Annotated in this window: 95 protein-coding genes, 12 tRNA genes, 3 rRNA genes and 1 other RNA gene (1 of these 111 cut by a window edge); 85 read left to right on the top strand and 26 right to left on the bottom strand. The window is 71.9% G+C overall.

Going from position 1 to position 115,343, the window contains the following annotated elements; genetic code table 11:
* Window positions 1-544 carry the start of an ABC transporter substrate-binding protein gene (locus tag THESUDRAFT_RS00625; protein WP_006902763.1) on the bottom strand. The gene continues 668 nt to the left of window position 1, outside the view, so the window shows 544 of its 1,212 coding nt (coding positions 1-544); its start codon is at window positions 542-544; its stop codon lies off the left edge, out of view.
* Window positions 545-923: 379 nt separating this feature from the next.
* Here THESUDRAFT_RS00625 and yyaC point away from each other — a divergent pair, with 379 nt between their 5' ends.
* A complete protein-coding gene (gene yyaC, locus THESUDRAFT_RS14015) occupies window positions 924-1,901 on the top strand; it encodes a spore protease YyaC (protein ID WP_006902762.1) in 978 nt (325 codons plus the stop codon).
* Window positions 1,902-1,991: 90 nt separating this feature from the next.
* Here the strand turns inward: yyaC and THESUDRAFT_RS00615 are convergent, their stop codons facing one another.
* From THESUDRAFT_RS00615 to rpmH, 11 genes are all read right to left on the bottom strand, one after another.
* A complete protein-coding gene (locus THESUDRAFT_RS00615; RefSeq protein ID WP_156821666.1) occupies window positions 1,992-2,969 on the bottom strand; it encodes a diacylglycerol/lipid kinase family protein in 978 nt (325 codons plus the stop codon).
* Between the two features lie 138 nt (window positions 2,970-3,107).
* Window positions 3,108-3,725 carry a DUF4446 family protein gene (locus THESUDRAFT_RS00610; protein ID WP_006902760.1) on the bottom strand — a complete coding sequence of 206 codons (618 nt, stop codon included), beginning with the start codon at window positions 3,723-3,725 and terminating at the stop codon, window positions 3,108-3,110.
* A 28-nt stretch (window positions 3,726-3,753) separates the two neighbouring features.
* Window positions 3,754-4,650 carry a ParB/RepB/Spo0J family partition protein gene (locus THESUDRAFT_RS00605; protein WP_006902759.1) on the bottom strand — a complete coding sequence of 299 codons (897 nt, stop codon included), beginning with the start codon at window positions 4,648-4,650 and terminating at the stop codon, window positions 3,754-3,756.
* On the bottom strand, window positions 4,622-5,404 hold the full coding sequence (locus tag THESUDRAFT_RS00600; protein WP_006902758.1) for a ParA family protein: 783 nt from the start codon (window positions 5,402-5,404) through the stop codon (window positions 4,622-4,624). The genes THESUDRAFT_RS00605 and THESUDRAFT_RS00600 overlap by 29 nt, the downstream gene beginning before the upstream one ends.
* Window positions 5,405-5,643: 239 nt before the next feature.
* Window positions 5,644-6,618 carry a ParB/RepB/Spo0J family partition protein gene (locus THESUDRAFT_RS00595; protein WP_006902757.1) on the bottom strand — a complete coding sequence of 325 codons (975 nt, stop codon included), beginning with the start codon at window positions 6,616-6,618 and terminating at the stop codon, window positions 5,644-5,646.
* Between the two features lie 453 nt (window positions 6,619-7,071).
* Window positions 7,072-7,812, bottom strand: a complete 741-nt coding sequence (gene rsmG / locus THESUDRAFT_RS00590) for a 16S rRNA (guanine(527)-N(7))-methyltransferase RsmG (RefSeq protein WP_006902756.1) — start codon at window positions 7,810-7,812, stop codon at window positions 7,072-7,074.
* A 79-nt stretch (window positions 7,813-7,891) separates the two neighbouring features.
* Complete coding sequence (jag, locus tag THESUDRAFT_RS00585) at window positions 7,892-8,587, bottom strand: RNA-binding cell elongation regulator Jag/EloR (RefSeq protein ID WP_006902755.1); 696 nt, start codon at window positions 8,585-8,587, stop codon at window positions 7,892-7,894.
* On the bottom strand, window positions 8,568-9,227 hold the full coding sequence (locus tag THESUDRAFT_RS00580) for a YidC/Oxa1 family membrane protein insertase (protein WP_006902754.1): 660 nt from the start codon (window positions 9,225-9,227) through the stop codon (window positions 8,568-8,570). The genes jag and THESUDRAFT_RS00580 overlap by 20 nt, the downstream gene beginning before the upstream one ends.
* 160 nt (window positions 9,228-9,387) lie before the next feature.
* A complete protein-coding gene (yidD, locus tag THESUDRAFT_RS00575; protein ID WP_006902753.1) occupies window positions 9,388-9,690 on the bottom strand; it encodes a membrane protein insertion efficiency factor YidD in 303 nt (100 codons plus the stop codon).
* A complete protein-coding gene (gene rnpA, locus THESUDRAFT_RS00570) occupies window positions 9,687-10,109 on the bottom strand; it encodes a ribonuclease P protein component (protein WP_006902752.1) in 423 nt (140 codons plus the stop codon). The genes yidD and rnpA overlap by 4 nt, the downstream gene beginning before the upstream one ends.
* A 12-nt stretch (window positions 10,110-10,121) precedes the next feature.
* On the bottom strand, window positions 10,122-10,256 hold the full coding sequence (rpmH, locus tag THESUDRAFT_RS00565; RefSeq protein WP_006902750.1) for a 50S ribosomal protein L34: 135 nt from the start codon (window positions 10,254-10,256) through the stop codon (window positions 10,122-10,124).
* Window positions 10,257-10,465: 209 nt separating this feature from the next.
* On the opposite strand from rpmH, the gene THESUDRAFT_RS00560 reads away from it, so the two are divergent.
* From THESUDRAFT_RS00560 to THESUDRAFT_RS00510, 11 genes are all read left to right on the top strand, one after another.
* On the top strand, window positions 10,466-11,620 hold the full coding sequence (locus tag THESUDRAFT_RS00560) for a DDE-type integrase/transposase/recombinase (protein ID WP_006902748.1): 1,155 nt from the start codon (window positions 10,466-10,468) through the stop codon (window positions 11,618-11,620).
* A gap of 703 nt (window positions 11,621-12,323) precedes the next feature.
* Complete coding sequence (dnaA, locus tag THESUDRAFT_RS00555; RefSeq protein ID WP_006902747.1) at window positions 12,324-13,706, top strand: chromosomal replication initiator protein DnaA; 1,383 nt, start codon at window positions 12,324-12,326, stop codon at window positions 13,704-13,706.
* Between the two features lie 293 nt (window positions 13,707-13,999).
* On the top strand, window positions 14,000-15,112 hold the full coding sequence (dnaN, locus tag THESUDRAFT_RS00550; RefSeq protein ID WP_006902745.1) for a DNA polymerase III subunit beta: 1,113 nt from the start codon (window positions 14,000-14,002) through the stop codon (window positions 15,110-15,112).
* A gap of 118 nt (window positions 15,113-15,230) precedes the next feature.
* Window positions 15,231-16,364 (top strand): DNA replication/repair protein RecF, encoded by a 1,134-nt coding sequence (gene recF, locus THESUDRAFT_RS00545; RefSeq protein WP_006902744.1) that lies wholly within the window; start codon window positions 15,231-15,233, stop codon window positions 16,362-16,364.
* A complete protein-coding gene (locus tag THESUDRAFT_RS14815; protein ID WP_006902743.1) occupies window positions 16,352-17,602 on the top strand; it encodes a DciA family protein in 1,251 nt (416 codons plus the stop codon). The genes recF and THESUDRAFT_RS14815 overlap by 13 nt, the downstream gene beginning before the upstream one ends.
* Before the next feature lie 40 nt (window positions 17,603-17,642).
* On the top strand, window positions 17,643-17,909 hold the full coding sequence (gene remB, locus THESUDRAFT_RS13645; protein ID WP_006902742.1) for an extracellular matrix regulator RemB: 267 nt from the start codon (window positions 17,643-17,645) through the stop codon (window positions 17,907-17,909).
* Window positions 17,910-18,179: 270 nt separating this feature from the next.
* Complete coding sequence (gene gyrB, locus THESUDRAFT_RS00530; RefSeq protein ID WP_006902741.1) at window positions 18,180-20,087, top strand: DNA topoisomerase (ATP-hydrolyzing) subunit B; 1,908 nt, start codon at window positions 18,180-18,182, stop codon at window positions 20,085-20,087.
* Between the two features lie 369 nt (window positions 20,088-20,456).
* Window positions 20,457-22,889 (top strand): DNA gyrase subunit A, encoded by a 2,433-nt coding sequence (gyrA, locus tag THESUDRAFT_RS00525; protein WP_006902740.1) that lies wholly within the window; start codon window positions 20,457-20,459, stop codon window positions 22,887-22,889.
* A 96-nt stretch (window positions 22,890-22,985) separates the two neighbouring features.
* Window positions 22,986-24,095, top strand: coding sequence for an AIR synthase family protein (locus THESUDRAFT_RS00520; protein ID WP_006902739.1), 1,110 nt, complete (start codon window positions 22,986-22,988; stop codon window positions 24,093-24,095).
* A gap of 144 nt (window positions 24,096-24,239) precedes the next feature.
* Entirely contained in the window at window positions 24,240-25,514 is a 1,275-nt protein-coding gene (gene serS / locus THESUDRAFT_RS00515; protein WP_006902738.1) for a serine--tRNA ligase, read from the top strand.
* 330 nt (window positions 25,515-25,844) lie between these two features.
* Window positions 25,845-25,932: transfer RNA gene (locus THESUDRAFT_RS00510), tRNA-Ser, on the top strand.
* 121 nt (window positions 25,933-26,053) lie between these two features.
* On the opposite strand, the gene THESUDRAFT_RS00505 is transcribed toward THESUDRAFT_RS00510, so the two are convergent.
* Window positions 26,054-26,326: a YqhV family protein gene (locus THESUDRAFT_RS00505; RefSeq protein ID WP_006902736.1), complete on the bottom strand. Its 273-nt coding sequence runs from the start codon at window positions 26,324-26,326 to the stop codon at window positions 26,054-26,056.
* Window positions 26,327-26,632: 306 nt separating this feature from the next.
* Here THESUDRAFT_RS00505 and THESUDRAFT_RS00500 point away from each other — a divergent pair, with 306 nt between their 5' ends.
* The 7 genes from THESUDRAFT_RS00500 (at window position 26,633) to THESUDRAFT_RS00470 (ending at window position 33,219) form a co-directional block, all read left to right on the top strand.
* Window positions 26,633-28,093 carry an ISLre2 family transposase gene (locus tag THESUDRAFT_RS00500; RefSeq protein ID WP_006902735.1) on the top strand — a complete coding sequence of 487 codons (1,461 nt, stop codon included), beginning with the start codon at window positions 26,633-26,635 and terminating at the stop codon, window positions 28,091-28,093.
* A gap of 106 nt (window positions 28,094-28,199) precedes the next feature.
* Window positions 28,200-28,291: transfer RNA gene (locus tag THESUDRAFT_RS00495), tRNA-Ser, on the top strand.
* A 21-nt stretch (window positions 28,292-28,312) separates the two neighbouring features.
* A tRNA-Arg gene (locus THESUDRAFT_RS00490) sits at window positions 28,313-28,387 on the top strand.
* Window positions 28,388-28,619: 232 nt separating this feature from the next.
* A complete protein-coding gene (locus THESUDRAFT_RS00485; protein ID WP_006902734.1) occupies window positions 28,620-30,281 on the top strand; it encodes a spore germination protein in 1,662 nt (553 codons plus the stop codon).
* The gene (locus THESUDRAFT_RS00480; protein ID WP_006902733.1) at window positions 30,281-31,555 is read left to right on the top strand and encodes a Ger(x)C family spore germination protein; all 1,275 of its coding nucleotides are present in this window, start codon (window positions 30,281-30,283) and stop codon (window positions 31,553-31,555) included. The genes THESUDRAFT_RS00485 and THESUDRAFT_RS00480 overlap by 1 nt, the downstream gene beginning before the upstream one ends.
* A 110-nt stretch (window positions 31,556-31,665) precedes the next feature.
* The gene (locus THESUDRAFT_RS00475; RefSeq protein WP_006902732.1) at window positions 31,666-31,896 is read left to right on the top strand and encodes a hypothetical protein; all 231 of its coding nucleotides are present in this window, start codon (window positions 31,666-31,668) and stop codon (window positions 31,894-31,896) included.
* A 123-nt stretch (window positions 31,897-32,019) separates the two neighbouring features.
* Complete coding sequence (locus THESUDRAFT_RS00470) at window positions 32,020-33,219, top strand: GerAB/ArcD/ProY family transporter (RefSeq protein WP_006902731.1); 1,200 nt, start codon at window positions 32,020-32,022, stop codon at window positions 33,217-33,219.
* 223 nt (window positions 33,220-33,442) lie between these two features.
* Here THESUDRAFT_RS00470 and THESUDRAFT_RS00465 read toward each other — a convergent pair whose 3' ends face one another.
* On the bottom strand, window positions 33,443-33,895 hold the full coding sequence (locus THESUDRAFT_RS00465) for a QueT transporter family protein (protein ID WP_006902730.1): 453 nt from the start codon (window positions 33,893-33,895) through the stop codon (window positions 33,443-33,445).
* A gap of 271 nt (window positions 33,896-34,166) precedes the next feature.
* On the opposite strand from THESUDRAFT_RS00465, the gene THESUDRAFT_RS00460 reads away from it, so the two are divergent.
* The 21 genes from THESUDRAFT_RS00460 (at window position 34,167) to rsmI (ending at window position 51,929) form a co-directional block, all read left to right on the top strand.
* Window positions 34,167-34,239, top strand: a tRNA-Arg gene (locus tag THESUDRAFT_RS00460).
* A 244-nt stretch (window positions 34,240-34,483) separates the two neighbouring features.
* Entirely contained in the window at window positions 34,484-35,086 is a 603-nt protein-coding gene (gene tadA / locus THESUDRAFT_RS00455) for a tRNA adenosine(34) deaminase TadA (protein WP_006902729.1), read from the top strand.
* A gap of 162 nt (window positions 35,087-35,248) precedes the next feature.
* Window positions 35,249-35,335, top strand: a tRNA-Ser gene (locus THESUDRAFT_RS00450).
* Window positions 35,336-35,478: 143 nt separating this feature from the next.
* Window positions 35,479-35,565 (top strand) — tRNA-Ser (locus tag THESUDRAFT_RS00445).
* A gap of 70 nt (window positions 35,566-35,635) precedes the next feature.
* Window positions 35,636-35,899: signal recognition particle sRNA large type (ffs, locus tag THESUDRAFT_RS12575), an RNA gene on the top strand.
* A gap of 73 nt (window positions 35,900-35,972) precedes the next feature.
* Complete coding sequence (dnaX, locus tag THESUDRAFT_RS00440; RefSeq protein ID WP_006902728.1) at window positions 35,973-38,318, top strand: DNA polymerase III subunit gamma/tau; 2,346 nt, start codon at window positions 35,973-35,975, stop codon at window positions 38,316-38,318.
* Complete coding sequence (locus tag THESUDRAFT_RS00435; protein WP_006902727.1) at window positions 38,278-38,610, top strand: YbaB/EbfC family nucleoid-associated protein; 333 nt, start codon at window positions 38,278-38,280, stop codon at window positions 38,608-38,610. The genes dnaX and THESUDRAFT_RS00435 overlap by 41 nt, the downstream gene beginning before the upstream one ends.
* Before the next feature lie 16 nt (window positions 38,611-38,626).
* Complete coding sequence (gene recR, locus THESUDRAFT_RS00430; protein ID WP_006902726.1) at window positions 38,627-39,226, top strand: recombination mediator RecR; 600 nt, start codon at window positions 38,627-38,629, stop codon at window positions 39,224-39,226.
* Window positions 39,227-39,704: 478 nt separating this feature from the next.
* Window positions 39,705-39,917, top strand: coding sequence for a YaaL family protein (locus THESUDRAFT_RS13780; protein ID WP_207635408.1), 213 nt, complete (start codon window positions 39,705-39,707; stop codon window positions 39,915-39,917).
* 19 nt (window positions 39,918-39,936) lie between these two features.
* Window positions 39,937-40,227, top strand: a complete 291-nt coding sequence (locus tag THESUDRAFT_RS00420) for a pro-sigmaK processing inhibitor BofA family protein (protein ID WP_006902724.1) — start codon at window positions 39,937-39,939, stop codon at window positions 40,225-40,227.
* Window positions 40,228-40,445: 218 nt separating this feature from the next.
* A complete protein-coding gene (gltX, locus tag THESUDRAFT_RS00415) occupies window positions 40,446-41,969 on the top strand; it encodes a glutamate--tRNA ligase (protein WP_006902722.1) in 1,524 nt (507 codons plus the stop codon).
* 485 nt (window positions 41,970-42,454) lie between these two features.
* A tRNA-Gln gene (locus THESUDRAFT_RS00410) sits at window positions 42,455-42,525 on the top strand.
* 4 nt (window positions 42,526-42,529) lie between these two features.
* Window positions 42,530-42,602 (top strand) — tRNA-Glu (locus THESUDRAFT_RS00405).
* Window positions 42,603-42,910: 308 nt separating this feature from the next.
* Window positions 42,911-44,469, top strand: a 16S ribosomal RNA gene (locus THESUDRAFT_RS00400).
* A gap of 240 nt (window positions 44,470-44,709) precedes the next feature.
* Window positions 44,710-47,694: ribosomal RNA gene (locus THESUDRAFT_RS00395) — 23S ribosomal RNA — on the top strand.
* A 103-nt stretch (window positions 47,695-47,797) separates the two neighbouring features.
* Window positions 47,798-47,914 (top strand): 5S ribosomal RNA (rrf, locus tag THESUDRAFT_RS00390).
* Together the 16S, 23S and 5S rRNA genes with 3 tRNA genes alongside form the textbook arrangement of a ribosomal RNA operon.
* A gap of 179 nt (window positions 47,915-48,093) precedes the next feature.
* Window positions 48,094-48,165 (top strand) — tRNA-Asn (locus THESUDRAFT_RS00385).
* Between the two features lie 169 nt (window positions 48,166-48,334).
* Window positions 48,335-49,087 (top strand): dTMP kinase, encoded by a 753-nt coding sequence (gene tmk, locus THESUDRAFT_RS00380; RefSeq protein ID WP_006902721.1) that lies wholly within the window; start codon window positions 48,335-48,337, stop codon window positions 49,085-49,087.
* A gap of 223 nt (window positions 49,088-49,310) precedes the next feature.
* Window positions 49,311-49,640 (top strand): cyclic-di-AMP receptor, encoded by a 330-nt coding sequence (locus THESUDRAFT_RS00375; protein ID WP_006902720.1) that lies wholly within the window; start codon window positions 49,311-49,313, stop codon window positions 49,638-49,640.
* 94 nt (window positions 49,641-49,734) lie between these two features.
* On the top strand, window positions 49,735-50,706 hold the full coding sequence (locus tag THESUDRAFT_RS14810; RefSeq protein WP_169328689.1) for a hypothetical protein: 972 nt from the start codon (window positions 49,735-49,737) through the stop codon (window positions 50,704-50,706).
* 8 nt (window positions 50,707-50,714) lie between these two features.
* Window positions 50,715-51,929 (top strand): 16S rRNA (cytidine(1402)-2'-O)-methyltransferase, encoded by a 1,215-nt coding sequence (rsmI, locus tag THESUDRAFT_RS14805; RefSeq protein ID WP_006902718.1) that lies wholly within the window; start codon window positions 50,715-50,717, stop codon window positions 51,927-51,929.
* A gap of 497 nt (window positions 51,930-52,426) precedes the next feature.
* On the opposite strand, the gene THESUDRAFT_RS00360 is transcribed toward rsmI, so the two are convergent.
* On the bottom strand, window positions 52,427-52,675 hold the full coding sequence (locus THESUDRAFT_RS00360; RefSeq protein WP_174266693.1) for an AbrB/MazE/SpoVT family DNA-binding domain-containing protein: 249 nt from the start codon (window positions 52,673-52,675) through the stop codon (window positions 52,427-52,429).
* Between the two features lie 994 nt (window positions 52,676-53,669).
* On the opposite strand from THESUDRAFT_RS00360, the gene metG reads away from it, so the two are divergent.
* From metG to THESUDRAFT_RS00230, 26 genes are all read left to right on the top strand, one after another.
* On the top strand, window positions 53,670-55,739 hold the full coding sequence (gene metG, locus THESUDRAFT_RS00355; protein ID WP_006902716.1) for a methionine--tRNA ligase: 2,070 nt from the start codon (window positions 53,670-53,672) through the stop codon (window positions 55,737-55,739).
* Window positions 55,736-56,620, top strand: coding sequence for a TatD family hydrolase (locus THESUDRAFT_RS00350; protein ID WP_006902715.1), 885 nt, complete (start codon window positions 55,736-55,738; stop codon window positions 56,618-56,620). The genes metG and THESUDRAFT_RS00350 overlap by 4 nt, the downstream gene beginning before the upstream one ends.
* 309 nt (window positions 56,621-56,929) lie before the next feature.
* Window positions 56,930-57,892 (top strand): 16S rRNA (adenine(1518)-N(6)/adenine(1519)-N(6))-dimethyltransferase RsmA, encoded by a 963-nt coding sequence (gene rsmA / locus THESUDRAFT_RS00345; RefSeq protein WP_006902714.1) that lies wholly within the window; start codon window positions 56,930-56,932, stop codon window positions 57,890-57,892.
* A 71-nt stretch (window positions 57,893-57,963) separates the two neighbouring features.
* Entirely contained in the window at window positions 57,964-58,440 is a 477-nt protein-coding gene (locus THESUDRAFT_RS00340) for a ribonuclease H-like YkuK family protein (RefSeq protein WP_006902712.1), read from the top strand.
* A gap of 226 nt (window positions 58,441-58,666) precedes the next feature.
* Window positions 58,667-58,954 (top strand): Veg family protein, encoded by a 288-nt coding sequence (locus THESUDRAFT_RS00335; protein ID WP_006902711.1) that lies wholly within the window; start codon window positions 58,667-58,669, stop codon window positions 58,952-58,954.
* Window positions 58,955-59,236: 282 nt separating this feature from the next.
* On the top strand, window positions 59,237-60,301 hold the full coding sequence (ispE, locus tag THESUDRAFT_RS00330) for a 4-(cytidine 5'-diphospho)-2-C-methyl-D-erythritol kinase (protein WP_006902710.1): 1,065 nt from the start codon (window positions 59,237-59,239) through the stop codon (window positions 60,299-60,301).
* Window positions 60,302-60,340: 39 nt separating this feature from the next.
* Window positions 60,341-61,228: an NTP transferase domain-containing protein gene (locus tag THESUDRAFT_RS00325; protein ID WP_006902709.1), complete on the top strand. Its 888-nt coding sequence runs from the start codon at window positions 60,341-60,343 to the stop codon at window positions 61,226-61,228.
* On the top strand, window positions 61,221-62,036 hold the full coding sequence (purR, locus tag THESUDRAFT_RS00320) for a pur operon repressor (protein ID WP_006902708.1): 816 nt from the start codon (window positions 61,221-61,223) through the stop codon (window positions 62,034-62,036). The genes THESUDRAFT_RS00325 and purR overlap by 8 nt, the downstream gene beginning before the upstream one ends.
* 215 nt (window positions 62,037-62,251) lie before the next feature.
* Window positions 62,252-63,667: a threonine ammonia-lyase gene (gene ilvA / locus THESUDRAFT_RS00315; protein WP_006902707.1), complete on the top strand. Its 1,416-nt coding sequence runs from the start codon at window positions 62,252-62,254 to the stop codon at window positions 63,665-63,667.
* 98 nt (window positions 63,668-63,765) lie between these two features.
* A complete protein-coding gene (locus THESUDRAFT_RS00310) occupies window positions 63,766-64,050 on the top strand; it encodes a SpoVG family protein (RefSeq protein ID WP_006902706.1) in 285 nt (94 codons plus the stop codon).
* Window positions 64,051-64,354: 304 nt separating this feature from the next.
* Window positions 64,355-64,834, top strand: coding sequence for a peroxiredoxin (locus tag THESUDRAFT_RS00305; protein WP_006902705.1), 480 nt, complete (start codon window positions 64,355-64,357; stop codon window positions 64,832-64,834).
* A 5-nt stretch (window positions 64,835-64,839) separates the two neighbouring features.
* The gene (locus THESUDRAFT_RS00300) at window positions 64,840-65,310 is read left to right on the top strand and encodes an RDD family protein (protein WP_156821662.1); all 471 of its coding nucleotides are present in this window, start codon (window positions 64,840-64,842) and stop codon (window positions 65,308-65,310) included.
* A gap of 211 nt (window positions 65,311-65,521) precedes the next feature.
* Entirely contained in the window at window positions 65,522-66,922 is a 1,401-nt protein-coding gene (glmU, locus tag THESUDRAFT_RS00295) for a bifunctional UDP-N-acetylglucosamine diphosphorylase/glucosamine-1-phosphate N-acetyltransferase GlmU (RefSeq protein WP_006902703.1), read from the top strand.
* The gene (locus THESUDRAFT_RS00290) at window positions 66,909-67,856 is read left to right on the top strand and encodes a ribose-phosphate diphosphokinase (RefSeq protein ID WP_006902702.1); all 948 of its coding nucleotides are present in this window, start codon (window positions 66,909-66,911) and stop codon (window positions 67,854-67,856) included. The genes glmU and THESUDRAFT_RS00290 overlap by 14 nt, the downstream gene beginning before the upstream one ends.
* A gap of 124 nt (window positions 67,857-67,980) precedes the next feature.
* The gene (locus tag THESUDRAFT_RS00285) at window positions 67,981-68,613 is read left to right on the top strand and encodes a 50S ribosomal protein L25 (RefSeq protein WP_006902701.1); all 633 of its coding nucleotides are present in this window, start codon (window positions 67,981-67,983) and stop codon (window positions 68,611-68,613) included.
* A gap of 179 nt (window positions 68,614-68,792) precedes the next feature.
* Window positions 68,793-69,419, top strand: a complete 627-nt coding sequence (gene pth, locus THESUDRAFT_RS00280; RefSeq protein ID WP_006902700.1) for an aminoacyl-tRNA hydrolase — start codon at window positions 68,793-68,795, stop codon at window positions 69,417-69,419.
* A complete protein-coding gene (gene mfd, locus THESUDRAFT_RS00275) occupies window positions 69,416-73,006 on the top strand; it encodes a transcription-repair coupling factor (RefSeq protein WP_006902699.1) in 3,591 nt (1,196 codons plus the stop codon). Before pth ends, mfd begins: the two co-directional genes overlap by 4 nt.
* 192 nt (window positions 73,007-73,198) lie before the next feature.
* The gene (spoVT, locus tag THESUDRAFT_RS00270) at window positions 73,199-73,759 is read left to right on the top strand and encodes a stage V sporulation protein T (RefSeq protein WP_006902698.1); all 561 of its coding nucleotides are present in this window, start codon (window positions 73,199-73,201) and stop codon (window positions 73,757-73,759) included.
* Window positions 73,760-73,797: 38 nt separating this feature from the next.
* A complete protein-coding gene (mazG, locus tag THESUDRAFT_RS00265) occupies window positions 73,798-74,922 on the top strand; it encodes a nucleoside triphosphate pyrophosphohydrolase (protein WP_006902697.1) in 1,125 nt (374 codons plus the stop codon).
* Window positions 74,923-74,948: 26 nt separating this feature from the next.
* On the top strand, window positions 74,949-75,221 hold the full coding sequence (locus THESUDRAFT_RS00260) for an HU family DNA-binding protein (protein WP_006902696.1): 273 nt from the start codon (window positions 74,949-74,951) through the stop codon (window positions 75,219-75,221).
* A gap of 396 nt (window positions 75,222-75,617) precedes the next feature.
* A complete protein-coding gene (gene yabP, locus THESUDRAFT_RS00255) occupies window positions 75,618-75,914 on the top strand; it encodes a sporulation protein YabP (protein ID WP_006902695.1) in 297 nt (98 codons plus the stop codon).
* Window positions 75,915-75,960: 46 nt separating this feature from the next.
* A complete protein-coding gene (gene yabQ, locus THESUDRAFT_RS00250) occupies window positions 75,961-76,629 on the top strand; it encodes a spore cortex biosynthesis protein YabQ (protein WP_006902694.1) in 669 nt (222 codons plus the stop codon).
* A gap of 155 nt (window positions 76,630-76,784) precedes the next feature.
* Complete coding sequence (locus THESUDRAFT_RS00245) at window positions 76,785-77,045, top strand: sigma factor-like helix-turn-helix DNA-binding protein (protein ID WP_006902692.1); 261 nt, start codon at window positions 76,785-76,787, stop codon at window positions 77,043-77,045.
* Between the two features lie 568 nt (window positions 77,046-77,613).
* Window positions 77,614-77,931, top strand: coding sequence for an FtsB family cell division protein (locus tag THESUDRAFT_RS13640; protein ID WP_169328688.1), 318 nt, complete (start codon window positions 77,614-77,616; stop codon window positions 77,929-77,931).
* A gap of 36 nt (window positions 77,932-77,967) precedes the next feature.
* Window positions 77,968-78,051 (top strand) — tRNA-Leu (locus tag THESUDRAFT_RS00235).
* Window positions 78,052-78,279: 228 nt separating this feature from the next.
* The gene (locus THESUDRAFT_RS00230; RefSeq protein ID WP_006902689.1) at window positions 78,280-78,507 is read left to right on the top strand and encodes a hypothetical protein; all 228 of its coding nucleotides are present in this window, start codon (window positions 78,280-78,282) and stop codon (window positions 78,505-78,507) included.
* A 216-nt stretch (window positions 78,508-78,723) separates the two neighbouring features.
* On the opposite strand, the gene THESUDRAFT_RS00225 is transcribed toward THESUDRAFT_RS00230, so the two are convergent.
* Together THESUDRAFT_RS00225 and trxB are read right to left on the bottom strand one after the other, a co-directional pair.
* A complete protein-coding gene (locus THESUDRAFT_RS00225; RefSeq protein ID WP_423219080.1) occupies window positions 78,724-79,707 on the bottom strand; it encodes a Na/Pi symporter in 984 nt (327 codons plus the stop codon).
* A 590-nt stretch (window positions 79,708-80,297) separates the two neighbouring features.
* Complete coding sequence (gene trxB / locus THESUDRAFT_RS00220) at window positions 80,298-81,287, bottom strand: thioredoxin-disulfide reductase (protein WP_006902686.1); 990 nt, start codon at window positions 81,285-81,287, stop codon at window positions 80,298-80,300.
* A gap of 512 nt (window positions 81,288-81,799) precedes the next feature.
* On the opposite strand from trxB, the gene THESUDRAFT_RS00215 reads away from it, so the two are divergent.
* The gene (locus tag THESUDRAFT_RS00215) at window positions 81,800-82,291 is read left to right on the top strand and encodes a flavin reductase family protein (RefSeq protein ID WP_006902685.1); all 492 of its coding nucleotides are present in this window, start codon (window positions 81,800-81,802) and stop codon (window positions 82,289-82,291) included.
* Window positions 82,292-82,476: 185 nt separating this feature from the next.
* A complete protein-coding gene (locus tag THESUDRAFT_RS00210; RefSeq protein ID WP_006902684.1) occupies window positions 82,477-83,010 on the top strand; it encodes a hypothetical protein in 534 nt (177 codons plus the stop codon).
* An 8-nt stretch (window positions 83,011-83,018) separates the two neighbouring features.
* Here the strand turns inward: THESUDRAFT_RS00210 and sufU are convergent, their stop codons facing one another.
* From sufU to sufC, 4 genes are all read right to left on the bottom strand, one after another.
* Window positions 83,019-83,417 (bottom strand): Fe-S cluster assembly sulfur transfer protein SufU, encoded by a 399-nt coding sequence (gene sufU, locus THESUDRAFT_RS00205; protein WP_006902683.1) that lies wholly within the window; start codon window positions 83,415-83,417, stop codon window positions 83,019-83,021.
* A 99-nt stretch (window positions 83,418-83,516) separates the two neighbouring features.
* Window positions 83,517-84,809 carry a SufS family cysteine desulfurase gene (locus tag THESUDRAFT_RS00200; protein ID WP_006902682.1) on the bottom strand — a complete coding sequence of 431 codons (1,293 nt, stop codon included), beginning with the start codon at window positions 84,807-84,809 and terminating at the stop codon, window positions 83,517-83,519.
* 85 nt (window positions 84,810-84,894) lie between these two features.
* Window positions 84,895-86,217: a Fe-S cluster assembly protein SufD gene (gene sufD, locus THESUDRAFT_RS00195; RefSeq protein ID WP_006902681.1), complete on the bottom strand. Its 1,323-nt coding sequence runs from the start codon at window positions 86,215-86,217 to the stop codon at window positions 84,895-84,897.
* A gap of 27 nt (window positions 86,218-86,244) precedes the next feature.
* Window positions 86,245-87,024, bottom strand: coding sequence for a Fe-S cluster assembly ATPase SufC (gene sufC, locus THESUDRAFT_RS00190; RefSeq protein ID WP_006902680.1), 780 nt, complete (start codon window positions 87,022-87,024; stop codon window positions 86,245-86,247).
* Between the two features lie 257 nt (window positions 87,025-87,281).
* Between sufC and THESUDRAFT_RS00185 the strand changes: the two genes are divergently transcribed.
* The 5 genes from THESUDRAFT_RS00185 (at window position 87,282) to THESUDRAFT_RS00165 (ending at window position 91,930) form a co-directional block, all read left to right on the top strand.
* Entirely contained in the window at window positions 87,282-88,370 is a 1,089-nt protein-coding gene (locus THESUDRAFT_RS00185; protein WP_006902679.1) for a M42 family metallopeptidase, read from the top strand.
* Between the two features lie 298 nt (window positions 88,371-88,668).
* Window positions 88,669-89,034, top strand: a complete 366-nt coding sequence (gene sdhC / locus THESUDRAFT_RS00180) for a succinate dehydrogenase, cytochrome b556 subunit (RefSeq protein ID WP_006902678.1) — start codon at window positions 88,669-88,671, stop codon at window positions 89,032-89,034.
* A 12-nt stretch (window positions 89,035-89,046) separates the two neighbouring features.
* Complete coding sequence (locus THESUDRAFT_RS00175; protein ID WP_006902677.1) at window positions 89,047-89,424, top strand: succinate dehydrogenase/fumarate reductase transmembrane subunit; 378 nt, start codon at window positions 89,047-89,049, stop codon at window positions 89,422-89,424.
* 6 nt (window positions 89,425-89,430) lie between these two features.
* A complete protein-coding gene (gene sdhA, locus THESUDRAFT_RS00170) occupies window positions 89,431-91,182 on the top strand; it encodes a succinate dehydrogenase flavoprotein subunit (protein WP_207635407.1) in 1,752 nt (583 codons plus the stop codon).
* A 55-nt stretch (window positions 91,183-91,237) separates the two neighbouring features.
* Window positions 91,238-91,930, top strand: coding sequence for a succinate dehydrogenase iron-sulfur subunit (locus THESUDRAFT_RS00165; RefSeq protein ID WP_242823321.1), 693 nt, complete (start codon window positions 91,238-91,240; stop codon window positions 91,928-91,930).
* 209 nt (window positions 91,931-92,139) lie between these two features.
* On the opposite strand, the gene THESUDRAFT_RS00160 is transcribed toward THESUDRAFT_RS00165, so the two are convergent.
* Window positions 92,140-92,955, bottom strand: coding sequence for a hypothetical protein (locus tag THESUDRAFT_RS00160; protein WP_006902674.1), 816 nt, complete (start codon window positions 92,953-92,955; stop codon window positions 92,140-92,142).
* A 247-nt stretch (window positions 92,956-93,202) separates the two neighbouring features.
* Here THESUDRAFT_RS00160 and THESUDRAFT_RS00155 point away from each other — a divergent pair, with 247 nt between their 5' ends.
* On the top strand, window positions 93,203-93,757 hold the full coding sequence (locus tag THESUDRAFT_RS00155) for a cob(I)yrinic acid a,c-diamide adenosyltransferase (protein WP_006902673.1): 555 nt from the start codon (window positions 93,203-93,205) through the stop codon (window positions 93,755-93,757).
* Between the two features lie 244 nt (window positions 93,758-94,001).
* Here THESUDRAFT_RS00155 and THESUDRAFT_RS00150 read toward each other — a convergent pair.
* The 3 genes from THESUDRAFT_RS00150 to THESUDRAFT_RS00140 form a co-directional block, all read right to left on the bottom strand.
* Window positions 94,002-94,074 (bottom strand) — tRNA-Lys (locus THESUDRAFT_RS00150).
* Between the two features lie 132 nt (window positions 94,075-94,206).
* Window positions 94,207-94,280 (bottom strand) — tRNA-Met (locus THESUDRAFT_RS00145).
* A gap of 1,440 nt (window positions 94,281-95,720) precedes the next feature.
* Entirely contained in the window at window positions 95,721-96,857 is a 1,137-nt protein-coding gene (locus THESUDRAFT_RS00140) for a DMT family transporter (RefSeq protein ID WP_156821660.1), read from the bottom strand.
* Window positions 96,858-97,485: 628 nt separating this feature from the next.
* Between THESUDRAFT_RS00140 and THESUDRAFT_RS00135 the strand changes: the two genes are divergently transcribed.
* The 3 genes from THESUDRAFT_RS00135 to THESUDRAFT_RS00125 all read left to right on the top strand — a co-directional run bounded on the left by THESUDRAFT_RS00135 (window position 97,486) and on the right by THESUDRAFT_RS00125 (window position 100,969).
* Window positions 97,486-98,604, top strand: coding sequence for an inositol-3-phosphate synthase (locus THESUDRAFT_RS00135; RefSeq protein ID WP_006902670.1), 1,119 nt, complete (start codon window positions 97,486-97,488; stop codon window positions 98,602-98,604).
* A gap of 4 nt (window positions 98,605-98,608) precedes the next feature.
* Window positions 98,609-100,147: an NTP transferase domain-containing protein gene (locus THESUDRAFT_RS00130; RefSeq protein ID WP_006902669.1), complete on the top strand. Its 1,539-nt coding sequence runs from the start codon at window positions 98,609-98,611 to the stop codon at window positions 100,145-100,147.
* A 102-nt stretch (window positions 100,148-100,249) separates the two neighbouring features.
* The gene (locus tag THESUDRAFT_RS00125) at window positions 100,250-100,969 is read left to right on the top strand and encodes an SOS response-associated peptidase (protein WP_006902668.1); all 720 of its coding nucleotides are present in this window, start codon (window positions 100,250-100,252) and stop codon (window positions 100,967-100,969) included.
* Here the strand turns inward: THESUDRAFT_RS00125 and THESUDRAFT_RS00120 are convergent.
* On the bottom strand, window positions 100,903-101,769 hold the full coding sequence (locus THESUDRAFT_RS00120) for a helix-turn-helix domain-containing protein (RefSeq protein ID WP_006902667.1): 867 nt from the start codon (window positions 101,767-101,769) through the stop codon (window positions 100,903-100,905). The two genes, THESUDRAFT_RS00125 and THESUDRAFT_RS00120, sit on opposite strands and share 67 nt — an antisense overlap.
* 388 nt (window positions 101,770-102,157) lie before the next feature.
* Between THESUDRAFT_RS00120 and THESUDRAFT_RS00115 the strand changes: the two genes are divergently transcribed.
* The 8 genes from THESUDRAFT_RS00115 to THESUDRAFT_RS13635 all read left to right on the top strand — a co-directional run.
* Window positions 102,158-102,640, top strand: a complete 483-nt coding sequence (locus THESUDRAFT_RS00115; protein WP_006902666.1) for a hypothetical protein — start codon at window positions 102,158-102,160, stop codon at window positions 102,638-102,640.
* A 322-nt stretch (window positions 102,641-102,962) separates the two neighbouring features.
* Entirely contained in the window at window positions 102,963-103,763 is an 801-nt protein-coding gene (locus THESUDRAFT_RS00110) for a 3'-5' exonuclease family protein (protein ID WP_006902665.1), read from the top strand.
* Window positions 103,764-103,950: 187 nt separating this feature from the next.
* Entirely contained in the window at window positions 103,951-104,985 is a 1,035-nt protein-coding gene (locus tag THESUDRAFT_RS00105; RefSeq protein WP_242823193.1) for a tRNA (adenine-N1)-methyltransferase, read from the top strand.
* 559 nt (window positions 104,986-105,544) lie between these two features.
* Window positions 105,545-108,292: a SpoIIE family protein phosphatase gene (locus tag THESUDRAFT_RS00100; protein WP_169328687.1), complete on the top strand. Its 2,748-nt coding sequence runs from the start codon at window positions 105,545-105,547 to the stop codon at window positions 108,290-108,292.
* 192 nt (window positions 108,293-108,484) lie between these two features.
* A complete protein-coding gene (gene tilS / locus THESUDRAFT_RS14800) occupies window positions 108,485-110,383 on the top strand; it encodes a tRNA lysidine(34) synthetase TilS (protein WP_006902662.1) in 1,899 nt (632 codons plus the stop codon).
* Between the two features lie 165 nt (window positions 110,384-110,548).
* Entirely contained in the window at window positions 110,549-112,393 is a 1,845-nt protein-coding gene (ftsH, locus tag THESUDRAFT_RS00090) for an ATP-dependent zinc metalloprotease FtsH (protein ID WP_006902661.1), read from the top strand.
* Between the two features lie 247 nt (window positions 112,394-112,640).
* Complete coding sequence (locus tag THESUDRAFT_RS00085; protein ID WP_006902660.1) at window positions 112,641-114,473, top strand: CCA tRNA nucleotidyltransferase; 1,833 nt, start codon at window positions 112,641-112,643, stop codon at window positions 114,471-114,473.
* A 195-nt stretch (window positions 114,474-114,668) separates the two neighbouring features.
* Window positions 114,669-115,343, top strand: a 675-nt coding sequence (locus THESUDRAFT_RS13635; RefSeq protein ID WP_207635405.1) for an aminopeptidase P family N-terminal domain-containing protein, incomplete at its 3' end; no start/stop codon positions are given.

Genomic DNA, 115,343 nt, shown 5'->3' with positions numbered 1-115,343 from the left:
GCTCCTCGCGGGCGAACTTGGCCATGACCTGGCCCTGGAACGAGTCATAGAAGCAGGCTCGGAAGATCCACTTCTTCCCCGGCGTCAGGGAGTCCGCCGTGGAGGTGGGCGAGATCATCACCACGCCCTGCTGCTCCAGCACCTCGGACACCGGGATGGAGATGCGCGACGAGACCGACCCGATGACGGCCACCACCTGGTCCTCGGTGACCAGCTTCTGTACCCGCGCCACCGCTTCGGTCTCGTTGTTCTTGTCGTCCTCCACGATGGGGTTGATGGTGTAGTTCCCCACCTTGTTGCCCTTCTGCTTGATGGCCAGCAGGGCCCCGTTGCGGGTCTGCTCACCGAACTGGCTGATTTGCCCCGTCAGCGGCATGAGGAGGCCGATGTTGATCGTTCCGCCACCGTCGCCGCCGCCTCCCCCGCCCTCTCCCCCGGAGCTGGGCGCGCCGCCGCCCCCGCCGCAGGCCGCCAGCAGGAGCGATGCCGCCATCAGACCGGCCAGGACCGCCCGGCGCCGCCAGCGCTTGGACCTTGCACCCACCCGACAATCCCCCCTGCATGAAGTTTAAGTCCGAAGATTCAACGAAAACTGGACAACTCCTGCAATCTGGGTGAGCTATTCGCATGCGGAACTGGGAGATGCGATGGATTTCGTCCAAGGTCTTGGGAATCGGAACCGGTTCGGGCTGCGGACTGTGCTGGCGCCCCGGCCTGGCCGACGGTCCGAGCCCCCGCCGCGCTCCCCCACCGCTCCCCGCCCTGGCTCCCGTTGCAGGTGCTACGGCCACCACGTGCCCCCTTTTGTGCGCCGCTGAATACCCTGCCGCGCGCCGGCCATATACTTCAGCGGTGTCCCCCGGCAGTTCGGGCTTCTGCCCTGGCCCGGCCAGGGATACCGGTTCTGGCGGGAGGGAGCCGGCGTGCCGCGACGTGACGCCCCACAAGCCCAGGAGGGCCCGGCCCTGCCTCCGTTCCGGGCGGAACTTCGGGTCCGGGCAGAGGATCCCCGCGGATGGCAATTGCTGGGCGAGACCCTGGCCGCCTGGCTGGAACAGCGGGGCAGCCGCCGCCTGGCCGTGGTCTGCATCGGCACGGACCGTTCCACGGGCGATGCCCTCGGGCCCCTGGTGGGCACCCTGCTCGCCCGCAGCGGAGAGGCCGCCCGGCAGGAGGTGGTGTTGCTGGGAACCCTGGACGAACCGGTCCACGCCGGCAACCTGGACCAGGCCATCGCCCGGCTGGCCGCCCTGGAGGCCGGCACCACCGTGCTGGCGGTGGACGCCTGCCTCGGGCGCAGCGAGAACGTGGGCAGCATCAGTGCGGGGCGGGGCGCCCTGCAGCCGGGGGCGGGCGTCAACAAGTCGCTGCCGGCGGTGGGTCACCTGTTCGTCACGGGCACCGTCAACGTAGGGGGGTTCATGGAGTACTTCGTCCTGCAGAACACCAGGCTGGGACTGGTCCTGCGCATGGCCGAAGCCATCGCCGCGGGCATCGCCCTGGCCGCCCGCCTGCACTTTGCGCGGCCGGGCCCGGCGCGGGCCCCCGGCGGGGTAGCCGTGGCCCTGAGGGCGACCCGTGACCTCCGGCCCGGCGGCGAGGAGGTCCCCGGGGCGCCCTCCACCGCACGGCGGGTGCCGGCCGGCGCCGGGTGGATCGCCCCCGCACCCGGCGGCACCGTTCCGGCCGGCGGGGAACCGGGCGATCCGCGGGGCTCCGGCGCGGGCGCCGGCGGTGCGGCAGAGGGGCGGCACCCGGCAGGCGAACCGCTCCCGGGCCGCGCCGGTTCGGCCGCCCCCTTGCCGCTGACCCTCAGCCTGGTGGCGGCTTCCCAGCGGCCTGGGACGACGGCCGGGGACCCGGCAGAAGCCACAGCCGGGAGCAGCAGCGCCCAGGGTTAGGTCGGCCTCCGTCCGGCCGTCGCCCGCTGCAGCGCCGGTCGCCGCCGGCGGGGGCACCGTCCCCCGCCAGGGCCGGCGGCGGAGCCGCCTCTATTCGGAATGGGCCTTGGGGGAATGGGCGGGCGCAGGTTCGCCGGGCGGCCGGGAGGCTGCCGCCGCATGCCGTGCCGCGCCGGCCGGCACCACCACCGCCATGCCGCCGGGGTGATTGCGGTAACGCACCGGGAGGTAGCCTGCAGGCTCCCCGTCGGCGTGTACGGCCACCTGCTCGCGGCTGCGGATCTCCACCGTGGCCCCGCGGAGGCAGGTGACCAGACGGTGCCGCACGTGGGTGCCGCGGAAAACCTTCGGAAAGACCATCAGCGTCTCAAGCTTCCCCAGGTCCCCGATGAGGAGGATGTCAAACTGGGCGTCGTCGGGGGTCGCACCCGGCAGGATGTGCATGCCCCCTCCGTAATAGGGCGAGTTGCCGACCACCGTCATCAGGGACACGTGGCGGTGGACCCGGCCGTCCACGTGGATCTCCATCAGGACGTTGCGGTAGCGGCGCAGGGTGCGCAGCATGGAGAGGACATAGGGGAGGGCACCCCGTCCGGGACCGCCCTCTTCGTACACCCGGCGGGCGACCTCGGCGTCCAACCCGGCGCCGCTGACGTTGACGAAGTAGCGCCCGCCCTCGGCCGTCTCGAGATGGCCCAGGTCCAGCCGGCGCACGTGCCCCCGGGTCACCACATCCGCGATGCCCTCCGGCGTGGGGCTGATCTGGAGACCGCGCGCCAGGTCATTCCCCGTTCCCAGGGGCACCACGACCAGGGCGGGGCCTCCCGGCCCCAGCCCGTTCACGGCTTCATGGACGGTGCCGTCGCCGCCCGTGACCAGCAGCAGCTCCACGTGCCGCTCTCGGGCCCGGCGGGCCATCTCCCGGGCATCTCCGGGCGCCGCGGTATACCAGACCTCCGGGGAGACACCCCGCCGCCGCAGGGCGGCCTCGAAGGCCGGCCAGGTCCGGCCGGCCCGCCCCCGTCCCGCCACGGGATTGACGATGGCCACGATCCCGGACAAGCGCATCGACTCCTCTCGCGACGGTGCGGCCCAGGCCGCCCGCTCCACAGCCCCCGCGATAGGCTGCTCCCAGCGCCCTGCCGAGGCCGCACGGGTTCCCCGCGCTCCGGTCCGCGGGAGCCGGCCTGGGAGGCCCTTCCTGCCCTAGCGGGTCGAACGCGGCCCCGCCCGGCCCGGCGCAGGAGTGCCCACCGCCGGTGCCGGCGGCTCCCCCGCCAGAGCCCGCCGGATGGCCTCCCGCTCCTCCTCGCTGAGCAGATAGGGGGAACTGCCGCCGGCGATGGGCTTGGCATACGTCCGCGTTTCCTCCCGGCCCGCCAGGGTGGTGATGACGGCGCCGTTGCCGTGGGCGTCGAGAAGGGCCAGGGCGAAGCTCTGCTCGCCTCCGGTGTTGGGGAAGGCATTGAACCGCACCACCGCCACGTGGCGCACGCAGCGGGCCAGTTCGTCCGCCATCGCCATCACCCGCCGGCCGGTATCGTCCTGGGCCACCTCCAGGCGGTGCAGCCGGGCCAGCACGTCCCCCAGGCTGGGTTCGTCGGGCTGGCGGGTGGCCGCCACGCCGTCCCGTCCCGGGGCGCGCAACCAGCGCTCCAGGGTACGCAGGCGGCGGTGGGCGGCGCCGGCCCGCCAGGTCGCGATCAGGGCGATCACCAGGGAGGCGGCCGCCATCCCGCCGGGGCGGGCCGCGATGGCGGCCAGCAACTGCCGGAACGATTGGGCGAGGTCATGCCATGAAAACGAAGCGAGAAAGTCCTGCATCCCTGTCTCCCTGCCGTTTCCGAGGGACTTAGAACGACGCCGCGGCCGGCGATTCCAGCCGGGCCAGGATGCGCTCCAGGTCGTCCCAGCTGTAGTACTCGATGACGATCTGGCCCCGCGGGCCGCGCCCCCGCAGGGCCACCCGGGTGTTCAGGGCCCGCTGCAGGCGGTCGATCAGGTCCTGCACTTCCGGTTCCGGCGCAGGCTGCCGGCTGGCGCCCGGACGGCGCCGGGGGGCCTTGCCCCCGCCCGCCACCCGCTGCTCCAGCTGCCGGACCGTCAACCCCTCCGAGAGGACCTCCGCGGCCAGCCGGCGCATTTCGACCGGCGAGGGCACGCTGAGCAGCACCTTGGCGTGGCCCGTGCTAAGCTTGCCCTCGGCCACCAGCCGCCGCAGGTCGTCCGGAAGGGAAAGAAGGCGCATCAGGTTGGCGATATGGGAACGGCTCTTGCCCACCCGCTGGCTCACCTGCTCCTGGGTGAGCCCCAGTTCCTCGCACAGCATCCGGTAGCCCTGGGCCTCTTCGATGGGATTGAGGTCCTCCCGCTGGAGGTTCTCCACCAGGGCGATCTCCATCATTTCAACGTCGGAGAACTCCCGCACCACCGCGGGGACCGTTTCCAGGCCCGCCGCCTGGGCGGCCCGCCAGCGGCGCTCGCCGGCCACCAGCCGGTAGCCGTCGCCCTCGGGGCGCAGCAACAGGGGCTGGACGATGCCGTGTTGCCTCACCGATTCCACCAGCTCCGCCAGGGCGTCGGGGTCGAACTGGCGGCGCGGCTGGTAGGGGTTGGGTCGGATACGGTCGACCGGAACCTGCTCCACCTGCTGGCCGGCCGCCGCAGCCTCCGGACGAACCCCCGGCAAAAGGGCATCGAGGCCCTTGACATCGATCCCTCTAGCCAGCCCGCGCTTGTTCCTCGACATAGTCCACCACTTCCTTGGCCAGTTCCATGTACACCTCGGCCCCCCGGGACCGGGCATCGTAGAGGATGACCGGCTGGCCATGGCTGGGGGCCTCCGACAGGCGGACGTTGCGGGGGATGATGGTCCGGAAGACCTTGTCCCGGAAGAACCGCTTGACCTCCTCCACCACCTGGATGGAGAGGTTGGTCCGGGCGTCGAACATGGTCAGCACCACACCATCCAGCACCAGGCCGGGGTTGAGATGGGCCTGCACCGCCCGCAGGGTGTTGAGCAGCTGGCTCAGGCCCTCCAGCGCGTAGTACTCGCACTGGATGGGGACCAGCAGGCCGTCGGCCGCAGCCATGGCGTTCAGCGTGAGGAGCCCCAGGGACGGGGGACAGTCGATGAGGATGAAGTCATACCCGTCCTTCACCCCCTCCAGCGCCCGGCGCAAGCGGGTTTCGCGACCAATCATCCCCACCAGCTCCAGCTCCGCTCCCGCCAGCTCGATGTTGGCGGGGACGAGGAACAGGCCGGGGATGGCCGTCGAGCGGACCACTTCCCGCAGGCCGCGGTCGTCGATCAATACATCGTAGATGCTCCGCCCAACCCGCCCCTTGTCCAGGCCAAAGCCGCTGGTGGTGTTGGCCTGGGGATCGATGTCGACCACCAGCACCCGCCGGCCTAGGGCCGCCAGGCACGCCCCCAGGTTGACGGTGGTGGTCGTCTTGCCGACTCCACCCTTCTGGTTCGCAATGGCGATAACCCGTCCCACGGGGTGAGTTGCCTCCTCCCGGCCGGGGACTCGGGGCCCCTGCGGGTGACGGGCCCCGGCAAGCCTCCGGGTCGCGGCCGTCGCTGGCCTCTCATGCAGCGGCGGGGCATCCTAATGTTCCACGTGGAACACACCGGGTTCCTGCCGCGCCGTGGCCCGGACCCTGCCCCGTTAGGACCCGGGATGAACCCGCCCCGCGGCGGGCGGCCACCGGCCTCCGCCCCGGGCGGCCGCGCCTGCTAGGGCTCCCGCCCCGGCGCTCCGCTCGCCCCACCCGAACCCGCTGCGGCTCCTGACCTGCCTGCCCCTCCCGGGCCACCGCGGACGGGGGCCGCCTTCGGAATACGAATCCGCACCTCGATCCACTCGGCCTGCTCGGACTGCTCCACCTCGGCGGCCAGACCGGCCCGCCGCAGCGTCTCCACCCCGGCCCGCACGGTATTCAAAAGGATCCGGACGTCCTTGATCGCCCGCAGCCCCTGCAGCCGCCGCTTCCGCCGCCGCACCGGCGGTTCAGCCCTTCCGGCCGCCAGCGCCCGTTGCACTTCCTCCTCCAGCTGCCGCACGCTCCACTGCCCGGCGATGGCCAGCTCCAGCAGCCGTTCCTGCTCCTCCGGGGTGGGCAGGCGCAAAAGAGCCCGGGCGTGCCGCTCGCTCATCCCCGCCGCCACGATCCGCTGCCTCAGGCCGACGGGCAGGCGGAGCAAGCGCAGCTTGTTGGCGACCGTCGACTGCTGCCGCCCCAGCATGGCGGCCAGCTGTTCCTGCGTCAAGCCGAACCGCTGCAGTAGATCCTGGTAGGCCGCCGCTTCTTCAAAGAAGCCCAGATCCTCCCGCTGCAGGTTCTCGACCAGCGCCAGTACTGCCGCATCCTGGTCTCCCATGGGGCGCACCAGTGCAGGTACCTCGTCCAGGCCTGCCAGCCGCGCCGCGCGCCACCGCCGTTCGCCCGCCACCAGCTCGTAGCCGCCACCTGGGACCGGCCGAACCAGCAGCGGCTGCAGCAAGCCGACGCGGCGAATGGATTCGGCCAGTTCCGCCAGCGACCCCTCATCGAACTCCACCCTGGGCTGAAAGGGATTGGGCCGGATGTCCGCAAGCCGGATCCGCCGGACCGTCCCGCCGGGCGGCCCGTCACCTGCCGCCGCCGCGGGCCTGCTGCGGCCATCTTCCCGGTTGCCGCCCATCCATGCCAGCCACTGCCCTGCCCGCATTGCCGACCTCCTCCAACCCCGGACGTCAGCCCACCTACCCGCTGCCCCGGCCACCGGCCCGCCCCGACCCTCTCCTGACGGTCCCGAGGGCTTCTCCCTCCCGCAAAGGCAGCCGCCCGCCGCCCCCGGCACCCCGGCAACCGGCCCTCCCCAGACCATGGGGCCCCGGCCGGCTGCCCACACCCCCTGTTGCGCGACCCACCACGGTCCAGGGGCCTTGCTGCGGGCCCTTCGCGGGACCTGCTCCTCCTTCCGGCGTCCCCGCCGGCGCGCCCACGCACGCCGCCGCCGGTCCTCGCCGGCCCGCCCCGCCCTGCCTCCCGCCTGGCGCAGCCCGTACAGGTCCGGCGAATTCCGGCCGGCGTCACGACGGCAGCGCCTCACCCGGACAGCACCGCCCCCTATCACCGGCCGCCGCTGCTGGCCTGGGCCGCCGCGGTGGAGTCGCCTTCCCTACGCTCCGAGGGGGCGGCGGGCCGGCAGTCCCGGGCGCCGTGGGTAGCCGGCTGGGGTGGGCTCCTCCTTCACCACCTCGACCAGCACCCGCCGCCCCGCACCCCCCGGAAGCTCCACTTCCCGCGCTCCAACCAGACGGCCGCCCAGCACGGTCGCCGCCCGCCTTCCCGCTTCCCACTCTTCGGCGACGCGCGGGCCCTTGTACGCCCACAGCCGCCCCCCGACCCGCAAGAGCGGCAGCCCGTATTCCGCCAGGACGTTGAGGGGAGCCACAGCCCGCGCCACCACCAGGTCGGCCTGCTCCCTCCAGGAATCCCTGCGGCCCGCTTCCTCGGCCCGCACCGGCTCCACAATGACCCGCCCGTCCAGACCCAGCACGGTCACCGCCTCCCGAAGGAAAGCAGCCTTCTTCCCCTGGGATTCCAGCAGCAGCCCCCGCCAGCCCGGCCCCAGGGCCACCAGCAGCGGAATCCCCGGAAACCCTGCTCCACTCCCCAGGTCCACGAGCAAACCCTCCGCCGCCCAGGGACCGGCGATCCCGAGCAGCACCAGCGAATCCACGTAGTGCCGCACCAGCGCCTCCGCATCCTCCCGGACGGCGGTGAGGTTAAAGCGGCCCGTGGCCTCGCGAACCAGCTGCCAGTGGCGCCACATGGCGACCAAGGCATCCCCGGAGAGCCGTACCCCAAAGGCCGCCCCCAAGCGCGCCAGTTCGTCCTGCCAGCGCGCGCCGTCCACCGCTCCACCTCCGCCCCGAACCCCCGCGACCCGGCCGGCGGATGCAAGCCGGCGGATGCAAAAAAACGGCCGGCCGGCCTCAGGGCCGGCCGGTTCCCGTGCTGACGCCACCCCGACCCGGCCTGCGCGGCACGATCACCACCCGGCGGTAGGGTTCCGTTCCGGTGCTTTCGGTTCGCACCTCCGGGTGGTTCTGCAGCGCCAGGTGAACCACCCTCCGCTCCGCCGCCGGCATCGGCTCCAGGGTGACCGGACGGCGGGTCCGCCGCGCCCGCTCCGCCATCCGCAGCGCCAGCCGCTCCAGGGACTGCCGGCGCCGCTCCCGGTATCCCGCCACGTCCAGCACGACCCGCCGTTGCTCCTCGCTCACCCGCGCCGCTGCCACGTTGAGCAGGTACTGCAGGGCTTCCAGGGCCACGCCCCGCCGCCCGATCAGGGCCCCCAGCTCCGGCCCGCCCTCCATCCGAGCCAGGATCCGGTCGGGCCCTTCCTCCACCGCCACCTGCACCGCCAGCCCGGCTGCCCGGGCCAGCTCCTCCAGAAAGGCCGCCGCGAACCGCGCCTTGGTCGGACGAACCCGGGCCTGGACCACCGCATCCCGCTGTCCCACCAGCCCCAGGAACCCCCGCGACGGTTCCGCCACCACCCGCGCCTCCAGCGCCTCGCGGCCCACGCCCAGACGGCGCGCCGCCGCCTCCAGGGCTTCTTCCACCGTGCGGCCGCGGGTTTCGATCCAGGGCCCGGCACCCAGAACCTCACGAAACGCCGCGCTCATGCCCCGCCTTCCCCTTTCCGGCCGGTGCCGGCGCCGGCCGCCGGTTCATCAGAACCTGCTGGACGATGGAGAAGATGTTGCTGGTCACCCAGTAGAGTGCAAGGCCCGCGGGAAAGCTCCAGGCAAAGAAGGTCAGCATCGCGGGCATCAACACCAGCATGGTCCGCTGCTGCGGCTGGACGGTGGTCATCGAGGTCTTCATCTGAAAGTACGTGGTCACACCCGCCAGGACGGGAAGAACAAACCACGGGTCTGGCTTGCCCAGGTCGGGAATCCAGAGAAACGAGCCGATGCTGAAGTCGCGGAAGGCGATGAACAGCGCGTAAAGGATGGGAAACTGGATAAGAAGCGGCAGGCACCCCGCGGCGGGGTTGACGTTGTTCTCCCGCCACAACTGCATGATGGCCTCGTTGGCCTTCTGGGGGTTGTTCTTGTACTTTTTTTGGATACGTTCCACTTCGGGCTGCAGCGCCTGCATGCGCTGCATGGACCGCGTTTGGGAGAAGGTGAGGGGTAAAAGCACGAGGCGGACCAGCACGGTGAACAGGATGATGGACAGGCCGGCGCTGCCGGTGGCGGACCGGCTCAGCTCCAACCCCGCCTCGATCAGGTCGACGAACCACTGCCACAACTGGCTCAAGCCGGGGCGCCTCCTTCTGCCATCCCTGAGCCGGCCGCGGAGAACAACCCCTCGCCGGGGCATCCCCGGGCCGCCGTCGTTTCACAATCTTTTGCCAATTCGACCACGGGTATCCTGAATCCTTGCCCCGGTCGACCCGCCTTGCGCCTGCCCCGCGTCGTCACCCGGAGTCGCCGCCCAGATCCTTGGATGCCGCGCCGCGATCCCCGCCACGGCCCGTCACCAACCTCAGGGGCGCAAGCTGCGGAACGGGGTCATAACCGCCCGGCGCCCAGGGATGGCAGCGCAGCACGCGGCGCACCACAAGCCAGCCTCCCCGCAGGACGCCGTAGCGCTCCACGGCCTCCATGGCATACGCGGAGCACGTCGGAGTGTACCGGCAGGCAGGCGGCTTGAGGGGCGAGATCCACCGCCGGTAAAATCGCAGGAACGCCAGGGCGACCCGCGTCAGCACATGCGTCACCCTTCCCCCGCCCGCCCGTCCCGGCCATCGTCTTCCCGGGCATCGCGAAGGCCCCCTGCCAGAGGGGGCCTCAGAATCCGCGCCTTGCGCAGGACGTCTTCCACGGCACGCCGCGCGGTCCCAAAATCCATTCCCGCCGCCGCATCGCGGGCCACGAACACCAGCCACCAGCCCCCCTCCACCCGGGGGGCCAGCTGGCGGTAGGCCTCGGCCAGAAGGCGCCGTACCCGGTTTCGCCGGACGGCCTTGCCCAGCCGGCGGCCGACGGTGAAACCTGCCCGGCTCGGGTCATCGCCGCCGGCCCCGCCCGGTCGCCAAGCAAAAAGGACCACCCAGCGGTTGCTCCAGGACCGGCCCTGCCGCCGGACCTGGCGAAAGGCGTCACCGCGTTGCAGGCGCCAGGGCCGTGGCAGGCTCACGCGCCCCTCGCCTCACACCGCCAGGCGGTGGCGACCCTTGCGCCGCCGGCGAGCCAGGACCTTGCGCCCGCCGCGGGTGCGCATGCGCACCAGAAAGCCGTGGGTACGGTGACGGCGCCGGCGGTTGGGCTGGAAGGTTCGCTTCATCCCACTCCACCCCGCTTTCCAAACCTGCGGGCCGGTGCAAAAGCCGCCGGAAACCAGACGGCTAGCCCGTTCCGGCGGCTCAAAAGCATGCCCATTATAGCGGCGCCTCCCGGACAGTGTCAACGCGACGCAATCACTCAGCCAAAATGTAACCGAAGGGGTCCCGGATCACTCACGGAGAAATCTTACCGAAGGGACGTGCTGTGCCGATGTCACTCGCCAGCCGCCGCGAGTATCTCGCCACCATGCGAGAACGGTACTGGGCGGCCCGAACCCGCCGGGAACGCACCGAGATCCTGAACGAAGTCCAGCAAGTCTGTGGTTACCACCGCAAGTACACGATCCGGGTCCTCCGACAGGCCACGCCGCCGGCCCCGGCCAAGCGCCGTCGCAAGCGGGCCCTGCGCTACCTCGAGGCCTTGCCGGTCATCGCACGGATCTGGGAAGCACTGGACTACCCTTGCGCCGAACGGCTTCACCCGGTGCTCTTGCCCATGGCCGAGCACCTGGCCGCCCACGGGGAAGTCGTCCTCACAGACGCCGTGCGCGAGGCCCTCCGGAAGATCAGCCGGGCCACCCTGGCCCGCCGCCTCGCTGCGATGCCCTCGCCCAAGCCGCGCCGCCGGCTTCCTCGTCCGCGACCGGGGCTGCTGCAAAGCCAGATCCCCATGGCCACCTACGACTGGGACGAAGCCCGCCCCGGGGCCTTGGAGGTCGATCTGGTTGAACACAACGGCGGCTCGACCGCCGGCCAGTACGCGTACACCCTCAGCATGGTCGACATCGTGACGGGCTGGAGCCGCCGCCGCGCCTTGCTCGGCCGAAGCCAGCGCGCCGTCCACGAAGCCATCCAGGACCTGATCGCCCAATGGCCCTATCCCGTCTGGGGCCTGCACACCGACAACGGTGCCGAGTTCGTCAACCATCACCTGCAGCGGTACGCCAAGGTACACCACCTGACGTTCACCCGCAGCCGCCCCTATCGCAAGAACGACAACGCCCACGTCGAGCAGCGCAACCGCCAGCTGGTCCGGGAGATCGTCGGCTACGCCCGCTACGACCGCCCCGAGCAAGTCGAACAGCTCAACCGGCTCTACGCCCGCTTGGACCTCTACGCCAACCTGTTCCTCCCAACCCGGAAGCTCAAGAACAAGGTCCGGGACGGCGCCCGGGTGCGCAAATCCTACGACGCCGCCCGGCCCCCGCTGGATCGCATCCTCGAGCGCGACGTGCTCTCGCCCGAGGAACGGGCGCGCTGGCTGGCCCTACGGCAGTCCCTCAACCCGCTGCAACTCCATCGGGAGTTGGATGAGCTCATCGCGGGCCTGCAGCATCCCCCGGAAACGGCCATGTCCGCCGATTGAGGCGTTCGGTGACATTCTTACGTGAGTGATCAGGACCCGTTGGGTAACATTTTTAGCTGAGTTGACACGCGCGACCGGGCGTCTCGGCCCACAGTACCCCCGCCCGCCCGGGAACCACCGGCCCGCCTTCAGGGCCGCCGCCGGGCGGCGGCCCCCGCTTCGTCCCGCCGGGCTTCGTCTCTGCGGCCGGCAGCTCATCCGTTCCCGATTGTGGAAGTTCCCGGGCCTCTGCTATCATCTTGGCGCCGGCCCTCCATCCAGGCATCCGTCATGCCGCCGCCCTGCCGGGGTGGAAGCCCGCCGGGGCGGCCGCCGGCCGGGCGCCGTGACGTCCTTTCTTATTCACACCCTGTGGATAGACTGTTGATAGATCGGCGCGGCGGATGCGCCGCCGACAGCGCCCGGCCCGGTTCGACTCCCCTCGCCGGCAGGAGAGAGGCCGGCCAAGGGGGAACTAAACCGACCCATCCCTCGCTGTCGTACAGGGGGCCGACAAACTTCGACCTTCCACCACCCGCACGGGTGGTGGAAGGGTCTTTTTGCGTTAGGGGCTCTGTGGATAGGTTGTGGATGAGCCGTGGACAAGCGGTGGGCACGCCACCGGGCGGGTCGGGTACGGCGGCTCCGCGACGGCTCAAGACTGCCCACCACGCCGTCCCCAACTTATCCACAATCCGGACCCACCCGTTAGGAGGACCGTACCGTGGTAAAGGGCGAGCTGGCCGAGGTATGGGCCGAGGCGCTGCAGCTGATCGAGCGCCAGCTGACCCGGCCGAGCTACGAGGCCTGGTTGCGCAACACGCGACCCCTATCCCTGGAGGACGGCCGCCTGGTGCTGGCGGTCCCCAACCAGTTTGCCCGGGACTGGGTGCTGGAGCGCTGCTCCACCGCCATCGTGGACTCCCTGCGGCGGGTGTTGGGTCACGACGTTCGCCTGGAGGTGGTGGTCGAACCGCAGCCGGCCCCGGCAGCCGGCCAGGTGGCGGCCACGAGCGAAGCCGCCCTGGCACCGGGCACACCGGCGGGACCGGCCGCCGACGCCGGCTCCTCCTGGCGGACGCTGTCCCAGCCGCTCAACCCCAAGTACACCTTCGAGACCTTCGTCACCGGCTCGGGCAACCGGCTGGCCCACGCCGCGGCCCTGGCCGTGGCGGAGGCGCCCGCGCGTACCTACAACCCCCTGTTCATCTACGGCGGGGTGGGGCTGGGCAAGACCCATCTGATGCAAGCCGTCGCCCACCACGTGCTGCGCAAGCATGGCAGCCGCGTGGCCTATGTGTCCTGCGAGACCTTCACCAACGAGATGATCAACGCCATCCGCGACGGCAAGACCCTGGAGTTCCGCAACCGCTACCGGAACGTGGACGTGCTGCTGGTCGACGACATCCAGTTCCTGGCGGGGAAGGAAAGCACCCAGGAGGAGTTCTTCCATACCTTCAACGCCCTGCACGAGGCCAACCGCCAGATCGTCATCTCCAGCGACCGGCCGCCCAAGGAGATCCCCACCCTGGAGGAACGGCTGCGCTCCCGTTTCGAGTGGGGGCTGATCTCGGACATCCAGCCGCCCGACTTCGAGACGCGGGTCGCCATCCTGCGCAAGAAGGCCCAGCTGGAGAAGCTGCGGGTGCCCGACGACGTCATCGCCTTCATCGCGGAGCGCATCGACACCAACATCCGGGAGCTGGAAGGCGCCCTGATCCGCCTGGTGGCCTTCGCCTCGCTGACCAACCACGAGATCGACCTGGATCTGGCGGCGGAGGTCCTGAAAGACATCTTGCCCCCGCCGCGGGCCAACAAGGTCACCATCGCTCGGATCCAGGAGGTGGTGGCCGAGTACTACGGGGTCAAGGTGCGGGACCTCAAGGCCCGGCGCCGCACCCGGGCCATCGCCTTCCCGCGGCAGGTCGCCATGTACCTCTGCCGGGAGCTGACCGAGGCGTCCCTGCCCCGGATCGGGGAGGAGTTCGGCGGCCGCGACCACACCACGGTGCTCCACGCGTACGAGAAGATCAGCCAGGATGTGCGCAACGATCCCCAGCTGGGCCGCCAGGTCAAGGAACTGATGGAGCTGATCCGCAAGGGCTGAGCTCCGCCCGGCCGCCCCGGCCGCAACGGGCCCGCGGGCTGTGGCTCCCTGTGGCGTTCCTGTGGAAAGGCCGTGGACAAGGCGCCGCCTCCTGGGGACAAGGTGGAGAGCCATCGCAGGATCCCCGGCACGGCCGGGGAAAGTGTGGACAGAGGCGACGGGTTATCGACAGGTTGTCCCCCGTCACGACACCGTTCGACACCAGGGTCCGGCGGGCTTTTCCACAGTGCCCACAGGCCCTACTACAACTACGGCGAGGAGACCGATTACATTCTTTGAGGAGGAAGGCCACCTTGCGCCTGACCATCGACCAGAGCGACCTGCACGCGGCGCTGCAAGTGGCCAGCCGGGCTGTGGCCACGCGGACCACCCTGGCGGCCCTCTCCGGGATCCTCCTGGTGGCCGAGCCCGAGCAACTGCGCCTGGTGGCCACCGACCTGGAGATGACGGTGGAGGCCCTGGCGCCTGCCCGGGTCCAGGAAGAAGGGTCCGTCATCCTGCCCGGCCGCCACCTGGCGGAGCTGGTTCGCCGGCTTCCTCCCGGGGAGGTCCAGCTGGAGGTCGATCCCGGCCACCGGGCCCGCTTGCTGCAGCACCGCTCCCGCTTCACCCTCCACGGCATGGATCCCGCGGCCTTTCCGGCCCTGCCCCGGGTCGGGGCGGGCAGCACGGTCCTGTTCGACAACGCGGTGATGCGCCACGTGCTGCGGCGCACCACCATGGCCGTTTCCACCGACGAGTCGCGGCCCATCCTGACCGGGGTGAGCTTCCGGGTGGAGGGCGACCGCCTGGAGGCGCTGGCCACCGACGGGTTCCGCATCGCCGCGTCCCGCGTCACCCTGGAGCGGCCCGTGGAGGGCCAGCCCGTGGACGCGGTGATCCCCGGCCGGAGTCTGGCCGAGGTGGCGAGGCTGCTGCCCGACGAGGGGATCGGCCGGCTGATCCTCGACGACACCCAGGCGGGATTCCAGCTGGGAGAGGTCCGGCTGATCTCGCGGCTCCTGGAAGGGACGTACCCGCGGGTCCTCGACCTGGTGCCGTCCCAGTACCCCACCCGGGTGCAGGTGCCGACCCGGGCCTTCCAGGAAGCGTGCGAGCGGGCCGCCTTGCTGTCGGATACGCGCCAGGCGGCGCGCTGGCTGATCCGCCTGACCGTGGAACCCGGGCGACTGGTCGTCACGGCCAGCGATCCGGAGCTGGGCGAGGCCCGGGAGGAGGTTCCCGCCCAGGTGGACGGGGAGGGCATGACCATCGGGTTCAACGCCCGGTACCTGGTCGACGGGCTCAAGGCCATCGACAGCGACGAGGTCCTGTTCGAGCTGACCGACCCGCTCAAGGCCAGCCGGCTGCGGGGCGTAGCGAGCGACGACTTCTTCTACATCGTGCTGCCGGTCAAGATCAGCTGACCGCCCGCAGCCGGCGGCGGCCGGGGGCAGGAAGCGCCCGCCAGCCGACCGCCCGCGGCCGGGGTGGAACCGGCTGCCACCGGTACCCGGTCCGGGCACGGGCCAGGGAGGGAAGGCTGTGGTCATCCGGAGGGTGGTGCTGCGGCAGTTTCGCAGTTACGAACAGGCCACCCTGGAACTGGATTCCGGCCTGACCCTCCTGGCCGGTCCCAACGGCATCGGGAAGACCAACCTGCTGGAGGCGATCCACTTCGCCGCCACCGGCCGCTCGCCGCGGACCACCCGGGACACGGACCTGATCCGGCACGGGGCGCCGCTGGCCTACGTGCGGGTGGAGTGGGACGACCCGGTGGCGGGGCGCCGGGTGGTGGAGATGGCCCTTCACCGCCAGCACGGCAAGGCCCTGCGCCTGGACGGGCGCAAGCGCCAGCGGCTGGCGGATCTCCAGGGCGCGCTGCCCATCGTGTACTTCGCGCCGGAGAGCCTGGCCCTGGTCAAGGCGGGGCCCGCGGCGCGGAGAGGCTTCCTCGACGACCTGCTCGGCCAGCTGGTGCCGGGATACACCCAGTTGCTGCATGACTACCAGCGGGTGCTGGCCCAGCGCAACCAGCTGCTGCGGGAGATCCGTGCGGGCCGCGCCGCCGGCTCCCTGCTGGCCATCTGGGACGAGCCCCTCTACCGCCACGGCCAGGCCATCCGCCAGCGCCGGCGGCGGCTTCTGGACGAGCTGGCCCCGCTGGCCGCAGCAGCGGCGGGCCGGGTAGCAGCGGGCGGTGCGGCGGGGGCCGGTGTGCTGGAGCTGGATTACCTGGCCGCCGAGCCCGATGGACGGGTGGAGGGCGGCGCCGTTTCCTCGCCGGAAGGGCTGGCCGCCTTCCACCGGGAAGAGGTTGCCCGGGGGACGACCCTTTGGGGACCCCAGCGGGACGACTTCGCCCTCTTCCTGGATGGCCAGGACGCCCGCGCCTTCGCCTCCCAGGGGCAGCAGCGGGCTCTGGCCCTGGCCCTGACCCTGGCACAGGTCGAGCTCATCCACCGGCGGCTGGGCCGTTGGCCGGTGCTGCTCCTGGACGATGTGCTGTCGGAGCTGGATGGAAAGCGCCGGCGGTACCTGCTTGAGGCCGTCTGCGACTTGCCCCAGGTGATCCTGACGGCCACCGAGCCGCCGGAATGGCCCGAGGGCACGAGGCCTCGGGTCATCCCGCTGCCGCTGGGGCCGGAAGGGGAAGCGGAGCCGGGATGGCCGGGATGAGACGCCAGCCCGCCAACAGGGACGCCGGCGCCATGGCCGGGCGAACAGGCAGGGAGGCCACGGAGGGGCGGTCAGGGGGACCGGCCCAGGCGCTGGGTCCCGTGCTGGAAGGACTTTTGACGCGCCTGGGCCTGGCCACCCGGGCCCGGCGCTTTCGGATCCTGCAGGAATGGGCCCGGGTGGTGGGGCCGGTGATCGCCGCCCGGGCCCGGCCCTACAGGCTCACCGGTGACGTGCTGTGGGTGGCCGTTCAGCACCCCGGCTGGGCCCAGGAGCTGTCCTTCCTGAAGGGAAAGATCGTGGCGGACCTGAACGCCGCCGCCGGTGTCCCCGTGATCCGGGACATCCGCTTCACCGCCGGGCCGCGGGGCCCGCGCCGGGAGGCGCCTTCTGGTGCCCCTTCTGCGGCGGTTTCCCGGGTGCTTCCCGGTGGCTGCGCATCGCCGGGGGACGGCAGGGTACCGGCCGCGCCCTCCGGCCGGGAGCTCGCCGGGGAACCGGGCGGGACGGACAACCGCCTGCCTTGGCCCGCCGATCCGGCGCTGCAGGAAGCCGCCACGCGCTGGCTGGGGGCCGCCCGCTGGCGGCGAAGGTGGGCTTTGGAGCGGGGGTGGCGGCCCTGCGGATCCTGCGGTAGCCTATTCCCCCCGGGACCGGAGGCCGGCGGTACGGCCGGGGCCGGCCTTTGCCCGGCCTGCCGGGCGGCCCGGGAGGAGCGGCTGCGGCAGCAGGTGCGGGCTCTCCTGGAGCGGGATCCCTGGCTCACCTGCCCCCAGGTAGCCCAGGCGCTGGGGGTAGGGCCGGAGGTGGTGGCCCGCCTCTACCGGGAGGAACGGGCCGCCCTCCAGGATCGCTGGCGGGCCCGGTTGCGGGTGCTGGCGGCCGGGCTCCGCCGCGGCGAGCCACCGCCGCCGGAGACCCGCTCGCTGCTGCTGCGCTACGTTCTCCTTCGTACGGGGCGCGAACCGGGCGCCCTCACGGCGGAAGAGGCGCTGGCAGCGCTGGGGGTGAGGCTGGCTCCCCTCTGGGAAGCCTGCTTCAGCGGCAGCCTTCCCGGGGCCCGTACCGGCCCGGCCGGAGGGAACCGCCGGCCGCTGGGCCGTCAGCCCGGCGGCCCGGATGGGGGCCGGGCGGGGCCGGTCGTTCCTCCCGGCCAGGGTCGTCCGGCCCGGTCGCGGCCCGGCAGCCGCCCGCGGCGGCCCGGCGCGGTGGGCGAGGGGCCGGGTGAGGGAACGTAAGAAACGGGTACGTGCGGTACCCTGGAAGCGGGGGTTGGCCGTGTTCCTCCACATCGGGTCGGATGCGATCCTGCCCTGTCGGGAGATCGTGGCCATCCTGGACGCGGAGCTCCTGCGCCACTCGCAGGCGGTGCGCGACCTGGTGGCCCTGCAGCAGCTCGAAAAGCGGGTCACCGACCTTTCCGGCGGGCAGCCCCGCTCCATTGTGGTGGCCGACCGCGGGATCTTCCTCTCGCCGATCTCGGTGCTCACCTTGCGGCGGCGCGGCAACGTGCTGCTGACCGAGGGGACGGCCCCGGCCCGGTGAGGGGTGGTGCCGCCGGCCGCCGGCGGCGGGAGGCAGCGGGCGATCGAACCGGATCGCCCTCCAGGGCACCGGGCAGGCCGGCCGGGCGGCGCTCCAACCCGGCCGGTCGCCTGCGGCCGGCCGCCGCCCCGGCACGGCTGCGGACCCCGCCGGCCGTCGCCGGAGTGCCAAACTATTCATGGTATAATCAACGCCGTGTCTACCGCCCGTTGGACCGCGCCGGCGGCCCGTTTCGCCGGCGACATCGTCACCCAGCAAGGAGGCTTCGGCGTGGCGCGCACGGGTTACGACGAGAGCCAGATTCAGGTCCTGGAGGGCTTGGAAGCCGTCCGGCGGCGGCCGGGCATGTACATCGGCTCCACGGGACCGCGGGGGCTCCACCACCTGATCTGGGAAGTGGTGGACAATGCCGTGGACGAAGCCCTGGCGGGCCGGTGCACGGCCATCACCGTGACCCTCCACGCCGACGGCAGCTGCAGCGTGCGCGACAACGGCGGCGGCATCCCCGTGGGCATCCACCCCAAGGTGGGCAAGCCCACGGTGGAAGTCGTCCTGACCATGCTTCACGCCGGCGGCAAGTTCGACGGGCAAGCCTATAAGGTTTCAGGCGGCCTCCATGGGGTGGGCGTGTCGGTGGTCAACGCCTTGTCGGAGTGGCTGGAGGTCGAGGTTCGCCGCGAGGGCCGGATCCACCGCCAGCGCTACCGGCGGGGCCAGCCGGAGACGGGCCTGGAGGTGGTGGGCACCACCGCCGCGGACGACACCGGCACCTACGTCCGGTTCAAGCCCGACCCCGAGATCTTCGAGGAAACGGAGTTCAAGTACGACGTGGTGGTGGGCCGGCTGCGGGAGATCGCCCTGCTCAACTCCGGCCTGTACATCGAGCTGCGGGACGAGCGCACGGGGGAGCGCAACCTGTTCCAGTTCATGGGCGGGCTGCGGTCCTTCGTGGCGCTGCTCAACCGGACCAAGGAGGCCCTGCACCCCGAGCCCATCAGCTACAAGGCGGAACGCGACGGCGTCGAGGTGGAGATGGCCCTGCAATGGACCACCTCTTATGTGGAGACCCTGTACTCCTTTGCCAACACCATCCACACCCACGAGGGCGGCACCCACGAGGCGGGCTTCAAGATGGCCCTGACGCGGGTGGTCAACGACTACGCCCGCAAGGCGAACCTGCTGAAGAACGGGGACGAGAATCTCGCCGGCGACGACATCCGCGAGGGCCTGACGGCCGTCCTCAGCGTGAAGCTTCCTGAGCCCCAGTTCGAGGGCCAGACCAAGACCAAGCTGGGCAACTCTGAGGTCCGGGGCGTGGTCGATTCCGTCACCGGCGAAGCCCTGGCCACCTACTTTGAAGAAAACCCCCAGGTGGCGCGGCGGGTGGTGGAGAAGGCCATCACCGCCATGCGGGCTCGGGAGGCGGCCCGCAAGGCCCGGGAACTGACGCGGCGCAAGTCGGCCCTGGAGGTCACCGCCCTGCCGGGCAAGCTGACCGACTGCACGGTTCGCGATCCGGCCATGGCCGAGCTGTTCATCGTCGAGGGCGACTCGGCCGGCGGCTCGGCCAAGCAAGGGCGGGACCGGCGCTTCCAGGCGGTGTTGCCGCTGCGGGGCAAGATCCTCAACGTGGAAAAGGCGCGGCTGGACAAGATCCTGGCCCACGACGAGATCCGGGCTCTGATCACCGCCATCGGCACGGGCATCGGCGACGAGTTCGACATCCACCGGGCCCGGTACCACAAGATCATCCTGATGACCGATGCCGACGTGGACGGTGCCCACATCCGGACGCTGCTTCTGACCTTCTTCTTCCGGTACATGCGGCCGCTGATCGAGGCCGGCTACGTCTACATCGCCCAGCCGCCCCTGTACCTGGTACGGCAAGGCAAGGAAGAACACTACTTCTACGACGACGACCAGTTGGAGGCCTTCTTCCGCCAGGTCGGTAAGCGCATGCCCGCCCAGCGGTTCAAGGGCCTCGGCGAGATGAACGCCGAGCAGCTCTGGGAGACCACCATGAACCCGGAAACCCGGACCCTGCTCCAGGTCACCCTGGAAGACGCCATGGCGGCGGACCAGATCTTCTCCATCCTGATGGGAAGCCGCGTCGAGCCGCGGCGGGAGTTCATCGAGCAGCACGCCCGCAAGGTGCGGTTCCTCGACACCATCGGGTGACCCGGTGGGCCGGCGGAACTGGCGGGTAGGACCCGCCGGTCCTCCGCGGCCCTGCCGCCCGGCGGCTTGAAGCGGGGGTAGCGCGCCACGCCTCCGGCAGGGCTGCGCAGGAGCGGGAGGTGCACCGGGCCCTGGGGGATGGGGGCCCGGTGGGAGCGGCTGGCAGGAGCAGAGGGCGCAGGCTCGTCCGGGCGGGGGCATGACGCGGGCGGCGCGCCGGCCGCCTCCATGGCGCGGGCTGCCGGTGCCCGCCCGGCTGCGTTCGTCCGGTGACGGTCCGGACCCACCCCGGGGGATGAACCCGCCGGCCCGCGGGCCGCGGCGACGGCGGCGCGGACGGGCCCGGCACGGAGGACGAGGAGCGACGCAATGGCAGAGTACACTCACGGCAAGATCCTCCCCGTCGACATCGAGGAGGAGATGAAACAGTCCTACATCGATTACGCCATGAGCGTGATCGTCAACCGGGCGCTGCCCGACGTGCGGGACGGCCTCAAGCCCGTCCACCGCCGCATCCTCTTCGCCATGCGGGAGGGGGGGAACACCCCCGATAAGCCCTTCAAGAAGTCGGCCCGCACCGTGGGTGACGTGCTGGGCAAGTACCATCCCCACGGCGATGCCGCCGTCTACGACGCGCTGGTGCGCATGGCCCAGGACTTCTCCATGCGCTACCCGCTGATCGAGGGCCATGGCAACTTCGGCTCCATCGACGGCGACCCCCCGGCGGCCATGCGCTATACCGAGGCCCGCCTGAGCCCCCTGGCCATGGAGCTCATGCGGGACCTGGACAAGGACACCGTCGACTTCGTTCCCAACTTCGACGAGACGGAGCAGGAGCCGGCCGTGCTGCCGGCGCGCTTCCCCAACCTGCTGGTCAACGGGGCCGCGGGCATCGCCGTGGGCATGGCGACCAACATCCCGCCCCACAACCTGCGGGAGGCCATCGACGGCGTCATCCACCTGATCGATTATCCCGATGCCACCGATCGCGATCTGATGAAGGTGATCAAGGGGCCGGACTTCCCCACGGGCGGCATCATCGTGGGGCGGGAAGGCATCCGCCAGGCCTACACCACGGGCCGGGGCATCATCACCATCCGCGCCCACGCCCAGATCGAGACGGCGGCCAGCGGCAAGGCGCGCATCGTGGTCACCGAGATCCCCTACGAGGTGACCAAGAGCAAGATCATCGAGAAGATCGCCGAGCTGGTCCAGGAGCGGCGCATCGAGGGCATCACCGACCTGCGCGACGAGACGGACCGCTCGGGGCTGCGGGTGGTCATCGAGCTGGCCCGGGGCGCCAACCCCAACGTGATCCTCAACCAGCTGTACAAGTTCACCCCCATGCAGGTCAGCTACGGCATCATCCAGCTGGCCCTGGTGGATGGGCAGCCGCGGGTGCTCACCCTCAAGCAGCTCTTGCGCCACTACCTGGACCACCAGAAGGACGTGATCGTGCGCCGGACCCGGCACGACTTGGCCAAGGCCGAGGCCCGGGCCCACATCCTGGAAGGGCTGCGCATCGCCCTGGACCACATCGACGCCGTGATCACCCTGATCCGCCAGTCGCGCACCGTCGACGAAGCCCGCACCGGGCTGATGGAGAACTTCAACCTGACGGAAAAGCAGGCCCAGGCCATCCTGGACATGCGCCTGCAGCGGCTGACCGGCCTGGAACGGGAAAAGGTGGAGGAAGAGTACCAGGAGCTCTTGAAGGAGATCGAATATCTGCGGGCGGTCCTGAACTCGGAGAAGATGGTGCTGGACATCATCAAGCAGGAGCTGGGCGAGATCCGGGACCGCTTCGGCGACGACCGGCGCACCAAGATCGTCGCGGGCGCCGCCGAGTTCGAGGTGGAGGACCTGATCGCCGAGGAGGACGTGGTGATCACCCTGACCCACCGCGGCTACATCAAACGGCTGCCCGTGGACACGTACCGCAGCCAGCGTCGCGGCGGCCGGGGCATCACCGGCATCCAGACCCGGGAGGAGGACTTCGTCTCCCAGCTCTTCATCGCCACCACCCACGAGAACCTGCTCTTCTTCACCAACCGGGGCAAGGTCTATCACCGCCGCGTGCACGAGGTGCCCGAGGCCAGCCGCACGGCCCGGGGCACGGCGGTGGTGAACCTGATCGAGATCGGGCAGGACGAGCAGGTGACCGCCGTCATCCCCGTGCGGGATTTCGGGGAGGACCGCGACCTGCTCATGTGCACGCGGCGAGGGGTGGTCAAGCGCACGGCCCTGGCCGAGTTCGGCCACATCCGCCGCGGCGGGCTCATCGCCCTGTCCCTGGATCCGGGCGACGAGCTGGTGGCGGTCCAGCTCACCGACGGCCGCGGCGACGTCCTGCTGCTGACCCGGCAGGGCCAGGCCATCCGCTTCCCGGTGGCGGAGGTCCGCACCATGGGCCGGACCGCCCGCGGCGTGATGGGTATTCGCCTGGAAGAGGGCGATGAGGTGGTGGGCATGGAGGTGGCCGACGACGAGGCCCACCTGCTGGTGATCACCGACCGGGGCTACGGCAAGCGCACGCCCGTCCGGGAGTTCCGGGCCCAGGGACGCGGGGGGAAGGGGATCCGGGCCATCACCCTGACGGCTCGCAACGGGCAGGTGGCCGGCTTCGAGGTGGTGCGGCCGGGTGAGGAGGTCATGCTGATCTCCCAGGGCGGCATCGTGCTGCGGGTCCCCGTGGACCAGGTGTCGATCCAGGGCCGCGCGGCCCAAGGGGTCACGGTGATGCGCCTGGAGCCGGGCGATCGGGTCTCCGCCGTGGCCACCGTGGCCCAGCGGGGAGACTGAGGGGACATATCGGGTCATCCGCCCCCACTCCCGGTGGCCAGTCCTTGGCTCCGGGGCTGCGGACCAACCGGCGGACGAACAGGCGGGGGAGAGGCGATGAACCAGGATCCCACCAGGCCCCAACCGGCTGCGGCCGCACCGGGCCAGCCCGCCGGGCCCAGGGCCGGCGGCCCGGGCGAGTTGTTGCCGGGGGGCAAGCTGCCGGCCGCGCTGTTGAAAAAGCTGGTTCTTCCGCGGACGGGGATGCAGCGGCGCGAGGTGGTGCTGGCCGCGGCCCCGGGGGAAGACGCGGCCGCCCTCGACCTGGGGGGCGACCTGCTGGTTGCGGCCAGCGACCCCATCACCGGAGCGGGTCACCATGCCGGCTGGCTTGTGGTGCACGTCAATTGCAACGACGTGGCCGCCACCGGGGCCGAACCGGTGGCCGTGCTCCTCACCATCCTCCTGCCGCCGGGCGCGCCCCAGGCGATGCTGGAAGAGCTGATGGCAGGGGCCCACGCCGCCGCCCGGGAGGTGGGTTGCCAGATCGCCGGCGGGCACACCGAGGTGACCCCCGGCCTGGCCCAGCCCCTGGTGGTGGCCACGGCCCTGGGCCGCACGCCGCCGTCAGGCCTGATGCCCAGCGGGGGCGCCCGGCCGGGCGACGTGCTGCTGCTGACCAAGTGGGCGGGCCTGGAGGGAACGGCCATCCTGGCCGCTGACTGCCGCCAGGCCCTGCGGGACCGGGGCGTGGCCGAGCCGGTGCTGGAGGCAGCGGCCGGCCTGGGGCGCTGGCTCAGCATCGTGCCCGAGGCCCGGGTGGCCGCGCGGCGCGGCGCCCACGCCATGCATGACGTCACCGAAGGGGGCGTGCTGGGCGCCGTCTGGGAGATGATCGCCGCCGCCCGGCAGGCCCAGGGCGAGCCCGTGGGCTGCGTGGTGGAAACCGATGCCATCCCCGTGCGCGACGAGACGCGGGTCATCTGCGCCGCCGCGGGGATCGATCCGCTGCGGCTCATCGGCTCGGGAGCCTTGCTGGTGGCGGCACCGCCCGCCCGGGCTGCGGAGCTGCAGGCGGCATGGCAGGAAGCGGGCATCCCGACGGCAGCCATCGGCCGGGTGACCGGAGACGGGCGGCTGCGCCGGGTCGGCCCCGGTGGACAGGAAGGGGAGCTGGAGCCGCCCGGGACCGACGCCCTGTGGGCCGCGCGGGCGAGGCTCTCCTGATGGCAGGCCGGCCCGGCCGTCCAGCCGGGCCGTCGCGGATCGGCACCGGGGAAGCGGGGGTCCGGCCAGCGTGCTCGCGCGGCCGGGTGCTTCCGCCCTGAGTGGGGCGGTGCCCGCCCACCTCAAGCGAAGGGGGAACGATCGTTGCTGGACCTGCGCTTTGTACGCCAGCATCCGGAAGTGGTGCGGGAAGCCCTGCGCCGGCGGCGCCTGGATGCGGCGGACCTTGACGCCCTGCTGGAGGCTGACGCCCGTTGGCGCCAGCACCTGCAGCGGCTGGAGGAATTGCGGGCCCGCCGCAACGAGACTTCCGAGGCCATCGGGCGCTTGCGCCGTGAAGGGGGCGATGCCTCGGAACTCATTGCCGCCATGCGCCAGGTGGGCGACACCATCAAGGAACTGGAAGAGCAGGTGCGCCAGCTGGAGCAGGAGATCCAGGACCGGCTGCTGCGTTTGCCCATGATTCCGGACCCCGAGGTGCCCGACGGCGACGACGCCGGCGACAACGTGGAGGTACGCCGTTGGGGCACGCCGCCGGAGTTCGGCTTCGAGCCCAGGGCCCACTGGGATCTGGGACCTGCCCTGGGGATCCTGGACTTCGAGCGCGCCGCCAAGATCACCGGCGCACGCTTCACCGTCTTTCGCGGCCTGGGCGCGCGGCTGGTGCGGGCACTGATCCAGTTCATGCTGGACCTGCACACCCGGGAGCACGGCTATACCGAGGTGCTACCGCCCTTTCTGGTCCACCGCCAGAGCATGATCGGTACCGGCCAGCTGCCCAAGTTCGAGGAGGACGCCTTCCGGGTGGCCGACTCGGACTTCTATCTGGTCCCCACGGCGGAGGTGCCCGTCACCAACCTCTACCGGGACGAGATCCTGGACGCGGGCCAGCTGCCGATCTACCACGTGGCGTACACGCCCTGCTTCCGCGCGGAGGCGGGGTCGGCCGGCCGGGACACCCGCGGGCTGATCCGCCAGCACCAGTTCGACAAGGTGGAGCTGGTGAAGTTCGTCCGGCCCGAAGCGTCGCCGGAGGAGCACGAGAAACTGGTGGCCGATGCCGAGGCGGTGCTGCAGCGACTGGGCCTGCCGTACCGGGTCGTCCTGATCTGTACGGGTGACATGGGCTTTGCCCAGGCCCGGCAGTACGACCTGGAGGTCTGGATGCCCAGCTACGGGCGTTACGTCGAGATCTCGTCCTGCAGCAACTACCGCGACTACCAGGCGCGCCGGGCGAACATTCGCTTCCGCCCTGAACCCGGTGCGCGGCCGCAGTTCGTCCACACCCTCAACGGGTCCGGCCTGGCCGTGGGACGTACCCTGGCGGCCCTGCTTGAAAACTACCAGCAGGCCGACGGCAGCGTGGTGATCCCGCCCGCCCTGCGTCCGTACGTGGGGGTGGACGTGCTCCGGGCATAAAAGGCGTTGCGGACGAGCGACGCCGGGCCCGTGCACCGTGGTCCCGGGGGGCAGGCGTTCCCGTGGGGCGGGCGCGGGCGCCCGGCGTGCACGCGGCAGGCACCCACAGGACCGGGTGTCCCAGCGGCAGGGATCCTGTGCCAGCCCGGGCGAAGCCGGTAAGGGGCAGGCCCGCGGGCGTCCGGGGCTCCACCTGCGCCCCCGCGGCTCCACCCGCGCCCCTGGGGCTCCATGCCGCGCCCCCGCGGCTGCGTGCCGTGTTACCGCGCCGTGTTACAATTCTGAATGTCCCGGTCCGGGTGCCTCCGGCCGGATGTCTTCGTACGGTCCGGAAGGGTGGCGGAGTGGTTGAACGCGGCGGTCTTGAAAACCGCTGTGGGCCTCCGGCCCACCGTGGGTTCGAATCCCACCCCTTCCGCAGGCCTTGTTCCCGCGCGAGCGGCCCGCCGGCGGGCAGCGTAAAGGCGGGAACCCCGCGCGGCACTTCAATGCCGCCCCGGCTGCCGGACCGGCCCAGCCGACTGGCGACGGCTGAGCCCTTACCCGATGCGGGTACCAATGAGGATCAGAGCCACGCCTCCCAGGATCAGGGCCAGCTTGAGGGGCGGCAGGGCGCCGGCCAGGCCAGCCAGGCCGATGGCCGTGGCCAGCATCATGGCCAGCGGCCCCGCCCCGGCCAGGAGGGCGTTGATCTCCAGCGCGCGGTCGACGCGGCCGTAACGCCAGATCAGCACCGCCGCCAGCACCTCCAGGCTGCCCGAGAGGAGCCGCGTCAGGGCCATGCCGGCCACGTACGGGTTGGGCGGTACCACAGGCCTCGCCTCCGTTCCCAGTCCACCCTACGCCGGCCGGCGTCCGCCCATGATGGAGTGCCGCCCAAGTGCCAGTGGTTGTGGGCCGGCGCGCCCGGTGCGCGGGCCCTACGACATCCCCGGCGCGCGAGCCCTACGGCATCCCGGTGCCCCCGTACCCGGTGCCGGGGGGACCCGCCTGGCGACGAGGGACTGCCTAAAGTTTCAGTAGGTGCTGGTGGGGGAAAAGCGAAGGAGAGACCTCACCAGGTTGTCCCAAACGGGACAGCCGATCCTTCTGGCCAAGGATGGAGGTGAGGCCTCTCCATGAAGGATGTGATTCGCCGCATCGGGGAGATCACCCTGCAGCTTGCGCGGGTTGTGGAAAAGGCCGTGTGGGAGGCGCCGGACTTTCGAATGCTGGAGGTGGCCGTGGTCCGAGGGGCGCAGGAGGCCGCGAGGCAGCTGCTGGTCACGGCCTTGGAGGCGCTGGACCGGCAGCTGATGGAGCAGCGGGACCGGCGGCAACTGAAGTGCGTCAACCGGCAACCACGAAGCCTGATGACGTGGGTGGGCGAGATCCAGTGGGAACGGCGGTATTACCAGGAGCGGCCAAGCGGGGTACGGCGGTTCTTGCTGGATGAAGTGCTCGGGTTGGCGCCGCGGCAGCGGTACTCGCCGCTGGTGCAGGAGTTCGGGATTCAGCTGTGCACCCAAGTGCCGTTCGCGGCGGCAGCGGACTGGCTGGAGCGGGTGAGCTGCGGGGCCGTGCGGCTGAGCGCCATGGCCTTGTGGGCGGACGTGCAGGCGGCCGGGGCCCGAGCGGACGAAGCGGCGAAGGCGCAGCGGGAGGCGGTGTTTGAGCGGGGCGAGATCCCGCCCGGGAGCCGGCCGGCGGCCGCCGTCGACCTGGAGTTTGACGAGCTGCTGGTGCGGGGCCGGCGGCGCGGGCCGGATGGGCAGAAAGAGCGGATCGCGCTGATGCATGCACTGGCGTATGAGGGCAAGGCGACGGACGCGCGGGGGCGGACGGTGCTGAAGAACCGGCGGGTGCACGTGGCCGTGGGCGAAGGGACGGCGTCCATCGAGGAGGCGCTGGCGGCCTTTGCGGCGGCGTGGGATTGGGCCCGGGTGGAACAGTGCACGGTGGGTGGGGACGGGGCGCCGTGGATCCGCAAGGTGCTGGAGTACCTCCCCCAGGCCACCTATCGCCTCGATCCGTTCCACCTCAAGCGGGCGCTGCGGCGCGGGCTGCGGCATGATCCGGAAGCCCACCGGCAGCTGGCGGCGGCGCTGGCCGAGGGGAAGCCGTGGCCCGAGGTGGCGGCGATCCTGGATGCGGCTCGCCGGCGGGCGCAGGGAGACGACCGCGACCGCGTCCAAGAGCTGAAGCAGTACATGAAGAACCACTGGGACGGCATCGTGGCCGACGCGAACGTGCGGCGGCTTGGTGCGATCGAGGGGCAGAATTACCACGTGCTGGCCCGGCGGATGAAGCGACGGGGAGCGTCGTGGAGCGAAGGCGGGGCACGGCACCTGGCCCGCCTGTTGGCGGCCCGAGCAAATGGGGAGCTCGAGCGCTATGCGCGTCCGGTCTGGCAGCGCCGCCAGGCGCCACCGGTGGTGTCGACCCCGCAAGGCCGGCTGTTCGGGCAGCGCCTGAGTCGGAGCGACGTGGAGGATGTCGCCCAGTGGCTGCGGGTGCGGATCCCGGCGCTCTACGGGCCGCATGCGGACCGTGAGTGGGTGCAGGCGTTACGGCACCTGGCCGGCCTTTCTGTGGCGTAACCGGAGCATGGGTCGGGGGGATCCACCTACCGAAGCTTGATGCAGTCCGACGAGGGGCGCGGGTTGCACCGCCCGCAAGCCTGTGCTAACATTGGGGCTGTCGCCGGGAAGGGTGCCTGAGAGGTCGAAAGGAGCCGCCTGCTAAGCGGTTGAGGGGCCTTTAAAGCCCCTCCGAGGGTTCGAATCCCTCCCCTTCCGCTGAGCGCCAAGCCTACTCGTGCGCCGTTAGCTCAGTCCGGATAGAGCGGCTGACTACGGATCAGCAGGTCGGGGGTTCAAATCCTCCACGGCGCACCGAAGAAGCCCGGAACCAACCGGGTTTCTTCAGCCGTTCCCAGCCCGGGAGCTAAAGCTCCCGGGCTTTTGCTCTAGGCAGAACCGGATGGCAGTCACCGCCAATCCGGTTCTGCTTTTGCAACAGCCGGCAGGGGCGCCTCGGGCATGACCCTGCGACATCCCCGTCAACCTAAGCGCGGAATGGTAGGTGCCGGCGACCGGCTGACCGGCCGTCCCTGGGGGTGGGACCATGCCGCTGTTCTTCCGTCCGGGACCCTGGTACCGAAAGCCTGGAGGTCAGGACAGGGATTGGCGTCATCTGGAGGGCTCCTTACGGCACCTGGAGACGAGCCTTCAGGACCTGCGCTCGACCCTGGACCGGACCTTGTTGGTGGGGCGTCGCAGCCTGACGGGCCGCCTCCAGGAGGATGTCCAGCTCTTCAAGCGCGCCCTCGAGCGGATCGACGACTTTGTGGTCCGCAGGATCTGGCTGCGCAACGGGGCGGGTGTGGCCCTGCTCTTCATTGAGGGGCTCGTGGACACCCGAGCGGTGCAGGAATTCGTCCTGGCGCCCATCCTGCGGGTGCGCAGCGAGCGGCTGCCCCGGGGACGGCGCCTCCAAAAGGTGCTCACGGAGCGCGTCCTGCCCACCACGGGCAACATGCGGGCCAAGACCATCGATGGCCTGCTTAAGGGCATCCTCTCCGGCAGCGTGGTCCTCCTGGTGGACGGCTGCACCGACGCCCTCAACATCGACATGCGCAAGCTGCCGGAGCGATCCGTGGAAGAGCCCTCCATGGAGCCCGTCATCCGCGGACCGCGGGACGGCTTCACTGAAGACCTCCAGACCAACATCAGCCTGATCCGGCGTAGGCTCGCGGACATTCGCTTAAAGGTCGAACAGGTACGGGTGGGCCGTGTCACCCACACCCAGGTGGCGGTTTGCTACCTCCAGGGCATCGCCAACCCCCACCTGGTCACGGAAGTCCAGAGCCGGCTCCACCGCATCGAGGTCGACGGCATCCTGGAGAGCGGCTACATCGAGGAATGGATCGAGGACAACCCAGCCTCCATCTTTCCCCAGATCCTGCACACGGAACGGCCTGACGTGGTGGCCGGCGCCCTGCTGGAGGGCCGGGTGGCCATCGTGACCGACGGCACTCCCTTTGTGCTTGTGGTCCCCATTTCCTTGTGGACCCTGCTGCAAACGACGGAGGATTACAACGTTCGCTTCGTCGCGACCACCGCCCTCCGCTGGCTGCGCTACCTGTTCACCATGGTCGCCCTACTGCTGCCCTCGCTGTATGTGGCCATCACCACCTACCACCCCGAGATGCTGCCCACTCCCCTGCTGATGACGGTGGCCGCCAGCCGCGAGGGCATCCCTTTCCCTGCCGTGGTGGAGGCGCTACTGGTGGAAATCATCTTTGAAGCCCTGCGGGAGGCCGGGGTGCGCCTACCCCGCACCATCGGCCAGGCGGTCAGCATCGTTGGTGCCATCGTCATCGGCGAGGCGGCGGTCATGGCAGGCATCGTGTCGGCGCCCATGGTGATCATCGTGGCCACCACAGGCATCGCCAACTTCACCATCGCTCGCTTCAACTTGGCCTATGCCATCCGGTTGCTGCGCTTCCCCCTGATGCTGCTGGCCGGTTTGTTGGGCCTTTACGGAGTGATAGTGGGGCTCATGGCCATCCTGATCCACTTGGCCGGACTGCGCTCTTTTGGCTACCCCTACCTGGCACCGGTGGGGCCGCTCAACACACCCGACCTCAAGGACGTGGCCGTGCGGGCGCCCCACTGGGCCATGACAGAGCGGCCCACCCACCTGGCTCGCCGCAACTGGCATCGCGCCCGCCCGGGTTTGCAGCCCAGCGCCCGGCGCTGGCCCGGGCTTGGAGGGGCACCTTGATGGCGGGCCACAGCGACCTGGCCGGAGCCGGCCTCCCCGGAGCGCGAAGCGGTCCGCCCGGAGAACCGGTGGGGGAGCAACGGGGCCTCCCTTCCGCGCTGTGGGGCCTTCGGTGGGGATGCCTCCGGATCGCGGCCCTGCTGGTCCTGGCCGCGTTCGTCCTGACCGGTTGCTGGGACCGGGTGGAGATCAACGACCGGGCCATCGTGCTGGGCATGGCCGTTGACCGGGACCAAGGCGGCCGCTTTCGGGTCACCCTCAGCGTGGCCGACCCGGCGCGCTTTCCCCGGCCGGGCCAGCAAGGATCCAGCCAGGTGGGGCAGAAGCCGGTCAACTACATCCAGGGATCGGGGCGGACGCTGGCTGACGCCCTGTCGCTGATCCAGGAGACCGTACCCCGGCGCCTGTACTACTCGCACCTCAAGACGGTGCTCATCGGCGAGGGGGCGGCGCGCCGGGGCATCGGGCCGGTGCTGGACTTCCTGATGCGGGATGCCCAGCCACGCCTCGAGCTCATGGTGGCCGTAACGCCGGGGGAGGCGGGCCCCAAGTTCATCCGGGCCACCCCACCACTGGAATCGTTGCCGGCTGATGCCCTGCGGGAGCAGATCCGACTGCGTCTGGGCATCGTGGTACCCCTCTACCGGCTGGTACGGGCCCTCTACGAGCCGGGGCAGGAACCCGTCCTACCGCGGGTGGAACTGGCGCCGGTAACGAACGGCGGAATGCCGGTGCAGGGCTGGTTTGTGAACGGGGTGGGGGTCTTCAAGGGGGACCGGCTGGCGGGATGGCTGGATAACGCCACCACCCGCGGCCTGATGTGGCTGCGGGGCGAGATCCAGCACGGGACCATCACCGTCTCCTTGCCGGGCGGCTCGGTCAGCTTGCGCCTGTTGCGCGCGAAAACCCAGCTCCAGCCGATGGTGGATGGGGACCGGGTGGTGATACGGGTGCAGGTGGCGACCGAAGACGACCTGGTGGACAACCCCGCAGGCCTCGAGGTCTCCTCCCCTGCCGCCATTCGCCGGATCGAGGAACTGGCCGCCCGGGAAATCGTCCGCAGGGCCGAGGAGGCTCGCACCGCCCTGCAGGATCGCCTGGGTACCGATGCCGCCGGATTTGGTGCCACCCTGCGGAAGCGCAACCCCGCGGCCTGGGCCATGCTGGGACCCCGGTGGGACGAGGTCTTTCCCCGGGTGGAGGTGCGCTATCGGGTCCAGGTCGACGTGCGCCGGCCCGGGCTGACCACCGGCGCCCCCGCCCGCTCGCGGTGACCGTGAGGACAGGCCGGAAGGCGCCCTGCCCCGGCCTCGGCGATGGAAGGGCTTCGGCAGGACCTCGGTGGCCGTGCCCGACCGAAACCCGTGGTTGAGGAGGGGATACAGTGCAAGTCCTGCTGATGTTGGCCCTGGTGACGGTACTCCTTGGGATCGAGCTGCCACCCCTCCTGCGCCAGGGGTCGCGGCGCCTGGTGGCGGTGTACCTGGTCTTCATGTCCCTGGCGACGGGCATCGGCGTTCTCCAGGGGCTCCACTGGCAGGGGCCCACCTTGGTGGACCTGTTGAACACCCTCTTCACCCCGTGGCGGCTGTGGATGACCCCGGATAGGGGATGACCCGGGGGGCTATCACGGCGGCAGCGGCCCCGTCCCCGCGGCCGCCGAGGGCCGGCACCCCTCCAGCCGCCACCCTCCACCCGTCACATGCTGGCCCCGCAGGTTCCGGGAAACACTACCTGTATGATCCCGTACCAGCCCCGCAACGAGCAGGTATCGCCCCGGCAGCTCTTTGTGCTGCTTTTCTTCACCATCTCACCGACCACGGTCCTTGCGCTGCCGGCCATGATCGGGCAGTACGCCGGCCATGACGCGTGGCTGGCGGTGGCGCTGGTCACCCTGGCCGGGGCGGCTGTGGTGCGGCTGCACCTGGCCCTGGCTCACCGCTTTCCCGGCCAGGGTTGGACGGACATCCACCGCCTGGTGCTGGGGCGCTGGTTGGGGTCGGTGGTCAATCTCCTGACCTGGGGTTGGGTCCTATTGACCGCCGCCGTCATCGCCCGGGAATTCGGCGAGTTCGTCGTGGCCACGGTGCTACCCCTGACGCCACTGGTGGTGATCCAAGGAACGGCCCTGGGCCTGGCCATGTGGGTCGCCCGGGACGGGCTGGAGGTGCTAGCCCGGGTGGCGGAGCTGCTGTTCCCCGTGATCGCGGCATCCTTCGTGTTCCTGCTGGTGTTGCTGCTACCCAACATCGACGGGCGCGCCATCCTCCCCCTGCTGGAGAGCGGCTGGGGGAACCTGTTGCGCGGTGCGGTGCCGCCCCTGGCCTGGCTTGGGGAGACGGTGTTGTCCCTGGTCATCCATCCGTCCCTGGCCGACTGGGATGGCGCCCGGCGCGCCGGTTCGGCTGCGGTGCTGGTGGTGGGTGGGCTTTTGACCCTCCTGACCCTGGGGACCATCCTGGTGCTGGGGGATACGGCCGCCCTGTTCACCTTTCCCCTGTTCGCCGCAACGCGCACCGTCAGCATCGCCGATTTCATTGAGCGGCTGGAACCCCTGCTGACCACCGTTTGGGTGGGCGGGCTGGTGATCAAGATGGGCGTCTGGATCTTTGCCGCTAGCATCACCGGCGCGGGCGCCTTCGGGGTCGACGATTACCGCCCGCTGGTGACCCCCATAACGGCCCTGGTACTGGCGCTGTCCATCTGGCTATTCCCCAGCAGCTTGGAGATGACCGACTTCCTGGCCCGCACCTGGCCTTTTCTGGCGCTGCTGTTTCAGGTGGTGCTACCGGCCGCCGTTCTCCTGCTCGCCCTGGTGCGCGGCGTGGGCGCCCGGGGCGCCGGTTGCCCGTCCCCGGAACCGGCGGGCAGCCGGGTGGGGGGAGCGTCACCGTCCGGAGCGGCGAGACCCGGTGGTGCCCCGGCAGGCGGGCGTTAGCCGAGGCGCCGGCGGCCCGCCACGGAGCCGGGCGGCCAGCTGGCTCCAGAAGGATGCGGCGCACGGTCTCGAAGGTTGCCGCCCCCGCGGCGGGGGCTGGCTTGCGAACCGGCATGCCAGCAGAGCGGGCGGCGCTGCGCGGCACCGGCTGCGGGGACCGATCAAGGGACGCAATGGCTCAGTGCGAGGTGGCTGAGCGCGAGGTAGTTCGGCGCGGGGTAGTTCAGCGCACCTGGCGGCGGCGGAGCACCTGAACCAGGGGATAGCCAAGAAGAAACACGACCCCCGCTTCCCCGGCGCCGATCCACAACACCCAGGGCAGGTAGGGGGTATGGGTCAGGTAGGACAGATAACCGCCGACCAGCACGGCGTTCAACACCACGGGCGCCAGATAACCCACCGGGTGGAAGGGGAAGCGGCGGGTGATCAAGGCCGCGGCCAGGGTCACCAGGGAGCCTCCGACCACGTCCCAGAGGCCGAAGGGGCTCTGGAGGTTGGCCAGGGCCACGCCGGCAAAAAGGCCCGGCACCGCCTCCGCCCAGAGCATGGGCAGCAGGGTGAGGGCCTCGCTCACCCGGAACTGGACCTGCCCGAAGGAGATGGGCTGGAAGATCAGGGTGAGCACCACGTACAGGGCGGCGATCATGCCCGCCCGCAACCAGCGCCGGAGGTCCATGCCATGCGCTCCTTCCTCAGGCATCGTCGCACCTTTCCCGGCCGTCCCCAGACCGGGCCGCGCCGGGACGCCGTCCTTCCCTTCCCGGATTCCGGAGGCCGGGCAACCGCCGGGCGGCACCGGGTTCGGCTGGCTCTTTGCCGGCCCGGCTACGGCCGCCGGCGCACGACCGGGGCGACCCCGGCGAACCCTGTCAGGCCGGGTCGCCCGGCGGCCAGGGTCCATGATAGAATAACCGCGTGGCGGCGCGTAGCCCGGCGGTCCGCCACATGCGCCCGTAGCTCAGGTGGAAGAGCGCTTCCGTCCTAAGGAAGGCGTCGGGGGTTCGAGTCCTCCCGGGCGCACCGTGCAGCGTCATGGCGGGCGCACCACGGGGCGGGGCCGGTGGCACCGGCCAGCGGCTGGACCGCAGACCGCTCCGTCCCGCCGGATCCCGGCCAGAGCCCGGCTGCTCTGGCCTTTCTCATCGCCTCTTTCGTCCCCGGCCGCGGCCTGAGGGTGCGCCGGCCGAGGGCGCACCGCCAGCCCGGTGTCCTGAGGCGGCGGGCGCGCGGGCGGCCCCGGCCAGCTCGGAGAGGGGGTGCCGTAGTGGCCGGTACCGTTCATCCGGACGAACCGGCTCCGGGCACCGCGGCCGCGGAGGGTGGCGCGCAGGCCGGCGACGACCCGGACCAGCGGTACATGGCCGAGGCCCTGGCCGAGGCCCGGCGCGCCCTGGCCCTCGGGGAGGTTCCCGTGGGGGCGGTCGCCGTCTACCAGGACGCCATCATCGCCCGCGGCCACAACCTGCGCGAGCGGCTGGGCGACCCCACGGCCCACGCGGAGATCCTGGTGCTGCGGGAAGCGGCTGCGCGCCTGGGAGGCTGGCGGCTGGAAGGGGTGACCCTGTACGTCACCCTGGAACCTTGCCCCATGTGCGCGGGTGCCATCGTTCTGGCGCGGGTGCCGCGGCTGGTCTATGGTGCTCGCGACCCCAAGGCCGGCGCGGCCGGCAGCTTGATGAACCTGGTGCAACATGATAGACTGAATCACCGAGTCGAGCTGCGTTCCGGTGTGCTGGCCGACGCCAGCGCCGCTTTATTGCGGGGCTTCTTCCGCCGGCTGCGCGACACGGGCTTGCGGGATCCGGGCGGCGTGTTCCCGGATCCCGGTATGCGGCCCGATCCCGGTGGAGCCGGCCCGGGCGCCTGAACGTGTGGGCCGGACCGGCGGCGGGGGCGGCTGGCGGCGGCGGTGAACCGCCGTCGCGGCGGCCGGGGAGGGCCGGGGCGGAACACCGGAGCGTGGCCGGCGGGGGTCTGCGGCGCTGTGCCCCCCGAAGGGGCGAGGCCATGGCCGGGTCGCAGGCAGCATGGAAGGGTGCCGGAGTGGTTGAACGGGGCGGTCTCGAAAACCGTTGTGGGCGCAAGCCCACCGTGGGTTCGAATCCCACCCCTTCCGCAGGATGCCGGCCCGGCCGCACTCGCGGTCCGGTCCCGGGACCGGCCCCGGCCCGCTGCTTGGATGCCCGTCCCGGACGGCCGGCGGCGGTCCGGCCCAGCTGAAAAAGCGAGCAGGGCACGACGGAGAACCGTCCACGGCGAGGAAGGGTGGCCGAGCGGTTTAAGGCACACGCCTGGAGAGCGTGTGTGGGCGCAAGCCCACCGTGGGTTCGAATCCCACCCCTTCCGCCCTTTTTGTCTTCAGGTCTCGCCTTTCTTGCCTTGGGTTTTGGTTCTGGCCTTTACCTTTATGCTTTGGCCGTGCTAGACGGGGAGGTAGCGGTGCCCTGTACCCGCAATCCGCTATAGCGGGGTCGAATTCCCGTCCGAGGCCCTCGCGGTCGGGGCCAGCACCGGACACGGGGTGTTGAAGGCCGGGTCCCGCGCAACGCGGACTCGTGAACCCCGCCAGGCCCGGAAGGGAGCAACGGTAAGCGAGCCACCGCGTGTGCCGCGGGGTAGCCGGGCCGGAGCCCACGGTTCGGCCAGCGCCCGGGTGCGGGTGTCGACGACGGGTGCACGGCCAAGCCTTTGCGGGAGGGCGACGGCGGAACCGCTACCGCCGCCGCCCTTTCTTCTTGGCAGGGGGGGTTTTGTTGAGCCAGCCCTACCAGGCCCTCTACCGCAGCTGGCGGCCCCAGCGCTTCGACGGTGTGGTGGGGCAGGAGCACGTCATCCGGACCCTGGCCAACGCCCTGCGCACCGGCCGTGTGGCCCACGCGTACCTCTTCGCCGGGCCGCGCGGCACCGGCAAGACCTCCGTCGCCAAGCTCCTGGCCAAGGCCGTGAACTGCCAGTCCCCCGAAGGCGTCGAGCCCTGCAACCGCTGCGATCTCTGCCGGGAGATCAACGACGGCTCCACCATGGACGTGCTGGAGATCGATGCCGCCTCCAACCGCGGCATCGACGAGATCCGGGAACTGCGGGAGCGGGTGCGCTACGCGCCGGCCCGCGGGCGGTACAAGGTGTACATCATCGACGAGGTCCACATGCTGACCACCGAGGCGTTCAACGCCTTGCTGAAGACCCTGGAAGAGCCACCGACCCATGCCCTCTTCATCCTGGCCACCACCGAGCCCCACCGGCTGCCGGCCACCATCGTCTCCCGCTGCCAGCGCTTCGACTTCCACCGGCTGAGCCCCGAGCAGATCGTCCAGCGGCTGGAGGCGGTCTGCACCGCCATGGGCGTCGAGGCGGAACCCGAAGCACTGCGCCTGCTGGCCCGGCTGGCCGAAGGCGGCCTGCGGGACGCCTTGAGCCTGCTGGACCAGTGCCTGGCCATGGGCGGTGACCGGCTGGAGGTCGCCGTGGTGACCGAGCTGCTGGGGCTCGCTCCGGGGGAAGGCATCCTGGCCCTGACCCGCGCGGTGGTGGAAGGCGACATGGGCGCCGGCCTGCGGGCGGTGGCCGACCTCGCTGCCCAGGGCGTCGACCTGGCCCAGGCCCTGCGCGACTGGGTCGCCTGCTGGCGCGACCTGCTGGCCCTCCGTTCCGGCCTGGACAGCCGGCACCTGCTCTATGCCGGCGAAGACCTGGCGGCCCGGCTGGAGCCCCTGGCCCGGACCCTGGACGACGCCACCGCCCTGGCCTGCTTTGATGCCCTGGCCGAAGGGGAGGCGCTGCTGCGCTGGAGCGGCCAGCCCCGCCTGGCCTTGGAGGCCGCGCTAATCCGGGCGGTGGGGGAGCGGCTCGCCCGGCTTCCCGGTGGTGCCGCAGGCACGGCGGCGGAGCCGGCCGGCGCCGAACCGGCCCGCACCGCCTGGGGCGGCCGGCCCGGGGATGGGGGGCCGGGCCGGGGGGCGGGGGCGACCGTCCCCGCAACTGCACCCGCCGCCGGGCCGGAGCGGCCCCAGCCGGAGGCGTCCGGGCCGGAAGGGCCGGCCACCCGGACGCCCGCCCGGGAGCGGTCCCGGCCCACCGGGGGGAGCGGGCAAGCCTCCACAGCAGGCCCGGCACCGGCGGGGCCCGAGCCCGCTGCGGAGGGCGGCGCCGCGCCGGGGCAGGCGGCGGCCGCCCCGCCCCAGGCGCTGGCCCGACAATGGGAGCGCTTCTTGCAGTCCCTGCGCCGGCGGCGGGAGTGGACGGCCCTGCATGCGCTGCTGCGGGCCGCGGGCGCACCCCGGGTGGCGGGGGCCGAGCTGGAGATCCCCTTTGCCCAGCCGGGGATGGCCCGGACGGCCGAGGTCAAGCTGCCCCAGCTGCGCCGCGCCATCGAAGCCTTTCTCGGCGCGCCGGTACCGGTCCGGGTTACCGTCGGCAACGGTGGTCCACCTTCCGGCCCGGGGGCGTCACCGGCCCAGGCCCAGGAGGCCGACGGACCGGCCGCCGCCCCCGCTGCCGCGCCGTCCAGGGAGCCGGAAGGGCGTGCGGACGGGGCGGCCCCCGAGGTCGCAGGGGCGCAGGAGCCCCCCACCACCCCGGTGGACCCCGGGATGCAGGTGCCTTTTGGGCCCGCTGCGCCCCAAGGTGCCCATGCCCGGCAGACCCCGGACCTGCAGGAACGCGATGCACCCCCTGCGACCGGGGGCGACGGCGCGGCCCAGGAGAGGGAAAGGGGAGCGGCGCCGCCTCGTGGCAGCGGCAACACCCCGGGGGCAGGCACGGCGTCACGCCCGGCGCCGGGGCCGGCCCAGGGGCAACCCGCGGAGAGGGGTGCCCCCGGCAACTCCAGCGAACGGGCGGCAGCCCGGTGCCATCCTCCGCTGGGGCAGGGGGGGACCGATGCCCAGCCTCCGCGGGCGCAGCCGGCGACCCCGCCCGATCCTCCGCCGGCGCCGGCGGCGACCGCACCGGTGCCGGGTTCGTCCGACGAGAGCCTGCCGCCGGACCTGGACGCGGTGCAGAGGGCGGCCTGGGAACTCTTTGGAGGGCAGTGGATCCCGGTAAAGGAGGAATGGCAGCGTGAGCTTCGGCCCCATGGGCAAGATGCTGAAACAGCTTGAGAAGATGCAGCAGGAGATGGCTCGCCTGCAGGAAGAGCTGGGCCAGCGCGAGGTGGAGGCCACGGCCGGCGGCGGCATGGTCAAGGCGGTGGTCAACGGGCGCCAGGAGCTGCTGCGCCTGGAGATCGCACGGGAAGCCGTCGACCCTGACGACGTGGAACTCCTGCAGGACATGATCGTGGCGGCGGTCAACGAGGCCAGCCGCAAGGCCCAGGAGATGGTCCAGGCCGAGATGGCCCGGGTGACGGGCGGGCTCAAGCTGCCGAAGCTGCCGGGCTTGCCCGGCTTCTAGGGAGCGCGATGCCGGCATGGAGCACGCGCCTGCCTTTGCCCGCCTGATCGCCGAGTTGGAGAAGCTGCCCGGCATCGGCCCCAAGACGGCCCAACGCCTAGCCTATCACCTGCTCTTCCGCCCCCAGGAGGAGGTCCGGGCCCTGGCGGAGGCCATGGTGCAGGCCCGTGCCAGCGTCCGTTACTGCAGCGTCTGTGCCAACCTGACCGACCGCGATCCCTGCCCTGTCTGCCGGGATCCCGGGCGGGACCCGCGGGTGATCTGCGTGGTCGAGCAGCCCCGTGATGTGGTGGCCATGGAGCGCACGCGGGAGTTTCGCGGCCGTTACCACGTGTTGCACGGGGTCATCTCACCCATGGATGGCGTGGGGCCGGAGCAGCTCAGGGTGCGCGAGCTGCTGGCCCGCCTGCGCCAGGACCCGCCGGTGGAAGAGGTGATCCTGGCGACCAACCCCACGGTGGAGGGCGAGGCGACCGCCCTTTATCTGGCCCGCCTGATCAAGCCCCTGGGCATCCGGGTGACCCGCATCGCCCGCGGCGTGCCCGAGGGCGGGGACCTGGAATACGTGGACGAGCTCACCCTGACCCGCGCCCTGCAGGGACGGCAGGCCCTGTAGGATACGCCAGCCCTCTTCCTTGCTGGAATAAATCCCTGCTTCTGGGTCCATGTTTCCTCTTGCCGGCCGGCCGCGGCGGTGGTTCAACCCGCGTGTCCCGCCGCATACCCATAGGACAGGGGTCACCGCATGCCGGGACCCCCAAGGCCGGCAAGGGGCGTGGAAGGGAATGCACGCAGAACGGGAACGCAGCTGGCTGCGACGCTGGTGGTGGCTGTGGCCCCGGCGGCGGCCCGCCGGCCCGGCCGGGGACGAACCGGCCAAGGCTCTGGTCCCGTGGCCCCCAGGGGGTCCGGGGCCTGCTCCGCATCGCCCGGACCGTTCCCCCTCCCTTGCGGGACGCGGGCGGCCGCGCCCGGCCCCAGGCCGGCGCGCGCTTCGCCTCCCCTTCTCCCCCGCCGGGCCCGGCCAGGAAACCCGGGCTGGGGGCCGGGGAGCGCGGACCGGCAGCCCTGAGGACGACGCCGCCTTCGACTGGGTGCGCGCCGTCGAGGAGGCCCGGCGGGACTGGGAGCAGGCCCGCCTGTACTTCGAATGCGTCACCGACCGGGACCTGGTGGACCAGGCCATCCACCTTGTGCTTGCGGCGGAAAAGCGTTACGCCTACCTGCTGAAACAGGCGCGCCAGCGGGGCATCCAGGGCCTGCCGGCCCACCCCGGGGATCCGGCGGGACGGAAGGTGGCGCCTTGAAGGCCTTGAAGGCGGGGTGATGGCCATCGCCGGCGACGGCACCTGGGGGACCCTGGGCCTGGCCGCGGTGCTTTTGGGGGCCCTTACCTGGCGCGCAGCCACGGCCGCGTCTGCCGGTGAGGCCCTAGCGCGCCTGATGGCCGACCTGGCCGTCGGGTCCGGCTGGGTCCTGGCCTTGAACCTGCTGCTGTCCCCTCTGGGTGCCCACGTGGGGTGGAACCCGGCCACCGCCTGGCTGGCGGGCACCCTGGGCCTGCCCGGCGCCATGGCCCTGGCGCTGCTGGCCGTGATGGCGCGCTGGCAGCCCTAGCGGCCCCCTGCGGGCGCGCCCCTTGGGCGATCCCCTGGGGCGCCCCGGGTGCCCCTCCCATGCCCGGCCTCCCTTTCCTTGACGCTGCCAGGCCGCTTTGTTACGATACCGCCGCTCCTGAGGAGGCCGCGGCGGGCCGAGCCGGCCCCTGGCCCGGCGCGCGGCCGGTTCGTCCGGCATCATTTCGCGATGTTCGCGGTCGCGAGGAGGCAAGCCCCATGTCCCAGCCGGTGCGGGTCCGGTATGCGCCGTCGCCCACGGGTTACCTGCACATCGGCGGCGTCCGGACCATCCTGTTCAACTGGCTGTTTGCGCGGAAGCACGGGGGCCGGTTCGTCCTCCGGTTCGAAGACACCGACCCCGAGCGGTCGCGGGATGAATTGATCGAACCCATGCTGGAGAGCATCCGCTGGCTGGGCCTGGACTGGGATGAGGGCCCCGACGTGGGCGGTCCCTACGGCCCCTACCGGCAGTCCCAGCGGCTCGACCTGTACCGGCAGGAGCTCGACCGCCTGCTGGCCGAGGGGAAGGCGTACTACTGCTATTGCACCCCCGAAGAGCTGAACGCCGAACGCGAGGCGGCGCGGGCGGCGGGCCGGCCGGCCGTCTACAGCGGCCGCTGCCGCCATCTGACCGAGGCCCAGCGGCGGGAACTGGAGGCCGAAGGGCGCCGCCCGGCGGTGCGCCTGCGGGTGCCCGATCAAGGGCTGGTGACGGTCCGCGACCTGGTGAAGGGCGAGGTCGCCTTTGACGTGGCCCAGTTCGGGGACTTCATCATCGCCCGCGCCGACGGGATGCCCGTGTACAACTTCGCCGTGGTGGTGGACGACCACCACATGGCCATAAGCCACGTGATCCGCGGGGACGAGCACCTCTCCAACACGCCCAAGCAGCTGCTGGTCTACCAGGCGCTGGGCTGGGAGCCGCCCCAGTTTGCGCACGTGCCCATGATCCTGGCGCCCGACCGGAGCAAGTTGAGCAAGCGCCACGGTGCGGTGGCCGTCGACGAGTACCGGCGCCAGGGGTTCCTGCCCGAGGCGATCCTCAACTACGTGGCCTTGCTGGGCTGGTCCCCCGGAGACGACCGGGAGATCCTGTCCCTGGACGAGATGATCCAGCTCTTCGATCTGGACCGGGTCTCCCATACCGCGGCCATCTACGACGTGGAAAAGATGGCCTGGATGAACGGCCACTACCTTCGCGAGGCCGATCTGGACCGGGTGGTGGAACTGGCCCTGCCGCGCCTGCAGGCAGCGGGACTTCTGGACGCGCCGCCCCAGGGCGAGGAGCGCCGGCGGCTGCGGGCCATCCTGGACGCCGTACGCCAGCGGGTCCGGACCCTGGATGAGCTGGTGGAAGCCAGCCGCTATTTCTTCACCGACGTGGAGGGGTACGACGAGGCCGGGGTGCGCAAGCACTTCGACCGCGACGACGCCATCCCGATCCTCGAGGCGGTGGCGGAGACCCTGGCCCGGGTCGAGCCCTGGACCCAGGCGGCCATCGAACAGGCCTTACGCGGCCTGGCGGAGCGGCTGGGTGTGGGGACCGGGCGCATCTTCCACCCCACGCGCCTGGCGGTGTCGGGGCGCACGGTGGGCCCCGGTGTCTTCGATGTGATCTGCTGGGTCGGGCGCGAGCGCTGTCTGGAGCGGATCCGGCGCGCCATCGGGTGGATCCGGCAGCGGCGGGCCGCGCGGGCGGCGCAGCCGGCTGGGCGCCCGGGCGGGCCGGTGGGCAGCTGAGGCTGTGCCTTGCGCCTTCGGGGTTGCCGGTTCTACCGGAGCCGGTGGCGGCACGGGCTGCCGGCCGGCCGGGCGGTTAGGGCCGCCCGGCGGCGGGAACCGCCAGGCCACCGGCCTCCCGCCGCCCCCCGGCCGTGCTTGGCGCGGTGGTTTTAAGGGGCCGTGGGGCGGGCGTTGCCGGTGCCGGTTTCCGGCTATGTCATGGGCTTCCCTGTCCGCCATCGGGAACAGAGGCACCAGGCGTGCCCGTGTTTCCTCCACCGCAGCCTTGGGTATGATAGGGCCCGGCCGGACCGCCGCGGCCCGTGCGTCGCGAGGCAGGGAGGGACCGGCATCCCCGGGACGCCCCAGCGGCACCACAGCCTGCCGGCCGGCCCGTGGGGCCAAGCAGTTGTAGCAGCGCGGATGCCGTGCTATAATGCGTGTTGCGCCCGCGGGGCGCCGGTTCGAAGGCCTTGACAGGCTCGCGAATCGAGACAACATGATGGGGATTGGGGTAACGGCAGCCCGCCAGGTTCTGGCCCTGGTAGTCCAGGTTCGAATCCTGGATCCCCAGCAGTGCCCCGTTCGTCTAGCGGCCTAGGATACCGCCCTCTCACGGCGGAGACACCGGTTCGAGTCCGGTACGGGGCACACCAGCACCCGGGAGCTCGCTTCCGGGTGCTGCTTCTGCGGCGGCCTCGGGCCGCCTCGGGCGCGCGGCAAGCCGGCGCCACGGGGTGTTGACAGGGTCAAAGGCCGCTGCTAAGATACCAAACCGTCGGCGCCGCGAGCGCCGGGCGAAACGACTGGTCCTTGAAAACGGAGCAGCGCGTGGAGAGGCAGGCCTTGCGAGCCTGGTGGTCACCGTGCCGTTGCGCGGGAGCGCAGGGGTGGCGGTGGCCGGGCAACGCGAAAAGAGCGCGAGCCGCGAGAGGACTCTCTTGCGGGAAGGGAACTTTCCGGAGGAGAGTTTGATCCTGGCTCAGGACGAACGCTGGCGGCGTGCATAAGACATGCAAGTCGAGCGGGGGGACTGGGGAGCTTGCTCTCCGGTCTCCTAGCGGCGGACGGGTGAGTAACACGTGGGCAACCTGCCCGGCAGTGGGGGATAACCCTGGGAAACTGGGGCTAATACCGCATACGGTCCGCGCTCCGCATGGGGTGTGGAAGAAAGGCCGTCGTGAGGCGGTCGCTGCCGGAGGGGCCCGCGGCCCATCAGCTGGTTGGTGGGGTAACGGCCCACCAAGGCGACGACGGGTAGCCGGCCTGAGAGGGTGGCCGGCCACACTGGGACTGAGACACGGCCCAGACTCCTACGGGAGGCAGCAGTCGGGAATCTTGCGCAATGGGCGAAAGCCTGACGCAGCGACGCCGCGTGGGGGAGGAAGCCCTTCGGGGTGTAAACCCCTGTCGTCCGGGACGAAGGTGAGGGGCTGAAAGGCCTCTTGCTGACGGTACCGGAGGAGGAAGCCCCGGCTAACTACGTGCCAGCAGCCGCGGTAAGACGTAGGGGGCGAGCGTTGTCCGGAATCACTGGGCGTAAAGGGCGCGTAGGCGGCCTGGCAAGTCGGATGTGAAAGGTCCCGGCTCAACCGGGGAGGTGCATTCGAAACTGCCGGGCTTGAGGGCAGGAGAGGGCAGCGGAATTCCCGGTGGAGCGGTGAAATGCGTAGAGATCGGGAGGAACACCAGTGGCGAAGGCGGCTGCCTGGCCTGGCCCTGACGCTGAGGCGCGACAGCGTGGGGAGCGAACGGGATTAGATACCCCGGTAGTCCACGCCGTAAACGATGGGTGCTAGGTGTGGGAGGTATCGACCCCTTCCGTGCCGGAGCTAACGCACTAAGCACCCCGCCTGGGGAGTACGGCCGCAAGGCTGAAACTCAAAGGAATTGACGGGGGCCCGCACAAGCGGTGGAGCATGTGGTTTAATTCGAAGCAACGCGAAGAACCTTACCTGGGCTTGACATCACCGCGAACCTGGCCGAAAGGCCGGGGTGCCCTTCGGGGAGCGCGGTGACAGGTGCTGCATGGTTGTCGTCAGCTCGTGTCGTGAGATGTTGGGTTAAGTCCCGCAACGAGCGCAACCCCCGCCCTGTGTTGCCAGCGGCTTGGCCGGGCACTCACAGGGGACTGCCGGTGACAAACCGGAGGAAGGTGGGGATGACGTCAAATCATCATGGCCCTTATGCCCAGGGCTACACACGTGCTACAATGGCCGGTACAACGGGTTGCGAACCCGCGAGGGGGAGCCAATCCCTAAAAGCCGGTCCCAGTTCGGATCGCAGGCTGCAACTCGCCTGCGTGAAGCCGGAATCGCTAGTAATCGCGGATCAGAATGCCGCGGTGAATACGTTCCCGGGCCTTGTACACACCGCCCGTCACACCACGGGAGCTGGCAACACCCGAAGCCGGTGGCCCAACCCGAAAGGGAGGGAGCCGTCGAAGGTGGGGCCGGTGACTGGGGTGAAGTCGTAACAAGGTAGCCCTACGGGAACGTGGGGCTGGATCACCTCCTTTCTAAGGAGTGCCCGCCGGTGCACCGCACCGGCCCACTCCAGGTCGATCCTGCCTCGACGAAGCGCGCTGCTCGGTTTTCAAGGACCGGGTCGCCCGGTGCCTGGGCGCCCTGGGTTTTGCACCTTGACAGCGGCATAGGGGAAGCAGGAGAGCGTGATGCGGGAAGCCGGTGTGCGCGCCTTGTGCGCAGCACCCGCGGGGCAGCGGTTGGCGCTGCGGCGGGTGGGTGGCGTGCGAGGGCGAGAAGGTAGGAAGGGCACACGGTGGATGCCTCGGCGCGAAGGGCCGATGAAGGGCGTGGTAAGCTGCGAAAAGCCTCGGGGAGCCGCAAGCAGGCGTTGATCCGGGGATGCCCGAATGGGGAAACCCGGCGGGGGGAATGCCCCGTCATCCCGGACTGAATCCATAGGTTCGGGAGGGGAACCGCGGGAACTGAAACATCTCAGTACCGCGAGGAAAAGAAATCAACCGAGATTCCCCGAGTAGCGGCGAGCGAAAGGGGAGGAGCCCAAACCCGGGCGGTGGAGAAGGCTGCCACCGTTGCCGTCCGGGGGTTGCGGGGCGCAGGAGCGGAGCTTGGCAGGGCTCCGGCGGAGTGAGCAAGCCGTCCGCTAGCCGAAGCGGTCTGGAAAGGCCGGCCAGAGAGGGTAACAGCCCCGTAGGCGAAAGCGGAAGGCCTCCGTTGCTGCGTTCCCGAGTACCACGGGGCACGTGGAACCCCGTGGGAAGCTGGGGGGACCACCCTCCAAGGCTAAATACCCGAGCGACCGATAGTGCACCAGTACCGTGAGGGAAAGGTGAAAAGCACCCCGGGAGGGGAGTGAAAGAGAACCTGAAACCGTGTGCCTACAGTCAGTCGGAGGGGCGCAAGCCCTGACGGCGTGCCTATTGAAGAATGAGCCGGCGAGTGACCGTCTGCAGCGAGGTTAAGGGCCGCAGGTCCGGAGCCGCAGGGAAACCGAGTCCGAACAGGGCGCCAGTTGCAGGCGGTCGACCCGAAACCGGGTGATCTACCCATGGCCAGGGTGAAGCGCGGGTAAGACCGCGTGGAGGCCCGAACCAGGTTGGTGTTGAAAAACCATCGGATGAGCTGTGGGTAGGGGTGAAATGCCAAGCGAACCCGGAGATAGCTGGTTCTCCCCGAAACCACTTGAGGGTGGGCCTTCCGGGCTGACGCGCGGGGGTAGAGCACTGCTTGGGCTAGGGGCCTTCGCGGGTTACCGAACTCAGGCAAACTCCGAATACCGCGCGGTGTACCGGAGGAGTTAGAGCACGGGGGATAAGCTTCGTGCTCGAGAGGGAAACAACCCAGACCACCAGCTAAGGCCCCCAAGTCCGTGCTAAGTGGCTAAGGATGTGGGGTCGCTAAGACAACCAGGATGTTGGCTTAGAAGCAGCCATCATTTAAAGAGTGCGTAATAGCTCACTGGTCGAGCGACCCTGCGCCGAAAATGACGCGGGGCTCAAGCACGGCGCCGAAGCTGTGGACGGGCGCAAGCCCGTGGTAGGGGAGCGTTGCCTGGGCGGCGAAGGCCGGTCGTGAGGCCGGCTGGAGCGCAGGCAAGTGAGAATGCCGGCATGAGTAGCGAAAAGGCCGGTGAGAATCCGGCCCGCCGAAAGCCCAAGGGTTCCTGAGCAAGGCTCGTCCGCTCAGGGTTAGTCGGGACCTAAGCCGAGGCCGAAAGGCGTAGGCGATGGAGAACCGGTTCATATTCCGGTACCACCGGGAAGCCGTTACGAGCGATGGGGGGACGCAGGAGGGTAGGTACCGCCGGCCGCTGGAGATGGCCGGTGCAAGCGGGTAGGGAGCCCCGGGAGGCAAATCCCCCGGGGAGTCCTGAGACGCGACGCCGAGCCCCCTCGGGGGCGAAGGGGCCGATCCCCCACTGCCAAGAAAAGCCTCTAGCCAGGCTTCCGGTGCCCGTACCCGAAACCGACACAGGTGGGCGAGGCGAGAAGCCTAAGGCGCGCGGGAAAACCCTCGCTAAGGAACTCGGCAAACTGACCCCGTAACTTCGGGAGAAGGGGTGCCCCCTGGGGTGAAGGCCCTGGCGGCCGGAGCGCCGGGGGGTCGCAGCGAAGAGGCCCAGGCGACTGTTTATCAAAAACACAGGTCCCTGCGAAGCCGTAAGGCGCAGTATAGGGGCTGACGCCTGCCCGGTGCTGGAAGGTTAAGGGGAGGGGTTAGGGCGCAAGCCCAAAGCTCCGAACCGAAGCCCCAGTAAACGGCGGCCGTAACTATAACGGTCCTAAGGTAGCGAAATTCCTTGTCGGGTAAGTTCCGACCCGCACGAAAGGCGTAACGACCTGGGCGCTGTCTCGGCGAGGGGCCCGGTGAAATTGAGCGGCCCGTGAAGACGCGGGCGACCCGCAGCTGGACGGAAAGACCCCGTGGAGCTTTACTGCAACCTGTCATTGAACGTCTGCCGGCCATGTATAGGATAGGTGGGAGGCTGCGAACCCGGGCCGCCAGGTTCGGGGGAGCCGACGGTGGAATACCACCCTTGGACGGCGGGCGTTCTAACCGCGGCCCGTCATCCGGGTCCGGGACCGTGGCAGGTGGGCAGTTTGACTGGGGCGGTCGCCTCCTAAAAGGTAACGGAGGCGCCCAAAGGTACCCTCAGCACGGTTGGAAATCGTGCGCGGAGTGCAAAGGCACAAGGGTGCTTGACTGCGAGACCGACGGGTCGAGCAGGGGCGAAAGCCGGGCTTAGTGATCTTACGGTCCTGTGTGGAAGGGCCGTGACTCAACGGATAAAAGCTACCCCGGGGATAACAGGCTGATCTCCCCCAAGAGTCCACATCGACGGGGAGGTTTGGCACCTCGATGTCGGCTCATCGCATCCTGGGGCCGCAGCAGGTCCCAAGGGTTGGGCTGTTCGCCCATTAAAGCGGTACGTGAGCTGGGTTCAGAACGTCGTGAGACAGTTCGGTCCCTATCCACTGCGGGCGCAGGAGACTTGAGGGGAGCCTTCCCTAGTACGAGAGGACCGGGAAGGACCGACCGCTGGTATCCCAGTTGTCCCGCCCGGGGCACGGCTGGAACGCCATGTCGGGACCGGATAAGCGCTGAAAGCATCTAAGCGCGAAGCCGACCCCAAGATGAGGTCTCCCATCCCGTCAAGGGAGTAAGACCCCTGGTGGATCACCAGGTCGATAGGCCGGGCGTGTAAGGACCGCAAGGTCTTCAGCGACCCGGTACTAATCGGTCGAGGCCTTCTCCCTTCATCCCTCCACCCCCCGCCCATCGCCAAGCGTTGCTCCGCTCCCGCCTCACCCACGCTCCGCTTCCCCTGTGCCGCTCTCAAGGGGCAAAACCCCCCACCGTTCCGGTGGCCATAGCGGAGGGGTCCCACCCGTTCCCATCCCGAACACGGCCGTTAAGCCCTCCAGCGCCAATGGTACTGGGCGGGCCACCGCCCGGGAGAGTAGGTCGCCGCCGGAACACTTTTTTAACTTTGTTCAGCTTCAAAGTTACATCACGGTTCCCAGCCGTTCCGGGCCGATGACCGGGGTGGTTTCAACCTGGCACGACGGGCACGGCGCTGTACGGATCTGGCAGGCGTTCTGACAGGGATTGTAGGGTGCCCTGGCAGAGGCTATAATGGGGACTGTGATGGTCGTTCCAGCGTAGCTCAGCGGTAGAGCACCCGGCTGTTAACCGGGGGGTCGCAGGTTCGAATCCTGCCGCTGGAGCACGCCTAGAGCCGAGAGGCGACGGTATTCAGCCGTCGCCTCTCGGCGTTATGGAACCCGAGCGGGCCCAAGCAGAACCGCGACCGGCGGTTCCGCGAGATCCTGTCGAGGAGATAGGGTACCGGCCGGCGAACCTAAGAAGGACCATGGCGGAGGTCGCGCCGGCTGAGTGCAGGCGTTCCAGCTGAGTGGCTTCCTCAAGGTAGGGCACCAGGACATGGGGAAGGACACGGCGGCTGACATGGCGCAGGACCGGGCGGCAAGCGGGCCGGCGGGACGCGGCCCGTTACGGGCTGCCGCCCGGCGCGGCTGGTTCATCACCCTGGAGGGTGGGGAAGGCAGCGGCAAGAGCACCCAAGCGGCGGTGGTGATGGACTGGCTGCGCTCCCGCGGCATCCCGTCCCGGCTGGTCCGCGAGCCCGGCGGCACGGCCCTCGGCGAGCGCCTGCGGGAGCTGTTGCTGGACGGCGCCGGCAGGCCCGTGCCCATGGCCGAGATGCTGATGTTCGCGGCGGCCCGAGCCCAACTGGTGGAGACGGTGATCTTGCCGGCCCTCCTGGCGGGTGAGACGGTGGTCTGCGACCGCTATGTCGACTCGAGCCTGGCCTATCAAGGGGCGGGGCTCGGTCTTGGCGGCACCACGGTGTGGAGCGTCAACCGCCTGGCCACGCGCGGGCTGCTACCGGACCTGACGCTGCTCTTTGATTGCCCTCCCGATGTGGCGCGGGCCCGCCTCCGGCGCCCGGCCGACGGCATCGAGAGCCGCGACACCGGTTTCCACCACCGGGTGCGCCAGGGCTACCTCGACCTGGCGCGGGCCGAGCCGCGTCGCATCGTGGTCATCGATGCCACGCGCCCTGCCCTGGTGGTGGCTGAGGCTGTTCGCGAGGCGCTGGAGCGCACGCTTGGCCCCCGGCTGTAGCCCGGGCTTGCAGGGACCGGTCCGAATTCGGCGGCTCATCCGGGTCGCGCATGCCCCGGGCGGCCCGCACACCGGGACAGGTGCCCGCGATTAAGCTATTAAAACAGGCCCGCAGGACAGGGCCGGAAGCGGTCCTGCGCCGCGCAGCCCCGTGGCCAGGGCGGCCCTGGCGGCCCTGGCGCCTGCGGCGAGGGGCGGACGACCAGAAAGGCGGGTGGCCGCGGTGAAGCTGGTGGTGGCGGTGGTACAGGATAAGGATGCCGGCCGCCTGATCGAGGAACTGGTGGACCGGGGATACCGGGCCACCAAGCTGGCCAGCACCGGTGGCTTCCTCAAGGAGGGCAACACCACCCTGCTGGTGGGGGCCGAAGATGCCCAGGTGGACGAGGTGGTGGCCATCATCAAGAGGGTCTGCCGGCCCCGGGAACAGGTGGTGACACCGCTGGGGCCCATCGGTGGGGCCGTGGACACCTATGTGCCCTATCCCGTCGAGGTGATCGTGGGCGGCGCCACCATCTTCGTCCTGAACGTGGAGCGCTTCGAGCATGTTTGAACGGGATGGCCAGCCCCCCGAACAAGTACCAGCGAGACCCCAGTCGTTGCGTGGTGCCGGCGTGCGAAACCATGCCCCCTTCTGGTCTCGGCGGGTGGCCCATGCGTACCTGCTGGCCGGGCCTCCGGGAGCGGGGCACCAGGAAGCCGCCCAGGAAGCGGCCGCGGCCCTGCTGTGCCTCACACCGCGAAGCGGACAAGCCTGTGGAGATTGCGCCGCCTGCCGGCAGGTGGCGGCCGGTACCCATCCCGATTTGCTGGTGCCCGACGGCCACGGCATCGATGCGGTGCGGCGCCTCCTGGCCCTGCTGTCCCTGCGACCTCACGCGGGCGGGCGCAAGGTGATCCTCTGGCAGGACGCCGACCGCCTGACGGTGCAGGCAGCCAACGCCCTGCTCAAATCGGTGGAGGAGCCGCCGCCCTTCGCCGTCTTTCTCTTTACCACCGACCACCTGCCGGCCGTCCTGCCGACCCTGCGATCCCGCTGCCAGGTCGTTCCCTTCCGGCCGCAACCCCGGGAGGAGCGCGCGAAGGACCTGGCGGACCGGTCCGGGTCGTCCTTGCTGGCAGCCTACTGGGCCCTCTGCGCCTGCGGCGACCGCCCCGACGCCGCCCGATCGTATCTGGACGAACCCGGCTGCGCCGCGGAAGCAGAGGTGCTGGAGCGAGCAGCGGCCACCCTGGAGCGGGGCGGTCCCGCTGATGCCCTGGCGGTGGGCCGGACATTGGCTGAGTGGGGGGACCGGGCGGAAGGGGCCGTGGAGGTCCTGGTCTGGCGGTTGCGGCGGGGCGAGAAGGGGCAAGCGCCCGGCCGGTTGCTGGGCTGGACCCGTGCCCTGGCCGCGTTCCGCCGGGCCTGGCAAGCCAACGCCAACCGCCAGCTGGCCCTTGAGGTCTTCTGTTGGCGGTGCTGGGGGGTGGCGCAGGCAAGCGCCGCCTACCCTGAAGACCGTGCCGCCGCCCCGGCCCACATCGTCTCGGCGGCGGAGCGGGGTGACCTGGCCCTGACCGGCGCCGGACACCCCTCCGGTGTCGTGCCCGGGCGGGTATGGCTTCAGGGGAGGTGACCGCTCCGGTGAGCGGAGGCGCGACGGGCGACTGGGTGCGCCCGGGCACCCTTTACGTTTGCGCGTCCCCCATCGGCAACCTGGGTGACGTGACCCTTCGCCTGCTGGAGGTCCTGCGCCAGGCGGGTTACATCCTGGCCGAGGATACCCGCCGCACGCGGCGCTTGCTGTCCGCCCACGGACTCCGCGGCCGGGTGATCTCCTGCCACGAGCACAACGAAACCCAGCGGGCCGGGCAGGTGCTGCGCTGGCTGGCCGCGGGCGAGGTGGTGGCGCTGGTCACCGATGCCGGCACGCCGGGTCTGGCCGATCCGGGTGCCCGGCTGGTCGGCCGGGTGGCTGCGGCCGGCTGGCCTGTGGTGCCGGTGCCGGGACCCAGCGCGGCCCTGGCCGCCCTTTCCGTGGCCGGCATCCCGGCGTCGCGCATCCTGATCGAAGGGTTTCTCCCCCGGGAGCGGGAGCGTCGCCGCCAGCGCATCGCCGCCTGGCACCGGTGGGACGGCGTGGTGGTGTTCTTCGAGGCGCCTCACCGCCTGGCGGCGGTCCTGGAGGACCTGCAGGAGCTACTGCCGGATGCCTACCTGGTGGTGGCCCGGGAAATGACCAAGCGGCACGAGGAGATCCTGCGGGGCCGGGTAGCCCGGCTGGCCCCGGTCCTTCAAGCCGCACCCCCGCGGGGGGAGTACACCCTGGTGCTGGCGCCTCCCGGGGTTGCGGTGCCGCCGGACCGGCCGGCGCCGGGGGAGGGGGCCGGCACGGCCGGCGCCGGGGGAGGCCCAGGTCCGGACGAGGAAGCGGGCCTCCACCCAAGGCCGGCGCTGTCATGGACGGACCCTGGGCACCTGCGCGAGAACCGATCCGGAAACCGGCCGGTCCGGGCGGTGGAGGGGCCGGAGGGATGGGAAGGCACCGGGAAGGCGGCCGGCGCGGGGGTGGCCAGCCCCAGTGACGGCAGGCCCGCCGGTGACGATAGGCCCGCAACAGGGAGCGTGCCAGAGGAGCCGGTGCCCCTTGCTGGCCCGGAGGAGCCATGGCAGCAGGAGGCCGTTCCGCCCGATCCGGGACGGCTGGCCGTGGAGGTGGCTCAGCGGGTGGCGGCCGGCCTGGCTCCCAGCGCGGCCGCGCGGGAGGTGGCACGCCGGTACGGCCTTAGCCGCAGCCGGGTGTACCGTGCTTACCTGGACGCCGCCGGTTCAGGCCGTCCCCCATCGGACACGACCTGAACGGGAAGGCGTGCACGGGGGGCGGGCCAGGGCGCACCCATACTAGGCCGTGGCGACAGGGCGCGGGCTCCATACATCATGGAAAGGGGGCCCTGTACAGGGCCCCACTCTTTTCCACGTTTGTATGCATCGCCGGCAACGCTCCCCGGTCAGGCTCTGCCGGGCATCCCTGGCCCGACCCCGGGGCCCGGACCCCCTGCCAGGCGGTCCTTGCCACCGCCCCTGGCAGCCACCCCCACCTGCAGCAAACCGCCTGCTGCCCACGGCGGCCGTCCCTGCCGGATGGTGGTGAAGGTCCGTCTGGTCCACGCACCTTGCGGTGACGGGTCAAGCCCCGATCGCACCGGTTCCACCTATGCCAGGCTCCGTCCCGGTTCTGCCCCCAACCGGTTCCGGATTGGCGGCGCGGCCGCCTGCCCCGTGGAGCCGCACCAGCCTGGCGGGTGTCTCCCCTGCGGATGCCGTCCGAGCGGGCCCGGGCCGGTCGCCCGGTTCGCTCAGCTCGCCCGGGTGGCCATGATGGCCATGCAGCTCTTGCAGACGTTCTTCCCCTTGAAGTTCTCGACGTTGTAGGCGTTCCCGCAGAAGATGCAGGCGGGCTCGTACTTGCGCAGGATGATCTTGTCGCCGTCAACGTAGATCTCCAGCGAGTCCTTCTCCTGGATGTCCAGGGTCCTCCGCAGCTCGATGGGGATCACCACGCGGCCCAGTTCGTCCACCTTGCGGACAATACCCGTAGACTTCATCATTTACCCAGAGGCCCCCTTAACCGCTGATTTCTTTTGCCCCTCTATCAAGACCGTAGCACCAGTACCAAAAAACGTCAAGACACATCTCGACAACGCCAACGGAATGGCTGGGTGGGAAAAAGCTTACGGAACGGGGCCACCGGCGTTGCCGGGGAACGCCAGGCCGGGCGGCGGTGAACCCGGCCTGGGGCGGAACCCCCGGCCGAACCGTCGAACACCCTGCCGGGCCGCGGCACGCCCGGACGGGTCCCGGACCCCCGGTCCGGCTGCGGATCCGCAAGCGCTCGCCGAAGGGCGGTCGGGGCGCCCGCTTGCGGTATTGGAAGGCGGTGGTGACGCCTAGGCGAGGGAGACACCCCAGCCGGTTGTCCCGGCCGGTCCGGCCATGATCCCGGCTGCAAGCGCAGGCGAGGTGACTCCGAGGGCGGGCTGGTTCGCCAGCCCCGGCGCCGACGTTGCAACGGGCCCAGGCCAAGGACCAGGAGCGGCGGGCCAGGGCGGCTGCGCGCACGGGAGCGGCCCCGGTGCCGGCAAACTTGACAGCGGGGGCACGGCCAAGCCAAAATACGGCGCAAGCGGGAGGAACCCGGGAAAAGGGGGTCTTCCCCCGAAACCCGCAGGCCACCGGTCCGGAACCATAGTAATAGCAAAGGCCATGAAGGGGATGAGTAACCGGTCCGGACGCCCCAGCGAGGCGGGGATGGTGCAAGCCCGCCCGTCCGCCCGGCGAACATGGCCCCGGAGCCGCCGGCCCAACGGCGCCAGCCCAGTAGGCCCGGCCGGGTGCGCCCGTGAACGCGCAAGCCCCGCTGGTGCAGGCAACGCGGCGTCAGGCCTGGCGCTGGCGGGGTGCCAAGGCCCGTCCCCGCAAGGGGCGGGTGAAGCAGGGTGGTACCGCGAGAGTCCCTCGCCCTTGCCGGGCGCGGGGCTTTTTCTTTTGCCCGGCCCGGGCCCATCTTCCAGCCCAGCGGAGGACAGGAGGTGCACGGTGATGGCAGGTTCGTCGGCAACGCAGTTCCCGGCACAGGAGCCGGCCGGGTCGCAGGCCGGCCGCGGCCGGGGCCGGTTCTACATCACCACCCCGATCTACTACCCCAACGACCGGTTGCACATCGGGCACACCTACACCACGGTGGCCGCCGATGCCCTGGCCCGTTACCACCGGCTGCGGGGCGATGAGACCTGGTTGCTCACCGGAACCGACGAGCACGGCCAGAAGATCGAGCGGGCGGCACGCCAGGCGGGCAAGGAGCCCCTGGAGTACATCGATCCCATCGTGGAGGCGACCCGGCAGCTCTGGCAGAGGCTGCACATCAGCTACGACGATTTCATTCGCACCACCGAGCCGCGGCACAAGGCGCGGGTGCAGCAGATCTTCCAGCGCCTGTATGACAAGGGGGATATCTACAAGGGGGTCTACGAAGGCCTCTACTGCACGGCCTGCGAGGCCTACTACACCGAGGCGGAGCTGCTGGACGGGGGGCGTTGCCCGGTCCACGAGACGCCGGTGGAGCGGCTGCAGGAGGAAAGCTACTTCTTCCGGCTTTCCCGGTACGCCGAGCCCCTGCTGGAGCACATCGAGCGGCACCCCGGGTTCATCCAGCCGCCCAGCCGGCGGAACGAGGTGATCGCCTTCATCCGCCAGGGGCTGCAGGACCTCTCGGTGTCCCGCACCTCCTTCCGCTGGGGCATCCCCGTGCCCTTCGACCCGGACCACGTGATCTACGTCTGGATCGACGCCCTGGCCAACTACATCACCGCCCTGGGCTGGCCCGACGGCGAGCTCTACCGACGCTTCTGGCCGGCGGACGTCCACCTGATCGGCAAGGACATCCTGCGCTTCCATGCCATCATCTGGCCCGCCCTGCTGATGGCCCTGGGCGAGCCCCTGCCCCGCTGCGTGTACGGCCACGGCTGGCTGCTGATCGACGGCGGCAAGATCGGCAAGTCGCGGGCGGGCGGCCAGGTGATCGACCCGGTGCAGCTGATCGAGAAATACGGCGTCGACCCGGTGCGCTACTTCCTCCTGCGGGAGGTGCCCTTCGGCGACGACGGCAGCTACAGCGAAGAGGCCCTGGTGCGGCGGCTCAACACCGACCTGGCCAACGACCTGGGCAACCTGGCCTGGCGGACCACGGGGATGATCCAGCGCTTCCTGGACGGTCGCATCCCGCGGCCGCCCGCCGGGGCCAGCGACGGCGTGCTGGCGGCGGCGGCCCGGGAAACGGCAGCGCGGGTGGAACAGGCCCTGGACCGGTTCGACCTGCCGGCGGCCCTGCAGGCCATCTGGGACCTGATCGGCCGGGCCAACAAGTACATCGACGAACAGGCACCCTGGGCGCTGCGCCGGGAGGGCCGGCAGGACCGGCTGGAGGCCGTTCTTTACGACGTGGCCGAGACGGCGCGGGTGGTCGGGGTGCTGCTCTCGCCCTTCCTGGTGGAGACGCCGGCCCGGCTCTGGACCCAGCTGGGCCTGGGGCCGGACTACCGGCCGGCAGGCTGGCAGCAGGGCCTGGAATGGGGGCAGTTGCCGGCGGGGGCGCGGGTGGTCCGCGACCAGCCCCTGTTCCCGCGCATCGAGCTGGACGAACCGGCGGCCCGGGAGGCCGGCGATGGGGTGACGGCAGCGCCGGCGGGCCCTGCGGTGGCGGCGGCTGCCGGGACCAAGCCCACGCCCCAGGCCGGGACGGCGGCAGCGGCCGGTCCGGCCGGTGCCGGCGGCGGCGCCGCCCCGGCCGGCCAGGTGACCATTGAAGAGTTCGGGCGGATCGAGTTGCGCACGGCTCGGGTGATCCACGCCGAGAAGCACCCGCGGGCCGACCGGCTCCTGCGCCTGGAGGTCGACCTGGGCGGGGAACGCCGCCAGATCGTGGCGGGGATCGCTGCCCATTACCGGCCGGAGGAACTGGTGGGGAAGACCATCGTGGTGGTGGCGAACCTCAAGCCCGCCGTGATCCGCGGCGTGGAATCCCAGGGCATGGTCCTGGCGGCGGAGGACGGCCAGGGGCTGGCCCTGCTCACCACCGACCGTCCCATCGGGGAAGGGAGCCGGATCCGGTGAGGCCCGGAGCGGGGGCGCAGGCCACCGGGCTGGGCCCGCTGGCCCTCGTGGATACCCACTGCCACCTGGACTTCCCCGACTTCGACCGGGACCGGGACCAGGTGGTGGCCGCCGCCCGGGCGGCCGGGGTGGTGGCCATGATCACCATCGGCATCGACCTGGAAAGCTCCCGCCGGGCCGTGGCCCTGGCCGAGGGGTATCAGGACGTCTACGCCGCGGTGGGCATCCATCCCTACAGCGCCGGGGAGTGCACCGCCGCGGCCCTGGCCGAGCTGCGCCGCCTGGCCGCCCACCCGCGGGTGGTGGCCATCGGGGAGATCGGGCTCGACTACCACCGCGGCCGCGCGGGGGAAGCCCAGCAGAAGAAGGCTTTCCTGGCCCAGCTGGAGCTGGCGGCGGATTTGGGGTTGCCGGTGATCATCCACCAGCGGGACGCGGTGGACGACCTCTGGGACCTGCTGGCGGCGCCGGGCCGGCCGCAGGTGGAAGGCGTGCTGCACTGCTTCAGCGCCGGTCCCGACTGGGCCGCCCGCTGGGCCGCGGCGGGCTGGTTCATCGGGCTGGACGGGCCGGTGACCTTCAAGAACGGCGAGGACGCTCGAGCCACCGCCAGGGCGGTGCCCCTGGAACGGCTGCTGGTGGAGACGGACGCGCCCTTCCTGGCGCCCCATCCCCACCGGGGCCGGCGGAACCAGCCGGCCTGGGTGCGGCTGGTGGCCGAGCGGATTGCCGCCGAGCGCGGGCTTCCCCTGGACCGGCTGGCCGCCCAGACCACGGCCAACGCGGCCCGGCTCTTCCGGCTCGCCCTTCCCCCGGTGGCCCCGTCGGGGCCGCCCCGGGGGGAGGAAGCCGGCCGCCCGGCGGGGGGCGAAGGCCTCTAGACGGGAGGAGCGGGCCCCGGCGCCGGGCCGGCCGGAACCGCGACCCGGCAGGCGGGCAGGATCCGCGGAGCCGGGCAGCGGCGGTGCCGGCGGCCCGCGCCGGCGATGACGCTGGGGGCCGGGCCGCGCGGCCGCCAGGCTGGCCGGCCACCTGGAACCACGCTGGTCAGCCGGTCCACGCGGGTCAGCCGGTGCCGCCGTGGGGATGGTCGTCGGGGCGGCGGTACCGGGCCAGGCGGCCCCGGCCCGGGTACCGGTCCCGGCCCGGATCCCGCCGGTACCACGGGGCTGTTCGAGGAGGCACGGGGTGTGGCAGGTTCGTCCGGCATGCAGGGCCAGGAAAGGGGGCCCGGGGCCCACAGGGCCACCCACCGGTCCGAGCTGCGCCGGTGGCTCGAACGGTACGGCGTGCGGCCCAGCCGGCGGCTGGGACAGAACTTCCTGGTCGACGACAACTGGGCGGAACGGATCGTCGCCGCGGTGGAACCCGGCCCGGACGATCTGGTGATCGAGGTGGGACCGGGCCTGGGCGCCCTGACGGAGCGCCTGGCGCAGCGGGCCGGCCGGGTGCGGGCGGTGGAGGTCGACCGCCGGCTGGCCGCGGCCCTGCGGGAGCGGCTGGGGCACCTGCCGAACCTGGAGCTGGTGGAGGGGGACATCCTGGCCGTCGACCTGGACCGCCTGGCGTCGCGCCAAGACCCGGCGGGGGGGCCGGTCAAGCTGGCCAGCAACCTTCCCTACGCCATCACGTCGCCTTTCCTGGTGCGCTGGCTTGAAGCTCCCATCCGGTGGGAGCGGGCCGTGCTCACCTTGCAGGCGGAGGTGGTCGACCGGCTGGTGGCTGCGCCGGGCTCCGCGGCCTACGGCGCGCTGACGGTCTTCGTCGCCTACCATGCCCGGGTGGAGCGGCTGGGCACCGTGCCGGCGGGTGCCTTCTGGCCCCGGCCGGAGGTGGACTCGGCGGTGGTGCGCCTGTGGCCCCACCTGCGCCCGCCGGTGGCGGTGGCCGACCCGGAGGCCCTGTTCGCGCTGGTGCGGGCGGCCTTCAGCCAACGCCGCAAGCGCCTGGCCAACGCCCTGGCGGCCCATCCGGCGGTGGAGCGGGTGCAGGCCGAGGCGGCGTGCCGGGCGGCCGGGATCGACCCGGGAGCCCGGCCCGAGAACGTCGATCTGGAAGGGTTTGCGCGCCTGGCCAATCAGTTGTTCCCCCCAGGGCGACCGCCCCTGCCCGGCGGCGGGCCGTCCTTGGATATAATGAATAACGAGCACTGAAGAACAACGAGCACTCAAGCGGCAATCCTTGCAGCGGCTCGCAGTGGGCTTCCGGCCGGGGGGAAATGGCCGTGCAGACACCCTTCATCAGCCCAACCCGCGGTGCCCTCTCCTTCGACGGCCTGTGTGCCGAGATCCTGGACTACATCCGTGCCGAACCCGATGCCCAGTACAAGCTGATCATCGGCACCGACTCCCAGGTCCGGCAGCAGACCCAGTTCGTCACGGCCGTAGTGATCCACCGGCTGGGGAAGGGCGCGCGGTACTTCTACCAGGTGCGCAAGCAGCGGAAGATCACCAGCCTGCGGCAGAAGATCTTCTACGAGGCGAGCCTGAGCCTGTCCCTGGCCACCCGCCTGGCGGAGCGGCTGGCCCAGAGGGGCGGGCGGCTGCCCAACGTGGAGATCCACCTGGACGTGGGCATGCAGGGCGAGACCCGGGACCTGATCCGGGAGATCGTCGGCATGGTGGTCGGCAGCGGCTTTGACGCCAAGATCAAGCCCGACTCCTACGCGGCCTCCTCGGTGGCCGACCGCTACACCAAGTGACACCGGCCTGCCGGCGTGCCGCGCCCCTGGGGTGCGGCACGCGCACTGCGGGTCCCTGGAAAGCCCCCTCCACGCGGTGGGGCGGCGGTCGCGGAGCGGCGGTTGGGCTCACCGACAATTCTCGCTTGACACTCGAAAAAGGCCTCTGGTAGACTACCGCTTTTGACTCGCCCGGGTGAATGCAGTATAATGGGGCTTGAGCTTGCGGGGCAAAAGGGGTGTTCCTGTGGGCGAGTCGCGGAACGTGCTCGCCGAGATCCGGCGAGACCTGGAGAACTACGTGGGCAAGCGGGTCCGCATCCGCGCCAACAAGGGGCGCCGGCGCATCGTCGAACGGGAAGGCACCCTGGAGAAGACCTATCCCAACCTGTTCGTCATCAAGCTGGACGAGGAGTACCAGAACCGCAGGCTGTCGTATACCTATGCCGACCTGCTGACCGCCATGGTAGAGGTCAGCGTGTACAACGGCAACGAGCGCAAGAAGCTGAACTTTTCGGCCTCATCGGCCAGTTGACGGCGTCTCCGCCGGCCGGTGGGGCCGAAAAGGCGCAGGGGCGGGAGCACCGCAGGCGCGGTGCTCTTTTTCGTTTGCAGCGCACGGCCGCTCCAGCGCACGGTCGCCGACGCCCGCCGGCACCCGCCGGCGCCGGGAGGAACGCGTCCCGTAGGCGGGGGAACAGGAGCTGCGCCCTTCAGGACGAAGTGCTCATGGGTTTGTGCCGAAGGTATGCCCTGACGGTTGGTGCTCCACGGGAGCCCCTGGCGGCGGGGCAACGACGGGGGAGGGAGCCGGGCGTTGCAGGACCGCTGGCCGGCGCCGGCGGTGGTGCGGGTGCGGGCCTACGCCAAGATCAACCTGCACCTGCGCATCGGGCCGCGCCGCCCTGACGGTTATCACGAGATCGACTCGGTGCTGCACCGGATCAGCTGGCGCGACGACCTGGAACTGCGCTGGCGTGGCGACGGCGCCGTTCGCCTGGCGGTCGAACCGGCCGGGGCCGCACCGGGCGGCGGCCCGGCGGAGCCGGAAGCCGGCGCGGAGGCGGGGCCGGAACCGGCGCCGGCCCGGTGGGTCCCCTCCGGTCCAGCTGCGGTCATGCCCGGGGGGGAGGCACTCCCCGGGGCGATGCCGGGCCGAGGCGATGCCCTGGGCGCACCCCTCGCCCCGCCGGTCCCCTCGGGGCCGGACAACCTGGCCTGGCGGGCGGCGCGCCTGCTGCAGCAGGCGCTGGACGTGGCGGCCGGCGTCGACATCCGGCTGGTCAAGCGGGTGGCCGCGGGAGCCGGGCTGGGCGGTGGCAGTGCCGATGCGGCGGCGGTGCTGCGGGGGCTGCGCCGGCTGTGGAGGCTGGCTGTGGATGGTGCCACCCTGCGGCGCCTGGGGGACCGGCTGGGGGCGGACGTCCCCTTCCTGCTGGGCGGGCGGGCGGCCCGGGTCCGGGGGAAGGGGGAGCGGATCCAGGTGCTGCCCTCCTGGCCCGGTCTGGCCCTGGTCCTGGTGCCCCTGCCGCGGCCGGTATCCACGGCCTGGGCATACGGCGAATGGGACCGGCGGTGCGGAGAAGGGCAGGCCGGGGAGGCCTTCGCCGACGGTGGCGCCGTGGCCCGGGCGGTGGCGCGGCGGGACCTGCACAGCCTCGCTCGTCTGGTGCGGAACGACTTCGAAGCCGTGGTGGCGGCGGCCTTCCCCGAGGTGGCCGAAGCGCTGGAGCGCATGCGGCGCGAAGGAGCCGTGGTGGCGCGGATGAGCGGCAGCGGTCCCGTGGTTTGGGGGATCTTCCCCCATGGGGAGGCGGCCCAAAAAGCCTGGCGGCGGTTGAGGCGCTGCTACCCCGGCGCCCGGCTGGCCCGCACCCTTTAGGGCCTGCCGGAGCCGGGAGGAAGCGAGGAGGAAGCTGGCGTGGACGGTGTGACGGGAGCCGTCATCCTGGCGGGGCGCCGCAACACCGGAGCCCTGCGCCAGGTGAGCGGCGCGGAGTGGGAGGCGCTGGTCCCCCTGGCCGGACGGCCCATGGTGGCCTGGGTGGTGGAGGCCTGCCTCCAGGCGCCTTCCCTGCAGCACGTGGTACTGGCCGGTCCCGACCCCGGCGACGCCGGGACGGTGCTGGCCCGCGCCCGGCAGGAAGGGCGGTTCAGCGTGGTGCCGCCCGGTGACGACCTGCTGGGCAGCGTCCGGCAGGGGCTCGAGGGCCTCAAGGCGGCCCTGCCGGGGGCCACCGGGGTCCTGCTGGTCACCGGCGACGTGCCGCTGGTCGACGGCGCCGTGCTGGAGCGCTTTCTGGCCGCCATCCCGGCCGGGGCCGACGTGGGCTATCCCATCGCCCGGCGCCAGAACATGGAGCGGCGTTTCCCCGGTGCGGCCCGTACCTACGTCCGGTTGCGCGACGGCGAGTTCACCGGCGGCAACGCCCTGTACCTGCGGCTGGCCGCCGCCCCGCAGGCCCTGCGGTGGGCCGAGGCGCTTTACGCTGCGCGGAAGCAGCCCCTCAAGCTGGCCATGATGTTCGGCCCGGCGGTCCTGGTGCGGGTGGCGACCCGCCGGGCCACGGTGGCCGAGCTGGAGCTCCGGCTGGGCCGGCTGGCCGGCCTGCGCGCCCACGCCGTCGAGGTGACCGATCCGGAGCTGGCCATGGACGTGGACAAGGTCGCCGACTATCGCCAGGCCGAGGCACGACTGCAGGCTGCGGCCGGTTCGTCCCCGGAGCGGGAGACGGCCGCCGGGGATGGCACGGGAGCCGGCTGCGCGACCGTCCCGGTACCGCCCGGAGGAGGGCCCCGCCTTGGCTAAGCTCAAGCGCAGCGAGCGGATTGCCGCTCTGGTGAAGCTCCTGGCCGACAGGCCCGGCCATCTGTGGTCCCTCAGCCAGTTCGCCGAGCGGTTCGCCACGGCCAAGTCGACCATCAGCGACGACCTGTCCCTGGTCAAGGCCGTGCTGGACCAGGAGGGACTGGGCACCATTCGCACCTACCCCGGCGTGGCCGGCGGCGTCACCTACGAGCCGCGGGTCACGGAGGCAGCGGCCTGGCAACTGGCGGAGGAACTGGCCGCCCAGCTGCGCGACCCCCAGCGCATCCTGCCCGGCGGGTTCGTCTACATGACGGACCTGCTCTTCTCGCCCACGTGGGCCGAGCGGCTGGGGGCGCTCTTCGCGACCCGCTTCCGCGGGGAGGAGCCCGACCTGGTGGCCACGGTGGAGACCAAGGGCATCCCCCTGGGCCTGATGACCGCCCGGGCCCTGGGGCGGCCGCTGGTGCTGCTGCGGCGGGACAGCCGGGTCACCGAGGGGCCGTCGGTGAGCATCACCTACGTGTCCGGTTCGTCCCAGCGGATCGCCACCATGTCGGTGCCGCGCCGGGCCGTGCCCCAGGGGGCGCGGGTGCTGCTGGTGGACGACTTCATGAAAGGCGGCGGCACCGCCCGCGGCATGATGGACCTGATGCGCGAGGTGGGGGCCCGGGTGGCCGGCCTGGGCGTGATGATTGCCACCGCCGAGCCGGCCCGTAAGCTGGTGGAGGACTATTTCGCCGTGGCCGTGCTGGAGGGCGTGGATACCGTGCGCCGCCAGGTGCGGGTCCGGCCCAGCCTGGGTCGTTAGGACGCGGGCGCTAGCGGGCAGCGGCCTTGACCAGCGGCAGCAGGGCGGCCGGCGGGCGGCCCGCCGCGGAGGCTGGCGGTGCAGGCGGGCGGCCCGGGGGGACTGCCGTGGCAGGCCGGCGGTCCGCGGCCGCCGGCGCCCGCCGCGTGGCGCAGCGCATGAGGCGCGTCGCAAGTGCCGCGCGAGGCGCACTGACGAACGGGAGGCGCAGCGCAATGACGGAAGGGCGTACGAGGGCGGCGGAGGAACCCGGCCCGGCCCGGACCGGCGTGGGGGTCGGCCGCGGGGGACCGGCCGGGCCGGGCGGTCCGGCGGCCGCGGGGGCTGCGGCGGGGACCGCCCCGGGGGCCGGCGCCGGCGTCCCTGCCGGCACCGCTTCCGCCGTCGATCTTGCGGCCGTCCAGGAGGCGGCCCGGACCATCGCCGGGTTCGTCCATCGCACGCCCCTGCTGGGTTCGGCGGCCTTTTCCGAGCTGGCGGGGGCCGACGTCTTCCTGAAGCTGGAGAATTTGCAGAAGACGGGCTCGTTCAAGGTCCGGGGAGCCTTCAACCGCCTGTCCCGGCTGGATCCGGCGGCCCGAGCCCGGGGGGTGATCTGCGCCTCGGCGGGCAACCACGCCCAGGGGGTGGCCCTGGCAGGTTCCCGCCTGGGAATCCCCGTCACCGTGGTGATGCCCGAGACGGCTCCCACCACCAAGGTGGTGGCCACCCGGGGTTACGGGGCCGAGGTGATCCTGCACGGCGAAGGCTATGACGGCGCCTACGACCTAGCTTGCCGCCTGGCCGAAGAACGCGGCCTCACCTTCATCCACGCCTTCGACGACCCGCTGGTGGTGGCCGGGCAGGGCACGGTCGGGCTGGAGATCCTGGAGGACCTGCCCGACGTGGACACGGTGGTGGTGCCGGTGGGCGGCGGCGGGCTGATCGCCGGGATCGCCATCGCCCTGAAGGCGCAGCGGCCGGGGGTGCGGGTGGTGGGAGTGCAGCCCCAGGAGGCGCCTGCCCTGGCCCGTGCCTACGTCACGGGGCGCCTTGAGCCGGTGGAGCGGGCTCGCACCATCGCCGACGGCCTGGCGGTCAAGACGCCGCGGGAGATGACCTTCCGGCTGATCCGCCGTTACGTGGACGGCATGGTCACCGTCTCCGAGGAGGAGATCGCCCGCGCCATCCTGCTCCTGCTGGAACGGGCCAAGCTGGTGGTCGAGGGGGCGGGCGCGGCGGCCCTGGCCGCCCTGCTCTCCGGCAAGGTCCCGCAGGCCGGCCGGGTGGCCGTGGTGGTGAGCGGCGGCAACATCGACGTCAACCTGCTGGCCCGGATCATCGAGCGCGGGCTGCTGGAAGACGGGCGCCTGATCCGCATTCGCACCCTGGTGGCCGACCGGCCGGGATCGCTGCAGGCCCTGCTCAAGGTGATCGCCGACCAGGGCGGCAACATCCTGGCCGTCTACCATGACCGGTTGCGTCACGAGGTCGCGCTGGGTGAGGCCGAGGTGGAGCTGATCATCGAGACCCGGGACACGGCCCACGTGGACGCCATCCGCTGGGCCCTGGCGGATCACGGCTACACCCTGCAGGGCCTGGAGGTGGAGCCGGCGAGGGCCGGCGGGGCTGCGGGCCTGCGGCGGCGATGAGGGCTATCCGGACCCAAGCAAGTCCAAAATCTGGATCAGACAATGGAAGGAAATGGGTTCATGGCGGCGAATCCTCCCCGCAGAAGGGGGGTGACGCCATGGACATCTCGGAGGTGCGGATCCGGCCGGTCAAGGGTGCGGGCCGGATGCGGGCCTTTGCCTCCGTCGTCTTCGGCGGCCAGTTCGTGGTCCACGAGCTGAAGGTGGTCGAGGGGTCCGAGGGGCGCATGTTCGTGGCCTTCCCGTCCAAGCGGGCGGCCAGCGGCGAGTACTTCGACATCGCCCACCCCATCACCGCCGATGCGAGGGACCGCATCCAGCAGGCGGTGCTGGCGGCCTACCGCCAGCAGGTGGGCGGGATGGCAGCCGAGCAGGCGGGCTAGCCCTGCCCGGCGCCGCAGGTACCGGTGGCGGCGCCGGGGCGGGACAGGCGGGGCGGCTGTCCGGGGCCGGTGGGGCGGCACGGCGGGCGGGCTGCCGAGCCCTCGACCGGCCCCGGCTGCGACCCGGGCCGGCGGCCGGGGTGGGACCGGGACGGGCCACAGCTTGACCCTTTACCCGGGCATCCCGAATCTGATACAGGAGGAGTGGGGTGCCACCGCGCCGGGTGGGACCGCGCCGGGCGGGACCGCGGCGCGGCCGGCCGGTAAGGCGGTGGCGGCCTGCCAGCCGACAGGAGGGATGACCATGGCGGCTCAGGTGGGGGACAAGGCTCCGGACTTCCGGCTGCCGGCGACCGGCCCGGAAGACACCATCTCCCTGGGGCAGTTCCGCGGCAAGAAGAACGTGGTGCTGTACTTCTTCCCCTTCGCCTTCAGCTCGGTGTGCACCCAGGAGATGTGTGCCCTGCGGGACACCTACAGCGAGCAGTTCAGCGGTCTCGATGCCCAGGTGCTGGGCATCAGCGTGGACAGCCCCTTCACCCTGCGGGCATGGGCCGAGCAGCAGAAGTTCGACTTCCCCCTGCTCTCGGACTTCAACAAGGAAGTGTCCCGGGCGTACGACGTGTACTACGACGAGCTGATGAACCTGCGCGGCGTGGCCAAGCGGGCGGCCTTCGTCATCGATAAGGACGGGGTCATCCGCTACCGCTGGGTCACCGACGACCCCAAGGTGCTGCCCGACCAGGAGGCCATCCGCAAGGTCCTGACCGAGCTGCAGGGTTGATCCCCTTGCGGCGCGGGACTGGGGCCGAACCGGCACCCCTGGGGTTGCGCTGGGCGGCGGGTTTGATCGACCTGGTGCTGCTGTCGGCGGCCGGCAACCTCCTGGGCCTGACCGTCCTGGAGGTGGCCGAGGCCTGGACCGGCGGCACGGCCGCTCTGGCGCTGGCCGGCACCGCGGTCCTGGCGGCCGCCGCCGCCTACTTTGCTGCCGGCGAGGGCTACTGGGGGACCACCCTGGGCAAGCTGGCATTGGGCCTGCGGGTGGTGGAGGCCCGAGGCCAGTGCCCCGGCTGGCGGCGGGCGCTGGTCCGCTTCCTGGCCCGGATGGCGGGCACCGTCCTGGCCGGCGCGGGCTGGTGGCCGGCCCTGGGGATCGGGCAGAGGCCCGCCGGCCCGCCCTGGCACGACACGGTGGCCCGGACCCGCGTGGTGCGGTGGCGGCCGTGGCAGGTGGGCGCGGAAAGCGCCGGCCGCTGAGGAGGCCGCAGGCAAGGGGGCCTGCGGGTCCCCGCGGGGCCGGACGGCCCCGACTGGTGCCGTCCCGGACCCTGCAGGTCCCAGCAGGGGTCCGGCGAGGCCCTGAAACCGGGATGGGAAAGGATGGGCACCCCGGCACCCCGGGCGGTCGCGCCATGCGGCGCGGCGTCGGTCCGGGGTGCAGGCCTGTGCCCACGGGGAGGTTACCTCGTTGGATCATCCGCTCCACGCCGTGATCCTGGCCGCGGGGCTGGGCAAGCGCATGCGGTCGAACCGGGCCAAGGTGCTCCACCCGGTGGCCGGGCGGCCCATGGTGGAGCACGTGGTGCGGGCGGCCGAAGGGGCCGGCGCCGGCCGGGTGGTGGTGGTGGTGGGCCACCAGGGCGAGCAGGTGCAGGCCCTGCTGGGGGAACGGGTGGTGTATGCCTGGCAGCACCAGCCCCTCGGCACGGGGCACGCGGTGCTGCAGGCGGAAGCGGCCGTGGCCGGGGCGCAGGACGTCCTGGTCCTCTATGGGGATACGCCCCTGCTGGAGGCCGATCTGCTGCGCCAGTTGATCGACGCCCACCGCCGGTCGGGTGCGGCGGCCACCCTCCTCACCGCGCAGCTGGACGACCCGACGGGCTACGGCCGGATCGTCCGGGATGAGGCGGGCCGGGTGGTGCGCATCGTGGAAGAGGCCGATGCGACCCCGGCCCAGGGGGCCATCCGGGAGGTCAATACCGGCATGGCCTGCTTCCGGCGGGAGCCCCTGTTCGACGCCCTCCGCCGCCTCACGCCGGCCAACGCCCAGGGGGAGTACTACCTGGTGGACGTGGTGGCGCTGCTTCACCAGCAGGGTCTGGCGGTCCACACCGTCACCGCCCCCGATCCCCGGCAGGTGGAAGGGGTCAACGACCGGGAGGCGCTGGCCCGGGCGGAAGCCATCCTGCGCGACCGCATCCGCAGGCGGTGGATGGCGGCGGGCGTGACCCTGATCGACCCGGCCAGCGCCTGGATCGATGACGACGTGGAGATCGGGCGGGACACGGTGATCTTCCCCAACACGGTGGTGGCGGCCGGCTCTCGCATCGGGGAGGGCTGCCGCCTGGGCCCCGGTGCCCACATCACGGGCAGCGTCCTGGGCAACCAGGTGCAGGTCTGGTATTCGGTGGTGGAAGACAGCCAGCTGGGTGACGGCTGCCGGGTGGGCCCCTTCAGCCACCTGCGGCCAGGCTGCCGCCTCGCCCCCGGCGTCCACATCGGCAACTTCGCCGAGCTGAAGAACGCGGAGGTGGGCCCCGGGTCCAAGGTGAACCACCACTCCTATCTGGGCGATGCCCAGGTGGGCGCCGGCGTCAACATCGGCGCCGGCACCGTGACGGTCAACTACGACGGTTTCCGCAAGCACCGCACCATCATCGAGGACGAGGCCTTCATCGGTTGCAACGCCAACCTGGTGGCGCCGGTGCGGGTCGGCCAGGGAGCGTACGTGGCCGCCGGTTCGACCGTCAATCAGGACGTTCCGCCCGGCGCCCTGGCCATCGCCCGGGAGCGCCAGGTCAACAAGGAAGGATGGGCGGCCCGCTGGCGCCAGCGGGCCCGGGGGAGGAACGGCGATGGCGTACGATAGTGGGCGGCTGAAACTCTTCGCGGGCAGTGCCAATCCGGCGCTGGCACGAGCCATCGCCCAGCACATCGGCGTTCCCCTGGGGGACCTGGAACTGGGCCGCTTCGCCAACGGCGAGGTGCGGGTTTCCGTCAACGAGAGCGTGCGCGGGGCCGACGTGTTCGTGATCCAGCCCACCTGCCACCCGCCCAACGACACGCTGATGGAGCTGCTGGTCCTTCTGGATGCCCTCAAGCGCGCCTCCGCCTGGCGGGTCAATGCGGTGGTGCCCTTCTACGGATACGCCCGCCAGGACCGGAAGACCCGGCCCCGGGAGCCCATCACGGCCAAGCTGGTGGCCAACCTGCTGACGGTGGCCGGGGCGGACCGGGTCGTCACCATGGACCTCCATGCCGGCCAGATCCAGGGCTTCTTCGACGTGCCGGTGGACCACCTGACGGCGGTGCCCCTCCTGGCGGAGTACTTCGCTGGCAAGAAGCTGGAGAAGCCGGTGGTGGTGTCCCCGGACCACGGCGGGGTGAGCCGGGCCCGGGAGCTGGCCGACCGGCTCGGGGTCCCCATCGCCATCATCGACAAGCGCCGGCCCGAACCGGGTGTGGCCGAAGTGATGTCGGTGGTGGGCGAGGTGGAGGGCCGCACGGCCATCATGATCGACGACATCATCGACTCGGGGGGTACCATCCGGCACGGGGCGGAGGCGCTCATCGCCCTGGGCGCCCGGGCCGTGTACGCCTGCTGCACCCACGCCGTATTTTCGGGCAACGCCTTGCAAAAGCTGGCGGAGGCGCCCATCGAGGAGATCGTGGTGACGGACACCATTCCGCTGCCGCCCGGGGCGGAGAAGGCGCGGGTCAAGGTGCTGTCGGTGGCGCCCCTGCTGGGGGAGGCCATCGTCCGCATCCACGAGGACCTGTCCGTCAGCCGGCTCTTCAACTGAAACGGCTTCGGCAGGCCGGGGCTGCGGCCGTCCAGGGCGCCCTTTGACACCGCCGGCGTTTCGGGGCTAAACTAGCGCCGGCTTGTGAAGGCTCACCGATCCTGGAGTCGGGAGGGATGTCCTGGTGCAGGCCGTCTTGCGTGCGGTGCCGCGGGAGCCGGGCCACGCGCGGCGGGTACGCCGCGAGGGCGGTCTCCCGGCGGTTCTGTACGGGCCCAGCGGCAACTTTCCCGTGCGCCTCGATGCCCGGGAGTTCCACCGCTTGCTGGCGTCGGGCCGGGCGCGGGGTATCCTGACCGTCGAGCTGGTGCAGGACGGGTCGACCCGCTCCCTCAGCGCCATGGTGAAGGAACTGCAGTACCACCCCGCCCGGGGCGACCTGCTCCACGTGGACCTCTTCGAGGTGCGGGAGGACGAACCCGTCCGGGCCGAGGTGCCCATCGTCCTGCGGGGTGTGGAAGAGGCCGAGAAGCGGGGCATCCTGCAGCACCAGCTGGCCGAGCTGGAGATCGAAAGCCTGCCGCGCCACATGCCGGCGGCCGTGGAGGGGGACGTGGCCCGGCTGCCGGTGGGCGAGGAGCTGCGGGTGCGTGATCTGGAGGTGCCGGCCCAGGTCCGGGTGCTGAACGATCCGGACGAGATCGTGGCGGTGCTGCTGCCGCCGAAGGACGTGGGCGCGGAGGAGGAAGCGCAGCCGGCTGCTGAGGCCGCTGCGGGTGCAGCCACGGACGAGAAGGGCGAGAAGGGCGAGGCGTGACGCCGGTGGCGGTGGCCGGGGGCAGGGCCGGGCGGTGACGCGGCGGCCCGGTACCCGGACCCCGGGAGCCGGCCTCGCGGCAGGGGGCGGCGGCCCGCCGGGTCGAACCGGGCGAGCCGCTCGCCCACCCCACCGGCCCGGCGCCCTCGCCCCCGCCGGCGAGGACGGAGGCGGGGCCTGTGCCCCGGATCATCGTCGGGCTTGGCAACCCGGGTCCCGAGTACGAGGGAACCCGGCACAACGTGGGCTTTGCCGTGGTCGATGCCCTGGCCCGGCGGCTGCGCACGGCCGGCTGGCGTCGGGGCTTCCGCTCCCTCTGGGCGGAGGGGACGTGGCGCGGCCAGCCCGTGGTGTTGCTCAAACCCCAGACCTACATGAATCTCAGCGGCGAGGCCGTGGCGCAGGCCTGCCGCAACCTGCGCGTCCCGCCGGGGGAGGTCCTGGTGATCTACGACGACCTGGACCTGCCGCCCGGCCACCTGCGCTTGCGGCCGCGGGGCAGCGCCGGCGGCCACCGCGGGGTCGCTTCCATCATCGCCAGCCTGGGCCGGGACGATTTCCCGCGCCTGCGGGTGGGCATCGGGCGCCCGCCCGCGGGCGTGGACGCCGCGGACTACGTGCTGGCTCCCTTTGCTCCGGCGGAGCAACCTCTGATGGCCGCGGCCGTCCAGCGGGCCGCGGAGGCCGTCCTGGCGGTGCTGGCCACGGGCCTGGAACGGGCGATGTCCCGTTACAACGGGCCCACTCCCTGGCCCTCAGGCACCCAGGGCGCCGGCACCGGCGGTGGAGGCGAAGGGGAAGAATGACCACCCTGCCAGCCCAGGACCTGACGGAAGACCTGCTGCGCCTGTGGCAGCAGCTGCCGGAGTTCCCCTCCCTGGCCGGAGGGGTGCGCCGGGAACTGCCCGCCCAGGCGGTGTACGGCCTGGGCGGGCCGGCCGCGGCCAGCCTGCTGGCTGCCCTCGCGGCCGCCACGGGCCGGACCTTGTTCATCCTTACCGCAGAGCAGGGGGCGGCCGACGCCCTGGCTGCCGACCTGCGCGCCTGGGTGCCTGCGGAGCGGGTGGTGGTCTTCCCCGCCATCGAAGTCCTGCCCTTCGAGGTGCTGGCCGCCAGCCCCGAGCTTATGGCCCTGCGGCTGGAGGCGCTGGCCCGGCTGCGCCAGGGCCCCTGCCTGGTGGTGGCCCCGGTAGCCGCTGTTGCCCGCCGGCTGCCCCATCCGGAGCGCTGGGCGGCGGGGCTGATCGAGCTGGAACCGGGGCAGGTCATGGACCGGGACGACCTCCTGACTCGCCTGGTGGCCGCCGGCTACCAGCGGGCCGAGCAGGTTGACCGTCCCGGCGAGCTGGCCGTTCGCGGCGGGATCGTGGACGTCTACCCACCGGCCGGTGAGCCCGTGCGCATCGAGTTCTTTGGCGACGAGATCGACTCCCTGCGCCGGTTCGACCCCGGTACCCAGCGGTCGACGGGCACCCTGGAGCGGGTGCGCCTGGCCCCCGCCCGGGAACTGGTGCTGGACGAGGCTTCCTGGCGGCGGGGACTCGCCGCCCTGGCCGCCGAGCTGGACTCCCTGCGGGACCAGACGCGCCACCGCAGGGGGGGCGCCGCCCGCCAGCTGCTGGACCGGCTGGAGCAGGACCTGGTCCGGCTGGAGGCCGAGCGCTCCATCGAGCTGGCGGAGCACTACCTGCCCTTCTTCGAGCCGGAGATGGCCACCCTGCTGGACTATGCCCCGGGGCCCGCCCTGGCCGTCTGGGTGGAGCCCCGGTCCCTGGAGGAGGCGGTGGCCGATCGGGAGCGCCAGTGGCAGGAGCGCCAGGCCGACCTTCTCTCCCGGGGCGAGATCCTGCCCGCCCAGGCCGCCCTCTACCTGGACGAACCGGCCCTCTGGGGCGCCCTGGCTTCCCGGCCCGTGCTGTACCTGTCGGTGCTGGCCCGGGCGCCGGGCCAGGGGCCGGAGCCGCGGCAGGTATATCCCGTGACGGCGCGGCCTGCCCCGATGTTCCACGGGCAGTGGGACCTGTTCGAGGAAGAGGTGCGCACCTGGCAGCGCCAGCAATACCGGGTGCTGCTGGTGGCCGGCGACGGCGACCGGGCCGGCCGGTTGCGCCAGGCCCTGCTCGACGCCGACGTGGCGGCTCGCCAGGTGGAGCGCCTGACCCTGCCCGCCCCCGGGGAAGTGCTGGTGGCTCCGGCCGCCCTGAGCGAAGGCTTTGAGGTGCCCGCCCTGCGCTGGGTCGTCCTGACGGAGCGGGAGGTATTGGGCCGCCGGGTGGCCCGGCGGCGCAGCCCCACCGTGGCCGCCGACCGGGCAGAAGCCCAGGCCCTGGAACGGCTGGTGGACCTCAAGCCCGGCGACTACGTGGTCCACGTCCACCACGGCATCGGCCGGTTCCTCGGCCTGCGCACCATGGAGATCCAGGGCGTGCACCGCGACTACCTGACCCTGCAGTACGCCGGCGGCGACCGGCTCTACGTGCCCACCGACCAGATCGAGCTGGTGCAGAAGTACGTGGGCGCCGAGGGTCACCAGCCGCGGCTGGCCCGGCTGGGTTCCGGCGAGTGGAACAAGGTCAAGCAGCGCGTCAAGGAATCGGTGCGGGAGATGGCCGGGGAGCTGCTGGCCTTGTACGCCGCCCGCCAGTCGGTCCGCGGTCACGCCTTCAGCCCCGACACCCCCTGGCAGCGCCAGTTTGAAGACGCCTTTCCCTACCAGGAGACGCCGGACCAGCTGGCGGCCATCGCCGCCATCAAGGCCGACATGGAGCGGCCGGTCCCCATGGACCGGTTGCTGGTGGGCGACGTGGGCTTCGGCAAGACCGAGGTGGCCATGCGGGCGGCCTTCAAAGCGGTCCAGGACGGCAAGCAGGTGGCGGTGCTGGTGCCCACCACCGTGCTGGCGTACCAGCACGAGCGGACGTTCAAGGAGCGCTTCGCGCCCTTTCCCGTCACCATCCGCACCCTGAGCCGCTTTGCCTCGCCGGCGGAGCAGGCGGAGATCCTGACGGGCCTGGCCCAGGGCACGGTGGACATCGTCATCGGCACCCACCGGCTGGTCCAGCCCGACGTGCGCTTCAAGGACCTGGGTCTGTTGATCATCGACGAGGAACACCGCTTCGGCGTGGCTCACAAGGAGCGGCTCAAGCAGCTGAAGCAGAACGTGGACGTGCTGACCCTGTCGGCCACGCCCATCCCCCGCACCCTGCACATGGCCCTGGCGGGAATCCGGGACCTGAGCCGCATCGACACGCCACCGGAGAACCGCTTCCCGGTCCAGACCTTCGTGGTGGAGTGGCACGAGTCGCTGGTGCGGGACGCCATCCAGCGGGAGCTGCGCCGTGGTGGCCAGGTGTTCTACGTGCACAACCGCGTCCAGAGCATCCACGCCGTCCGGCGGCGTCTGGAGCGCCTGCTGCCCGAGGCCCGCTTCGCCGTGGCCCATGGCCAGATGGCCGAGGGCGAGCTGGAACGGGTCATGGTCGACTTCATGGAGGGCAAGGCCGATGTGCTGGTGTGCACCACCATCATCGAGTCGGGCCTGGACATTCCCAACGTCAACACCCTGATCGTGGAGGACGCCGACCGGATGGGGCTGGCCCAGCTCTACCAGCTGCGCGGCCGGGTGGGGCGATCCGACCGGGTGGCCTATGCCTACTTCACCTACCGCCGCGACAAGGTGCTGACGGAAGACGCCCAGAAGCGCCTGCAGGCGATCAAGGACTTCACCGAGCTGGGGGCGGGGTTCAAGCTGGCCCTGCGGGACCTGGAGATCCGCGGCGCCGGCAACCTGCTGGGTGCCGAGCAGCACGGCTTCATGCTGTCGGTGGGCTTCGACCTGTACACCCAGCTGCTGGAAGAGGCTGTCAACGAGCTGCGTGGCCGGCAGCGGCCCGCGCGGCTGAAACCGGTGATCGACCTGGTGGTCGATGCCCACATCCCCGACAACTACATCCGCGACGCCCGCCAGAAGATCGAGTTCTACAAGAAGGTCAACCTGGCGGAGACGCCGGCCGACCTGGCCGAGGTGCGGGAGGCGCTGCAGGACCGCTACGGCCCGCCGCCGGAACCGGTACGGAACCTGCTGGCCCTGGCCGAGGTGCGGCAGCTGGCGGCCCGCTGCGGCGTCTTCCGCATCGAACAGCAGGGCACCCGGATCGACATGGAAGCCGTCGCTCCCCAGGCCGGGGCCGTGGTCCAGGCGTGCGAGGCGCTGCGCCCGCAGCTGGGCCGCCGGCTGCAGCCGGTGCGGGGCCGGGCGGCGGCGTTCTTCCGCACCGACGGCCTGGGCGAGCGCGAGGTCCTCACCGCCCTGCGCCGCTTTCTGCGCGAGCTGGCCCGCCACACACCCCTTCCCGCCGGAGAGCTGCCGGTGGACGAGCCGGCGGCAGAATAACGGAAAATTTTTGGCGGCACACTGTCTTCGCGGTGGCTGTCCCTCGAGAAGGGACCCCTGCGTGCGAAAAGCTATTCCGGAAGGATCACCCGCCCGCCCCCGGCGAGCGCGCCGGGCCGGGACGGGACACCAGGCCGGAACCCGGAAACGGACCGCCACCACCGCGAGGAACCAGGCGAGGAGGGGTGACGGATGAAGGCGACGGGCATCGTGCGCCGCATCGACGACCTGGGCCGGGTCGTGATCCCCAAGGAGATCCGGCGCACCCTGCGCATCCGCGAGGGCGACCCGCTGGAGATCTTCGTGGATCGCGACGGCGAAGTGATCCTGAAAAAGTACTCGCCGATTGGCGAGTTGGGTGATTTTGCCAAGGAACTGGCCGATTCCCTCCACGAGGCCGTCCACCACATCGCCCTGGTGGCCGACCGGGACGCCATCATCGCCGTGGCCGGTGCTCCCCGGAAGGAGTTCATGGAGAAGCGCATCGGGGGTGCGGTGGAGGAGGCCATGGCCCAGCGGCAGCCCGTCCTGCGCAACCGCCCGGCCCAGAACCCCGGCGCCGGCACCCTCCTGGCCGACGACGAGACCGACGAGCGGTTCTCCGCCTACGTGATCGCGCCCATTCTGGCCACGGGCGACGTCATCGGGGCGGTGATTCTGGCCTCCAAGGAGCCCGGCACCCAGATGGGGGACCTGGAGCTCAAGCTGGCCGAGACGGCGGCGGCGGTGCTGCGCAAGCAAATGGAGGACTAGGCGGTGCCCATGTCCAACCCCCGCCCGGGGGGTTTATCGTGACGGATACCTTTGTGGATCGCAGCAGGCAGGACCCCTACGGATTCGCCAGGCTGGTGGAACTGGTCCGCCGCCTGAGGGCACCGGGCGGCTGCCCCTGGGACCGCGCCCAGACCCACCGCTCCCTGCGCCGCTTCGCCCTGGAAGAGGCGTACGAAGTGGTGGAAGCCATTGACCGCGGAGATCCCCAGCACCTGGCCGAAGAACTGGGCGACCTTCTCCTCCAGGTGCTGCTCCATGCCCAGATTGCCGCCGAAGCGGGTCACTTCGACGTGGCGGACGTCTGTCACCGGCTGGCGGACAAGCTGGTCCGCCGCCACCCCCATGTCTTCGGCCAGATGGAGGCCCGTAGTGCTGCCGACGTGCAGCGCCTGTGGTCCGCCATCAAGGCGGCGGAAGCCGGCGGCCGGCCCGGGCTCCCCTCGCCGGCGGACGAGCCGGCCTCCGGGGACGGCAAGACCCCGGCGCCATCCCCGCCGGCGGTGCCCCCGCTTGCGGCGGGACGGGCCGGGACCGGTGGCGCGAGCGGCGAGCATGGGGGTGCCGGCGACCGGTATGGGACCGGCCCGGGTGCCCCGGCTGCGGGCAACCCGGCAGCCGGCCGGGTCAGGGAAGCTGCGGCGGACCAGGGCGCGCCCGGCCTGCCGCCGGATGTCCGGTCCCAATCCGGTGCCCGGGCGGCGACGGCCGGCGGGGTGGACGCGGAGGACTGGCCGCCCAGTGCCCTGGTCCAGGCTTACCGGATCCAGGAACGGGCGGCCCGCTCCGGCCTGGACTGGCCCGATCCCCAGGGGCCGCGGGCCAAGCTGGACGAGGAGCTGGCCGAACTGGACGAAGCCGTCGCCCACGGCGACCCGCAGCGCATCGAGGAGGAGCTGGGCGACGTCCTGTTCATCCTGGTCAACGCAGGCCGCCACTGGGGCGTGTACCCGGAGGCGGCCCTGCTGGGGGCCGTCCGCAAGTTCCGCCGGCGGGTCCGCCTGATGGAAGAACAGGCCGCCCACCAGGGCCGCCGCCTGGAGGACATGTCCCCCGAAGAGCTGGACCATCTCTGGGAAGCGGCCAAAGACCGGGAACGCGGGAGGATTCAGGGCTCGTCCGCAGAACACAAGAGCGGAATTTGACGCGAGGCGAGGGGAGGGAAACGTGGGTGAACAAGCCTGAGCTGGTGAACGCCATCGCCGAAAAGACCGGCTTGAACAAGAAGGACAGCGAGCGGGCGGTCAACGCCTTCGTGGAGTCCATCAGCGAGGCGCTGGCCCGGGGCGACAAGGTCTCCCTGGTCGGCTTCGGCACCTTCGAGGTGCGTACGCGCCAGGCCCGCACGGGCCGCAATCCGCGGACGGGGCAGACTCTGACCATCCCCGCGGCCAAGGTGCCGGCCTTCAAGCCCGGCAAGCAGCTGCGGGACATGGTGAAGTGAGACCGGCCCCGCTCCGGCAAGGGTGACCCTGCGGGGTCCTGCGGGGCACAGAAGGACCGGCACCGGCGACAGCCGGGTGCCGGTCCTTTTGCTTTCCAGGTCCGGCCCTCCTGGAGGGGGGCCGCCCCGGGCACCCCCGCCAGGGTGCCGGTCCTTGTGCTTTCGGCGGCCGGCGGCGGGCGGCCGCGGGGTTGCCTTAACGGATCCCCGCGGCGCTGCCCGTGGGCCGGGGTGCCCCGCCGGCAACCGGCCATCGAGGTCCGCCACGGCCGGGACACCGGCCCGGTACATAGCCCCTTCCCCCGGGCATATCCATGAGCGAGGGCACCAGCCACATCCATGGATCGGGGGCCTGGCAGGCCCCCTGCCAGGGCGGTAGGGAAGGAGGTCCGGGCCGTGGCCGAGGGCCAGGCTGCGCCGGGCAACCGGGGTCGCCACACCCTGACGCTGGCCGGGCGGGAACGGCTGGAGCTGGACGGCGTCCAGCGGGTGGAGAACTTCGACGACCACACGGTGGTGCTGGAAACGGTGATGGGCCGCCTGACCATCCGGGGCGAGGGGCTGCACATCCACGAACTCAACCTGGAGGAGGGGCGGCTGCGCATGACGGGCCGGGTTTCCCTGCTGGCCTACGATGACTCCACCCAGCGCCGCCGCGACCGCCGCAACCTGCTGGAGCGTCTGCTGAAGTGAAGGGGCCCGCAGGCCCACACCGGCAGGAACCGGAGGCGGGCGGCCGATGTTCCCCCTGACCGTGCAGTTGTACATGCTTGCCGTCAACGTGGCCCTGGGCCTCACCCTGGGCTTTCTCTTTGATGCCTGCCGCGCCCTGCGTGCCGTCCTGGGCGGCGGCCGGCCGCCCCGCCGCCCCTGGCTGGACGCCCTGCTGGACGGGGCCTTCTGGGCGCTGGCCCTGCCTCTGGTGCTTCTGGCCTGGGGATGGGGCAACTGGGGCCAGGTGCGCACCTTCACCTTCCTGGGCCTGGCCCTGGGCCTGGGGGTTTACGCCGGGCTGGGCTCACCCTTCCTCTATCCCGCCCTGGCAGCGACCTACCGGGCCACCAGCCAGGGCACCCTCCGGTTCATCCGGTGGAACCGGCGTGCCGCCGGCGCCCTGGGGCGGGGCTGCCGGTGGGTGGTACGCAGCCTGGCGCTGCTGGTGCGGTGGCTGCTCAAGCCGGTGACCATCCCCCTGGGCTGGCTGCTGGCACCCGTCTCCATTCCGGTGCAAAGGCACTTCATCGACCCCTGCCGGGCCGCCCTGCGACGCCACCTTCTCGATCCCTGGCGCCGGTACCGGGCGGCGGCCGGCCGCCGGCTGTCCGGGCAGTGGAACCGGCTGCGGGCCGTCCTGGCCGCCTTGATCGGGCCCCACCAGGGCGCGCCACCCCCGCCCCCGGCGGGGTGACGGCCGGCGGCGGATCCCAGGTGGGGGACCGGCAGGAATCCCCCTTCCCCCGGCGAACCGTACCCGGTACCTGCTGTATAAAGTTTGTCCACAGTATGTGTGTAATTTGTGGATAACCTCGCTCGAGGGCGGACATCGGGGGTCGCCAGCCGGCCATGCGCATCGAGATTCGCGGGGCCGAGCGCCTGAGCTTTCGCGAGCGCCAGGTGGTCGTCCTGAAGGAGACGGGCTACAGCACCGAGGCCATCGCCCGCCGCCTGGGGCTGGCGCCCGGCACCGTGGCCACCCTCTACAACCGGGCGCGCAGCAAGGGCTACGAGGTGGTCATCGTCGTCGACGGCGACCCGCTGCGGTTGTTCGGCGAAGGCGACGAGGAAGCGCTGGACGGTGAAGGCGGCGGCGAAGAGATCCGCTAAAGGACGCCTGATGGCGGCTTGCCGGCACCGCCGGCGCACCGAGGGGTTGCAAGGGCCAGCCAGAGACGCCCAGGGGCCGTGGCCTGGCGGGCCGCCCCGAGCCGTCCGCGGGGTGGGGATGGAGGGTACGGTGCCAGGGCCACAGGCCGCGGTGACGCAGGGAGGTTGGGCAGGGATGCCGGTTCGTCCGGTGGGAACTCGCTGGATGCGCCAGGGGGAGCCGGGGTGGACGGGACGGGAAGGTGACGGCCGGGCTCCCGGCGCCGGGGATGCGTTACGGGCGGAGCGCGGCGGGCGCGGCCCCGGCACCGGTCCGGACGGTAGCGTCCTGGCGGGCGCCGGGCGCCCTTCGCCCAACCCTTCGAGCCGGGCGCGGATCGCCGGCCGGGGCACCCCGCAGGGCCGGGCGGCGGCACACCGGGCCGCGGCGGCTTCCGTCACGCCCCTGCGGCCGGTAACGGGAGGCGGCGGTGCCCGTGCGGGGCGCGCCGTTGCCGGGTTCCACCGCGGTCCTGGGCAGGCAGCCGGTCCCGGTTGGCCGCCCGGGGCCGGTGGGCGGGGGGCGCCGGTGCCCGGGCCGGGGCGCCGTCCCGTACGGCGGCGTCTCCGGCTGCGCCTGGGGCGGCTGGCGGCAGTGGTGGTGGCCGCCTACCTGCTCTCGGGGCTCGTCCTTCAGCAGTGGGCCCTCTGGCAGGCGCGCCAGGAACTGCGCGCGCTGGACCGGCAGGTCCAGGTCCTGCAGGACCGGGCGGCCGAGCTGGAGGCGGCCCGCCGGCGGATCCAGGATCCGGCCTACGTGGACGAGACGGCCCGGGAACGCCTGGGGCTGGTGCAGCCGGGCGAGACGGTCATCCAGCTGGTGGACGAGCCTGCGGCGGCGCACTAGAATTATGGGCGCGGCGCCTCGGGCGCTGCGCCTCCGGCCGGGGTGTCGGAATCGGCAGACGAGGCGGACTTAAAATCCGCTGGGCGCAAGCCCGTGTGGGTTCGAGGCCCACCCCCGGCACAGGCCATAAAGCAGCCTGGCCAACGCGGTCTCCCGCCCGGCGCAGCGGTACCCTTGCGGCGAGGCCGCGCTGCAAACCGTCCCCGCGGGCCGCTTTCTAATCCCTTATCTAATCCCGTTCGAGTCCCTTTCGAGTCCCGTTCCAATCCTCCGGCTGCGGTGCCATCGCCTGGCTGGTCGCGGGTCGCTGCGCCTGTTACCATCGGAAGGGTGGGAGGTGGAGTTGGCATGGGAGGAGAGCTTGGAACCCTGCTTCTCAAGCTGGTTCTCGCCCTGGTGGGCGGCGGCCTCACCATCGTCGGCCTTGCCGGTTTGATTCAGGGCAGCCTTTCGAGCCTGCGGGTGCCCAACCGGGTCGTGGCCACGGTGGTCTTCGTCGTGGGCCTGGCCCTGGTCACCATCTTCGGTGAGCCCGATCTGGTCACCAAGATCATGGCCGCCATGGGCGGTTCCTGAGCCTTAAGCCCGCGGTGCCGGCAGCGTCCGCAGTCCCCGCCGGGGCACCGTGCCTTCGTGCGCGAGGGCGGGCAGGCGCCCCGGTTGATGCCCCATCGCCTGCGGGGTGGTGCGGGATTCGACCATGCGGTGTCCCGGGCGCCGGGCGGGCGGTGCCGGGCCTCGCGGGCGGTGCCGGTGCCGCAGCGCCATCGGGACCGTGAACTTGCCACGCCGTCACGCTGGAGGCGGGCCGCCGCTTGGTGCCCGCCTTTTTTCGTCCCCTACCCAGGGCCAGACCAGGACGGCACCCAGCACGTTGAAGAGGGTGTGGGCCCATGCCACCTGGCGAGCAGGGTCGGAAGACAGCCCGCGCGCCACGGCGGCCAGCAGGGGCCCCAGGGGAACCGCCGCCAGCGCATTCAGCAGGTTCATCCCCAGGTGGAACAGGGCCAGGTCCAGGGCCACGCCCCGCAGAAGCAGGCCCGCCAGCAACACGTCGCTGGTCGTCCCCACGTTGGCGCCGTAGACCACCGGCAGGGCCTGTTCCATCCGGAGGAACCCGGCCGAGACGGCGCGCTGCAGCACGGCCAGTACCGCGCTGCTGGACAGCGCCCCGGCGGACAGGACGAGGCCGGCGGCGAATCCGGCCCAGGGCTGCTGGACCCAGGCCAGCCAGTCGGGTTCCGGGCTCCCCGCGGGGCCGGCCGGACCCGGGGTGGCGCCGGCTGGACCGGCCAGGGTCACCAGGGCGCGGCCCAGGCCGTCCAGTGCAGCCAGCGCGGCACCCAGGCCCAGGGCAGCCAGGCCTGCGGCCCGCACCGTTGCCCGGCGCCACCCCAGCACTGCCGCCACCAGGCCGCCGCCGGCCAGCAGGATGGCCAGGCCCAGGTGGGGCGTGGCCGTGAGATGGGCGGTGAGGGTGGTTCCCAGATTGGCGCCCACCAGGGCGGCGCGACCTGCCGGGCGGCGCACCCAGCCCGCGGCGGCGGCCGCCAGCAAGAGCAGGCTGAAGCTACTGGACGACTGCAACAGGGCGGTCACGGCCAGGCCGGCCACCAGCCCCTGCCAGGGGCCGGCATCCTGCAGGCGCCGCACCGCGTCGTCCAGCCGGTGGCCGGCGGCCTGCCGCAGGCTCCAGGTCATCAGGGCCAGGCCCGCCGCCAGGCCGCCCAGGTGGATCATGACGTCGATCCAAAGGGGTGCGCCCAACGGTTTCACCTTCTCCGGCGCAGGCTCCTGGTCCAGGTTTATGACGCGCGCCGGAGCGGTAGGCGGCCCACGGGCACAGGGCCTCTAAATGGCACGGGGGCCGGCCCGGCCGGGTGACCGGCGCCGGGTCCCGTCCCGATGTGCAGAAGAAGGGCAGCAAGGGGGCCTGGCTGGGGAATCCCCCGTGCCCCCCAACCGCCAGCGCCACGGGCCACAACGAAGCCCGGGGCCGGCCGCCGCACGGCGACCGGCCCCGGAAGACGGCTCCTGTTACTCGAGGCGCGCGAGCGCGCTAGCGGCGGATCAGGCGGGCGACCAGCATGGCCGCCGCGGCACCCACCGCCGAGATCACCCAGTTGGGGATTCGGGTCTTGGCCCGGGTGCGCATGCTCAGGCGCATGGGACCACCCCCGTCGCTAGCGTGTGCGGCGCAGGCGGCCCGCTCCCCTGGGAATGCCTAGTGCCGGCCACCGGCTTCCGGCCACCGGGCTTGGGTCCCGCGCCTGAGGGCCTGCGCCCTCATGGCGCGGCAGCGAACCGGCCGGTACGGTCGCCCGGTGCCGGCGACGGGCCCGGGCGGGAGACCCGGAGCCACCCGCCTAGCGGCCGCCTCCGTTGGACGCCACATCCTGGCCCTGGGCGGCCGGCACCGCGCCGGCGGGCGGCACCACGTCGCTGGTCCCTTCCAGGAACCAGGCGGCCTCCATGGCGGCCTTGCACCCCTCCGCCGCCGCCGTCACCGCCTGGCGGTAGCGGTGGTCGCGCACATCTCCCGCCACGAAGACGCCCGGGATGCTGGTGCGCGGGCCGTCGGCGACGACGTAGCCGCGTTCGTCCAGGTCCAGATGGCCCCGCAGGAAGTCGGTGTTGGGCTTGTGGCCGATGGCCACGAAGACTGCGGCGCACGGGATCTCGCTGGTCTGGCCGGTCTTCACGTTGCGAACGCGCACGCCTTCGACCTTCTCCTCGCCCAGGATGTCCTCGACCACCGTATCCCAGACGAACCGGATCTTGTCGTTCGCCATGGCCCGCTCCTGCATGATCTTGCTGGCGCGCAGCCGGTCGCGGCGGTGGACCACCGTCACCGAGCGGCAGATGCGGGCCAGGTAGAGGGCCTCTTCCATGGCGGTGTCGCCGCCACCCACCACCACCACGTCCTGATCCCGGAAGAAGGCTCCGTCGCAGGTGGCGCAGCTGGAGACGCCGCGACCCATGAGCCGCTTCTCGCCGGGCAGGCCCAGCCACTTGGCCGAAGCGCCCGTGGCCAGGATCACGGCGTCGGCCTCCAGCTCCGTGGAGCCGACCTGAAGGCGGAAGGGCCGGCGGCTGAAATCCACACCGGTCACGTCACCGTCGACGAACCGGGCCCCGGCCCGCTCGGCCTGCTGGCGCATGCGGGCCATCAGGTCCGGCCCCAGGATCCCCTCGGGAAAGCCTGGGAAGTTCTCCACCTCGGTGGTGAGCATCAGCTGGCCGCCGGCTTCCCACCCCGCCACGACGGTGGTATCCAGGTTGGCCCGCGCGGCATAGATCGCCGCCGTCAGGCCGGCGGGGCCGGAGCCGACGATGACCACACGCTGGGAGGACATATTTCCTCACCTACCTTCGCCCACATTTTATATCAAGATGCCTGGCAGCACCCGGTAGCCCTGGCCCGCGGCGCCCGCTGGCCCCCGCTCGCGGCGCCTGCTGGTCCCCGCCCGCGGCGCTCCGGCGGCGCCGGGCGGCCGGAGGTCCCGGCAGCGGGCCGTCCGCTGCAGCCAGGCGCTTGCCCCGGCCGATGCTGCCGCCGGGCAAAAGCTCGCGGCAGGCCCGGAGGATCGCCCCCCAGGCCTGGGCGCGGCCACGAGGGCGCGGGGCCTGCCCGGCGGCGCCGGGGCTCGAGCCGCCACCTCCCGGCAGCCACCGGTTTTTGCCGCGGGCCCCGCCCTTCGGATATGATGAAGAGCGGGCTGCAGCCCGCCGGCGTGCCGGCGGCGGGCGCAGGACCCGCCCCTGGCGGCAGTCCGGGCGGCGCCTGCCGGCGCGGTGCCCCGGGGGCGCGCCCTGCGACCGGAGACGGCCGCCCGCCGCGGGTTGCCCCGCGGAAGGAGGGCGCCCGATGCCGATCGTTCCCCAGTTGCTGCGCCAGGCCATGGGGCAGTTTGCCACGGGGGTCACCTTGATCACCGCCGAGGTGCAGGGGGCCGTCCACGCCATGACGGCCAATGCGGTGACGTCGGTGTCCCTGGAGCCGCCCCTGGTCCTGGTGTGCGTGGGACGGGACCGGGTCATGCACGGTGTGCTGGAGCAGGCGGGACGGTACGGGATCAACGTCCTGTCCGCCGAACAGGAGCCCCTGGCCCGGTATTTTGCGCGCCAGACCGACCAGGAGCCGCCCTATCGCTTCCTGAAAGAGCCGCCCCGGGCTCCCCGCCTGGAAGGCGCCCTGGCCTACCTGGACTGCCGCATCGTGGAGAGCCTGCCCGGTGGCGACCACACCATCTTCCTGGCCGAGGTGGACCACGCCGAAGTCCAGGGTGGCGACCCGCTGCTGTTCTTCGCCGGCCGCTACGCCCGGCTGGCGGGACAGCCGGCGCCCACGGCCCGGTAGGGACTCCTGGGGCAGCGGCCGGCCCGGCGCGTGGCGGTGGCCGGCCCCCGGCCCGCCGCGCCCCCGGCGCGCTCCAGGCCGCGTCCCGGCGGCCGCACCTTGCCGGGCGGGATCGCCGGCCGGCGCGGGCCCGTGCACGGGTGGCCACCGCGGGATCGCTGGCATGGCAAAAGGGGGAGCTGCAGGTGGACGAGCGCGGCCGGGCGCCGGCGGTTCCGGGGCCCGGCGACTGGACCGGGCGGGATTCCTTCCTGGCCTGGACCAAGAGCCGGCGGGCGGAGGAGCTGCTGAACCGCCTTCCGGAGGCGGCGCGGCAAGGCTGGACCTTCGAGCGGCTGGTCGAGCTGCTTACGGCGCTGGGGCTCTCCCAGCCCCGGCAGTACCTGGAGGCGGGCTGGTGGGTCCCGGAGGCCGTGCGGCGGGACCCGCCCCGCTCGGAGGCCCTTTACCAGCGGGTCCAGGAGGCCATGGCGGCGGGGCGCCTTCCCCCCGCCGATGCCCCGTACACGTGGGACGACGTCCGGCGGCTGGTGGAGCTGTGCGGCTTTACGGCCGACCAGCTGCTGGCCCAGCTGGCCTATGTGTACGCCCTGACCATGGGCGAGACCATCTTTGTCGAGACGGCCGCGCGGGTTGCCGGCGCGCCGGCCGAAGGCCAGGGCGCTCGTCCCTCCGAAGGGCGGGGCGCGGGTCCCCCCGGAGACCAGAAGGGGGGCTAAGCCTGAGGTCAAGCCGGGCCCCCGGCCTGTTCCGCCTCATAGCGGTAGATGCCGGCCTGCAGGACCTTCAGAGCCAGCAGGGCGCACTTGAGCCGCACCGGGCTCAAGGGAATCCCCAGGAGGGCCAGGACGTCGTCCTTGTCCATGGCCTTGATCTCCTCCAGGGTCTTGCCCTGGACCGCTTCGGTCAGCATGGAAGCCGACGCCTGGCTGATGGCGCAGCCGCGGCCGTCAAAGGCGGCTGCTTCCACCCTGCCTTGGGGATCCAGCCGTACTTCGAAGCGTATCTGATCGCCACAGAGAGGGTTCAGATCCTCGTTCCGGATCTGGGCGTCCTCCAGGTGGCCGCGGTTGCGCGGGTTGCGGTAGTGGTCCAGGATGTTTTCCCGGTAGAAATCGCTGCCCACGGGTGATGCCTCCCCAACAGGCCGTCCCCGCCCTTCGCCGGGCCGCCGTCCCGGACCCCTGGCCGGGGGTGGCGGTGCCCGGGCGCCTCCTTCGGGCGTTCAGGAACCGGCCAGCAGGCGCCGGGCCTTTTCGATCCCGTCGACCAGCCGGTCCACGTCGTCCCGATCATTATAGATGTAGAAGCTGGCCCGGGCGGTGGCGACCACGCCCAGGTGGCGGTGCAGGGGTTGGGTGCAGTGGTGGCCGGCTCGGATGGCCACGCCCTCGCCGTCCAGCACCTGGGCCAGGTCGTGGGGGTGGACTCCCTCCAGGGTGAAGCTGAGCACACCGCCCCGGTGTTCGGGGCCCGGGCCGTAAAGGACCAGCCCCGGCACCTGTTGCAGCCGCTCCCAGGCGTAGCGCACCAGCTCGCGCTCGTGGGCGGCCACCGCCTCCAGACCCAGCCGCTGCAGGTAGTCCAGGGCCGCGGTGAAGGCCGCCGCCTCGGCGATGGGGGGCGTCCCCGCCTCGAAGCGCTGGGGCGGATCGGCCCAGGTGGACCGGTCCACCTCCACCCGCCGGATCATCCCGCCCCCGCCCAGCAGGGGTTCCATCTCGGCCAGCCGCTCCCGGCGGCCGTAGAGCACGCCCAGGCCGGTGGGACCCAGCATCTTGTGGGCGGAAAAGGCCAGGAAGTCGGCTCCCAGGGAACCCACGTCCACGGGCAGGTGGGGGACGCTCTGAGCCCCATCCACCACGACCACCGCGCCGGCGGCGCGGGCTTGCCGGGCCAGCTCCGGAACGGGATTGATGGTGCCCAGGACGTTGGACATGTGGGCCAGGGCCACCACCCGGGGGCGGTGGGCCTCCAGGAGGCGGGTGAAGGCCTCCGTGTCCAGCCGCCCGTCGGGCGTCAGCGGCACGGCCCGCAGCTGGAATCCTCCCCGGGCCGCCACCTGCTGCCAGGGCACCAGGTTGCTGTGGTGCTCCATCAGGGTGACCAGGATGGTATCCCCGGGCTGCAGGTGATGGAAGGCCCAGCCCCAGGCGACCATGTTGAGGGCTTCCGTGGTGCCGCGGGTGAAGACGATTTCGTCCTCGCAGGCACCGAGGAAGGCGGCGGTGCGGGCCCGCGCCCCCTCGTAGGCCGCCGTCGCCTCCTCGGCCAGGGTGTGGATGCCCCGGTGGACGTTGGCGTTGCTCTCGCGGTAGAACGCGGCCAGGGCGTCGATGACCGCGGCGGGCTTCTGGGAGGTGGCGGCGCTGTCCAGGTAGGCCAGCGGGCGCCCGTGCACCGTGCGCTGCAGGATGGGAAAGTCGCGGCGCAGGACCGCCGGGTCGAAGGCGGGTGCGCCCTTGGCGCCGGCCGGTGGAACCGCATCACCGGCCGGCGGCTGAACGGAGGTGGCCATGGCCCCAGGCCTCCTTGCATCGCGGGGGTCGAGGGCGCGAGCGCGGGCCGTCCCGGCCCGCGCTCGGCGCCTGCGCGACTCCTTTTCAGACCACCTTTTCCAGGACCAGCTCGCTGATGCGTTCCTGGGCCGCCTCGTTGGGGATCTTGCCCAGGAGCGGCTCAAAGAACCCGCTGACCAGCAGGCGCCGGGCCTGCTTTTCGTCCAGGCCGCGGCTGCGCAGGTAGAACAGCTGCTCCTGGTCGATCTGGCCCACGGTGGCACCGTGGCTGGCCTTGACATCGTCGGCCTCGATCTCGAGGCTCGGGATGTCATCCAGCACCTTCGCCTCGGGCGAGAGGATCAGGGTGTTGCTGCTCAGGTAGTCCTCGCTCTTGTGGGCGCCCCGATCGATGCGGATCAGCCCCTGGTAGACCAGCCGGGAGGCACCCGTCAGGATGCCCCGGGCCGTCATGTTGCCGAAGGTGCTGGGGGCGCCGTGCCGGCTGCGGGTAAAGAGGTCGAAGTGCTGCTGGCCCGCCGCGGCGTAGGCCAGGATGTGCTCCATGCTGGCGCCGGGTTCGACCATATCCAGGAAGAACTGGTGGCGGGTCTGGTTCCCGCCGAAGAAGCCCGTGGTGACCCGCAGGGTCGCATCCCGCCGGACCACGCCGGCCTTCTGGGAGAACTCCCGCACCGGGCCGCGCCAGTTCTGAAAGCTGACGTAATTCAAGCGGGCGGCCGGCTGCACGTGAATCTCCAGCTGGCCGGTGTAGAGGGCCGCTTCCGCCAGGTCATGGGCGTCGCTCTCGTCGAACAGGGTCGCCTCGGCCTGCTCGTCCACCACCACCAGGCCGTGACCGGAGACGCTGGCCCCCGCCGCCCGGCCGGTGATCAGGTTGACCAGGTAGATCGGCTTTTCCACCACCAGGCCCCGCGGCACGTAGACGAAGAAGCCTCCGGTCCAGAAGGCCGCGTGCAGGGCGGCGAAACGGTCGGCACCGGCGTCCAGGCCGCTCTGCATGAAGTACTTCTGCACCAGTTCCCCGTGGGTCCGGGCGGCGGTGTGCAGGTCGGAGACCACGAGACCCCGTTCGGCCAGGGCCGGGTCCAGGTGGGTCACCTCCACCCGGCCGTCCACCTGGACGGCGATGGCGGCGGCCTCTGCCGCGGGCGGCAGGGAGGCCTCGGCCCAGGCCGGCAGCGCCGAGGCCGGCGCCACGGGCCGGAGCCGTTCCAGCTTCAGGTCATCCACCCGGGTATGCCGCCAGGACGGCAGGGGCAGCTCGGAAAAGATGCGGAAGGCTTCCCGCCGGCGCTCCACCAGCCAGTCGGGCTCGTCGTGGGCGCGAGCGATGCGGTCCACCAGCTCGGCCGTGAACCCCTGCGCCTGCGCCAGGGTTTCCAGGTTGTCCACGGACTTGGCCATCGTCCTTCCCCTCCTGCCTCGGCGGCCTCAGCCGACCTGCGCCTTGATCCAGTCGTAACCCTTGGCTTCCACCTCTTCGGCCAGCTCACGGCCGCCGGAACGGACGATGCGCCCGTCGACCATGATGTGGACGAAGTCGGGCTCGATGTACTTCAGGATGCGCTGGTAGTGGGTGATGATGATGGCGCCCAGCTCCGGCCCCCGCAGGCCGTTGAAGACCCGGGCCACGTCCTTGAGGGCGTCGATGTCCAGGCCGGAGTCCGTCTCGTCCATGATGGCGAACTTGGGCTTCAGCACCGCCATCTGGAGCATCTCGCCCTTCTTCTTCTCGCCGCCGGAGAAGCCTTCGTTCAGGTAGCGGCGGGTGAAGGAGGGATCCCAGCGCAGCTGCTCCAGGGCGCCCTCGATCTCCTTTTGCAGGGCAGCCAGGGCGGCCAGGTTCTTCCCCGACCCGGCGGGGCCCGACGGCGCTTCGCCCCGCACGGAGTTCACGGCGGTGCGCAGGAAGTTGGCCACGGTCACGCCGGGCACTTCCTGAGGATACTGGAAGGCGAGGAACAGGCCCTTGCGCGCCCGCTCGTCCGGCGGCAGCTCCAGCAGGTTCTCGCCGTCCAGAAGGACCTCGCCGCCGGTCACCTCGTAGCGGGGGTGGCCCATCAGGGTGTACGCCAGCGTGCTCTTGCCGGACCCGTTGGGGCCCATGATGGCGTGGACCTCGCCCTGCCGGACCGTCAGGTTCACGCCCTTGAGGATTTCCTTGTCTTCAACGTTGCAGCGCAGCTCGCGGATCTCCAGCGTCGACGCCATCGGCGTGACCTCCTCCGTCAGCCGGCACGCATCGCCGCCGCGCGGAGGCGGCGGCGGCCGGGACTTTTGATGGCCAGTTCTCAATTTATAATACTTTTAAATGCCGGGGCTGGCAAACACGGCCGGGCTCAGCCGGGGGAAGGGTGGAAGCGCAGGCCCCCCGACGGGGCCGCCGCCCACCCCAGCGGGAAGGCGCCGGCGGGGGCCGGCCCCGGGGCCATGGCAAGGCCATGGTGATCGCGAAAGGATGGGTGCCGATGGCCGACTGGCAGCATACCGCCCGGCTTTTAGAGGAACTGGCCGAGGCGCCGGGTGTACCCGGCGAGGAGGATGCGGTCCGGCAGGTACTGCGCCGGTACCTGGCGCCGGTGGCGAAGCTGGAGCAGGACCACCTGGGCAGCCTCATCGCCCGGCGGCAGGGCAGCGCCCTGCGGCCCCGGGTGTTGCTGGCGGCCCACATGGACGAAGTGGGCTTCATGGTCCGGCGCATCACCGACGAGGGTTTCATCAAGTTCCAGCCCCTGGGCGGCTGGTGGGGGCAGGTCCTCCTGGCCCAGCGGGTGGTGATCCACACCCGCAAGGGCCCGATCCTCGGGGTGATCGGTTCCAAGCCGCCCCACCTCCTGCCGGCCGACGAGCGCAAGAAGCCCGTGGAGCTCAAGGCGATGTTCATCGACATCGGCGCCCGCAGCCGCCAGGAAGCCGAGGAGTGGGGCATCCGCCCGGGCGATCCGGTGGTGCCCTACGGGCCCTTCACCCGCCTCCGCAATCCCGAGCTGGTCCTGGCCAAGGCCCTGGATGACCGGGCGGGCTGTGCCATCATCGTCCGGGTGATGGAAGAACTGGCCGCGGGCGGCCATCCCAACACGGTCTACGGGGTGGCCACGGTGCATGAAGAGGTGGCCCGCACCGGCGGTGGTGCCCGGACCTCGGCCTTTGCCGTGGACCCCGACGTGGCCATCGCCGTGGACGTGGGCATCGCCGGCGACATGCCCGGTGTTGAGCCCGATGAAGCCCAGAGCCGCCTGGGCCGCGGGCCCACGGTGCTGCTTTACGACAGCAGCATGGTGCCCCACCGGCGGCTCAGGGACCTGGTGGCCGAGACGGCGGAGGCCGAGGGCATTCCCTACCAGTTCGACATGATGCCGGGCGGAGCCACCGACGCCGGGTTCTTCCACGTGCACGGGCGCGGCGTCCCTTCGGTGGTGGTGGGGCCGCCGGCCCGGTACGTCCACAGCCACGGCGCCATCGTGCACCTGGCGGACGTGGAGCACACGGTGCGGCTTCTGGTGGCCCTGGTCAAACGGCTGGATGAGGCGACGGTGGCGGCGCTGCGCCAGGGTTAGCAGCCCGGATGCGGCGAGCCTCCCGCCAGGGCGGGAGGCGGGCCCGTCACCGGCCCGCTTGCCGGCCGGCTGAAGGCCGGCTGAGGACCGGCGGGGCGAAGTTGACTTCGCCCCGCCGCTGTTCTTACTTTGAGTTGGGAAGGCAGGAAAACCCCTGCAAGGGCGGCAGCGCCGGTCTTTTCTTTTCGTAGGCGGGTTGTCTCGTAGGCGGGTTGTCCGCGGCGGGTTGCCGGTGGCGGGGTTTCCAGAGGGCGGGGTTTCCAGACCGGTCGCCAGCTTGCTTGAGAGGAGGGTCGGGATGGGCCTCTACCGCGGCTACCGCGGCAGCCAGGGCCAGTGGGCGTGGATGCTCCACCGGCTGAGCGGCGTGGGCATCATGCTCTTTTTGATGATGCACATCGTCGACACCTTCCTGGCCGGGTTCGGACCGCAGGTGTACGACCACGTGATGGCGATCTACCGGGCACCGCTGTTCATGGTGCTGGAGGTGGTGCTGGTCGGCGGCGTGGTGTACCACGCGGTCAACGGCCTGCGGGTGATCATCATCGACTTCTGGCCCAACGCGTTGCGGTGGCACAAGTCGCTGATCGTGGCGGAAGTCATCGTCTTCCTGGTGCTCTTCATCCCGGCGGCGGTCATCATGCTGGGCCGCCTCTTCGGCTAGGGGGGTGGCGGGGTGTCGTACGGAGAAGGAAGCCCGCGCCCGGCCAGCGGGTTCGAGCTGTGGTCCTGGTTCTTCATGCGGATCTCCGGTCTGCTGCTGGTCTTTCTCGTCCTGGGGCACCTCTACATCATGCATATCCTCAACAGCGTGGAAATCATCGACTACAACTTCGTCGCCCGGCGCTTGGCCAACATCGGATGGCGCACCTACGACTGGGTGATGCTGGCCCTGGCGCTCTTCCATGGGGCCAACGGGATCCGGGTCATCATCGACGACTACGCCCACCGGCCGGGATGGCGTACCTTCTGGCTGACGCTGCTCTACGTGGTGACGTTCATCCTGCTGGTCCTGGGCACCGTGGTCCTGGTGACCTTCCCGTTCCCGGCCTGATCGGGGGTGTCTGCGATTCGTATCCACCGGCATCAGTTTGACGCCGTCATCGTCGGCGCCGGCGGCGCCGGCTTGCGGGCGGCGGTGGAACTGGCCAAGTATCCCGACCTCAAGGTGGCCGTGGTCAGCAAGCTGTACCCCTCCCGCTCCCACACCGGCGCGGCCCAGGGCGGCATCGGCGCGGCCCTGGGCAACATCGAAGAGGACCACTGGGAGTGGCACATGTTCGACACGGTGAAGGGCAGCGACTACCTGGGTGACCAGGACGCCATCGAGGTCATGTGCAAGGAAGCGCCCGAAGCCGTGTACGAGCTGGAGCACATGGGCTTGCCCTTCAGCCGCACCGAGGACGGTCGGATCAACCAGCGGCGCTTCGGCGGGCACACCAAGGAGTTCGGCAAGGCACCCGTCCACCGCTCCTGCTTTGCTGCCGACCGCACCGGCCACATGATCCTGCAGACCCTCTACCAGCAGTCCATCAAGCACGGCGTGCGCTTCTTCGACGAGTTCCACGTGGTCGACCTGATCATGGACGGGCGGCGGGTAGCCGGAGTGGTGGCCATCGAGCTGGCCACGGGCGACCTGCACGTCTTCCATGCCAAGGCCACGCTGTTCGCCACCGGCGGCGCCGGCCGCATGTTCAAGGTCACCAGCAACGCGCTGGCCTTGACGGGCGACGGCTTGGCCATCGCCTTCCGCCACGGCATCCCCCTTGAGGACATGGAGTTCTTCCAGTTCCACCCCACGGGCATCTACCGCCTGGGGATCCTGATCACCGAAGGGGCCCGGGGCGAGGGCGGCATCCTGCGCAACCGGCACGGCGAGCGTTTCATGGAGCGGTACGCGCCCACCATCAAGGACCTGGCGCCGCGCGACGTGGTCTCGCGGGCCATCTACCTGGAGATCCGCGAGGGGCGCGGCATCGACGGCAAGGACTACGTCCACCTGGACCTCACCCACCTGAGCCGCGACATCATCGAGACGCGCCTGCCCGACATCACCGACTTCGTCCGCACCTACCTGGGCATCGACCCGGTGGAGGAACCCATCCCCATCCAGCCCACCGCCCACTACGAGATGGGTGGCATCCCGACCGACGTGGACGGGCGGGTGATCTGGGACGCGCAGAACACCCCCGTGGAAGGCTTCTACGCCGCAGGCGAATGCGCGTGCGTCTCGGTGCACGGGGCCAACCGCCTGGGCACCAACTCCCTCCTGGACCTGGTGGTGTTCGGGCGGCGGGCAGGCCGCCACATGGCCCGGTATGCCCGCGAGTCGGACTGGCCGGCCCTGCCCGGGGACGCGACGGACTGGGCCCGGGAGCAGGTGGAGCGGTTCCTCACCCGCCAGAAGGGCGAGAAGATCGGTGCCATCCGGGCACGGTTGCAGGAAGAGATGATGGACAAGGCCGGGGTCTTCCGTACGGAAGAAGGCCTGACGGAGATGGAGGGCATCCTGAAGGAGCTGGAGGCCCAGTACCAGGAGGCCGCCATCGACGACCGCGGCCGCATGTACAACACGGACCTGCTGGAGGCCCTGGAACTGGGCAACCTGCTGGAGTGCGCGCGGGCGACGGTGGTGGCCGCCCGGAACCGGAAGGAAAGCCGGGGCGGGCACGCCCGCGAGGACTACCCCAAGCGCGATGACGCCAACTGGCTCAAGCACACGCTGCTCTACCGGGAGCCCGACGGGTCGGTCCGGATCGATTACAAGCCGGTGGTCATCACGCGCTTCCAGCCCCAGGAGCGCAAGTACTGAATCCGGGGGAGGCCGGCACCCACGGCAACGGTCACGGGGAGTGAGAACCTTGCAGGTGACGCTGCGCATCCGGCGCTACAATCCGGAGCAGGATCGGGAGCCCCACTGGGAGGAATACCGGCTTGAGGCGGACCCCACCGATCGGGTCCTGGACCTTTTGAACCGGGTCAAGTGGGAGGTCGACGGCACCCTGGCCTACCGGCGGTCCTGCGCCCACGGGGTCTGCGGCTCCGACGCCATGATCATCAACGGCAAGGCCCGGCTGGCGTGCAAGACCCTGGTCAAGGAGCTGTCCCAGCCCATCACCGTGGAACCCATGCGGGGCTTCCGGGTCAAGAAGGACCTGATCGTGGACTTCACCGGTTTCTTCGCCGCATACCGGTCCATCAAGCCTTACCTGATCAACCACGACCCGGAGCCCGAGCGGGAGCGGCTGCAATCCCCCCACGACCGGGAGCGCTTCGACGACACGACCAAGTGCATCCTCTGCGGTTGCTGCACCACGTCGTGCCCGTCCTTCTGGGCCAATCCCGACTACGTGGGCCCGGCCGCCATCGTCAACGCCCACCGCTTCATCTTTGACAGCCGGGACCAGGCGGCCGACGAGCGGCTGCGCATCCTGAACTCCCGCGACGGGGTCTGGCGCTGCCGCACCATCTTCAACTGCACCGAGGCCTGCCCGCGGGGTATCGAGGTGACCCGCGCCATCCAGGAGGTCAAGCGCGCCATCCTGCTGGGGCAGCGCTGAGCCGTTGCGCGAACGGCGTCGAACGGCATCGGGGCCGTGGGGGACGAACCCGGCCTGCCCGGGAGGGAACCGTCAGCGCCCGCACCCCGGCCGGAAGGGCGAGGGGTGAGGCGTGAGGCCCGGGCCGCCGGGGACCCGGCGGGGCCTCGCCTCCCGCGGGAGCCGGGAGGGGGAAGTGGCGGCCCACCGCAGGGCCGGGCGTGCCCCGCCTACGGGGCTGGCAAGGTCGCCTGGCCGGGTTCGCCCACCACCAGGTGGACGGCCTGCCACCGGCCCGCCAGCCGAGCGAACCGGATCCAGGCGGGCCGCGTGGTGCCGCCGTCGGAGACGTCGTAGCGGGCGACCACCTGCCCGTCCCGCAGGAGCACCAGCTGGGCGAGGGTGACCTGGCGGGCGCGCCAGCCCTGGCGGGCCGCCGCCTGGCCCAGGATCTCGCTGCCCGCGGCGGCCAGCTCCGGCGCGAACTGGCGCAAAAACACGCGGGCATCGGCGGCCGAGCCCACGGCGATGGGCGGGCCGCCCTCTTCGTATGCGGCGGGCGTGGTGTCCCCCTCCAGGGCGATGCTGAGGCCGGCCTGGGCGGGCACGGCGGCGGGAACCCCCGGCAGCCAGCCGACCCGCGGGGTGGCCAGCATCCAGGGCAGGCCCGCCAGCAGGGCCAGGAGGAGCAGGAGGGCCCAGGGACCTGCGGGCAGGCTGGAGTACGAAGCGCCCGCCCGGCGCGGGTTCGAGCCGGGGACCCGGAGACCGGCGGCGGAGGGATCTTGCCCGCCCCGGCCGGCGGCAGCCGCTTCGCTTCCCGGTCCCGGCGTGGGGCCGCTGCTGAAGGACAGGGACGCCGCTGGGGAGGAAGAGAGCAGCCGGCGGAGCAAGGGATTCCCCGAAGGGGGCCGCGAACCGGGTGGCCTGGCGATGGCAGCCTCCGGCGGGCCCGCGGGAACCGGCGGGTTCGTCCGGGAACGGAGGCGGGCCGGCCGGCTGCTGCGGAGACTCCAGAGGATGTGCGGCAAACGCGCCTGCTTCATGGCTTGTGCACCCCCTGCACCCTATGCGCGCCGGGGGCGGGCCTAGACCGGGCGTCACGGCCGCGCCGCGTCATGCGACGGTGACCCCGACAGCCGGTCGCAGGGGATACGGTTCACGGGCGAAGGGCCAGCGGAGGCATCCCAGATCCTTTCCATGTCCGGGCCAGAGGCGCACCCGCCGGCGCGCTCCGCGCGGGCCCCGGTGAGCGGAACCCCTCGGGACCGGTGGACGACGGGAGGGAACGGAATGAAGATCTACACCCGGACGGGCGATGCCGGCGAGACGGGCATGCTGGGCGGCGGCCGGGTTCCCAAGGCCCATCCCAGGGTCGAAGCCTATGGCGCCGTGGACGAGTTGAACGCCGCCCTGGGCTGGGCGGCGGCGCTGCTGGACGGCGCCGACCCGGCGCCGGTGATCCACCAGCTGCAGCAGGAGTGCTTTGCGCTGGGGGCGGATCTGGCGGCGCCGCCGGGTCCCGCCCGGGAGGCGGCGACGGGCCTGCCCCGGGTGACGGCCCAGCAGGTGCAGGCGCTGGAGGGCCTGATCGACCGGTATGACGCCCAGTTGCCGCCGCTGCGGCAATTCATCCTGCCCGGCGGCGCGCCGGCGGCCGCGGCCCTGCACCTGGCGCGCACGGTGGCGCGGCGGGCCGAGCGCAGGGTCGCCGCCCTGGCCGCCCAGGAGGAAGTCAACCCCGTGGTCCTCCAGTACCTGAACCGCTTGTCGGACCTGCTGTTCGTGCTGGCGCGCTGGGTCAATCACCGGGCGGGCGTGCCCGATGTCCCGTGGCAGCCCCAGTGACCGTGGGACAGGAGCCCATGCAGGACCCGCCCCGCTCCCTGCGCCGCGTCCCGCGCCACGATCCCCGGCGCGCACAGCGGTGGATCCGGCGTGACGGGGAGGGGGACCAGTGCCCAACGTGCGCGGCCCACGGTCAGGACAGGCTTCCGTGGCGCCCGGCTCCCGTTCCTGTCACAGTCCGGTCCAGCGGCGCTTTTGCGCGGGGCCGAAAAGCAAGAAACCCGCGCCGTGCGCGGGTTTCTTGTAGGCCCTGTGGGACTCGAACCCACAACACCCTGATTAAGAGTCAGGTGCTCTGCCAGTTGAGCTAAGGGCCTGCGTGCCGGATCCCATTATACCATGGCGCCCACGGCCTGGTGAAGCGGCAGGAGCCGGTACCCGGGCGCCGCGACCGGTATCCGGCAGCTGTACGCGGAGCACCGCGGCGCACAGGCCGCGGCATCCGACGGTAGCGGCGGGTGGATTCGAACCACCGACCCTGCGGGTATGAACCGCATGCTCTAACCAACTGAGCTACGCCGCCCCACGTATCTCCCACGATGGCCTGCAACGGCCGCCGCGGGCCCGGCAGCCGCCACCCGCAAGACGGTCCCGCCGGCTGCCGGGGCGCTCGCGCGCTCGCAAGGCCTATTATAGGGACGGCTGCTGCGGCGTGCAAGCCATGGCCTGGACCCCGCTGTCACGCCCCTGCTGCCTTCCCGGTCGGTTCCGCCGAGTCGCTGCCGGCCCCTGGCCTGGGCCCGGACGGCGACCGGCACTGCGCACCCTGCCGGCCCAGCTGCCGCAGGCATCGGTCCTACGACGCTACGACGCCGCATACCGATGAACCGTGTCGAGACCTGATGGCGGCCGCGGGCGGCTTGCGGTGCCGACGGCCCATCGCCCGGAGCGAGCTTGCCGCGTTCGTCCGCCGAGTTCGGCGAAAGGAACCCCTTTCCGCCAGCGCAGGGAACGGGCAATGAAAGCCAAATATTATCGGAAAAACCCGCCTTTCCGGGTTGTGCCCAATTCGCCGACGGGATGAACGCCGTTGTGACCGCTGCCGGCTTACCGCCACCTACCACGCAAGGGGAACATTCGACCCTGCACGACCGCTGGATGTTCCTTGTCTCTGCCGCGCCCTGGCGCGCGGCCAGTTTGCTTCCACCAGACCGGGTAGGTACCCAGGCCGGCCTCCCGGTACGGGTCCGGAATGGCCGGCGGCCCCGGCTCCCGCGGGCGGGGCCGTCATGGCTACGGTAGCACCTTCGGGCGTCCACCGGATGTGGGTGATTCGTCGCAGCCCTGCGGGTAGCAACCCGGTCCCCGCTCGCAGGGAGTTACCTGCGCCCAGCGCGGATCCGGCGGGCGGGGGCCGGGCTGACCCGCACTTCGTCGCCAGATCACCGATCCCCGGCTGCAAGCCCGGCGGTGCGTTCCCGCCCCGTCGCCGGCGCCAGTCCAGGGGAGGATCCTGAAGGGGGGCATTCCGTGCGGTGGGTACTTCTCGGCCGGTTCGGCGACACGACGCAACAGTGTGCCGTCTTCATCCTGGGCCGGCATGACACCGTAGCGGCCATCCTCGAGCCCCGGGCCCGCCTGCGCCCCTCCTGGGACGAGGACGCCTTCCGCGCCGCCCTGCGCCAGTGGGCCGGCCGCCACTTCCCCGAGGTGCGCCCGGTGCTCGGCCTGCAGTATCCCCTGGGCCCCGGCCTCTACGAGACCGAGTGGCTCCTCTACTGCCCCCTCTGCGGGGCCGGTCCCTTCTGCCTCCCGGCGGTGGCCGGCGCCGCGGGCCTTGCGCCGCGCACCTGGGACGATCGCCGGCTGGCGCAGGAGCTGGCGAAGCGGTTCCAGCACATCCACCGCGATCCTGAACCGCCGGGTTACGATCCCGGGGCCGGCAACGTAGAGGGGGAGGCCGCGATGCGGTCCACCGTCCTCCAGGGCGAACCGGCTGCCAGCCCCCCGGGCCAGGCGCCCCTCAGCCCTCCGCAACGGGCAGGCCCCGGCCCTGCGCGGCCGCGGCCCGAGGACGAGCCCTGCCTTGCACCAGCAGGACGCCCGCTACGGCTACGGCTCCTCCCAGCCACTCCGCCCAGGTCGGGCGCTCGCCCAGCATGACCCAGGCGGTGGCCACGGCCAGCAGGGGATTCAGGTTGAGCAGGCTGGCCACCCGGGCGGCAGGTGCCCGGGCCAGGGCCGCCGACCAGCACCAGTAGGCCAGGGCCGACGGAAAGACCCCCAGGTACACCGCGGCCAGCCACGCCCCCGGCGCCAGCTGGCCGGCCGCCACCTGGCGGGCCAGCCCTGGGCCAAAGGCGGCCCCCAGCAGAAGGGTGCCGGCCCAGGTGTAGAAGGCGGTCAGGGTGAGGGCATCGTAGCGCCCGCTGAGGGGCCGCTGCAGGACAAAGAAGGCCGAGGTGCCCAGGGCGGCCACGCCCACGGCCGCAGGGCCGGCCCAAGCGGGCAGGGACGGGACGGCGCCGCCACCCGCGGCCGTGACCGCCGCCGCGGGCTCCGGCGCCGCCGGCTGGGCGGCGGCCCAGCTGATCAGCGCCACCCCCGCAAAGCTGAGCGCGAGACCCAGCCAGCCCCGCGGTGCCAGCCGCTCCCCGAGCCAGAAACGGGACATCAGGGCCGTCAGCGCCGGGGCAGTGGCCACCAGCAGGCTGGCGGTGGCGGCGGAAACCCTGGTCTCGCCCCAGTTCAAACCCGTGTGATACAGGAAGATCCCCGTGGCCCCCAGCAGGACGAAGCGGCCCGCATCCCGCCACCACCCGCTCTCCACGCCTGACGCCGCCGGCGCGGCCGGCAGCGCAGGACGCTCCCCACCGGCGGCCTGGGCCAGCCGGTGGGCCCGGCGGCGACCGGTACCGGCGGCACCCGGCCCGGTTGCTGCGCCGGTCGTTGCCGGGCCCGTCGCCGGTGCCGGCTGCTCCTGCCTGCGGGCCAGCCGGCGCAAGCCCAGCCCCAGCGCCAGGGCAAGGGAGGCGACGATGAAACGGGCCAGCGCCAGCTCGCCGGGACCCCAGTACCGGAGCCCGGCCCGGATCACCGCGAAGGCCGACGACCAGAACAGCAGGGTGCAACCCGCCAGGGCCAGGGTTCGCCAATCCATCGGGACCATCGCCGTCCTTTCCGCGGGGGCGGCTGGCTGCGCACCGGGGGCGGTTGCCGGCGGAGCCTCCGCCGGCTGCAGCACGCTTCGGGCGGAGCACCCCCGCGGGCTGTTGACAGCCGCCTAACAAGAGTGCTAATAAACAATTCAGGATAGATCCACCAGGCCACCGCGTCCTCACACCAACCGTCGTTTACTGGCTGCCGAGTCTCTACCCTTTTCCCTGCCGGCCTGGCCGGCACTACACGACGCACAACCCATCACCAGGAGAAGCCTCCGGCCGGTGTCAGCGGCGCGATGGAACCCGGCTGGCCGCCCGCACCGTGCCGGTGGTCGAGACCATCTTTGCCCATGAAGGGGACGGCTCCTGCCCCGTTCGTCCCGCCGGCTCCGGCAAGGATCCGGCGGATGGCCGCAGGGGCCACGCCCTCCGCGGGGGAAGGAACGTTCCTTGCCGCCCGGTGGCCTGGTGGCGGTCGTGGGGACGCCGTGGCCTGTCGATCCCCAGCGGACACCACGTTCACAGGGAAGCCATCCGCATCTCACGGGGCGCCGGCGCCCGCGGGCCCGGCCTGGGCGAGCCTTGCCCGCGGGCGGCGCCAGGGCTCTGGAGGGGAGGGCAGCTGCGATGCGCAAGATCCGCGTGGCCATCGCGGGGGTAGGCAACTGCGCCAGCTCGCTGGTGCAGGGGATCTACTACTATCGCGACACCCAGCGGCTCAAGGACGGCACCGGGCTGATGCACCCGGAAGTGGGCGGCTACTACCCGGCGGACATCGAAATCGTCGCTGCCTTCGACGTCGACCGGAGGAAGGTGGGCAAGCCGCTCCGGGAGGCGCTCTTCGCCAAGCCCAACTGCACGCCGGTGTTCTGCCCGGACCTGCCGGACATCCCCGTGACCGTCCAGATGGGGCCCGTACTGGACGGCGTCAGCGAGCACATGGCGGACTATCCCGAAGACCGCACCTTCGTCCTGGCCGACGAGCCGCCGGTGGACGTGGCCAGGGTGCTGCGCGAGACCCGGGCGGACATCCTGGTCAACTACCTGCCGGTGGGGTCGGAGCAGGCCACCCGCTACTATGCGGAAGCCGCTCTGGAGGCGGGTTGTGCCTTCATCAACGCCATCCCCGTCTTCATCGCCTCGTCGCCTCGCTGGGCGGAGCGCTTCCGCCGCAAGGGCCTGCCCGTGGTCGGCGACGATATCAAGAGCCAGGTCGGCGCTACCATCGTGCACCGGGTGCTGACCCGGCTGTTCGAAGACCGGGGCGTGCGCCTGCGGCGTACCTACCAGCTCAACTTCGGCGGCAACACCGACTTCCTCAACATGCTGAACCACAGCCGCTTGAAGAGCAAGAAGCAGTCCAAGACCCAGGCGGTCCAGTCCCAGCTGGGCGAGCCGCTGCCGGGGGAGGACATCCACATCGGTCCCAGCGACTACGTGCCCTGGCTCAACGACAACAAGATCTGCATGATCCGCATGGAGGGCACGGGCTTCGGCGACCAGCCCATCGAGCTGGAACTGCGCCTGTCGGTGCAGGACTCGCCCAACAGCGCGGGGGTGATGATCGACGCCATCCGGTGCACCAAGCTGGCGCTGGACCGCGGCCTGGCGGGGCCCATCGAGCCCGTTTCCGCCTACTTCATGAAGTCGCCGCCGGTCCAGTACACCGACGACGAGGCGCGGCGCCTGGTGGAGGCCTTCATCCGCGGCGAGTCCCTGGCGGCTCGCACCCAGGCAGGGGACTGAACCCATGGACGCGGTGGTGCTGGCGGCCGGCGCCGGAACCCGCTTCCGGCGCACGGCCGCTTCCTGTCCCAAGCCTCTCCACCGGCTCTTCGGCGTGAGCCTGGTGGAGCGGGCCCTGCGGGCCGCCCGCCAGGCCGGTTGCCGGCGGGTCCTGGTGGTCACCGGCTACCAGGCGGAGGCGGTGGAACGGGCGGTCCTGCAGGCCGGGCGGCCCTGGGTCGAAGTGGTCCGGGCCGAGGGGTGGGAGCGGGGCAACGGTGCCTCGCTGCTTGCCGTCCGGGGCCGGGTGGACGGTCCCTTCCTCCTGTTGATGGCGGACCACCTGGTCGACCCCGGCCTGGTGCGCCAGGCCCTGGCCGCGGCCCGGGCGCGCTGGGACGAGCTGGTGGACGGCGGGGTCCTGCTGCTGGTGGACCCGCGCCTGGACCAGGTCTTCGACCTCCCGGAGGCGACCAAGGTGCGAACGGGGGGCGGGGGTTGCCGGATCGAAGCTATCGGCAAGGACCTGGCGACCTTTGATGCCGTGGACACGGGGATCTTCGTGGCCTCGCCCGCCCTGCTGGACGAACTGGCCCGGCTGGCCGCCGGCAGCGAGGCCGCGGCGCCGGTGGTCCCCGGCGCCGGCCCGCCCGCCGGTTCCCAGGACCGCCCCGAAAATCCGTCACCACCCGCCGGGACCGAAACCATCACCTTGACGGCTGCGGCGGGCCGGCTGGCCCGGCGGGGCCGGCTGGGAGCGGTGCCGGTGACCCGGGGCTGGTGGATCGACGTGGACGATGGGGCCGCCCTGGCCCATGCCCGCCGGCTGCTGCTGGATCACGCCGCGGCCTCAGGGGGCGACGGGCCGGTGGCCCGCTGGCTCAACCGCAGGCTTTCCCGGCCCCTCTCCGCCTGGCTGGCCTCCGCAGGGGTAGGGCCCAACGGAGCCACCTTGCTGGCCTTTGCCACCACCCTGGCCGGGGCGCTGGCCTTTGCCGCCGGGCAACCCTGGCTGGGGGGCCTGCTGTGCCAGGCGGGATCCGTCCTCGACGGCTGTGACGGGGAGGTGGCCCGCCTGCGGCTGGAGGCCCAGCCCCGGGGTGCATTCCTCGATACCGTGTTGGATCGTTATGCGGACGCGGCAGTGGTGGCAGGCCTGGCAGCGGGCGCCCTGGCAGCGGGAGCGGGCGGGGGGGTGACCCTGACCCTGGCCCTGGCTGCCATGGCCGGCATGCCGCTGTCGGCCCTGATGAAGGACCGCCTGCAGCTGCTGCGGCCGGCGACCGGCCAGGGGGCCGGTGCCGCGGAGGCTGCCGGCGGCCCTAGGACCGGGCAGCCGGAGGACGGCTCGCCTGGGACCCGCCGATTCGACCCCATGCGTGATGACCCGCCGTGGCTGCGCTGGATACCGGGCAACCGGGACGGCCGGTACTTCCTGATCTGCCTGGCGGGCCTGGCGGCCGCACCCTTGGCCGGCCTGGCGGCGGTCGCCCTGGTCTCCCACGTCCTGGCCGTGGGCAGGCTGTTGCACGGCTGGCGGGCGCTGGCGCTCCGGCAGGAATGATCCTCCAGCTGGACAGGGCTGGTATAATTGTGGCGGCACGGGGCCATACGGGGCACCGGTCCCCACACGGGGCACCAGCCCCCATGCGGGGATGAGGGCTCCATGTCGGGGAGCGGGCACCATGCGGGGGTGACGGTCATGTGCGGCCGTTTCACCTTGACCACGCCGGCGGTGGAACTGGAACGCCGATTTCTCGTTGACCTGCAGGGCCGGCATGTGCCCCGCTACAACGTGGCCCCCGGGCAGGAGGTCCTGGCGGTGGTGGCCCCGGCAGGGGAGCGGCGGCCCGCGCGGCTGGTGTGGGGGCTGATCCCGCCCTGGGCCCAGGACCCCCGGCCGGGTCCCATCAACGCCCGGGCAGAGACGGCAGCGGTGCGGCCCATGTTCCGGCAGGCCCTGCGGCGGCGCCGGTGCCTGATCCCCGCCGATGGGTTCTATGAGTGGTTGCGGCGGGAGAAGGCCCGGCTGCCGGTGTTCTTTCGCCTGCGGGAGGGAGAGCCCTTCGCCCTGGCCGGCCTCTACGAGCGCTGGGACGGGCCCGGCGGGCCCCGCTGGACCTGCTGCATCCTGACCACCCGGCCCAATGAACTGGTGGGTCAGGTGCACGACCGGATGCCGGTCATCCTGCGCCGCCAGTGGGAAGAGGCCTGGCTCGACCCGCGGGTGCCGCCCGAGGAGCTGGCACCGGTCTGGGAGCCCTTCCCGGCGGAGGCGATGGAGGCCTACCCGGTCTCGCCCCGCGTCAACTCACCCCGCTACGATGATCCCGGGTGCCTGGCGCCCGCAGGGCCGCCGCTGTCCCGGCCAGGGGCCGGGGGCTGACCGGTCTCAGAGGACAGGAAGCGTCCCGGGGCCGGGGACTGCCGGGGAGCTGACGGCCCCGCCGCTGGGGGCGAGCCGGCCACTCCCGTACCGCCTGCGGCGGCGGGAGGAGGGAAGCCGGTGGCGGCGACTCCCGGAAAGGGCGGGGTGGACGGGACCCGGGGCTGGCCCCAGGCCCGCTGTAGGGCATCGGCCACCACCTGGCGAAGCCACTCCCGGGCCTCCGGTTCGTCCAGATAGGAGGCGGGGGAGGGCCTGCCGGCGGGACCGGGTCCTGGGGTCTGGATCACGCCGGAAGGCGTCGTCCCGGCAGCTGGTCCGGGGGTGCCCGCGCCTCCGCGCCTGCCGGTGATGGCGCCGGGGTAGCCGGCGGCGAAAGGTGCCGGGCCCGGTCCCGAAGCAGCGCCGGAAGCGGCGCCGAGGGCCTGGACCACCATGCTGCCGGCGAGCCGGGCCAGGCCCAGGGCGGCATCCAGAAGGTCCACCAGGTGCTCGCGGGCGGCATCGTCCAGGGGCAGCCCCTGATACCGCAGGGGCCGGGTGGGATCCCGCAGCAGGCTGCGGAGGTCCAGGGGGCCGGGCAGCGGATCACGCCCGGTGACAAGCCAGTCCAGGCTGCGGTCCAGGGCCGCCGCCAGGGTGACGGCCACGGCCAGGGACGGGTGCTTGACGCCCCGTTCGATGTCGCTCAGGTGGGACGGGGAGATGTGAGCCCGCCGGGCCAGGTCCTTGACGGACAGACCGGCGGCCTGGCGGGCGAGGCGGATGCGCTGGCCAACGGCAACGGGATCGGATTGCATGACGTCATGAACATTAGCACCGCTTGCAGAGGCGATGAAGCGGCCGCGGTTCGCCGGAGGCGAACTTGACGGAACCAGCCGCAGCCCCCGGTGCCGGCGGGTGCGGCGAAGGGCGTGCTGGGGCCTGCCTTAACAGGTTGCGGTAACAATGGAGGCTTGAGGATGTTAGGGTACTGCTGGGCACCGCCCGGGACTGGCAACAAATCCCGCGCGGGCGTGGCATTCTGCGGTGCACCTGCCCCACCAGCGACCCTGCTGCCATCCTCTGTTCGCTAGAAGCGTGTTTCCGTCTTGAGTTCCCCATGGTAGATTTCACTATCGGCGAAAAGAAATCGCCAGCGGCGATAACCAGTATTCGCCCCGGGAGGGCAAAGGCGGGAGAGTCAGGGTGGTCGGCGAGGGCATTTCTGCGGCGCTGCGCGACCTGGCGGAGTTCGGGTGGGTGGATGTACCCGGCCGTCAACTGGCGGAGGTGATTGCCGCCGAAGCCCGGCGGCTGGGCGTGGAGGCCCGCATCATCCCCTTGACCAACCAGTGGTTCCGGGTGGAGACCTATTCCAAGCCCAATCCGGGCCGGGCCTGGGTGGCGGTGCGGGCGGTGGTGACCCGGCCGCGGGGAGGCCGGCCCCGCCCGGGCGGCGCGGGAGGGCAAGGGGGTGCTCCGGGGCAGTCGCCCCAGCCGGGCGGCGACGACCAGGTCACCGAGCATCTGGTCATCGTGGACACGGGGTCGGTGGTCCACATCTTTGCGTTCCCGCCCGATTCCCTGGATGAGGCACGGGCCTTCGCCCGGCAGGTCGAACAAGAGGGGATTGCAGACCCCCGTCGCCTGGAGGCGCTGGCGGGCCGTATGGGTGGCCGCCGCCGCTAGTGCCGGCCGGCCGGGCCCTGCCGGGCTCCGGGCGCGCCTCGTGCCTTCGGGAAGCACCCGGCCCAGGTCCCATTGCCGGGCGCGGGCGGGCCTCCGGTGGTATGGCGCCGGCGGTGGGGCGCGGCAGGAACCCCCGGCGGGCCCGCGAAACGTCTCCAGGTGCCCGCCGGGATGCCTCGCCCGCCGTCGCCGCGGGGACGGGCAGCCCGCCATGGCAGCCTGTCGCCCGATCCCGCCCGTTCCACCAGCCGCGCCGCAAGGGGGAGGGCCGATCGGAGAGCACCCCGGCGGCCCGGCGGCGCACCGGGAGGCGAAGCACGGCATGGGACAGCGGACGCCCCTGGCGGTCGACATCGAAACCGTGGGCTTCGACTGGGACGAGTTACACCCCGAGGTGCAAGATTACCTGATGCGCCGGGCGCGGGACGACGACGAGCGGTCGAGGGTCAAGGACCAGCTGGGCCTGCATCCCGGCACGGGCCGGGTGGTGGCCATCGCCCTCTGGCGGCCCTATGAAGACCGAGGCGGTGTGCTGGTGGAAGACCCGGCCGCCACGGCCCCCCGCTGGGCCCCCTTCCCCGAGGCCGGTGCCGGCGCCCTGATCTACCGGGGCTCGGAGCGGGATATCCTGACGGAGTTCTGGCGCTACGTCAGCCAGCACGCAGGGACCCTGATCACCTTCAACGGCCGGTCCTTCGACGGGCCCTTCCTCATGATCCGCTCGGCCATCCTGGGAGTCGTGCCCACCCGCAACCTGGTGCCCTACCGGTACAGCTTTCAGGACCACTGCGACCTGGCGGAGGTCCTGTCCTTCTACGGTGCGCGCCAGCGCAATTCGTTCCTCTTCTGGTGCCACCAGTTCGGCATCCCCTCGCCCAAGCAGGCGATGGACGGGGCGGAGGTAGGTGAAGCCTACCGGCAGGGGCGCATCGACGACATCGCCCGCTATTGCCTGGCCGATGCCCGGGCTACGGCCGAGCTGTACCGGCGGCTGGAACCCATGATTGCGGTGATGGACGGGCGGAGCCAGGGCGGCGAGGGCGGGACGGCCCCTGGCAACGGCCCGTCACCGGCCGGCCCGGGCGCACCCGGCGGCGAAGCGCCGCCGGGCACGGCCCGGTGATGGCCGGCCCGCAGAGGGGTCACCGAGGCCCGGCAGGGCGGTGCCGCGTCCGGCCCCGTCTCCCCCGGGGCATGGTGGTTGGAGCGGAACTCGTGACGGCTGCACCCCGTCGAGGGCGGGTCCCCAGGGGCGGGCGCCCGCCGGTGCCCCGGCGGCTGCGACCGGGTGCACTGGCGGCGGGTGAGACATGAAGCGGGATCGTAAGGCATGGGGCGTGATCATGGACCGGAACGGACTTCAGCCAGACCAGCCGGAGACCAGTGTGCCGCCGGGGCCGGGGCCTGCACCCGGCCGGCGGGGGCCCCTGGCGATGGGGGACCTGGTGGTCTTCGTCGACAGCAAGCAGCGCCGGCGGCTGCAGCGGCTGCGCCAGGGCCGGGTCTTCCAGGCCCCGGCGGGTGGCATCGTGCGCCACGAGGCCGTGGCCGGCCTGCCGGAGGGCAGCACGGTGGTGACCAGCACCGGCGGCCGCCTGCGGGTACTGCGCCCGACCCTGGAGGAGTACATCCTCGCCATGCCGCGACGGACCCAGGTGATCTACCCCAAGGACCTGGGGCAGATCATCATCCGGTCGAACCTGCGACCGGGGGACCGGGTGCTGGAGGCGGGGGTGGGTTCCGGCGCCACCACCCTGGCCCTCCTTCAGGCCGTGGGCCCGGGAGGCCAGGTGATCTCCTACGAGCGGCGGGCCGAGTTCGCCCGGCTGGCCCGGGAGAACGTGGAGCGCTTCCTGGGCTACGCGCCGTCCTGGTGGCGGGTCGAGTTGCGGGATGTCTACCAGGGGATCGCCGAGCGCGATCTGGACGCCATCGTGCTGGATGTGCCCGAACCCTTCCACTGTGTGGGCGCGGCGGCGGAGGCCCTGCGCCCGGGCGGCGTCCTCCTCTGCTGGCTGCCCACCACCAACCAGGTCCAGCAGCTGGTCACCGCCCTTCAGGCCCACCCTGCCTGGGACCTGGTGGAGACCACCGAGCTCCTGCTGCGGCCCTGGCACGTGACGGCGTCCAGCGTGCGTCCCGAACACCGCATGGTGGCCCACACCGGCTTCCTCATCAGCGCCCGGCGGGTGGTGCCTGGCGCTGCCGCGGGGGCTACCGGCGTTGGCCCAGGCGCACCTGCAGGGGAAGCCTCGGACGCACCCCCGGCAGGGGATGGGGGCGAGCCCGAGGTGGCCCGGGAGCACCCCGGGCCGCACCCCGGACCGGCTGATCGTCTCAATTGATGAGCTTCCCGTGTCGACCGGCCTTCCCGTATTCACGCGCCTCCCCGTCTCCCCGCCTACCCGCCCGGGCCGGCCCTTCCGGGATCCGGGCGGCGAAGCTTGTCGGCCGGTCCTGGCCGGCTTGCCGTCACCGTCCATCAAAATCTGGCGCCTCCAGCCTGCGGCCGCCGGTACCGGCGGCCTATTCTCTTGCTCTCCCAGCTCCGCGGCGTGCCGGCCCCGGTCCCTTCCGCCGCTCGCCCTGCCGGGCGGGCCAGGCGGTGAGCCGCCGCCCCATCCCTGCCCCCGCCCCCGGGCCGGAACGGACCTTCCCGTCCCCTTCGCATCCTGTCGGCTGGCTCCGGGGCCTGTCGCAATTTTTGTCCGGGCCACCTCGCCGTTGCGACAAAACTCCGGCAGGCGGCCCCGTTACAATCGGGCCACAGCTTGTCCCCCGGTCGGGGGACAAGCTCCCGGCATGCGTCACGGGATGGCCGGCCGGTGGACCCTGCGGGGAGGGGCGCCGCCGCCGGCCGGAGCGAGGTGAACGGTCATGGGGAAGAACGGGCGGCGCGGGCCGGTGGCATGGCGATCCCTGGCGTCAGGGGGCGGAGGCCGGTTCCGCCAGGACCAGGGCGGCCAGAGGGAAGGCACGGTACCCGGCCCAGGCGCCCGGGCGCACGGCAGCCTGGCGGCCGGGGGTGGCGCCGGCGGCGCCGCCGGGGGCCACACGGGCTCCGGTGCCCGGCCAGGCGCGGGCACCTGGGAAGGACGGTGGCACCAGGCCCTGGCCTGGGGGCCCCCGTGGGCTGCCGCTCTGGCCCTGGCCTGGCTGGCCGGGCGGGTCCAGCCGGCGGGCCTGCCCTCACCCCTGGCTCTGCCCCTGGTTCTGGCCACCCTGGCCATGGCGCCGCGCCTGGGCTGGCTGCTGGTGGCGGCCGCCGCTGCCGGTGCGGCCAGCCGCGGTGCCCTGTACGGGGCAGCGGTGCTGGTGACGGCGGCGGCCCTGCTGCGGCTTGAGCAGCGGATCCTGGCCCGCTGGGAGCGGGCGGGTGAGTCCCTCCGGGAAGGTGGAGCGTTGGCGGGAGGAACCCCTGCCGCCGGCGCCGCCCCCTCCTGGCGGCTGCTGGACGGCTCCGCCGCGGGCATCGTCCTCCTGGCCGGGGCCCTCTGGGGGTGGCCCCGCAGCGACCTGGGGTGGGCGCTGGATCAGGTGGTGGGGCTGGCGGTCACGGCCGGGATCTTGCTCCTGGCCCTGCCCTGGGCCCGCCAGGCGGTGGCGGTGGCCCTCTCCCTCCTGCCGCCCTTGCCGGGCAGCCTCGGCCGGGTGGCGGCCGGGCCGCCCGTCGTCCGGACGGTTCACGGCCGGAGAGCGCTGGCCCTGCTGGTGGTCCTGGCCACGGGTGGCCTGGACGGGGTCCAGCTGCTGGGCATCGACACGGCCCTGGTGGTCCGCGGTGTCGCCGTTCTCGTGGCGGCTCACCTGGGAGGTGCCCAGGCGGGGGCCCTGGCGGGCACGGCCGCCGGGCTGCTTGGGCTGCTGGGCGGTCAGGGGGCCCTCTGGGGCCTGGCGTGGCTCGCCCTGGCGGGCGCAGCCAGCGGGCTCCTGCAACGGTATGGGAGGGCGGCGGCGGTGGCCGGCTTCCTTCTGGCCACCGCGGTGGTCGGCGGCTCGCTGCCCACGGCGGCTGGGGTCGGACAACTGGCGGGCGGCGCCGCCACGGCGCTGGTCATCTACCTGGGCATCGCCGCCACGGGCTGGCCCGGGCGGCTGGCGGAGCGCCTGGAGGCCGCCCTGCCGGGCCACTGGGCCGGCGGGCGGTCCGGGGAGGCCGGCCGGGTGGGCGGCGCGACCGGACCGGCCGGGTTCGTCCCCGGTCCCGGACAGGCAGGTGGGGAGACCGGCTACGGGCCCGCTGCCCCATCAGCAGGCCGGGGCCGGGCGGCCGCTGCGGCGGGATTCCAAGGGGTGCACCCCGGCGGGGCAAGCCCGACCCTGCCTGCCGCGGGTCCCGCCGCCGGTGGGGGCGCCGCTGCCCGCCGCACGCCGGCGGCAGCCGGGCTGGCCGGTGGCCTCGACGGCCAGCGGCTATGGGACGTCCCTGCGCCGGCCCCGGGCTCCGGCCCGGCGGGCCGGCCCGCGACGGCGCCTGCGGGCGGTACCGCGTTCCCTTCCCATCCCGGGATGCCGGCCTGGCCCTCCCTGCTGGCCGACCTGGCCCGGTTGATCGAGCCGGACCCCAGGGCCTGGGACCCGCGGGAGCAGGTAGGGGAGCTCATCAACGACGTGGCCCGGCGCCACTGCCTGCGCTGCCCCATGGCCCGCACCTGCTGGCAGGACCAGTTCACCCAGACCTATCAGGCCTTCTTCGATATCCTGGCCGGCCATGAGCGGGGTACCGGCTTCCGGCAGGAGGCCGTCGCCCCGGCCCTGCGGGCCCGCTGCCCGCGGTTGCCCGCCATCAGCCGGTCGCTGGCGGAAGGACTCGACGTGCTGCGCATCGAGATGCGCTGGCAGCGGCGCCTGGACCGCCACCATCGCCTGGTGGCCCAGCAGCTGCGCGAGCTGGCGGCCCTGGCGGCCCAGGGGACGGGGCAGCCCCCGGCTCCCCGCCGCCCGGGATGGCGCTACGGCATGCGCGTGGGCGTGGCCCGCACTCCCAAGGAGGGGCGCTGGATCTCCGGCGACGGTTACCTGTGCCGGTCCTTCGACCAGGGCGGCCGCATGGTGCTGGTGATCAGCGACGGCATGGGGTCGGGGCGCCGTGCCGCCAACGAGTCACGCCTGGCCCTGCAGTTGCTGGAACGGATGCTGGAGGCCGGCCTGCCCGCCACCCCGGCGGTGCGGTTGCTCAACACCGCCCTGGCCCTGCGGGACCGGGAGACCTATACCACGGTCGACCTGGCCGCGGTGGACCTGGAACGGGGCCGGGTGGAGTTCGTCAAGATCGGCGCCGCGCCCAGCTTCGTGCGGCGGGCCCGGGAGGTCCAGATGATCGCCCACCCCGCGCCGCCGGCCGGCTATGTGGAGGAAGGCGATGTCCAGGCCGGCAGCGGGGTCCTGGAGCCGGGCGACCTGGTGGTGCTGGTCTCCGACGGCGTGCTGTCCGCCTTTGGTGACGTGGACGCCGCCACGGCGTGGATCCGCGGCTATCTGGCCGGCCTGGAGGACGACGACCCCCGCCGGGTGGCGGCCCGCATCGTCAAGGAGGCCCTGCGCCGCTCGGGCGACCGGGCCCCCGACGACATGACGGTGGTGACCGGAAAACTCTTGCCGCGGGCCCAGCTGGCGCCAGCCGCCGGTGCCGGCGCCGGTGGCCTGCGGTAGCACCAACCCAAACCCTCTCTCCCCTGAGCGGCGGTTCCCGGCGGCGGGCCGTCGCCTTCCCCTGCGCGGTCCTCCGGAGCCTGCGGGCCAGCCCGCGGCGGCCGGCGGCCGCGCTGCTTTTTGTCCCCGCGCCTAGTAATGTAAATAGGAAACGACCCTCGCCCGGCGACGGGATAGGGGGGGCGGGAAGCCGTGGAACGGCCCGGCGAGGCGGGGGGCACCGCCGTCCCCCCGGCCATCCGGCGACTGGAAGAACAGGTGCTCCTGGCGGCCGGCCGGCGCCGCCTGCTGGAGGCCGGGCAGCGGGTCCTGGTGGCCGTCTCGGGCGGCCGCGACTCCATGGTCCTGCTGGATGTGCTGGACCGGCTCCGGCCGGTCCTTGGGCTGGCCGCCCTGGGGGTTGCCCACGTGGACCACGGCCTGCGGCCGGATTCGGCGGGCGACGCCCGCTGGGTGGAAGAGCAGGCCGCAGCCCGCGGCCTGCCCTTTCTCTGCCGCCGGGTGCACATCCGGCCGGGACGCCGCTCCCTGGAGGAAGGGGCCCGCCTGGCCCGCTACCGTGCCCTGGCGGCCATGGCCCGCCAGTTCGGCGCCCAGCGGGTGGCCCTGGCCCACCATGCCGGCGACCAGGCGGAAACGGTGCTGATGCGCCTGCTGGCAGGGGCCGGGGTGCGGGGGCTGGCGGGGATGCCCTGGCGGCGGGGCCCCTTCGTCCGGCCCCTGCTGGCCACCGAGCCGGCCCTGCTGGCCGCCTATGCGGCCGCCCGGGGCCTGGGCTGGCGCGATGACCCCTCGAACCAGGACCTGACCTTTCTCCGCAACCGGATCCGGCACCGGCTGCTTCCCCTGCTGGAGGCCGAGTTCAACCCGCGGGTGGTGACCGCCCTGGGCCGGGTGGCCGCGGTACTGGCGGCGGAAGGCGCCCTGCTGCGCCGGCGTACCCGGAGGCTGGAGGGGCGGCTGGGATACAGGCTGGGACCCCGCTGGGCGTGCCGGGTGGACGATCTGGCCCGGCTCCCCGTGGCCGACCAGCGCCGGTTGCTGCAGGCCGCCTACCACCGGCTGGCCCGGCGGCCTTTGCCCCTGGCCCACTGCGAGGCCGTAAGGGCCCTGGCGGCGCCGGCGAAAGAGGGCGAGCCCCGGCCATGGGCGCCGGAAGTCCGGCCGGACGCGGCAGCGGGGCCGGCGGTGGGACAGGGGGCACGGCCACCGGGGGCGGTACCGTCCGTCGAGGCGCCGCCACCGCCGCCCGGGGCACCGCCGGCAGAGGCGCCGCCAGCGCCGCCCGGGGCACGACCGCAAGGGGAGGCCCGGCCGGAGGGGTGGCCCGGGTCAACCCCGGAGCCCGGGCCGGAGGCAGGGAGGAGCTTCGAGGCACCGGTGGCGGGCCGTGGGCTGGATCTACCCGGCGGGTGGCGGGCCCGGCGCCAGGGGTCGTGGCTCTGGCTGGAACCCCAGGCCGGCGGCCGGCTCCGCGCCGCCACGCCCGTTCCCGGGACGCCCGGCGGGGAGGAACCCGCGCAGGCGCCGGCGCCGGGCGAGCCGGCCCCTGGAACGGCGCGGATCCTGCGGGTTCCCGGCGCCTGGCCGCTGGAGTCCGGCCTGTGGCTCCGGGCCCGCTGGCTGGAGGGAGACGCGGCGCGCCAGGCGGTAGCCCGGCTGCTGGCCGCAGGGCCGGCTGGCCCGCACCTGCCACCATACCCGGAAGGGAGGGCGGCGGCGCACCGGGCGAATCCCGGTCCCCGGTTCCTGGCCCGGGTGATCTGCCCCGCCCGGGCCGTGCAGGGACCCCTGATCCTGCGCCGGCCCCTGCCCGGCGAGAGCATGCAGCCCCTGGGGGGCAAGGGGCACCGCTCCGTGGAACGGATTTACCGCACCGCGGCCCGCCGGGGCGACCTGGACCTGGTGGACCCCGCCACGGGAACCGGCGCCCGCCTGGGACCGTGGGTGGTCGCCGCCGGCCGGGATGTCCTCTGGCTGGTGGGGGTAAGGGCGGCGGAAGGGTGCCGGGTTCGTCCGAAAGACCAGCGGGTGCTCTTGCTGGAGGTGCAGGCGGGGCTCGGGCCGGGCGGCGGGCCTGGAGGGTGGTGAGGGGCGACATAGCCGCACCATGGGCGCCGTGTTATAATGGGGGCGCCTTTACGGCGTCAGAAGGCGCAAAAACGCGGCGCCATGCCGTCGAGGTCCGGCCTGAACCCGCCTCGGCCGGGGGCAGGCCCGCGGGCCGCGCCCTGAGCGGCCGCAAGGAGGGCCATGATGAAGCCAAACCGCGTCTTCAAGAACCTGCTGTTCTACCTTATCCTGCTCTTCTTCGCCATCGCCATCGTCCAGCGCTTGAACCCGGTGACCACCGAAGTCCAGTCCCTGTCCACCGGTGAGCTGCTGGAGAAGATCGAGCAGGGTCAGGTGGAACGCGTCGTCTATGACGAGAGCCGCCGGGCGGTGACGGGGCAGCTCAAGGACGGCACCCACTTCCGCGCCAACGTCCCCGACCTGGACTGGCCGACCATCCGGGAATGGCAGCAGAAGGGTGTGCAGGTGGACACGCGGCCCATCGAGGAGACACCCTGGTGGACCAACCTTTTGACGGCCCTGCTGCCGGTGATCCTGGTGGTGGCCGCGTTTTTCTTCATCATGCAGCAGACCCAGGGGACGGGAAGCCGGGTGATACAGTTCGCCAAGAGCCGCGCCCGGCTGCACCAGCCCGACGAGAAGCGGCGCATCACCTTCGACGACGTGGCGGGGTACGAAGAGGTCAAGGAAGAGCTGAAGGAGATCGTCGACTACCTGAAGAACCCGCGGCGCTACATCGAGCTGGGCGCGCGCATCCCCAAGGGCGTGCTGCTCTACGGCCCGCCGGGCACGGGCAAGACCCACATGGCCCGGGCGGTAGCCGGCGAGGCGGGGGTTCCTTTCTATTACATCAGCGGTTCGGATTTCGTCGAGATGTTCGTCGGCGTGGGCGCGTCCCGGGTGCGGGACCTGTTCGAGCAGGCCAAGCGCAACGCGCCGGCCATCGTGTTTATTGACGAGATCGACGCCGTGGGCCGGCAGCGGGGCGCGGGCTACGGCGGCGGCCACGACGAGCGCGAGCAGACCCTCAACCAGCTGCTGGTGGAGATGGACGGCTTCGGCACCAACGAGGGCATCATCGTCATGGCGGCGACCAACCGGCCGGACGTGCTGGACCCGGCCCTGCTCCGGCCGGGCCGGTTCGACCGCCAGATCGTGATCGACCGGCCCGACCTGGTGGCCCGGGAGGCGATCCTCAAGGTCCACACCCGGTCCAAGCCGCTGGCGCCCGACGTGGACCTGGCGCTGCTGGCGCGGCGCACGCCGGGCTTCACCGGGGCCGATCTGGAGAACCTGGTCAACGAGGCGGCCCTGCTGGCGGCGCGGCGGCGCAAGAAGCAGATCGACATGCAGGACCTGGAGGACGCCATCGACCGCATCGTGGCCGGCGGCCCCGAGCGCAAGACGCGGGTGATGAGCGAGAAGGAGAAGCAGCGGGTGGCCTACCACGAGGCGGGGCATGCCCTGGTGGCCAAGCTGCTGCCCAACACGGACCCGGTGCACAAGATCTCCATCATTCCCCGCGGGGCTGCCCTGGGCTACGTGATGCAGCTGCCCACCGAGGACCGTTACCTGATCACCCGCCAGGAGATCCTGGACCGGGTCACCATGGCCCTGGCGGGCCGGGCCGCGGAGGAACTGGTCTTCGGCGAGGTCAGCACCGGCGCCCAGGACGACCTGGAGAAGTCGACCAAGATGGTGCGCCGGATGATCACCGAGTTCGGCATGAGCGACGAGCTGGGCCCCATGACCTTCGGCCACAAGATGGACGCGCCCTTCCTGGGCCGCGACCTGATCCGCGAGCGCAACTACAGCGAGGAAGTGGCGGCGGCCATCGACCGGGGCATCAGCGAGGTGATCAACGACTGCTACGACAGGGCCCTGCGGCTGCTGCGGGAGCACCGGGACAAGCTGGAGCGCATCGCCCGCCGCCTGCTGGAGAAGGAGACCATCGAGGCCGAGGAGCTGGACGCCCTGCTGCAGCAGGAGGGGGACGAACCGGCGGCGGCCGGCGAGAAGGCCTCCTGACGCCTGAAGCCGCCTGCGACCTGGGGCCGCCTGACCGCGCCACCGGCCCCGCGAAGCCGCCAGCTGGGTCTATGCGGAGAAGGCAGCCCGGGGCACGCCGCCCCGGGCTCTTTGCCGCCGGCGGGCCGGGTCTTCAGGAATATCCCTGACCGGGAGCGTCGCCTTCACAGGCCGCAGGCGGTGCGGCACAATGGGGAATGTCCTGAAGAAGGAAAGCAAGGGCACCGCGCCCCGGGGAGGGTGAAGGATGGGCGACGGGCAAGCCACCCGCCAGCGGGAAGAGAAGCTGCAGCGGCGCCAGCGGGAGCGGCAAAAGCTGCAGGCCACGCGGGAGACCCTGCGCCGGCTGCTGGCCATCACCCGCCGCTGCCGCACCGGGGAGGAGTTTGCCCGTGCCCTCACGGCCCTTTGGGCCCAGGACACGCGTTTCGGCGGCGATCCGGGGCGGGGAGCGGGCCCGGCCTCCGGCGCCGCCCGTGCCGATGCGGGGGGTGCCGTCGCCGGCGATCCCGCGGGCACTCCTGCCCCCGGTACGGCGGCCGGCGCCAGGTCCCCCGGCGCCGACGGCGCCCTCGTCACCGGGACTGCGGCTGCGAATGGGGCCGGCGCCGGCCCGGCTGCCGGACCTGCCGCTGCGGCCCTGTGTGCCCTGGCGGCGCTGCCGCCGCGGCAGCGGCCTGCCGAGCTGCAGCGCCGGTTCGGCCAGCTGGTGCCCGCTCCGGTGAGGGAGATCCTCCAGCGCCTTGACCAGCACGGGTACGGCGCCTTCCTGGTCGGCGGGTGCGTCCGGGACCTCCTGATGGCCCGGCCGCCCAAGGACTGGGACGTGGCCACCGCCGCCCGGCCGGACGAGGTGCGGCGCCTCTTCCCGCGCACCATCCCCACGGGCATCGAGCACGGTACGGTGACCGTCCGGCTGCGGGGCATGAGCGTGGAGGTCACCACCTTTCGCCAGGAAGCAGGCTACAGCGATCACCGTCACCCCGACCGGGTGGAGTTCACCCGCGACCTGCGGGCCGACCTGGAGCGGCGGGATCTGACCATCAACGCCATGGCGCTGGACCACCAGGGGCGGCTGCACGATCCCCTGGGCGGCCTGGATGACCTGGAACAGGGGCTGGTGCGGGCCGTGGGCGATCCCGAGGAGCGCTTCCGCGAGGATGCCCTGCGCCTGCTGCGGGTGGTGCGTTTCGCAGCGCGCCTGGGTTATCGGGTCGAACCCCGCACCGGGGCGGCCCTGGCGCGCTGCGCCTCCCTGATCCGCCACGTCTCCTGGGAGCGCATCCGGGAGGAGATGGCCGGCCTGCTCACCAGCCCGCGTCCTGCCTGGGGGCTGGAGCTGCTGCGCACCAGCGGGCTGCTGGAGCCCATCTGGCCCGAGCTGCTGGAAGGGGTGGACGTTCCGCAGAACGTCCACCATGCCTACACCGTCTGGGAGCACAACCTCCTGGCTTGCGAGTACACGCCGCCGGTCCTGCGGCTGCGCCTGGCGGGCCTCCTGCACGACGTGGGCAAGCCGCGGACGGTGTCCGTCGACGCCCAGGGCGAGCGGCACTTCTACCACCACGAGGTGGTGGGGGCCCAGATGGCCCGGGACATGCTGCGGCGGCTGCGCTTCGACAACGAGACCGTCCAGCACGTGGTCCACCTGGTCCGCCACCACCTGGCGCTGCACCACTACCCCGGGATGACCGACGCCGCCATCCGGCGGCTGATCCAGCGCATCGGCTTCGACTACCTGGAAGATCTCATCATCCTGCGGGTGGCCGACCGGGCCGCCTCGGGAACCAAGCGGGCGCCCATCTCCCGGGGCGCCTACCGGCTGCTCACCCGCATGGAGAAGATCCTGGAGCAGGACGCGGCCTTCAGCCTGCACGACCTGGCGGTGGACGGCCACGACGTCATGGCGGCCACGGGCCTGGGACCGGGACCGGCCATCGGCTGGATCCTGCAGCAGCTGCTGGAGGACGTGCTGGACGAACCCGCCCGGAACCGGCGGGAGTGGCTGCTGGAACGGGCCGCCCAGCTGCGGGGGGAGGCCGAGGAGCGGTTTGCCGGCCGGAAAGGGCGATCTTCCTGAGAGCGGGCTGAGACGGGGGGAGGGATGCCCCGGCTCCGGTGGCCCGCTCGGGAGTTGGGCCCCGGGGCGCGGCGCCGCGGCATCCCCCTGGCGGGAGCGGTCCGGCCCGTGCCGGGCGGCAGCGCAGCCGGGTCACCGGGACGGGCACGGGCCGCCAGCATGGTGCGGGACGGAGGACCAGGGAGGGTGAGGGGCGTGGACGGGACGAGGGGCGCGGGCACGGGCCCGGCAGGAGGGGCCCGGCGGGACGGTGCCGCCGGGACGGCGGCAGGGGGTGGACCCCGGGCAGGAGGGCCTTCCGTACCCCAGATGGGGCGGCTGCGGGCCCTGCAGGAGCGCATGGCGTCGGCGGGGATCGACCTTCTGATCCTGACCCCGGGGACCAGCTGGTTGTATCTCACGGGCCTTCCCCTGCTGGGCAGCCGGCTGGCCCTGGCCGTGGTACCGCGGCGCGGCGAGCCCGCCTTCGCCGTGCCCCTGCTGGAGGCCGGGCGGGTGGCGGAGGCGCCCCTGGTGCGGGCCCTGGCGGCAGGAGGGCCTGGGGAACCCCGGGCGCCGGCTGCGGGGTCCGGCGTCGGTGGGGCTGCGCGCGGCGCCTCCGGCGTATCCCCCGCGGCCCGGCCCGCCCCGGTTGACCCGGCCACCCCGGCTGCTGCGGCCGCCCCGGCCGAAGGCGCCGGGGTGGCCGGGTCCGGGGGGGTGGGCCGGGCGGCGGGGGATACGCAGGAGGCGCAGCGCGCAGCCCCACCGACGCCGGACCCCGCAGCCGGCGCCCGGGGTTCCCCAGGCCCTCCTGCCGCGAGGGCCCGCACCAGGGGCGCGTCCGCCACCCGCCCGGCCTCCAGCAGGGGCACGGCGAAGGCGGGCTCG

This window comes from Thermaerobacter subterraneus DSM 13965 (assembly GCF_000183545.2).
GTDB classification, from domain to species: domain Bacteria; phylum Bacillota; class Sulfobacillia; order Thermaerobacterales; family Thermaerobacteraceae; genus Thermaerobacter; species Thermaerobacter subterraneus.
This window is presented reverse-complemented; position numbering and strand designations above follow the sequence as displayed.

What these genes read in the sequence shown, in the direction of transcription:
- THESUDRAFT_RS00360 (WP_174266693.1), bottom strand. Translation starts at nt 52,675, where the DNA reads ATGAAGTCTACGGGTATTGTCCGCAAGGTGGACGAACTGGGCCGCGTG.
- jag (WP_006902755.1), bottom strand. Translation starts at nt 8,587, where the DNA reads ATGAGCGCGGCGTTTCGTGAGGTTCTGGGTGCCGGGCCCTGGATCGAA.
- THESUDRAFT_RS00465 (WP_006902730.1), bottom strand. Translation starts at nt 33,895, where the DNA reads ATGGACCTCCGGCGCTGGTTGCGGGCGGGCATGATCGCCGCCCTGTAC.
- THESUDRAFT_RS00595 (WP_006902757.1), bottom strand. Translation starts at nt 6,618, where the DNA reads ATGCGGGCAGGGCAGTGGCTGGCATGGATGGGCGGCAACCGGGAAGAT.
- metG (WP_006902716.1), top strand. Translation starts at nt 53,670, where the DNA reads ATGGCAGGTTCGTCGGCAACGCAGTTCCCGGCACAGGAGCCGGCCGGG.
- THESUDRAFT_RS00215 (WP_006902685.1), top strand. Translation starts at nt 81,800, where the DNA reads ATGCCGATCGTTCCCCAGTTGCTGCGCCAGGCCATGGGGCAGTTTGCC.
- THESUDRAFT_RS00120 (WP_006902667.1), bottom strand. Translation starts at nt 101,769, where the DNA reads ATGCAATCCGATCCCGTTGCCGTTGGCCAGCGCATCCGCCTCGCCCGC.
- rpmH (WP_006902750.1), bottom strand. Translation starts at nt 10,256, where the DNA reads ATGAAGCGAACCTTCCAGCCCAACCGCCGGCGCCGTCACCGTACCCAC.
- gyrA (WP_006902740.1), top strand. Translation starts at nt 20,457, where the DNA reads ATGGCAGAGTACACTCACGGCAAGATCCTCCCCGTCGACATCGAGGAG.
- THESUDRAFT_RS00420 (WP_006902724.1), top strand. Translation starts at nt 39,937, where the DNA reads ATGGCCATCGCCGGCGACGGCACCTGGGGGACCCTGGGCCTGGCCGCG.
- sufD (WP_006902681.1), bottom strand. Translation starts at nt 86,217, where the DNA reads ATGGCCAAGTCCGTGGACAACCTGGAAACCCTGGCGCAGGCGCAGGGG.
- THESUDRAFT_RS00480 (WP_006902733.1), top strand. Translation starts at nt 30,281, where the DNA reads ATGGCGGGCCACAGCGACCTGGCCGGAGCCGGCCTCCCCGGAGCGCGA.
- recR (WP_006902726.1), top strand. Translation starts at nt 38,627, where the DNA reads ATGGAGCACGCGCCTGCCTTTGCCCGCCTGATCGCCGAGTTGGAGAAG.
- sufC (WP_006902680.1), bottom strand. Translation starts at nt 87,024, where the DNA reads ATGGCGTCGACGCTGGAGATCCGCGAGCTGCGCTGCAACGTTGAAGAC.
- sdhC (WP_006902678.1), top strand. Translation starts at nt 88,669, where the DNA reads ATGGGCCTCTACCGCGGCTACCGCGGCAGCCAGGGCCAGTGGGCGTGG.
- yabQ (WP_006902694.1), top strand. Translation starts at nt 75,961, where the DNA reads ATGTTCCCCCTGACCGTGCAGTTGTACATGCTTGCCGTCAACGTGGCC.
- THESUDRAFT_RS00485 (WP_006902734.1), top strand. Translation starts at nt 28,620, where the DNA reads ATGCCGCTGTTCTTCCGTCCGGGACCCTGGTACCGAAAGCCTGGAGGT.
- THESUDRAFT_RS00560 (WP_006902748.1), top strand. Translation starts at nt 10,466, where the DNA reads ATGTCACTCGCCAGCCGCCGCGAGTATCTCGCCACCATGCGAGAACGG.
- THESUDRAFT_RS00290 (WP_006902702.1), top strand. Translation starts at nt 66,909, where the DNA reads ATGGCGTACGATAGTGGGCGGCTGAAACTCTTCGCGGGCAGTGCCAAT.
- spoVT (WP_006902698.1), top strand. Translation starts at nt 73,199, where the DNA reads ATGAAGGCGACGGGCATCGTGCGCCGCATCGACGACCTGGGCCGGGTC.
- THESUDRAFT_RS00605 (WP_006902759.1), bottom strand. Translation starts at nt 4,650, where the DNA reads ATGTCGAGGAACAAGCGCGGGCTGGCTAGAGGGATCGATGTCAAGGGC.
- THESUDRAFT_RS00110 (WP_006902665.1), top strand. Translation starts at nt 102,963, where the DNA reads ATGGGACAGCGGACGCCCCTGGCGGTCGACATCGAAACCGTGGGCTTC.
- THESUDRAFT_RS00105 (WP_242823193.1), top strand. Translation starts at nt 103,951, where the DNA reads ATGAAGCGGGATCGTAAGGCATGGGGCGTGATCATGGACCGGAACGGA.
- THESUDRAFT_RS00470 (WP_006902731.1), top strand. Translation starts at nt 32,020, where the DNA reads ATGATCCCGTACCAGCCCCGCAACGAGCAGGTATCGCCCCGGCAGCTC.
- ilvA (WP_006902707.1), top strand. Translation starts at nt 62,252, where the DNA reads ATGACGGAAGGGCGTACGAGGGCGGCGGAGGAACCCGGCCCGGCCCGG.
- THESUDRAFT_RS00125 (WP_006902668.1), top strand. Translation starts at nt 100,250, where the DNA reads ATGTCGGGGAGCGGGCACCATGCGGGGGTGACGGTCATGTGCGGCCGT.
- THESUDRAFT_RS00520 (WP_006902739.1), top strand. Translation starts at nt 22,986, where the DNA reads ATGAACCAGGATCCCACCAGGCCCCAACCGGCTGCGGCCGCACCGGGC.
- THESUDRAFT_RS00610 (WP_006902760.1), bottom strand. Translation starts at nt 3,725, where the DNA reads ATGCAGGACTTTCTCGCTTCGTTTTCATGGCATGACCTCGCCCAATCG.
- THESUDRAFT_RS00160 (WP_006902674.1), bottom strand. Translation starts at nt 92,955, where the DNA reads ATGAAGCAGGCGCGTTTGCCGCACATCCTCTGGAGTCTCCGCAGCAGC.
- THESUDRAFT_RS00500 (WP_006902735.1), top strand. Translation starts at nt 26,633, where the DNA reads ATGAAGGATGTGATTCGCCGCATCGGGGAGATCACCCTGCAGCTTGCG.
- THESUDRAFT_RS00200 (WP_006902682.1), bottom strand. Translation starts at nt 84,809, where the DNA reads ATGGCCACCTCCGTTCAGCCGCCGGCCGGTGATGCGGTTCCACCGGCC.
- trxB (WP_006902686.1), bottom strand. Translation starts at nt 81,287, where the DNA reads ATGTCCTCCCAGCGTGTGGTCATCGTCGGCTCCGGCCCCGCCGGCCTG.
- THESUDRAFT_RS14815 (WP_006902743.1), top strand. Translation starts at nt 16,352, where the DNA reads ATGGCCGGGATGAGACGCCAGCCCGCCAACAGGGACGCCGGCGCCATG.
- THESUDRAFT_RS00230 (WP_006902689.1), top strand. Translation starts at nt 78,280, where the DNA reads ATGGGAGGAGAGCTTGGAACCCTGCTTCTCAAGCTGGTTCTCGCCCTG.
- gltX (WP_006902722.1), top strand. Translation starts at nt 40,446, where the DNA reads ATGTCCCAGCCGGTGCGGGTCCGGTATGCGCCGTCGCCCACGGGTTAC.
- THESUDRAFT_RS00185 (WP_006902679.1), top strand. Translation starts at nt 87,282, where the DNA reads ATGGCCGACTGGCAGCATACCGCCCGGCTTTTAGAGGAACTGGCCGAG.
- THESUDRAFT_RS00305 (WP_006902705.1), top strand. Translation starts at nt 64,355, where the DNA reads ATGGCGGCTCAGGTGGGGGACAAGGCTCCGGACTTCCGGCTGCCGGCG.
- THESUDRAFT_RS00310 (WP_006902706.1), top strand. Translation starts at nt 63,766, where the DNA reads ATGGACATCTCGGAGGTGCGGATCCGGCCGGTCAAGGGTGCGGGCCGG.
- mfd (WP_006902699.1), top strand. Translation starts at nt 69,416, where the DNA reads ATGACCACCCTGCCAGCCCAGGACCTGACGGAAGACCTGCTGCGCCTG.
- ftsH (WP_006902661.1), top strand. Translation starts at nt 110,549, where the DNA reads ATGAAGCCAAACCGCGTCTTCAAGAACCTGCTGTTCTACCTTATCCTG.
- THESUDRAFT_RS00135 (WP_006902670.1), top strand. Translation starts at nt 97,486, where the DNA reads ATGCGCAAGATCCGCGTGGCCATCGCGGGGGTAGGCAACTGCGCCAGC.
- THESUDRAFT_RS00245 (WP_006902692.1), top strand. Translation starts at nt 76,785, where the DNA reads ATGCGCATCGAGATTCGCGGGGCCGAGCGCCTGAGCTTTCGCGAGCGC.
- THESUDRAFT_RS00085 (WP_006902660.1), top strand. Translation starts at nt 112,641, where the DNA reads ATGGGCGACGGGCAAGCCACCCGCCAGCGGGAAGAGAAGCTGCAGCGG.
- THESUDRAFT_RS00130 (WP_006902669.1), top strand. Translation starts at nt 98,609, where the DNA reads ATGGACGCGGTGGTGCTGGCGGCCGGCGCCGGAACCCGCTTCCGGCGC.
- THESUDRAFT_RS00615 (WP_156821666.1), bottom strand. Translation starts at nt 2,969, where the DNA reads ATGCGCTTGTCCGGGATCGTGGCCATCGTCAATCCCGTGGCGGGACGG.
- THESUDRAFT_RS00155 (WP_006902673.1), top strand. Translation starts at nt 93,203, where the DNA reads ATGAAGATCTACACCCGGACGGGCGATGCCGGCGAGACGGGCATGCTG.
- THESUDRAFT_RS00140 (WP_156821660.1), bottom strand. Translation starts at nt 96,857, where the DNA reads ATGGATTGGCGAACCCTGGCCCTGGCGGGTTGCACCCTGCTGTTCTGG.